At 63.9% G+C, this 108,884-nt stretch carries 122 protein-coding genes and 1 tRNA gene (2 of these 123 only partly in view); 45 read left to right on the top strand and 78 right to left on the bottom strand.

Annotation, left to right across the window (positions count from 1 at the left end):
- A protein-coding gene (gene infB, locus BMG03_RS01370; RefSeq protein ID WP_075775230.1) for a translation initiation factor IF-2 crosses the window boundary here: on the top strand, positions 1–2,076 show its 3' portion. 453 nt of this gene lie to the left of the window's left edge; the window shows 2,076 of its 2,529 coding nt (coding positions 454–2,529); the start codon falls outside the window, past its left edge; it ends in the stop codon at positions 2,074–2,076.
- Positions 2,077–2,295: 219 nt separating this feature from the next.
- Here the strand turns inward: infB and mutT are convergent, their stop codons facing one another.
- Genes mutT through BMG03_RS01355 form a run of 3 tightly spaced genes read right to left on the bottom strand, consistent with a single transcriptional unit; the run spans position 2,296 to position 5,005 of the window.
- Positions 2,296–2,694: an 8-oxo-dGTP diphosphatase MutT gene (gene mutT, locus BMG03_RS01365; RefSeq protein WP_075775231.1), complete on the bottom strand. Its 399-nt coding sequence runs from the start codon at positions 2,692–2,694 to the stop codon at positions 2,296–2,298.
- Entirely contained in the window at positions 2,691–4,070 is a 1,380-nt protein-coding gene (argJ, locus tag BMG03_RS01360) for a bifunctional glutamate N-acetyltransferase/amino-acid acetyltransferase ArgJ (RefSeq protein ID WP_077701039.1), read from the bottom strand. The genes mutT and argJ overlap by 4 nt, the downstream gene beginning before the upstream one ends.
- A gap of 20 nt (positions 4,071–4,090) precedes the next feature.
- On the bottom strand, positions 4,091–5,005 hold the full coding sequence (locus BMG03_RS01355; protein ID WP_075775232.1) for a peptidylprolyl isomerase: 915 nt from the start codon (positions 5,003–5,005) through the stop codon (positions 4,091–4,093).
- A 181-nt stretch (positions 5,006–5,186) separates the two neighbouring features.
- Here BMG03_RS01355 and secA point away from each other — a divergent pair, with 181 nt between their 5' ends.
- Both secA and BMG03_RS01345 read left to right on the top strand, forming a co-directional pair.
- Positions 5,187–7,889: a preprotein translocase subunit SecA gene (secA, locus tag BMG03_RS01350; RefSeq protein ID WP_075775233.1), complete on the top strand. Its 2,703-nt coding sequence runs from the start codon at positions 5,187–5,189 to the stop codon at positions 7,887–7,889.
- A 205-nt stretch (positions 7,890–8,094) separates the two neighbouring features.
- Positions 8,095–9,084 (top strand): hypothetical protein, encoded by a 990-nt coding sequence (locus BMG03_RS01345; protein ID WP_075775234.1) that lies wholly within the window; start codon positions 8,095–8,097, stop codon positions 9,082–9,084.
- Here the strand turns inward: BMG03_RS01345 and radC are convergent.
- The 3 genes from radC to dnaK form a co-directional block, all read right to left on the bottom strand.
- Positions 9,075–9,815 carry a RadC family protein gene (gene radC, locus BMG03_RS01340; protein WP_244270978.1) on the bottom strand — a complete coding sequence of 247 codons (741 nt, stop codon included), beginning with the start codon at positions 9,813–9,815 and terminating at the stop codon, positions 9,075–9,077. The genes BMG03_RS01345 and radC overlap by 10 nt on opposite strands.
- Before the next feature lie 116 nt (positions 9,816–9,931).
- A complete protein-coding gene (gene dnaJ, locus BMG03_RS01335; RefSeq protein WP_075775235.1) occupies positions 9,932–11,095 on the bottom strand; it encodes a molecular chaperone DnaJ in 1,164 nt (387 codons plus the stop codon).
- A 74-nt stretch (positions 11,096–11,169) separates the two neighbouring features.
- Entirely contained in the window at positions 11,170–13,086 is a 1,917-nt protein-coding gene (gene dnaK / locus BMG03_RS01330; RefSeq protein WP_075775236.1) for a molecular chaperone DnaK, read from the bottom strand.
- Between the two features lie 182 nt (positions 13,087–13,268).
- Here dnaK and BMG03_RS01325 point away from each other — a divergent pair, with 182 nt between their 5' ends.
- Positions 13,269–13,904, top strand: a complete 636-nt coding sequence (locus BMG03_RS01325) for an alpha-ketoglutarate-dependent dioxygenase AlkB family protein (protein ID WP_075775237.1) — start codon at positions 13,269–13,271, stop codon at positions 13,902–13,904.
- A gap of 66 nt (positions 13,905–13,970) precedes the next feature.
- On the opposite strand, the gene BMG03_RS01320 is transcribed toward BMG03_RS01325, so the two are convergent.
- Positions 13,971–15,113, bottom strand: a complete 1,143-nt coding sequence (locus BMG03_RS01320) for an alkane 1-monooxygenase (RefSeq protein ID WP_075775238.1) — start codon at positions 15,111–15,113, stop codon at positions 13,971–13,973.
- A gap of 58 nt (positions 15,114–15,171) precedes the next feature.
- Positions 15,172–16,224, bottom strand: coding sequence for an A/G-specific adenine glycosylase (mutY, locus tag BMG03_RS01315; protein WP_075775239.1), 1,053 nt, complete (start codon positions 16,222–16,224; stop codon positions 15,172–15,174).
- 83 nt (positions 16,225–16,307) lie between these two features.
- Between mutY and BMG03_RS01310 the strand changes: the two genes are divergently transcribed.
- Both BMG03_RS01310 and BMG03_RS01305 read left to right on the top strand, forming a co-directional pair.
- Positions 16,308–16,856: a DUF721 domain-containing protein gene (locus BMG03_RS01310; RefSeq protein ID WP_075775240.1), complete on the top strand. Its 549-nt coding sequence runs from the start codon at positions 16,308–16,310 to the stop codon at positions 16,854–16,856.
- On the top strand, positions 16,857–17,534 hold the full coding sequence (locus BMG03_RS01305; RefSeq protein ID WP_075775241.1) for a DsbA family protein: 678 nt from the start codon (positions 16,857–16,859) through the stop codon (positions 17,532–17,534). It begins immediately after the preceding gene.
- Between the two features lie 48 nt (positions 17,535–17,582).
- Here BMG03_RS01305 and lpxK read toward each other — a convergent pair whose 3' ends face one another.
- The 4 genes from lpxK to BMG03_RS01285 form a co-directional block, all read right to left on the bottom strand.
- Positions 17,583–18,572: a tetraacyldisaccharide 4'-kinase gene (gene lpxK / locus BMG03_RS01300; protein WP_075775242.1), complete on the bottom strand. Its 990-nt coding sequence runs from the start codon at positions 18,570–18,572 to the stop codon at positions 17,583–17,585.
- A complete protein-coding gene (locus tag BMG03_RS01295; protein WP_075775243.1) occupies positions 18,572–19,810 on the bottom strand; it encodes a 3-deoxy-D-manno-octulosonic acid transferase in 1,239 nt (412 codons plus the stop codon). Before BMG03_RS01295 ends, lpxK begins: the two co-directional genes overlap by 1 nt.
- Positions 19,811–19,817: 7 nt before the next feature.
- A complete protein-coding gene (locus BMG03_RS01290) occupies positions 19,818–20,075 on the bottom strand; it encodes a DUF4170 domain-containing protein (protein WP_075775244.1) in 258 nt (85 codons plus the stop codon).
- 87 nt (positions 20,076–20,162) lie between these two features.
- The gene (locus BMG03_RS01285; RefSeq protein WP_075775245.1) at positions 20,163–20,984 is read right to left on the bottom strand and encodes a sugar phosphate isomerase/epimerase family protein; all 822 of its coding nucleotides are present in this window, start codon (positions 20,982–20,984) and stop codon (positions 20,163–20,165) included.
- Positions 20,985–21,061: 77 nt separating this feature from the next.
- Between BMG03_RS01285 and zapE the strand changes: the two genes are divergently transcribed.
- Positions 21,062–22,153, top strand: coding sequence for a cell division protein ZapE (gene zapE, locus BMG03_RS01280; RefSeq protein ID WP_075775459.1), 1,092 nt, complete (start codon positions 21,062–21,064; stop codon positions 22,151–22,153).
- Here the strand turns inward: zapE and BMG03_RS01275 are convergent.
- The 4 genes from BMG03_RS01275 to BMG03_RS01260 form a co-directional block, all read right to left on the bottom strand.
- Positions 22,150–23,172 carry an LLM class flavin-dependent oxidoreductase gene (locus tag BMG03_RS01275; protein ID WP_075775246.1) on the bottom strand — a complete coding sequence of 341 codons (1,023 nt, stop codon included), beginning with the start codon at positions 23,170–23,172 and terminating at the stop codon, positions 22,150–22,152. The two genes, zapE and BMG03_RS01275, sit on opposite strands and share 4 nt — an antisense overlap.
- A gap of 92 nt (positions 23,173–23,264) precedes the next feature.
- Positions 23,265–24,536: a bifunctional folylpolyglutamate synthase/dihydrofolate synthase gene (locus BMG03_RS01270; protein WP_075775247.1), complete on the bottom strand. Its 1,272-nt coding sequence runs from the start codon at positions 24,534–24,536 to the stop codon at positions 23,265–23,267.
- A gap of 91 nt (positions 24,537–24,627) precedes the next feature.
- A complete protein-coding gene (gene accD / locus BMG03_RS01265; protein ID WP_075775248.1) occupies positions 24,628–25,572 on the bottom strand; it encodes an acetyl-CoA carboxylase, carboxyltransferase subunit beta in 945 nt (314 codons plus the stop codon).
- A 66-nt stretch (positions 25,573–25,638) separates the two neighbouring features.
- Positions 25,639–26,532, bottom strand: coding sequence for a CPBP family intramembrane glutamic endopeptidase (locus BMG03_RS01260; RefSeq protein ID WP_075775249.1), 894 nt, complete (start codon positions 26,530–26,532; stop codon positions 25,639–25,641).
- 168 nt (positions 26,533–26,700) lie between these two features.
- On the opposite strand from BMG03_RS01260, the gene BMG03_RS01255 reads away from it, so the two are divergent.
- On the top strand, positions 26,701–27,459 hold the full coding sequence (locus BMG03_RS01255; protein ID WP_075775250.1) for a TSUP family transporter: 759 nt from the start codon (positions 26,701–26,703) through the stop codon (positions 27,457–27,459).
- 3 nt (positions 27,460–27,462) lie between these two features.
- Here BMG03_RS01255 and BMG03_RS01250 read toward each other — a convergent pair whose 3' ends face one another.
- Positions 27,463–28,788, bottom strand: coding sequence for a FliI/YscN family ATPase (locus tag BMG03_RS01250; RefSeq protein ID WP_075775251.1), 1,326 nt, complete (start codon positions 28,786–28,788; stop codon positions 27,463–27,465).
- Positions 28,789–28,868: 80 nt separating this feature from the next.
- Between BMG03_RS01250 and BMG03_RS01245 the strand changes: the two genes are divergently transcribed.
- The 9 genes from BMG03_RS01245 to BMG03_RS01205 are packed head-to-tail and all read left to right on the top strand — an operon-like array spanning position 28,869 to position 33,458.
- Entirely contained in the window at positions 28,869–29,255 is a 387-nt protein-coding gene (locus BMG03_RS01245; RefSeq protein ID WP_075775252.1) for a FlgB family protein, read from the top strand.
- 2 nt (positions 29,256–29,257) lie between these two features.
- Positions 29,258–29,650, top strand: a complete 393-nt coding sequence (flgC, locus tag BMG03_RS01240; protein ID WP_088727600.1) for a flagellar basal body rod protein FlgC — start codon at positions 29,258–29,260, stop codon at positions 29,648–29,650.
- Between the two features lie 18 nt (positions 29,651–29,668).
- On the top strand, positions 29,669–29,959 hold the full coding sequence (fliE, locus tag BMG03_RS01235; protein ID WP_075775254.1) for a flagellar hook-basal body complex protein FliE: 291 nt from the start codon (positions 29,669–29,671) through the stop codon (positions 29,957–29,959).
- A complete protein-coding gene (locus tag BMG03_RS01230) occupies positions 29,959–30,225 on the top strand; it encodes a flagellar biosynthetic protein FliQ (RefSeq protein WP_075775255.1) in 267 nt (88 codons plus the stop codon). Before fliE ends, BMG03_RS01230 begins: the two co-directional genes overlap by 1 nt.
- A gap of 1 nt (position 30,226) precedes the next feature.
- The gene (locus tag BMG03_RS01225) at positions 30,227–30,943 is read left to right on the top strand and encodes a flagellar hook-basal body complex protein (RefSeq protein WP_075775256.1); all 717 of its coding nucleotides are present in this window, start codon (positions 30,227–30,229) and stop codon (positions 30,941–30,943) included.
- Between the two features lie 14 nt (positions 30,944–30,957).
- Positions 30,958–31,743 carry a flagellar basal-body rod protein FlgG gene (gene flgG, locus BMG03_RS01220; protein WP_075775257.1) on the top strand — a complete coding sequence of 262 codons (786 nt, stop codon included), beginning with the start codon at positions 30,958–30,960 and terminating at the stop codon, positions 31,741–31,743.
- The gene (gene flgA / locus BMG03_RS01215) at positions 31,743–32,168 is read left to right on the top strand and encodes a flagellar basal body P-ring formation chaperone FlgA (RefSeq protein WP_075775258.1); all 426 of its coding nucleotides are present in this window, start codon (positions 31,743–31,745) and stop codon (positions 32,166–32,168) included. The genes flgG and flgA overlap by 1 nt, the downstream gene beginning before the upstream one ends.
- 24 nt (positions 32,169–32,192) lie before the next feature.
- Complete coding sequence (flgH, locus tag BMG03_RS01210) at positions 32,193–32,918, top strand: flagellar basal body L-ring protein FlgH (RefSeq protein WP_075775259.1); 726 nt, start codon at positions 32,193–32,195, stop codon at positions 32,916–32,918.
- A 9-nt stretch (positions 32,919–32,927) separates the two neighbouring features.
- The gene (locus BMG03_RS01205; RefSeq protein WP_075775260.1) at positions 32,928–33,458 is read left to right on the top strand and encodes a flagellar basal body-associated FliL family protein; all 531 of its coding nucleotides are present in this window, start codon (positions 32,928–32,930) and stop codon (positions 33,456–33,458) included.
- 48 nt (positions 33,459–33,506) lie between these two features.
- On the opposite strand, the gene BMG03_RS01200 is transcribed toward BMG03_RS01205, so the two are convergent.
- The 10 genes from BMG03_RS01200 to BMG03_RS01155 form a co-directional block, all read right to left on the bottom strand.
- Entirely contained in the window at positions 33,507–33,875 is a 369-nt protein-coding gene (locus BMG03_RS01200) for a hypothetical protein (protein WP_075775261.1), read from the bottom strand.
- Positions 33,863–34,954, bottom strand: a complete 1,092-nt coding sequence (locus BMG03_RS01195; RefSeq protein WP_075775262.1) for an EscU/YscU/HrcU family type III secretion system export apparatus switch protein — start codon at positions 34,952–34,954, stop codon at positions 33,863–33,865. Before BMG03_RS01195 ends, BMG03_RS01200 begins: the two co-directional genes overlap by 13 nt.
- Positions 34,951–35,739 carry a flagellar biosynthetic protein FliR gene (locus BMG03_RS01190; protein WP_075775263.1) on the bottom strand — a complete coding sequence of 263 codons (789 nt, stop codon included), beginning with the start codon at positions 35,737–35,739 and terminating at the stop codon, positions 34,951–34,953. The genes BMG03_RS01195 and BMG03_RS01190 overlap by 4 nt, the downstream gene beginning before the upstream one ends.
- A complete protein-coding gene (gene flhA, locus BMG03_RS01185) occupies positions 35,736–37,820 on the bottom strand; it encodes a flagellar biosynthesis protein FlhA (protein WP_075775264.1) in 2,085 nt (694 codons plus the stop codon). The genes BMG03_RS01190 and flhA overlap by 4 nt, the downstream gene beginning before the upstream one ends.
- Positions 37,820–38,569, bottom strand: coding sequence for a transglycosylase SLT domain-containing protein (locus tag BMG03_RS01180; protein WP_075775265.1), 750 nt, complete (start codon positions 38,567–38,569; stop codon positions 37,820–37,822). The genes flhA and BMG03_RS01180 overlap by 1 nt, the downstream gene beginning before the upstream one ends.
- A gap of 84 nt (positions 38,570–38,653) precedes the next feature.
- Positions 38,654–40,960, bottom strand: a complete 2,307-nt coding sequence (locus BMG03_RS01175) for a hypothetical protein (protein ID WP_157771533.1) — start codon at positions 40,958–40,960, stop codon at positions 38,654–38,656.
- Positions 40,957–41,826, bottom strand: coding sequence for a flagellar motor stator protein MotA (gene motA / locus BMG03_RS01170; RefSeq protein ID WP_075775267.1), 870 nt, complete (start codon positions 41,824–41,826; stop codon positions 40,957–40,959). The genes BMG03_RS01175 and motA overlap by 4 nt, the downstream gene beginning before the upstream one ends.
- 76 nt (positions 41,827–41,902) lie before the next feature.
- Positions 41,903–42,505 (bottom strand): MotE family protein, encoded by a 603-nt coding sequence (locus BMG03_RS01165; protein WP_075775268.1) that lies wholly within the window; start codon positions 42,503–42,505, stop codon positions 41,903–41,905.
- Positions 42,502–42,855, bottom strand: a complete 354-nt coding sequence (locus tag BMG03_RS01160) for a hypothetical protein (RefSeq protein WP_075775269.1) — start codon at positions 42,853–42,855, stop codon at positions 42,502–42,504. Before BMG03_RS01160 ends, BMG03_RS01165 begins: the two co-directional genes overlap by 4 nt.
- A gap of 11 nt (positions 42,856–42,866) precedes the next feature.
- Positions 42,867–43,358: a flagellar basal body-associated FliL family protein gene (locus tag BMG03_RS01155; RefSeq protein ID WP_075775270.1), complete on the bottom strand. Its 492-nt coding sequence runs from the start codon at positions 43,356–43,358 to the stop codon at positions 42,867–42,869.
- Positions 43,359–43,479: 121 nt separating this feature from the next.
- On the opposite strand from BMG03_RS01155, the gene fliF reads away from it, so the two are divergent.
- The 4 genes from fliF to fliP are packed head-to-tail and all read left to right on the top strand — an operon-like array spanning position 43,480 to position 46,768.
- Entirely contained in the window at positions 43,480–45,108 is a 1,629-nt protein-coding gene (gene fliF, locus BMG03_RS01150) for a flagellar basal-body MS-ring/collar protein FliF (RefSeq protein WP_075775271.1), read from the top strand.
- Positions 45,108–45,704: a FliH/SctL family protein gene (locus BMG03_RS01145; protein ID WP_075775272.1), complete on the top strand. Its 597-nt coding sequence runs from the start codon at positions 45,108–45,110 to the stop codon at positions 45,702–45,704. The genes fliF and BMG03_RS01145 overlap by 1 nt, the downstream gene beginning before the upstream one ends.
- Positions 45,697–45,975, top strand: a complete 279-nt coding sequence (locus BMG03_RS01140) for a FliM/FliN family flagellar motor switch protein (protein WP_075775273.1) — start codon at positions 45,697–45,699, stop codon at positions 45,973–45,975. The genes BMG03_RS01145 and BMG03_RS01140 overlap by 8 nt, the downstream gene beginning before the upstream one ends.
- Before the next feature lies 1 nt (position 45,976).
- Positions 45,977–46,768 carry a flagellar type III secretion system pore protein FliP gene (gene fliP, locus BMG03_RS01135; RefSeq protein ID WP_077701038.1) on the top strand — a complete coding sequence of 264 codons (792 nt, stop codon included), beginning with the start codon at positions 45,977–45,979 and terminating at the stop codon, positions 46,766–46,768.
- A gap of 217 nt (positions 46,769–46,985) precedes the next feature.
- Here the strand turns inward: fliP and BMG03_RS01130 are convergent, their stop codons facing one another.
- The 36 genes from BMG03_RS01130 to BMG03_RS00950 all read right to left on the bottom strand — a co-directional run bounded on the left by BMG03_RS01130 (position 46,986) and on the right by BMG03_RS00950 (position 79,073).
- Positions 46,986–47,243, bottom strand: coding sequence for a hypothetical protein (locus tag BMG03_RS01130; protein WP_157771532.1), 258 nt, complete (start codon positions 47,241–47,243; stop codon positions 46,986–46,988).
- Positions 47,191–47,499, bottom strand: coding sequence for a hypothetical protein (locus BMG03_RS01125; protein WP_075775275.1), 309 nt, complete (start codon positions 47,497–47,499; stop codon positions 47,191–47,193). Before BMG03_RS01125 ends, BMG03_RS01130 begins: the two co-directional genes overlap by 53 nt.
- Positions 47,496–48,113 (bottom strand): N-acetylmuramidase family protein, encoded by a 618-nt coding sequence (locus BMG03_RS01120; RefSeq protein ID WP_099049345.1) that lies wholly within the window; start codon positions 48,111–48,113, stop codon positions 47,496–47,498. Before BMG03_RS01120 ends, BMG03_RS01125 begins: the two co-directional genes overlap by 4 nt.
- On the bottom strand, positions 48,110–48,523 hold the full coding sequence (locus tag BMG03_RS01115; protein ID WP_075775277.1) for a hypothetical protein: 414 nt from the start codon (positions 48,521–48,523) through the stop codon (positions 48,110–48,112). The genes BMG03_RS01120 and BMG03_RS01115 overlap by 4 nt, the downstream gene beginning before the upstream one ends.
- Positions 48,516–48,698: a hypothetical protein gene (locus tag BMG03_RS01110; RefSeq protein ID WP_075775278.1), complete on the bottom strand. Its 183-nt coding sequence runs from the start codon at positions 48,696–48,698 to the stop codon at positions 48,516–48,518. Before BMG03_RS01110 ends, BMG03_RS01115 begins: the two co-directional genes overlap by 8 nt.
- Complete coding sequence (locus BMG03_RS01105; protein ID WP_075775279.1) at positions 48,691–48,927, bottom strand: hypothetical protein; 237 nt, start codon at positions 48,925–48,927, stop codon at positions 48,691–48,693. The genes BMG03_RS01110 and BMG03_RS01105 overlap by 8 nt, the downstream gene beginning before the upstream one ends.
- Positions 48,928–48,942: 15 nt before the next feature.
- On the bottom strand, positions 48,943–49,689 hold the full coding sequence (locus BMG03_RS01100) for a LamG-like jellyroll fold domain-containing protein (protein WP_075775280.1): 747 nt from the start codon (positions 49,687–49,689) through the stop codon (positions 48,943–48,945).
- Positions 49,690–49,691: 2 nt separating this feature from the next.
- Positions 49,692–52,112, bottom strand: a complete 2,421-nt coding sequence (locus tag BMG03_RS01095; protein WP_075775281.1) for a sialate O-acetylesterase — start codon at positions 52,110–52,112, stop codon at positions 49,692–49,694.
- Positions 52,109–54,595, bottom strand: coding sequence for a hypothetical protein (locus BMG03_RS01090; RefSeq protein ID WP_075775282.1), 2,487 nt, complete (start codon positions 54,593–54,595; stop codon positions 52,109–52,111). The genes BMG03_RS01095 and BMG03_RS01090 overlap by 4 nt, the downstream gene beginning before the upstream one ends.
- On the bottom strand, positions 54,592–57,414 hold the full coding sequence (locus tag BMG03_RS01085; protein ID WP_075775283.1) for a hypothetical protein: 2,823 nt from the start codon (positions 57,412–57,414) through the stop codon (positions 54,592–54,594). The genes BMG03_RS01090 and BMG03_RS01085 overlap by 4 nt, the downstream gene beginning before the upstream one ends.
- Complete coding sequence (locus BMG03_RS01080; protein ID WP_075775284.1) at positions 57,411–59,501, bottom strand: hypothetical protein; 2,091 nt, start codon at positions 59,499–59,501, stop codon at positions 57,411–57,413. Before BMG03_RS01080 ends, BMG03_RS01085 begins: the two co-directional genes overlap by 4 nt.
- Positions 59,498–60,091 carry a hypothetical protein gene (locus tag BMG03_RS01075; RefSeq protein WP_075775285.1) on the bottom strand — a complete coding sequence of 198 codons (594 nt, stop codon included), beginning with the start codon at positions 60,089–60,091 and terminating at the stop codon, positions 59,498–59,500. Before BMG03_RS01075 ends, BMG03_RS01080 begins: the two co-directional genes overlap by 4 nt.
- Positions 60,091–62,316, bottom strand: coding sequence for a phage tail protein (locus BMG03_RS01070; RefSeq protein ID WP_075775286.1), 2,226 nt, complete (start codon positions 62,314–62,316; stop codon positions 60,091–60,093). The genes BMG03_RS01075 and BMG03_RS01070 overlap by 1 nt, the downstream gene beginning before the upstream one ends.
- A complete protein-coding gene (locus tag BMG03_RS01065; protein WP_075775287.1) occupies positions 62,313–62,915 on the bottom strand; it encodes a phage connector family protein in 603 nt (200 codons plus the stop codon). The genes BMG03_RS01070 and BMG03_RS01065 overlap by 4 nt, the downstream gene beginning before the upstream one ends.
- 50 nt (positions 62,916–62,965) lie before the next feature.
- A complete protein-coding gene (locus BMG03_RS01060) occupies positions 62,966–63,424 on the bottom strand; it encodes a hypothetical protein (RefSeq protein ID WP_075775288.1) in 459 nt (152 codons plus the stop codon).
- A gap of 59 nt (positions 63,425–63,483) precedes the next feature.
- Positions 63,484–64,416 carry a phage capsid protein gene (locus tag BMG03_RS01055; RefSeq protein ID WP_075775289.1) on the bottom strand — a complete coding sequence of 311 codons (933 nt, stop codon included), beginning with the start codon at positions 64,414–64,416 and terminating at the stop codon, positions 63,484–63,486.
- Positions 64,417–64,679: 263 nt separating this feature from the next.
- Positions 64,680–65,720, bottom strand: coding sequence for a hypothetical protein (locus BMG03_RS01050; protein WP_075775290.1), 1,041 nt, complete (start codon positions 65,718–65,720; stop codon positions 64,680–64,682).
- On the bottom strand, positions 65,704–66,024 hold the full coding sequence (locus BMG03_RS01045; RefSeq protein WP_075775291.1) for a hypothetical protein: 321 nt from the start codon (positions 66,022–66,024) through the stop codon (positions 65,704–65,706). Before BMG03_RS01045 ends, BMG03_RS01050 begins: the two co-directional genes overlap by 17 nt.
- On the bottom strand, positions 66,021–66,311 hold the full coding sequence (locus BMG03_RS01040; protein WP_075775292.1) for a hypothetical protein: 291 nt from the start codon (positions 66,309–66,311) through the stop codon (positions 66,021–66,023). The genes BMG03_RS01045 and BMG03_RS01040 overlap by 4 nt, the downstream gene beginning before the upstream one ends.
- The gene (locus tag BMG03_RS01035; RefSeq protein ID WP_075775293.1) at positions 66,308–67,954 is read right to left on the bottom strand and encodes a portal protein; all 1,647 of its coding nucleotides are present in this window, start codon (positions 67,952–67,954) and stop codon (positions 66,308–66,310) included. The genes BMG03_RS01040 and BMG03_RS01035 overlap by 4 nt, the downstream gene beginning before the upstream one ends.
- Positions 67,954–68,139, bottom strand: coding sequence for a hypothetical protein (locus tag BMG03_RS20605; RefSeq protein WP_157771531.1), 186 nt, complete (start codon positions 68,137–68,139; stop codon positions 67,954–67,956). Before BMG03_RS20605 ends, BMG03_RS01035 begins: the two co-directional genes overlap by 1 nt.
- A 2-nt stretch (positions 68,140–68,141) precedes the next feature.
- Entirely contained in the window at positions 68,142–68,684 is a 543-nt protein-coding gene (locus BMG03_RS01030; protein WP_075775294.1) for a hypothetical protein, read from the bottom strand.
- Positions 68,681–68,959, bottom strand: coding sequence for a hypothetical protein (locus tag BMG03_RS01025; protein ID WP_075775295.1), 279 nt, complete (start codon positions 68,957–68,959; stop codon positions 68,681–68,683). Before BMG03_RS01025 ends, BMG03_RS01030 begins: the two co-directional genes overlap by 4 nt.
- Positions 68,959–69,225, bottom strand: a complete 267-nt coding sequence (locus BMG03_RS01020) for a hypothetical protein (protein ID WP_075775296.1) — start codon at positions 69,223–69,225, stop codon at positions 68,959–68,961. Before BMG03_RS01020 ends, BMG03_RS01025 begins: the two co-directional genes overlap by 1 nt.
- 3 nt (positions 69,226–69,228) lie before the next feature.
- Positions 69,229–69,471 carry an Acb2/Tad1 domain-containing protein gene (locus tag BMG03_RS01015; RefSeq protein ID WP_075775297.1) on the bottom strand — a complete coding sequence of 81 codons (243 nt, stop codon included), beginning with the start codon at positions 69,469–69,471 and terminating at the stop codon, positions 69,229–69,231.
- Positions 69,472–69,473: 2 nt separating this feature from the next.
- Positions 69,474–71,282, bottom strand: coding sequence for a hypothetical protein (locus BMG03_RS01010; RefSeq protein WP_075775298.1), 1,809 nt, complete (start codon positions 71,280–71,282; stop codon positions 69,474–69,476).
- Positions 71,283–71,507: 225 nt separating this feature from the next.
- Positions 71,508–72,164 (bottom strand): hypothetical protein, encoded by a 657-nt coding sequence (locus tag BMG03_RS01000; protein WP_075775300.1) that lies wholly within the window; start codon positions 72,162–72,164, stop codon positions 71,508–71,510.
- Positions 72,165–72,604: 440 nt separating this feature from the next.
- The gene (locus tag BMG03_RS00995; RefSeq protein ID WP_075775301.1) at positions 72,605–74,548 is read right to left on the bottom strand and encodes a hypothetical protein; all 1,944 of its coding nucleotides are present in this window, start codon (positions 74,546–74,548) and stop codon (positions 72,605–72,607) included.
- Positions 74,545–74,979 carry a hypothetical protein gene (locus BMG03_RS00990; RefSeq protein ID WP_075775302.1) on the bottom strand — a complete coding sequence of 145 codons (435 nt, stop codon included), beginning with the start codon at positions 74,977–74,979 and terminating at the stop codon, positions 74,545–74,547. The genes BMG03_RS00995 and BMG03_RS00990 overlap by 4 nt, the downstream gene beginning before the upstream one ends.
- Positions 74,976–75,335, bottom strand: a complete 360-nt coding sequence (locus BMG03_RS00985) for a hypothetical protein (protein ID WP_075775303.1) — start codon at positions 75,333–75,335, stop codon at positions 74,976–74,978. The genes BMG03_RS00990 and BMG03_RS00985 overlap by 4 nt, the downstream gene beginning before the upstream one ends.
- Complete coding sequence (locus BMG03_RS00980) at positions 75,307–76,479, bottom strand: DUF7146 domain-containing protein (RefSeq protein ID WP_075775304.1); 1,173 nt, start codon at positions 76,477–76,479, stop codon at positions 75,307–75,309. The genes BMG03_RS00985 and BMG03_RS00980 overlap by 29 nt, the downstream gene beginning before the upstream one ends.
- Before the next feature lie 3 nt (positions 76,480–76,482).
- Entirely contained in the window at positions 76,483–77,505 is a 1,023-nt protein-coding gene (locus BMG03_RS00975; RefSeq protein ID WP_075775305.1) for a hypothetical protein, read from the bottom strand.
- The gene (locus BMG03_RS00970) at positions 77,505–77,834 is read right to left on the bottom strand and encodes a hypothetical protein (protein ID WP_075775306.1); all 330 of its coding nucleotides are present in this window, start codon (positions 77,832–77,834) and stop codon (positions 77,505–77,507) included. Before BMG03_RS00970 ends, BMG03_RS00975 begins: the two co-directional genes overlap by 1 nt.
- Positions 77,828–78,142, bottom strand: coding sequence for a hypothetical protein (locus BMG03_RS00965; protein WP_075775307.1), 315 nt, complete (start codon positions 78,140–78,142; stop codon positions 77,828–77,830). Before BMG03_RS00965 ends, BMG03_RS00970 begins: the two co-directional genes overlap by 7 nt.
- Complete coding sequence (locus tag BMG03_RS00960; RefSeq protein WP_075775308.1) at positions 78,135–78,425, bottom strand: hypothetical protein; 291 nt, start codon at positions 78,423–78,425, stop codon at positions 78,135–78,137. The genes BMG03_RS00965 and BMG03_RS00960 overlap by 8 nt, the downstream gene beginning before the upstream one ends.
- A 357-nt stretch (positions 78,426–78,782) precedes the next feature.
- A complete protein-coding gene (locus BMG03_RS00950; protein WP_167733379.1) occupies positions 78,783–79,073 on the bottom strand; it encodes a hypothetical protein in 291 nt (96 codons plus the stop codon).
- 98 nt (positions 79,074–79,171) lie between these two features.
- On the opposite strand from BMG03_RS00950, the gene BMG03_RS00945 reads away from it, so the two are divergent.
- The 11 genes from BMG03_RS00945 to BMG03_RS00900 all read left to right on the top strand — a co-directional run bounded on the left by BMG03_RS00945 (position 79,172) and on the right by BMG03_RS00900 (position 84,401).
- Positions 79,172–79,957 (top strand): helix-turn-helix domain-containing protein, encoded by a 786-nt coding sequence (locus BMG03_RS00945; RefSeq protein WP_075775311.1) that lies wholly within the window; start codon positions 79,172–79,174, stop codon positions 79,955–79,957.
- A 10-nt stretch (positions 79,958–79,967) separates the two neighbouring features.
- Positions 79,968–80,501: a hypothetical protein gene (locus BMG03_RS00940; protein ID WP_077701034.1), complete on the top strand. Its 534-nt coding sequence runs from the start codon at positions 79,968–79,970 to the stop codon at positions 80,499–80,501.
- A 95-nt stretch (positions 80,502–80,596) separates the two neighbouring features.
- A complete protein-coding gene (locus BMG03_RS00935) occupies positions 80,597–80,860 on the top strand; it encodes a hypothetical protein (RefSeq protein ID WP_075775313.1) in 264 nt (87 codons plus the stop codon).
- A gap of 3 nt (positions 80,861–80,863) precedes the next feature.
- Positions 80,864–81,415, top strand: coding sequence for a hypothetical protein (locus tag BMG03_RS00930; RefSeq protein ID WP_075775314.1), 552 nt, complete (start codon positions 80,864–80,866; stop codon positions 81,413–81,415).
- Entirely contained in the window at positions 81,412–81,693 is a 282-nt protein-coding gene (locus tag BMG03_RS00925; RefSeq protein ID WP_075775315.1) for a hypothetical protein, read from the top strand. Before BMG03_RS00930 ends, BMG03_RS00925 begins: the two co-directional genes overlap by 4 nt.
- Positions 81,694–81,797: 104 nt before the next feature.
- Entirely contained in the window at positions 81,798–81,956 is a 159-nt protein-coding gene (locus BMG03_RS20600; RefSeq protein WP_157771530.1) for a hypothetical protein, read from the top strand.
- Positions 81,953–82,189: a hypothetical protein gene (locus tag BMG03_RS00920; protein WP_077701033.1), complete on the top strand. Its 237-nt coding sequence runs from the start codon at positions 81,953–81,955 to the stop codon at positions 82,187–82,189. Before BMG03_RS20600 ends, BMG03_RS00920 begins: the two co-directional genes overlap by 4 nt.
- Positions 82,189–82,464: a hypothetical protein gene (locus BMG03_RS00915; RefSeq protein WP_075775317.1), complete on the top strand. Its 276-nt coding sequence runs from the start codon at positions 82,189–82,191 to the stop codon at positions 82,462–82,464. The genes BMG03_RS00920 and BMG03_RS00915 overlap by 1 nt, the downstream gene beginning before the upstream one ends.
- A 250-nt stretch (positions 82,465–82,714) precedes the next feature.
- A complete protein-coding gene (locus BMG03_RS20595) occupies positions 82,715–82,855 on the top strand; it encodes a hypothetical protein (RefSeq protein WP_157771529.1) in 141 nt (46 codons plus the stop codon).
- A gap of 12 nt (positions 82,856–82,867) precedes the next feature.
- Entirely contained in the window at positions 82,868–83,185 is a 318-nt protein-coding gene (locus tag BMG03_RS00905; RefSeq protein WP_075775319.1) for a hypothetical protein, read from the top strand.
- Positions 83,186–83,207: 22 nt separating this feature from the next.
- A complete protein-coding gene (locus tag BMG03_RS00900) occupies positions 83,208–84,401 on the top strand; it encodes a site-specific integrase (RefSeq protein WP_075775320.1) in 1,194 nt (397 codons plus the stop codon).
- A 258-nt stretch (positions 84,402–84,659) separates the two neighbouring features.
- Here the strand turns inward: BMG03_RS00900 and BMG03_RS00895 are convergent, their stop codons facing one another.
- The 3 genes from BMG03_RS00895 to BMG03_RS00885 all read right to left on the bottom strand — a co-directional run bounded on the left by BMG03_RS00895 (position 84,660) and on the right by BMG03_RS00885 (position 86,729).
- The gene (locus BMG03_RS00895) at positions 84,660–85,460 is read right to left on the bottom strand and encodes a hypothetical protein (RefSeq protein ID WP_075775321.1); all 801 of its coding nucleotides are present in this window, start codon (positions 85,458–85,460) and stop codon (positions 84,660–84,662) included.
- Positions 85,461–85,618: 158 nt separating this feature from the next.
- On the bottom strand, positions 85,619–85,810 hold the full coding sequence (locus BMG03_RS00890) for a hypothetical protein (protein ID WP_075775322.1): 192 nt from the start codon (positions 85,808–85,810) through the stop codon (positions 85,619–85,621).
- Positions 85,811–86,653: 843 nt separating this feature from the next.
- A tRNA-Lys gene (locus BMG03_RS00885) sits at positions 86,654–86,729 on the bottom strand.
- A 142-nt stretch (positions 86,730–86,871) separates the two neighbouring features.
- Here BMG03_RS00885 and dapF point away from each other — a divergent pair.
- From dapF to BMG03_RS00850, 7 genes are all read left to right on the top strand, one after another.
- The gene (dapF, locus tag BMG03_RS00880; protein ID WP_425275160.1) at positions 86,872–87,672 is read left to right on the top strand and encodes a diaminopimelate epimerase; all 801 of its coding nucleotides are present in this window, start codon (positions 86,872–86,874) and stop codon (positions 87,670–87,672) included.
- A complete protein-coding gene (mtaB, locus tag BMG03_RS00875; protein ID WP_075775324.1) occupies positions 87,669–88,931 on the top strand; it encodes a tRNA (N(6)-L-threonylcarbamoyladenosine(37)-C(2))-methylthiotransferase MtaB in 1,263 nt (420 codons plus the stop codon). The genes dapF and mtaB overlap by 4 nt, the downstream gene beginning before the upstream one ends.
- A 42-nt stretch (positions 88,932–88,973) precedes the next feature.
- The gene (gene arfB, locus BMG03_RS00870) at positions 88,974–89,396 is read left to right on the top strand and encodes an alternative ribosome rescue aminoacyl-tRNA hydrolase ArfB (protein WP_075775325.1); all 423 of its coding nucleotides are present in this window, start codon (positions 88,974–88,976) and stop codon (positions 89,394–89,396) included.
- On the top strand, positions 89,386–90,648 hold the full coding sequence (locus tag BMG03_RS00865; protein WP_075775326.1) for an aspartate aminotransferase family protein: 1,263 nt from the start codon (positions 89,386–89,388) through the stop codon (positions 90,646–90,648). Before arfB ends, BMG03_RS00865 begins: the two co-directional genes overlap by 11 nt.
- The gene (locus BMG03_RS00860) at positions 90,645–91,622 is read left to right on the top strand and encodes a phosphotransferase enzyme family protein (protein WP_075775327.1); all 978 of its coding nucleotides are present in this window, start codon (positions 90,645–90,647) and stop codon (positions 91,620–91,622) included. Before BMG03_RS00865 ends, BMG03_RS00860 begins: the two co-directional genes overlap by 4 nt.
- Positions 91,619–92,062 carry an NUDIX hydrolase gene (locus BMG03_RS00855; protein WP_088719854.1) on the top strand — a complete coding sequence of 148 codons (444 nt, stop codon included), beginning with the start codon at positions 91,619–91,621 and terminating at the stop codon, positions 92,060–92,062. The genes BMG03_RS00860 and BMG03_RS00855 overlap by 4 nt, the downstream gene beginning before the upstream one ends.
- 88 nt (positions 92,063–92,150) lie before the next feature.
- On the top strand, positions 92,151–93,632 hold the full coding sequence (locus BMG03_RS00850; RefSeq protein ID WP_075775461.1) for an inorganic phosphate transporter: 1,482 nt from the start codon (positions 92,151–92,153) through the stop codon (positions 93,630–93,632).
- A gap of 4 nt (positions 93,633–93,636) precedes the next feature.
- Here the strand turns inward: BMG03_RS00850 and pncB are convergent, their stop codons facing one another.
- Together pncB and pncA are read right to left on the bottom strand one after the other, a co-directional pair.
- A complete protein-coding gene (gene pncB, locus BMG03_RS00845; RefSeq protein WP_075775329.1) occupies positions 93,637–94,944 on the bottom strand; it encodes a nicotinate phosphoribosyltransferase in 1,308 nt (435 codons plus the stop codon).
- Between the two features lie 3 nt (positions 94,945–94,947).
- Positions 94,948–95,547, bottom strand: a complete 600-nt coding sequence (pncA, locus tag BMG03_RS00840; RefSeq protein ID WP_075775330.1) for a bifunctional nicotinamidase/pyrazinamidase — start codon at positions 95,545–95,547, stop codon at positions 94,948–94,950.
- 98 nt (positions 95,548–95,645) lie between these two features.
- On the opposite strand from pncA, the gene trhO reads away from it, so the two are divergent.
- Entirely contained in the window at positions 95,646–96,551 is a 906-nt protein-coding gene (trhO, locus tag BMG03_RS00835) for an oxygen-dependent tRNA uridine(34) hydroxylase TrhO (RefSeq protein WP_075775331.1), read from the top strand.
- Here the strand turns inward: trhO and BMG03_RS20590 are convergent.
- Positions 96,548–96,712, bottom strand: a complete 165-nt coding sequence (locus tag BMG03_RS20590) for a hypothetical protein (RefSeq protein ID WP_157771528.1) — start codon at positions 96,710–96,712, stop codon at positions 96,548–96,550. The genes trhO and BMG03_RS20590 overlap by 4 nt on opposite strands.
- A gap of 155 nt (positions 96,713–96,867) precedes the next feature.
- Here BMG03_RS20590 and mbfA point away from each other — a divergent pair, with 155 nt between their 5' ends.
- The 5 genes from mbfA to BMG03_RS00810 all read left to right on the top strand — a co-directional run bounded on the left by mbfA (position 96,868) and on the right by BMG03_RS00810 (position 100,796).
- Positions 96,868–97,845, top strand: coding sequence for an iron exporter MbfA (mbfA, locus tag BMG03_RS00830; RefSeq protein ID WP_075775332.1), 978 nt, complete (start codon positions 96,868–96,870; stop codon positions 97,843–97,845).
- 127 nt (positions 97,846–97,972) lie between these two features.
- Complete coding sequence (locus BMG03_RS00825) at positions 97,973–98,890, top strand: AEC family transporter (protein WP_075775333.1); 918 nt, start codon at positions 97,973–97,975, stop codon at positions 98,888–98,890.
- A 10-nt stretch (positions 98,891–98,900) separates the two neighbouring features.
- Complete coding sequence (gene fghA / locus BMG03_RS00820; protein ID WP_075775334.1) at positions 98,901–99,731, top strand: S-formylglutathione hydrolase; 831 nt, start codon at positions 98,901–98,903, stop codon at positions 99,729–99,731.
- On the top strand, positions 99,728–100,186 hold the full coding sequence (locus BMG03_RS00815) for a YaiI/YqxD family protein (protein WP_075775335.1): 459 nt from the start codon (positions 99,728–99,730) through the stop codon (positions 100,184–100,186). Before fghA ends, BMG03_RS00815 begins: the two co-directional genes overlap by 4 nt.
- Complete coding sequence (locus BMG03_RS00810; RefSeq protein WP_075775336.1) at positions 100,179–100,796, top strand: HAD family hydrolase; 618 nt, start codon at positions 100,179–100,181, stop codon at positions 100,794–100,796. The genes BMG03_RS00815 and BMG03_RS00810 overlap by 8 nt, the downstream gene beginning before the upstream one ends.
- 42 nt (positions 100,797–100,838) lie before the next feature.
- On the opposite strand, the gene dxs is transcribed toward BMG03_RS00810, so the two are convergent.
- From dxs to BMG03_RS00765, 9 genes are all read right to left on the bottom strand, one after another.
- Positions 100,839–102,761: a 1-deoxy-D-xylulose-5-phosphate synthase gene (gene dxs, locus BMG03_RS00805; protein ID WP_075775337.1), complete on the bottom strand. Its 1,923-nt coding sequence runs from the start codon at positions 102,759–102,761 to the stop codon at positions 100,839–100,841.
- Between the two features lie 19 nt (positions 102,762–102,780).
- Positions 102,781–103,647 carry a polyprenyl synthetase family protein gene (locus tag BMG03_RS00800; RefSeq protein ID WP_075775338.1) on the bottom strand — a complete coding sequence of 289 codons (867 nt, stop codon included), beginning with the start codon at positions 103,645–103,647 and terminating at the stop codon, positions 102,781–102,783.
- On the bottom strand, positions 103,648–103,884 hold the full coding sequence (locus BMG03_RS00795) for an exodeoxyribonuclease VII small subunit (protein WP_075775339.1): 237 nt from the start codon (positions 103,882–103,884) through the stop codon (positions 103,648–103,650).
- Between the two features lie 125 nt (positions 103,885–104,009).
- Complete coding sequence (locus tag BMG03_RS00790) at positions 104,010–104,405, bottom strand: c-type cytochrome (RefSeq protein WP_075775340.1); 396 nt, start codon at positions 104,403–104,405, stop codon at positions 104,010–104,012.
- 347 nt (positions 104,406–104,752) lie between these two features.
- Positions 104,753–105,385: a queuosine precursor transporter gene (locus tag BMG03_RS00785; RefSeq protein ID WP_075775341.1), complete on the bottom strand. Its 633-nt coding sequence runs from the start codon at positions 105,383–105,385 to the stop codon at positions 104,753–104,755.
- Positions 105,386–105,472: 87 nt separating this feature from the next.
- A complete protein-coding gene (locus BMG03_RS00780; RefSeq protein WP_075775342.1) occupies positions 105,473–106,402 on the bottom strand; it encodes an esterase-like activity of phytase family protein in 930 nt (309 codons plus the stop codon).
- Positions 106,375–107,271 (bottom strand): penicillin-insensitive murein endopeptidase, encoded by an 897-nt coding sequence (mepA, locus tag BMG03_RS00775; RefSeq protein ID WP_075775343.1) that lies wholly within the window; start codon positions 107,269–107,271, stop codon positions 106,375–106,377. Before mepA ends, BMG03_RS00780 begins: the two co-directional genes overlap by 28 nt.
- Entirely contained in the window at positions 107,268–108,623 is a 1,356-nt protein-coding gene (locus tag BMG03_RS00770; protein WP_075775344.1) for an MFS transporter, read from the bottom strand. Before BMG03_RS00770 ends, mepA begins: the two co-directional genes overlap by 4 nt.
- 103 nt (positions 108,624–108,726) lie before the next feature.
- Positions 108,727–108,884, bottom strand: the end of a protein-coding gene (locus tag BMG03_RS00765; RefSeq protein ID WP_075775345.1) for an acyl-CoA thioesterase. Its footprint extends 376 nt past the window's final position; the window shows 158 of its 534 coding nt (coding positions 377–534); its start codon lies off the right edge, out of view — the gene reads right to left on this strand; the stop codon is at positions 108,727–108,729.

Raw genomic sequence — 108,884 nt, 5'->3', positions numbered from 1 at the left:
ATCCGCAAGGGCGGACCGAAGAAAGATGCGCCGGTCGATCAGGCCGCGGTCGAAGCAGCGGCTGCCCGCGCCGAGACCAAGGGCGTCTCCTCCTCGGGTCCGCGCAAGACGGATCGCGAGCGTGACACGCGCAACGATCGCAACAACGATCGTAACAACAAGGGCAACGACCGCGGCAACCGCCGTTCGGGCAAGCTCTCCTTGAGCGATGCGCTTTCGGGTGGCGAAGGCCGCCAGCGTTCGCTTGCCGCGATGAAGCGCAAGCAGGAAAAAGCGCGCCAGAAGGCGATGGGCGGTACGCAGCGTGCTGAAAAGCAGTCCCGCGAAGTGCAGCTCCCCGAGACGATCATCGTGTCGGAACTCGCCAACCGTATGGCGGAGCGCGCCGCGGATGTGGTCAAAACGCTCATGAAGATGGGCATGATGGTCACCGCGAACCAGACGCTCGACGCCGATACCGCCGAATATGTGATCGAGGAATTCGGTCATAAGGCCGTGCGCGTGTCGGATGCGGATGTCGAGCAAGTCATCGATCAGGTCGACGACAAGGAAGAAGATCTGCAGCCGCGCCCGCCGATCGTCACGATCATGGGTCACGTCGACCACGGCAAGACCTCGCTGCTCGACGCGATCCGCAAGGCGAACGTCGTCTCGGGTGAGGCAGGCGGGATCACGCAGCACATCGGCGCCTATCAGGTGCAGACCGAGAGCGGCGCGACGCTGTCCTTCCTGGATACGCCCGGCCACGCGGCCTTTACCTCGATGCGTGCACGCGGTGCGAATGTCACCGATATCGTGGTGCTCGTGGTGGCGGCCGATGACTCGGTGATGCCGCAGACCATCGAAGCGATCAATCACTCGAAGGCCGCTGGCGTTCCGATGATCGTCGCGATCAACAAGTGCGACAAGCCCGAGGCGAACGCCCAGAAGGTCCGCACCGAGCTTCTGCAGCACGAAGTCGTCGTCGAAGAGATGTCGGGTGACGTGCAGGACGTGGAAGTTTCGGCGAAGACCGGCAAGGGTCTCGACGAACTGCTCGAAGCGATCGCGCTTCAGGCCGAACTGCTCGAACTGAAGGCGAACCCCGATCGCGCTGCGCAAGGTGCGGTGATCGAGGCGAAGCTCGACGTTGGCCGCGGTCCGGTCGCGACGGTTCTGGTGCAGAATGGCACGCTGCGCAAAGGCGACATCTTCGTCGTCGGCGAGCAGTGGGGTAAGGTCCGCGCGCTGATCAACGACAAGGGCGACCGCGTCGATGAGGCCGGTCCGTCGGTTCCGGTCGAGGTGCTCGGCATCAACGGCACGCCCGAGGCTGGCGACGTTCTCAACGTCGTCGAAACCGAGGCGCAGGCCCGCGAGATCGCCGAATACCGCGAGCAGGCTGCGAAGGACAAACGCGCCGCTGCCGGTGCCGCGACGACGCTGGAACAGCTGATGGCGAAAGCCAAGGCCGACGAAAGCGTCACCGAACTGCCCGTGCTGGTGAAGGCCGACGTGCAGGGCTCGGCGGAAGCGATCGTTCAGGCGCTCGAGAAGGTCGGCAACGAAGAGGTGCGCGTCCGTGTGCTGCATTCGGGCGTCGGTGCAATCACCGAATCCGACATCACGCTGGCCGAGGCGTCCAACGCGCCGGTCATCGGGTTCAACGTTCGTGCCAATGCGCCTGCGCGCAACGCCGCGAACCAGAAGGGCGTCGAGATCCGCTACTACTCGATCATCTACGATCTGGTGGACGACATCAAAGCTGCCGCTTCGGGCCTCCTGTCGGCCGAGATCCGCGAACACTTCATCGGCTATGCCGAGATCCTCGAAGTGTTCAAGGTCACCGGCGTCGGCAAGGTTGCTGGTTGCCGCGTCACCGAGGGTGTCGCCCGTCGTTCGGCTGGCGTGCGCCTGCTGCGTGACAACGTGGTGATCCACGAAGGCACGCTGAAGACGCTCAAGCGCTTCAAGGACGAGGTCAAGGAAGTGCCCTCCGGTCAGGAATGCGGCATGGCCTTCGAGAAATACGACGATATCCGCCCCGGCGATGTCATCGAGATTTTCGAGCGCGAAGAAGTCGAGCGGACGCTCTGATCCTTCGGGACCATCCTACAGATATGAAAACGGGGGCCTTCGCGCCCCCGTTTTGCATTTGTGGTTATGATTTGCGGGCTCTGGGCGTGCGGTTCTTACTTTGCGCGCCCGCTAGAAGCGCAAGCTCTGGAGGATCCGCGACAAATAAGTGAACCGAGGCTGGGCAGGTGCGAGAGATTGCGGATAGGATCACGAAGGTTAATCGCGTCCGGAATCTGCTCAGAGCCAGTCGCGCAGGATGGGGATCAGCGGGATATCCGCTGGCGGCATCTCGTAATCGCGCAAATCGCGCGCCCGCGCCCAGGCGAGCGTTTGTCCCTCGCGGGGGCTGACGATCCCCTGCCACTTGCGGCAGGCAAAGAGCGGCATCAGCAGGTGAAAGTCGTCATAGGCGTGGCTGGCGAAGGTCAGCGGCGCGAGGCAGCTCTGATGGGTCTGGATGCCCAGTTCTTCGTCCAGCTCGCGGATCAGCGCGGCCTCGGGAGTCTCGCCCGGCTCGACCTTGCCACCGGGAAACTCCCACAGACCTGCCATCGACTTGCCCTCGGGGCGCTGTGCCAGAAGCACGCGCCCGTCGGCGTCGATCAGGGCGACGGCGGATACCAGAACCATCTTCACGAACGATAATCCGCGTTAATGTCGATGTAGCGGTGGGTGAGATCGCAAGTCCAGACCGATTTCGATGCGCGACCGAGCCCGAGATCGACGCCAATAACCAACTCGTCATTCTTCATATACGCGCTCGCGGCCTCCTCGGAGTAATCCGGCACGCGCCAGCCTTTCTCGGCCACCACCATGTCCCCGAAGGAAATCTTGAGCTTGTCGCGATCGGCCTCGGCCCCGGACTTGCCGACGGCCGCCACGACGCGGCCCCAGTTCGCGTCCTCGCCTGCGATCGCGGTCTTCACCAGCGGCGAATTCGCGATCGACATCGCGATCTTATGCGCGTCCTCGTTCGAGCGCGCCCGCGTCACGCGGATCTCGACGAACTTGGTGGCGCCTTCGCCGTCTTTCACGACCTGATGGGCCAGATCCATCATCACGCCGCGCAGACCGGCCTCGAACGCCTTCGCCGGCTCCGAGCGCAGATCGGCGATCTCGGCGGCGTCGGATTTCCCGGTCGCCGCGACGATCAGCGCATCCGAGGTCGACGTATCGCTGTCCACGGTGATCGCGTTGAACGTGTCATCCACCTGCCGCGACAGCATCTTTTGCAGCCGCGCCGGCGTGATTTTCGCATCGGTGAAGATATAGACCAGCATCGTCGCCATGTTCGGCGCGATCATCCCCGAGCCTTTCGCGATCCCGGCGATCTTGATCTTGCCGCCTTCGCCCTGAATTTCGGCAAAGGCGCCTTTGGGATAGGTATCGGTCGTCATGATCGCGCGCGCGGCATCCTCGATCCCGGCAGGGGAGAGGCGCTGCGTCAGGCTGTCGATCACCGCGACGATCTTGTCATGGGGAAGCGGCTCGCCAATGACGCCGGTGGAGGAGGAGAACACGCGGCTGATCGGCATGTCGAGCGCTTCGGCCACCGCTCCGGTGACCTTGTCGACGCTCTCCTGACCGCGTTTCCCGGTGAACGCGTTGGCATTGCCGGAGTTGACAATGATCGCGGCACCGGCGTCGTCCGGCGCGCGCATCGCAAGCTTTTCCTGACAATCGAGAACGCAGGCCGCGCGGGTGGAGGACGTGGTGAACACGCCCGCGATCGAAGCGCCCGGCGCAATCCGCGCCAGCATCACGTCGGTGCGGCCGGCATATTTGACCCCCGCCGCAGCGGAGGCGAATTCGACCCCCGCGATTTCCGGAAGATCGGGAAATTTCGCGGGGGCGAGCGGCGAGATCGTGACCGATTTCGCCTTGGTCTGTGCCGCAGGCGCGGCAGGGGCGGGCGCGTCGGAAAGGTCGGACTTCAGCGCCTTCACCTTGGCGCGGAGCTTTTTGACCTTGGCCTTCAGCTCCTTGGTGTCCTTCGACTTTTTCTTCGCCATCGCGCCCGCCTTTTGATCGATCAGTTGCTACCCAGGATGGACTGATCTTTCAGAACGCTCGGATCAATCCCGTCGGTCATCTTGTCGATTTTGGCTTCGTCCACAACAGCCTTTACGCGGTTTTGCACAGCCTCCTGACGAATATCGCCCACCAGCTTCTTGCGCACATCGGCCAGTTTCGGGGCATCGACCATCTTGGTGCCGAGCAGCTTCACCACGTGCCAGCCGTATTGGGTCTGGATCGGACCGGCGACTTCGCCTTCCTTCATGCCCGCGACCTCGTCCGCGAAGGGCTTGACCATCGCGTCGAGCTTAAACCAGCCCAGATCGCCGCCATTCGCCGCAGCGCCATCGGTCGAGTTCTTCTTCGCCAGTTCCGCGAAGTCGGCGCCGTTATCGATCTCTTTCTTGATCTTCTCGGCCTCTTCCTTGGTTTTCACGATGATATGGGCGGCGTGATATTCCTTGGTCGGCTCGGCCTTGGCGTATTTCGCGTCATAGGCTTTCTGCACGGCTTCGTCGGTCACGGCCTTGTCGGCGGTGTAGTTGAGGAACGCACCCGACAGGTAAGCGCGCTTTTGCACTTCGAGGGCGATCTTATCGCGCTGGGTGATGCGCTTTTCCTCGAGCTGTGCGAGCGCGGTCTGCTGGATCAGCTGCTGCAGGACGCCGTCGAACAGCTTGTCGTCGGGCAGCTGCTGGTATTGCGCGGGCAGGCCGTCGCGCACGGTTTGCATCATGCCAAGCGTGATGTCCTGGCCATTGACGGTAGCCACGACAGTGTCGGCGCTCAGGTCGGTGCGCGGCTTGGCGGCGGTTTCCGATTTCGCGGTATCCCCAGCGGGTGCAGGCGCTTTTGCGTCCTCGGCCTGTGCGATTCCGGCAGTCATCGCGCAGATCGCTACGCTCGCAAGCAGTTTCGTCAGATTCGGCATCCTTGCCACTTCCTTTCTGCCGCGTCTTTAGGCGGCGTTGACACTCTGGCAGTCGCCCCTTACATCGCCAAGGGTCTGTAAGAGCCGTTTCGGCCTTGTTTCGCTAGCTCTTCTAGGCAAGCAAACCCTATGCGGCAAGGCACAGGGAATAACGATCTGGTCAGCTACCCTCGGAGATTACATGCTCGGCATCGGAACACTCGCGAAGAAGGTCTTCGGCACGTCGAATGATCGTAAGGTGAAATCGGTGCGCCCGCTGGTGGCCAAGATCAACGCGCTGGAGGAGGAATACGCAGCCCTCTCCGACGAACAGATCATCGAAAAGACGCGCGATTTTCAGCGCCGCGTGCAGGAAGAGGGCGAGAGCCTCGACAAGATTCTGCCCGAAGCCTTCGCCAACTGCCGCGAAGCCGCGAAGCGTGCACTCGGCCTGCGGGCCTTCGACGTGCAGCTGATCGGTGGCATCTTCCTGCATCAGGGCAACATCGCCGAGATGAAGACGGGCGAAGGGAAAACCCTCGTCGCAACCTTCCCGGCCTACCTGAACGCGCTGGCGGGCAAGGGCGTGCATGTCGTCACCGTGAACGACTATCTCGCGCGGCGCGACGCGGAATGGATGAGCAAGGTCTACGGTGCGCTGGGTCTGACCACCGGCGTCGTCGTGCCCTTCCAGGCCGAGCCCGAGAAGAAGCAGGCCTACGCCGCCGACATCACCTATTCTACGAATAACGAGCTCGGCTTCGATTATCTGCGCGACAACATGAAGACCTCGGTCGACCAGATGATGCAGCGCGGCCATTTCTACGCGATCATCGACGAGGTCGACTCGATCCTCATCGACGAGGCGCGCACGCCGCTGATCATCTCGGGCCCGTCCGACGACCGCTCGGAGCTGTATATCACGCTCGACAAATTCATCCCGAGCCTGACCGAAGATCATTACACCATCGACGAGAAGGCCCGCACAGCGACCTTCACCGAAGAGGGCAACGACTTCCTCGAAAACCTCCTGCTGGAGGCAGGCGTTCTGCCCGAGGGGCAGTCGCTTTACGATCCGGAAAGCACGACCATCGTGCACCACGTCAACCAGGCCCTGCGCGCCCACAAGCTGTTCTTCAAGGATCAGAACTACGTCGTGCAATCGGGCGAGGTCGTGCTGATCGACGAATTCACCGGCCGGATGATGAAGGGGCGCCGCCTCTCGGAAGGGCTGCATCAGGCGATCGAAGCCAAGGAAGGCGTCGATATTCAGCCCGAGAACGTGACGCTCGCCTCGGTCACCTTCCAGAACTACTTCCGTCTCTACGACAAGCTGGGCGGCATGACCGGCACCGCGGCCACCGAGGCCGAGGAATTCGCCGAGATCTACTCGCTGGGCGTGGTCGAGATCCCGACCAACCGTCCGATCGCGCGGAAAGACGAACATGACCGCGTCTACCGCACGGCGCAGGAGAAATACGACGCTGTCGTTGAGGCGATCAAGAAGGCCCACGAGAAGGGGCAGCCGATGCTGGTCGGCACCACCTCGATCGAGAAATCCGAAATGCTCTCGGATATGCTCAAGAAGGCCGGTATCAAGCACAACGTCCTCAATGCACGTCAGCACGAGCAGGAAGCGACCATCGTCGCCGAGGCCGGTCGTCTGGGTGCGGTGACCATTGCGACCAACATGGCTGGCCGCGGCACTGACATTCAGCTCGGCGGTAATGTCGAGATGCGCGTTCAGGACGAACTCGCTGCGAATCCCGACGCCGATCCCGAAGAGGTCCGCAAGCGGATCGACGCGGCGACCGCCGAGGAAAAGGCGAAGGTTCTGGAAGCGGGCGGCCTGTTCGTTCTCGCGACCGAGCGCCACGAAAGCCGCCGCATCGACAACCAGCTGCGCGGCCGTTCGGGCCGTCAGGGCGACCCGGGCCGTTCGCTGTTCTTCCTGTCGCTGGAAGACGACCTGATGCGGATCTTCGGCTCCGACAAGCTCGATTCGGTCCTCTCGAAGCTGGGCATGAAAGAGGGCGAAGCGATCGTCCACCCGTGGGTGAACAAGTCGCTCGAGCGTGCGCAGGCGAAGGTCGAAGGTCGCAACTTCGACATCCGCAAGCAGCTTCTGAAATTCGATGACGTGATGAACGACCAGCGGAAAGCGGTCTTCTCGCAGCGTCGCGAAATCATGGAAACCGAAGAGGTCGGCGAGATCACCCGCGATATGCGCGTGCAAGTGATCGAAGATCTCGTGGACCGCTACATGCCGCCGAAATCCTATGCCGATCAATGGGATGTCGAAGGGATGCATCAGGCGGTGATCGAGCTGCTCAACCTCGACGTTCCGATCGCGGAATGGGCCGAGGAAGAGGGCGTCGATCAGGAGGTCGTCACCGAGCGTCTCGAAGAGGCGACCGATACGCTGATGGCCGAGAAAGCCGAAGCCTTCGGTGCCGACACGATGCAGATGATCGAAAAGCAGGTCCTGCTGCAGATCATCGACGCGAAATGGCGCGAACATCTGGTTACGCTCGATCAGCTGCGCCAGACCATCGGTTTCCGCGGTTATGCGCAGCGCGATCCGCTTTCGGAATTCAAGACCGAGGGCTTCCAGCTGTTCGAGATCATGCTCGACAGCTTGCGCTCGGACGTGACCCAGCAGCTGGCCCGCATTCGTCCGCTAACCGAAGAAGAGCAGGCGCAGATGATGCAAGCGCAACAGCAGCAGCTCGCGCCCGCCGAGGCGCCGGCGGCCGAGGCTGCGCCCGAGGTCGAGGTGGTGGGAGAGCCGCTGCCGGGCTTCGATGAGACCAATCCGGCAACCTGGGGCGAGCCGTCGCGGAACGATCCCTGCCCCTGCGGCTCGGGCAAAAAGTTCAAGCATTGCCACGGGCAGCTCGTTTGACACAACTCTGACGAGAATATGGCAAAGTTGAGGCGGCTTCGGCCGCCTTTTCCATATCTTGTTGGAGTCGTTGACTCTCTTGGCAGGGTGACCCCACCCAAAGCCAGCTATGGGTGCACGATTTCCCCAATCGCGCCCCAGCTTCGCCGCTTTCGGCCATTAGGAAAAAATTAAGCAGTTTTCTAAGACCGAGTTCGAGGCGGCGATGCGCACCATTCGCAAGATTTCCATGATCGGAGCGACATTCCTGCTCGCCGCCGCGACTGGTCATGTGATGCAAAGCGTGGGCCCGCGTCCGCAACTCGGTGCGTCTTTGGTCGCCAGCTCGGTCGGAAGCGAGTCCTGGGAAAAGCGTGCCGCGCCGCCCCGCGAAGAGCCGAAGGTCCGGCTGATTTCGAAAACCGTGCTGCGCAATCCTCCGGTCTATCATTTTGCGGCCGATCCCGGCGTCGGGATCGTTCCGGCGACTGTGCGCACCTCTGGCGACCAGTTCAACGCGCCTCTGCCGCAACCGATGCCGCTGAAAACCGGTGCCACCGATTGCGACAATCCGGTGCTGTCGGTGAGCCCAGTCGGAGACGGCTTGACCAAGCTGGAACTGAACGCGCCGTGCCATCCCGATACGAATCTGGCGATCCGTGACGAATCGCTCTCGATCGCGGGGCAAACGGATGCTTCGGGGGTTTTCGAGGCGGTACTGCCGCTTCTCGCGCCCACGACATCGCTGCAAGTCACTGCTGACGGTGCGATGATCGCGCAGCTGGAAGCCGGAGCCTCCGGCCTTGATAAGATCAACCGGGCGATCTGGGTGACGAAGGCCGAGAGCCCTTTGCATCTCAACGCCTATGAGAACGGCGCGCAGTTCGACGACGCTGGCCACCTCGACGCGACGAAGCCGCGTTCGCCGGGCACGTCGCTGGGCGGGTATATGCAAAGCTTCACCGCCGCCGATGGCAAGCGCATCGAGATCTATACTGCGCCCAAGACCCTTACAGATCTCCGGCTGCAATTGGAGGCGAGTTTTTCGCCCGAGGATTGCGGTAAATCCGTCGGCGGGCGTCTGATGCGGATGCATGGCACGGGGACTGCCGCGATGCCGATCACGCTTGATCTGCCCGCTTGCCCCTCCGATGGCGGCACGGTGGTTCTGCCGCTTGACGGGTTCGAATCTCAGGGCCTGACCGCTCAAAAGTAACCCTCCGAGCGTAGGCTGATCTCGCAATCCTTTCCGAGGATCAGGTGATCATGCAGCACGATGCCGAAGAGCTTCGCTGCCTCGTCGATCTGTCGGGTCAGGACGATGTCCGCCTCTGACGGAGTCGGATCGCCAGAGGGATGATTATGGACGAGGATCAGCGCCGAGGCATTTGCCTCCAGCGCACGCTTCATCACCTCGCGCGGATAGACCGGGACGTGATCGACCGTGCCGCGGCCCTGTTCCTCATCCGCGATCAGCGCGTTTTTCCGATCCAGCAGCAGCAGGCGGAATTGCTCCGTCTCGGCATGGGACATCGCCATGTGGCAGTAATCGACAAGCGCCTGCCACGAACTGAGCACGGGGCGATGCATCACCTTCGACCGCGCGAGCCTTTGTGCTGACGCCTCGACCAGCTTCAACTCGATCACCACAGCCTCCCCGACGCCGGTCACCTGTCGCAGCCGGTTCGGCGGGGCGGAGATCACCCGCCCGAAATCGCCAAAGGTCTGGATCAGGCGGCGGGCGAGGGGCTTCACATCCTGCCGGGGAATGGCGCGAAACAGCACCAGTTCGAGCAGTTCGTAATCGGGCAGGGCCCGCGCGCCGCCTTCCATGAACCGCGTGCGCAGCCGGTGCCGGTGGTCGAGCAGATAGGAAGGTTTGGACGCACGTGTCGGGGGGCGGATCGCGGTGCTACCGGCAAACAGCGGTAGGGGAGGTTCCTGCATATGATGCGGCGTCTGGTCCATGAAACAGACCATGAACGATTCGGATTGAAGAAAGCCTTAATCGCCCTCGGTCAGACCAAGAAAAAAGGCGCCCGAAGGCGCCTTTCCTATGTCTGTCACTGGGTCATGCCATCCCAGAAGCTTTTGACTTTCTTAAAGAAACTCGCACCTTCCGGGTTGTTCTCGGCTTCGATCCCCTGGAACTCCTTGAGGATTTCCTTCTGCCGTGCGGTCAGGTTCACCGGGGTTTCGACGGCCAGTTCGATGAACATGTCGCCGGACCCGCCGCCGCGCAGCGCGGGCATACCCTTGCCGCGAAGGCGCATCTGGCGGCCCGATTGGCTGCCTGCCGGGATTTTAACGCGGCTGCGGCCACCGTCTATCGTCGGCACCTCGACCTCGCCCCCAAGGGCTGCGGTCGCCATGCTGACCGGCACGCGGCAATGCAGATCGGTGCCTTCGCGTTCGAAGATCGCGTGCGGCTGGACCTCGATGAAGATGTAGAGATCGCCCGACGGACCGCCACGCAGCCCCGCCTCGCCTTCGCCGGCGTGACGGATGCGGGTGCCGGTCTCGACCCCCGGAGGGATGTTGACCTGAAGCTGGCGATCGACCTCCACGCGGCCTGCGCCATGGCAGACCTTGCAGGGGTTCTTCACCACCTGACCCTGACCACCGCAGGTCGGGCAGGTCCGCTCTACCGTGAAGAAGCCGTTCTGCGCGCGCACCTTGCCCAGACCGGAACAGGTCGGACAGGTCTGCGGCTCGGAGCCGCCCTCCGCGCCGGAGCCGTTACACGCCGTACAGGCGGCCGAGCTCGGCACGTTGATCGTCTTGTGGGTGCCGCGATACGCCTCTTCGAGCGTGACGCGCATGTTGTAGCGCAGGTCGGAGCCTCGCTGTGCGCGCGAACGCCCACCGCCGGGACCGCCTCTGCCGCCGCCCATGAAGTCGCCGAACAGGTCTTCGAAGACGTCGGAGAAGGCCGAGGCGAAGTCGCCCTGACCGCCCGCGCCGCCATAACCGCCGCCCGGACGCCCGCCGCCCATGCCGCCTTCGAACGCCGCATGACCGAACCGGTCGTAAGCCGCCTTCTTCTCGGCGTCCTTGAGGACGTCATAAGCCTCGTTCACTTCCTTGAACTGGGCCTCGGCATCGGGATTGTCGGAATTTCGATCGGGATGAAGCTCTTTCGCCTTCTTGCGATAGGCTTTCTTGATCTCTTCGGCCGAGGCGCCTTTGGCAGTTCCCAGAACGTCGTAATAGTCGCGTTTTGCCATTGGTTACCCCCTTGGCGGAACGCAGGCGGGCCCGCCCTTGGAAAAGGCAGGCCCGCCCGACATTCCATGCGCAATTACTTGCGCTCGTCCTCGCCCAGATCTTCGAAGTCAGCGTCGACGATATCGTCATCGACATCGCGCGGGCTGTCTTCGTCGTTGGAGCTCTCGCCCTGACCGGCTTTCTCCTTCTCGGCCTTGTAGATGGCCTCGCCGAGTTTCATCGCCGCATCCGTCAGGTTCTGGATCGCGCCTTTGATCTTGCCGGCTTCATCGGTCTTGAGGGCTTCCTCAAGCGCGTTGGCCGCGAGTTCGATCGCTTCGACGGTCGAGGCATCGACCTTGTCGCCATGCTCTTCGAGCGACTTGCGGGTCGAGTGCAGCAGCGATTCGCCCTGGTTCTTGGTTTCGACCAGTTCCTTGCGGGACTTGTCCGCGTCGGCGTTCGCCTCGGCGTCCTGAACCATTTTTTCGATCTCTTCGTCGGACAGGCCGCCGGACGCCTGGATCGTGATCTTCTGCTCCTTGCCGGTGCCCTTGTCCTTCGCCGAAACGGAGACAATACCGTTCGCGTCGATGTCGAAGGTCACTTCGATCTGCGGCATGCCGCGCGGGGCCGGCGGGATGTCCTCGAGGTTGAACATGCCGAGCATCTTGTTGTCGGCAGCCATCTCGCGCTCACCCTGGAAGACCCGGATCGTCACCGCGTTCTGGTTGTCTTCCGCAGTGGAGAACACCTGGCTCTTCTTCGTCGGGATCGTCGTGTTGCGATCGATCAGGCGGGTGAACACGCCACCCAGCGTTTCGATACCGAGCGACAGCGGCGTCACGTCGAGCAGGACGACGTCTTTCACGTCACCTTGCAGAACGCCGGCCTGAATGGCCGCACCGAGTGCCACAACCTCATCCGGGTTCACGCCCTTATGGGGCTCCTTGCCGAAGAAGCCGGTCACTTCCTGCACGACTTTCGGCATACGGGTCATACCGCCGACGAGCACGACTTCGTCGATCTCGTCCTTCGAGACGCCGGCATCCTTCAGCGCGGCGGCGCAGGGCTTCAGCGAGGCCTTGATGAGATCGCTCACGAGGCTCTCCAGCTTCGCACGGGTCAGTTTCATGACCATGTGCAGCGGAGTGCCGTCCTTGCCCATCGAGATGAAGGGCTGGTTGATCTCGGTCTGGCTCGAGCTCGACAGTTCGATCTTCGCTTTCTCGGCAGCTTCCTTCAGACGCTGCAGCGCCATCTTGTCCTTGGTGAGGTCAACGCCATGCTCTTTTTTGAACTCGTCAGCGAGGTAGTTGACGATGCGCATGTCGAAGTCTTCACCGCCGAGGAACGTATCGCCGTTGGTCGATTTCACTTCGAAGAGACCGTCGTCGATCTCGAGGATGGTGATGTCGAAGGTACCCCCGCCAAGGTCATAGACCGCGATGGTTTTCGATTCTTTCTTGTCGAGGCCATAGGCCAGCGCAGCCGCGGTCGGCTCGTTGATGATGCGCAGCACTTCGAGACCGGCGATCTTGCCAGCGTCTTTGGTGGCCTGACGCTGAGCGTCGTTGAAGTAGGCGGGCACGGTAATGACGGCCTGCGTGACTTCTTCGCCCAGATAGCTCTCGGCGGTTTCCTTCATCTTCTGAAGGATCACGGCCGAAACCTGTGCGGGGGAATATTTCTCGCCCTTCACTTCGACCCATGCGTCGCCATTGCCGCCGTCGACGATGGAATAGGGAACGAGTTTCTTGTCCTTCTCGACTTCCGCGTCCGTGGTGCGGCGACCGATCAGGCGCTTCACGGCGAAGACGGTGTTCGAGGGGTTGGTGACCGCCTGGCGTTTCGCCGGCTGGCCGACCAGACGTTCGTCGTCAGTATAGGCGACGATCGAGGGGGTGGTGCGTGCCCCTTCGGAGTTTTCGATCACTCGGGGCTGTGCGCCATCCATGATGGCGACGCAGGAGTTCGTGGTCCCGAGGTCGATACCAATGACTTTACCCATGATGTTACCTCTCTTGGCGATATGACGGGGAACGGGTCCATTCAGGCCCCCGGCCCCTATCCCTTGGGTTTCGGTTTCATGTTCTGCTATCTGGCGGTGTGGTCCGCCATCGGCTTCGAAGCGTATATAAGGAGGGGAAAATCGGCCTGCAAGAAGGCTCCCCCGAGGAAGATTGCGAGAAAATGACAGAAAATCCGAAACACGCAATATCTCGCCCCGACCCGCAGGAGATCCGTGGCTTCCGGCATTACCCCGGCTGGCTCGGTCTCGAGGAGCAAAAGGCGCTGATCGAGACGCTGCGTAGCGTCGTCACGCAGGCACCGCTTTTCTCGCCGATGACCCCTTACGGCAAGCCGATGTCGGTGCGCATGACCTCGGCCGGGCGCTTCGGCTGGATCTCCGACCGACGCGGCTACCGATATTCCGAGACTCATCCCGACGGGCAGCCGTGGCCCGCGATTCCGCAACCGATCCTCGATATCTGGGAGGCGGTCTCGGGCACGAGTCGCGCCCCCGAATGCTGCCTCATCAACTTCTACGGCGAAGGTGCGAAGATGGGGATGCATCAGGATCGCGACGAGCAGGATTTCGACCAGCCCGTTGTCTCGGTCTCGCTGGGCGATGACGGGCTGTTCCGCATCGGCAACCGTACCCGCGGCGGAAAGACCGAAAGCATCTGGCTGCGTTCGGGTGACGTGATGGTGATGGGGGGCGAGGCGCGGCTCCTTTATCATGGAATCGACCGCGTGAAGCCCGGCACCTCGCCGCTGATGCCGAAGGGCGGGCGGATCAACCTGACGATGCGCGTCGTGACCTGAGGCCTGTGCGGGCTGCGCCGGCGGGAGCCTCCGGCGGGGATATTTTCATCAAGAGGAAGGGGCGCGTCAGAAAGAGCCGCGCGGCAACGGCGTCGTGCCCTTGTTATAGGGCGTCCAGTCCTCGACATCCGGGTAGTATTTCCGCCGCCACGCCCGCACGCGCGGGTTCATCCGGCGGTGCCAGAGCGGCGGGATCATCGCGAGCGCCGTCATACCGGGATAGCCGAAGGGCAGCTGCGGGGCTTCCTCGGCATCGTAGGTCTGCAGCAGCGGGAAGCGGCGATCGGGTTTGTAATGGTGATCTGAGTGGCGCTGCAGGTTGATCAGCAGCCAGTTCGAGGCCGTGTGATCGGCGTTCCAGCTATGGCGCGGGAGGACATGTTCGTAACGCCCCTCGCCCTTGTATTGCCGTGTCAGGCCGTAATGCTCGACATAGTTGGTCAGCTCCAGTTGCCAGACCGCGAAGAGGGCTTGCAGCAGGAACAGGCCGAGCCCCATCCATCCGCCGAGCAGCGCCGCCACGACCAGCGCCAGCACCTGCAATGCGCCGTAGCGCCAGAACGGGTTGGAGCGGTGCCAGACAGGGCGGCCCGCGCGGCGCAGCTTCAGCTTCTCGGCTCTCCAGGCGGAGCGGGGGCACTCGAAAATCACCCGCCAGAAGAAGCGGTGAAACCCTTCGTTGTAGCGCGCCGAGACCGCATCGCGCGGCGTGCCGACCCAGAGGTGATGGACCAGCAGATGCTCGGTCCGGAAATGGGAATAAAGGACTGTGGCCAGCAGCAGGTCGCCCAGCCAGCGTTCCAGCCTGGACTTCTGGTGCAGCAATTCGTGCGCGTAGACTATGCCGATCGTGCCCGAGATCACGCCCACGCCGAACATCAGGGCGACGATCTCGAAGCCGTTCAGGTGATCGGTATGCGTCACCCACCAGATCGTGCCGAAGATCACTGCCGCCTGAATCGGGAACCAGATCAACGTGATTGCGCGATACCAGAACAGGTCGTCCTCGGGCGTTTCCGTGTCGGGCTGGTCCTCGTTACGCCCCAGCAGCTGGTCGAGCACCGTCGTCAGCCACCACGCATAGGCGGGCAGCAGGATCAAGGTCCAACCGCCAACCCACGCCTCGATCCCCGCCAGCGGCACGGTGCCGAGCGATAGCCAGAAGGGCAGGGCGTGCGAGGAACGGCGGATTTCGTCGCGGCTGGACATCGGGGCCTCGTGAGCGATGCGGGCGCGGTCATACTAGCCGAACGCTAACCCGATACAATCATTCAGCTTGCGACCCATCGGCGCTTTGCGCGGCATCCCAGACCTTGCGCATCAGGGTGGGTAGATCGCCCGGGCGGAAATCTGTCCGCGAGGTCATGGACTCGGTCTCCTTGCGGGCGACATGGACCTGAAGGATCAGATGGAAATGGGTGAAGGTGTGGCGCACCTCGACGGGGGAGAGAATCCAATCGGCCTGCACCGGCGGGGCGGGTGTCGGCGCGTCGGACCAGTCCGAGCCGGGAAAGCCCAGCGTGCCGCCCAGAAGTCCCTTGTCCGGGCGACGTTCCAGCAGCACGTCGCCTTGAGCGTTCATCACCACATAGGCAAAGCCGCGACGGGTCGGCTTTTCTTTCTTTGGGGCTTTGCGCGGCAGCGTCTCGGCAATACCGGCGGCACGCGCGGTGCAACTGTCGATCAGCGGGCAGATGCCACAGGCCGGGTTGCGCGGCGTGCAGATCGTCGCGCCCAGATCCATCATCGCCTGAGCGAAATCTCCGGGTCGGTCCTCGGGCGTGATCTGCGCGGTCAGGTCGGTCAGTTCCGCTTTCGCGCCGGGAAGGGGCGTGTCGACGGAGAAGAGGCGCGAAACCACGCGCTCCACATTGCCGTCGACCACGGCGACGGGCTCGTCATAGGCGATTGCGGCGATGGCTGCGGAGGTATAGGGGCCGATGCCGGGCAGCTTTTGCAGTTCCGCCGCGCTCTCGGGGAAGCGACCGTCCATCTCATCCGCCACGACACGCGCGCATTTCAGCAGGTTGCGGGCGCGGGCGTAATAGCCGAGCCCCGCCCATTCTGCCATCACGTCGCCGTCTTCGGCCGCCGCCAATTCACCTACATCGGGCCAGCGCTCGGTGAAGCGGCGGAAATAGTCGCGCACGGCGGCGACCGTGGTCTGCTGCAGCATCACCTCGGAGAGCCAGACGCGGTAGGGGTCGGGTCGCTCGCCCTCTGCCCGATCCGCAGGCGATACGCGCCACGGCATGACGCGGGCATGGGTGTCGTACCAGTTGAGCAGGGTTTCGCCGATTGCCCCTTTACCGTCACGCAATGTTTATGCTCCCCTCTTGCCGACCGGTTGGCCCGGCCCGATGTGCTGCCTAGAATGGGATGGATCAAGAGGAACCGCCCCGAATGAGTAAAAGCGACCCGCAAAAGACGCCGGATCGGCGGATGCGTGGCTTTGAAGCCGCGGGCGGGCTGCTGCGCAACCGGATCCGAGCCGCGGGCGAAGCGCGGGGTTTCGCGGTGTCGCGTCTGCTGACCCATTGGGCCGAAGTCGTGGGTCCTGAGACGGCCGCGCAATGCCGCCCGGTGAAGATCGGCTACACGAAAGGCGGCTTCGGGGCGACCCTTACCCTGCTGACCACCGGGGCGGCGGCGCCGATGCTGCAGATGCAGCTGCCGCAAATCCGTGACAAGGTGAATGCCTGCTACGGCTATAACGCGATCTCGCGTATCTCGCTGACGCAGACGGCGCCGACCGGCTTTGCCGATGGTCAGGCGCAATTCGCACCGAAACCGAAACCTGAACCCAAGGCGCCCGATCCCCGTATCATCGAAGAAGCGAAGGCGCGCGTTGCGGAATGTAGCGATGCCGGTCTGAAATCGGCGCTGGAAGAACTGGCAAGAAACGTTCTATCGAAGTCCGCAGAGCGGGCTGGACAGAAGAAAGGCAGATAAATGAGCAAAACTCTTTCGATCCTCGGCGGCGCGGCCGTTATGGGCCTCCTCGCTACGGGCGGCTGGTACGCCAGCCAGCATAGCGAAGCGAGCCTGATCACTGCGGCGCAAGCGCAGGAAGCCACGGCGAGCAAAGATGTCGAGACTCTGCCCGACGTGGTTCTCGGTCAGGAAGATGCGCCGGTCACGGTGATCGAATACGCCTCCTTCACCTGCCCGCACTGTGCGGAATGGCACAAGGTCGAGTATCCGCAACTGAAGAAGAACTACATCGATACCGGCAAGGTGAAGTTCATCCAGCGCGAAGTCTATTTCGACAAGTTCGGCGTCTGGGCGGGTCTGATCGCGCAGTGCGGCGGCGACCCGAAATATTACGCGATCTCGGACATGATCTATAACAAGCAGAAGGAGTGGATCGGCGACGGCAAGCCGCAGACCATCGCGGACAATCTGCGCAAGATCGGCCTGCAGGCCGGGCTGAGCAACGATCAGGTCACCGCCTGCATGAACGACGAGAAGCGCGCCGAGAAGATGGTCGCGACCTTCCAGAAGAACGCGGGCGACGACAAGATCGACGCGACGCCGACCTTCATCATCGATGGCGAAAAGCATTCCAACATGGCTTGGGACGACTTCAAGAAGATTCTCGACGACGAGCTGGCGAAGCAAGCCAACTGAGCTTTTGTACAGATCAAGCGAAGGCCGGTCCCGCGGGGCCGGCCTTTCTCATATCCCGAGTTGGTCGAGCGCGGCGTCGAGTTCTGCGGAGTCGTCGATCGCAAGCCGCACGGGCAGCGCGAGAACCTTCGGACGGAAGCTGTCGGGCAGGCGCACCGCATCCTTCTCGGTCGTGACCATCTGCGCGCCGAGCATGTCGGCCTCCGTCTCGATCCGCTGCAAGAGGCGCGTCGTGAAAGGCTGGTGATCTTCCAGCGCCTCGCCGCGCAGCAGGTTAGCCCCGAGACCGCGTAGCGTGGCGAAGAATTTCTCGGGATGGCCGATGCCCGCGAAGGCGAGGACGGGAAGCCCTTCCCAATCCATGCCCGTCTGCAGCGGCGCGAGTTGGCCCGTCAGGTGCGGTTTAGAAATTCTGGAACCCCAGAAATTCGTGAAATCTGCCTGTGCGGTCTCCGGTCCGATAGACAGCAGGAAGTCCGCGCGGGCCATCCCAGCCTCGATCGGTTCGCGCAGCGGTCCGGCGGGCAGACACCGCCCGTTGCCGAAACCCTTATGGGCGTCGACCACCACGATGGAGATGTCTTTCTCCAGCGTGGGGTTCTGATGGGCGTCGTCCAGAACGATCACCTGTGCCCCGGCGGCGACCGCGGCGCTCGCCCCGGCAGCGCGGTCTCGCGCGACCCAGACCGGTGCGAAGGCGGAAAGCAGCAACGGCTCGTCCCCGGTCTCTTCGGCGCGGTGGCTGCGCTCGTCGACCCGCACCGGCCCTTCGAGCGATCCGCCATAGCCGCGTGTGACTACATGAGCCGTCACACCGCGTGCCGCCAGCCGCTGCACCAGCCAGATCACCGTCGGCGTCTTGCCCGTCCCGCCCGCGTTGATATTGCCGACCGAGATCACCGGCACGTCGAGCCTCAGACCCGGCTGCGCCACACGCCGCTTCGTCATCGCTGCGTAGATTGCCCCAAGCGGAGACAGCAGCCGCGCCCGTAGGCCCGGCGCATCGGGGGCGTTGAACCAGAAACCGGGCGCGCCCATCACGCCACCCTTGCGGGCTGAGTGCCCGACAGGATCTCGGCAAGATCGCGGGCGATGGTCTCCACCGCACCGGCCCCGCCAGACGTCACGGCCCAGGCGTTATGGGCGAGTTGGGCGGAGCGTTCGGGCGCGATCAGGTCGGCCACCACTTCGGGCAGATCCTCCGGCACCACGACGCCGCGACAGGCTTTCGCGGCCTCGAGCCGCAGGTAATCCTCGCGGAAAGGCGCAAGTTTCGGGCCATGCAGGATCGCCGAGCCAAGTGCCGCCGCCTCGACCGGTGAGCGCGGCGACTGTGCGGTCCCCGACAAAGTGCCGCCCATGTAGCTGAGCGCGGCGAGCCGATACCACAGCCCGTATTCCTGCGCGTCGTCCGCGATGAAAATCTCGGTCGTCAGTTCCGGCTCGCCCTCGAGAGAGCGGCGCGCGACCGACCAGCCCTCGGCGGTCAGTTGCGCGGCAAGGGTTTCGCCTTGGGATTCATCATCCGGCACGAGCAGAAGCAGCAGCCGATGCGCGTGGCGCTGAGCGTAGCGATGCGCCGCCGTCACCGGGCCGACTTCGGCCTCGGGCACGGCTGCGGCCAGCCAGACCGGACGCGCGCCCATCGACTCGGCCATCGAGGCGCGCTCGGCCTCGGACCCGTGAAGCGGCTGCGGTGGCTCGCCGAGCGCGCCATCATTGACCACGATTACCGGGCCGCTCAATCGGTCGTCCACCCGTTCTAGGCTCGCCTCGTCTCGCAGGTAAATGCGGTCGATTCGGCCCAGCAGCGCCAGCGAGACGTCGTCGAGCCGCAGCCCGTCCTGCCCGCCGAATTTCGCGTCGGCCAGCACGCTGGCGATACCGCGGGTTTGCGTCTCCGCGATCAGGGCGGCGGGCAGCGTTTCGTCCATGATGAGCACGAGATCGGGGCGCCACGCATCCAGCACGAGACGGACGGAGGCCGGGCGATCCTCGGGGGCGGCGCGCAGGAAAACCTGATCGGGCAGCCCATCCGGCGCGCTCTCCGAGCCGCGCACCGTCATCGCGATGCGGATATCGGGCATCCGCGCCGCGACCCTGCGCGCGACCAGCCCGGCGGCCTCCGCGCATGTCCCCGCAGCCCAGATCCACAGTAGCGGGGCGTCGGCGCGATCTTCCCCCTGACCGGCCTCGACCGCGGCTTTCGCCTTGGGTCCCGCAGGACGCAGGGCCGAGAGCCGCAGTCTGAGCCAGAGAGGAAGAGAGCCCGCCATGCCAGCCTTAGCTGCCGAGCTCTTCGGTGGTCGAAACCTCGAGCTCTTCGTCGCGCAGGCGATGCAGGTGCGCGATGAAGTAGCGGGTGTGGGCGTCGTCGACGGTACGCTGCGCCTCGGCCTTCCACGCGGCATAGGCGGAAGCGTAGTTCGGATACATCCCGACGATATGGATATCGTCGACATTCTTGAATTCGGTGCGGCTCGGGGTCACCAGCTCGCCGCCGAAGACGAGGTGAAGACGTTGCGGGGTCTTTTTGGCCATGTGAACTCCTGTCGGCTTTTCTGCGGCGCAGAGATTACGCTTTGCCCTCACCCTTCACAAGGAGAGGGCCGGGGCCGCACGTAGCCGTTACCGCGCCAGTCCCAGAGACTCCAGATATTCCGCGCCTTTTCTCACCCCAATCTCGTCATTCACTTCGAGGATCAGGCGAGGCATCTTGGGCAGCTTGCCAAGCGCCTTGAACACCAAATGCCACGCGATCGTGCCCTCGCCCGGGTGCCAGTGGCGGTCGCCATAGCCGTCGATATCCTGCAGGTGGACATGCTCCAGCGCCGCGCCCGCCGCATGGACGAACACATCGACCGGCGGCGCGCCGCAGCTGCGATGCATGAACTGCGCATGGCCCGTATCGAGCGAAACCTTCACCGCTTCGCTCTTCATCTTCGCGGCCAGTTCGACGCGAAGGTTCGGCGTGATGTCCTCGCAATTCTCGATGACCAGCGTCACACCCAGTTCCTCTGCCCTTTCGATCACCGGGGTGAGGACATAGCGCACGCGTTCGACCTGAATGAACGCGTTCGCGGGGTTCTGCTCCAGATCGGCCTCCTTCCAGAGGGTGTAGGGCGAGTGAATCACCATCTGATCGCCGCCCAGTTCCGCCGTGATCTCCAGCACACGCAGCATCCGGGCGCGAATGATCTCGACGATCTCCGGGTCGGCGCAGTCGATGTTGAAGGAGGTGAACGGCCCATGCAGCCCCAGCCGTCCGGTATAGCCGTCGAGCAGGTCTTTCGCGCGTGCCACCATCTTGCGCAGGTCCGCATCCGTCGCGTTCGGCCAGCAGAAGCTCTGCAATTCCAGATCGCGCTGATCGGCGACGATCCAGTCGCGATGATGCGCGAGCATATCGAGGCTCAGCGCAGCGCCGAGCAGCGGTAATTCCTTGGCCATGGGGTCCTCCTCCGGATCGGATGCTCGCGCAAGCCGCGGGGCTTTTCAATCCCGTGAGCGCGCTATATCGGAACGTCATGAAACGCAGCCTGCCCGAGTTTTACGAGTCCATGGTGGAGAACGGGGACCTCAACCCCGATCCCGCCCAACGCTCCATTTTGCCCGAACTGGAGCGCGTGCGCCGCGCGCTGGAAAACGCCCCCGCCGCCGAGCCGGTGAAACGCGGCTTCTTCAAGCGCAAGATCAAGCCGGTCGAAGGCGTGCGCGGTCTCTATATCTGGGGCGGTGTCGGGCGCGGGAAATCCATGCTGATGGACCTGTTCTTCGGCCAGACCGACGTGCCGAAACGCCGGGTGCATTTCCACGCCTTCATGCAGGAAGTCCAAGGCAAGCTCGACGATGCGCGCCGCGCCAATACCGTGGATGCGATGCGCCCCGTGGCCGAAGAGGTGGCGGGCTCGCTGCGGCTGCTGTGCTTCGACGAGATGCAGATCACCGATATCGCCGACGCGATGATCGTGGGGCGTCTGTTCGAGGCTCTGTTCGAGCGTGGCGTGACTATCGTTACCACCTCGAACCGCGTGCCCGAGGACCTCTACAAGAACGGACTCAACCGGCAGCTATTCCTGCCCTTCATCGGGCTGATCCGCGAGAAGCTCGACGTCTACGAGTTGGCCTCCGAAAACGATTACCGACAGAACCGTCTGGCAGGCCAACAGGTCTATTTCACGCCTGCGGGCCGCGAAGCGCGCACGAAGATGGATGCGCTTTGGGATGAGCTGACCGGGGGCGATCATCACGGCAAGCTTGATATCCCGGTGAAGGGACGCACGGTCGAAATCCCGCATTTCCACAACGGGGTCGGTCGGGCGAGCTTCTGGGATCTCTGCGCGCAGCCGCTGGGTCCTGCGGATTACCTCGCCATCGCGGATGCGGTGAAAGTGCTGTTGCTCGATGATATCCCGCTGCTCTCGGCCTCCAACTTCAACGAGGCGAAGCGCTTCGTCACGCTGATCGACGCGCTCTACGAGGCCAAGGTCCGGCTGATCTGCTCGGCCGCGGACGAGCCCGAGCGGCTTTACGTAGAAGGCGAAGGCACGTTCGAATTCGAGCGCACCGCCAGCCGCCTGCGCGAGATGCAGGCAGACGGCTGGGCGGCGGAGGCTTAAGCCAGCATCTCCGCCAGAAGCGGGCGCACCTTGGTGCCGTAAAGCTCGATCGTCTTGCGCAGATGCGCGGGGTTCTGCGGCCCGCCGCTGTATTTCAGCGTGAATCGCGACAGACCCAAGGCTTTCACCGTCCGCGCGATCTTGCGCGCCACGGTTTCCGGGCTGCCGACATAGAGCGAGCCATGCTCGATCTCCGACAGGTAGGCCTCGCGCCGGAATGGCGGCCAACCGCGCGAGCGCCCGATCATGTCATGCATCCGCGCGTAGCCTTCGTAGAACTCTTCCTGCGCGATCTCGTCGGTCTCGGCGATATGGCCGGGAGAGTGGACACCGATCTTGCCGGCCTTGGTGCCCAGCTGCTCATGCGCGCGGTGATAGAGGTCGACATGCGGTTTGAACCGGGTCGAATCCCCGCCGATGATCGCCAGCATCAGATCCATCTGCATCGCGGCGGTCTCGACCACCGATTGCGGCGATCCCCCGACCCCGCGCCAGATGCGCAGCGGCGTCTCGGGGCGGGGATAGACTGTGACGTTCTTCAGCGGCGGGCGCATCTGCGCATCGAAGCTGACCTTCTCCTGCGTCGCGAGCAGGTGCAGGATCTGCGACTTCTCGGTGAACAGCGCCTCGTAATCGTTCAGGTCGAGCCCGAAGAGCGGGAAGCTCTCGGTAAAGGAGCCGCGCCCGATGGTGATCTCGGCCCGCCCCGGCGCCAGCGCGTTCAGAGTGGCGAAGCGCTGGAACACGCGGATCGGATCGTCCGAGGACAGCACCGTCACGGAGGTGCCCGCCTTGATCTTTTCGGTGCGCGCGAGGATCGCAGAGAGGATCGGCTCGGTCGAGGAGATTGCGAAATCGGGGCGGTGATGTTCGCCCAGACCGATGTAATCGAGCCCGACCTGATCGGCGAGCTCGCCTTCGGCCAGCGTGTCGCGGATCACCTCGGCATGGCTGCGCAGCAGGCCGTCCTCGCCGCGCGTCACATCGCCGAACGTGTCGATCCCAAGCTCAAGCTGCATGGTGGTCTCCTTTCCTGTTCACGCGAAGATAGGGGCGCGGGCGCAGGTGAGCCACCGGCATACTCGCACAGAGCTCGTGCAAGGCCGCAGCTTCAGCCGTTCTCGCGCAGCACCCGGCCCGCAAGGTAGAGCGAGCCGCAGATCAGGATGCGGGCATGCGGATGGATCGCGACGATCCCCGCGATGGCCGAGCCGACCGAGGCCGCCGGGCGTGCCTCGATGCCGACCGCGCGCGCCGCTTCGGCGGTGTCTTCCGCCGAGAGGGTGTTCGCCTCGCCAGGGATGGACACGGCTAGAAGGCTCGCTGCGTGAGGGGCCAGGGGACGCAGATACCCGGTCACGTCCTTGGTATTCAGCATGCCGCAGATCAGGTGGGTCGGGCGCTGCGGCAGCATGCCCAGCGTCTTCGCGATCATGTCGCCCGCCGCTGGGTTATGCCCGCCATCGAGCCAGACCTCGGCCTCGGGCGCGCCGTCGACCAACGGTCCGTGGCGCAGCCGTTGCATCCGCGCGGGCCATTCGGCCTTCGTCACGGCCGCCTCGCAGGCGGCTTCGTCAAAGCCCAGGTGCCGCAGCGCCGCGAGCGCTGCCCCGGCATTCGCGATCTGATGCGGGCCGGGCAGGTTCGGCAGCGGCAGATCGAGCAAGCCGTTCTCGTCCTGGAAGATCAACCGGTCGCGCTCTTCCCAGACCTGCCAATGCTGGCCATGCACCAGAAGTGGCGCGCCGAGCTTTTCCGCCCGCGCTTCGATCACGTCGAGCGCCCCCTCCTGCTGGGGACCGACCACGCAGGCCACGCCGCGCTTGAGGATCCCGGCCTTCTCGCCCGCGATCTCGGCCAGCGTCTCGCCAAGGAATTGCTGATGGTCGATCGAAACCGGCGTGATGATGCTCAGCGCGGGTTTGTCGATCACATTGGTCGCGTCGAGCCGTCCGCCGAGACCCACTTCGAGGAGCGTGTAATCCGCAGGCGTCCGCGCGAAGGCCAGAAGCGCCGCCGCCGTCGTCACCTCGAAGAAGGTGATCGCCTTGCCGCCATTCGCCGCCTCGACCTCATCGAGAAGCGCGGCCAGATCGTCCTCTGAGATTAGCGCTCCGGCGATCCGGATACGTTCGTGGAAGCGCGCAAGATGAGGCGAGGTATAGGCGTGGACGCGCTTGCCCGCAGCCTCCAGCCCGGCCCGGATCATCGCCTGGGTCGAGCCCTTGCCATTGGTGCCCGCGATATGGATCACCGGCGGCAGGTCGCGCTCGGGATGGTCGAGGTCCCCCAGCAACCGCTCCATCCGGTCGAGAGACAGGTCGATGACCTTGGGATGCAGCGCCATCAGGCGGTCGAGAATGTCATCGGAGCTTTGTGTCATCGGCCCCTCCGGCCTTAGATGGCGGACCGGAGAGGGGACGCTGCCCCCGCGGCTGGCGCCGCCCCCCGGGATATTTCAGCCAATACGAAGATCAGGTCTTGGGCTTCGCCTCGGCCTCGGGAGCTGCCTCGGCGACCGCTACCTCGGGGGCCTTCTCCGGCGCGGGCAGATCGCCCTTCACCGCAGGCGGCAGGTTCATCAGCATGCGCAGGATGGTGATCAGCTCGTCGCGCATCTTCATGCGATGCGTCACGCGGTCGAGCATCCCGTGATCGAGCAGATATTCCGCGCGCTGGAAGCCTTCGGGCAGCTTTTCGCGGATCGTCTGTTCGATCACGCGGGGGCCCGCGAAGCAGATCAGCGCATTGGGTTCGGCGATATGCACGTCGCCCAGCATCGCGTAGGAGGCGGTCACGCCGCCGGTCGTCGGATGGGTCAGAACGACGATATAGGGAAGGCCCGCTTCCTTGAGCATCTGCACGGCGACAGTGGTGCGTGGCATCTGCATCAGCGACAGGATACCTTCCTGCATCCGCGCGCCGCCAGCCGCCGAGAACAGCACCAGCGGACGCTTGAGCTTCACCGCACGCTCGGCCGCCGCGATGATCGCGTTGCCGACATACATGCCCATCGAGCCGCCCATGAAGGTGAAGTCTTGCGCGGCCGCGACGATCGGCGTGCGCCCGATCTCGCCCTCGGCCACCAGCATCGCCTCTTTCTCGCCGGTCGATTTCTGTGCCGCCTTCATCCGGTCCGGATAGCGTTTCTGATCCTTGAAATGCAGCGGATCGGCGATCGGTTCGGGCACTTTCACTTCGGAGAAGATGCCACCGTCGAACAGCGCCTCGAAGCGCACGCGGGGCGTGATCGCGAGGTGATGGTCGCAATTGGTGCAGACGTTCAGATTGTCCGACAGCTCCCGGTGGAACAGCATCGTCCCGCATTCGGGACATTTCGTCCAAAGGTTCTCGGGCACTTCGCGGCGCGAAAACAGCGAGTTAATCCGAGGACGGACGTAATTGGTGATCCAGTTCATCGTAAGAGCCTCTCGCTGGGGCGGGTCGGTTTGGCTTGAAATACGCCGCCCCTGCGTGAATTGCAATCAGACGCGCAGGGTGAGGCGGATCAACAGCCACGCGATCAACAGATGCAGCATGTCGAGAACGAGCCACGGCAAGAGGTCCCACAAGTCGCGTGTATTGATCACGATCGTGTAGAGCGCCAGCCCGTCGAGCTGGCCGTAGAAGCCCACGAGGAAAAGTGAGCCGAAGTTATTGGCGAAATGCAGCGCGAGGGCGGCCCCGAGATTGCCGGTGCGCGCGGTCAGGTCGCTCGCGAGGCAGCCGAAGCCGAAGGCCCAGAGCGCGGGCCAGAACGCGTTGCTGCCATAAGTGCCGGGCGAATAGTGCAGCGCCCCGAAGAGCGCCGAGGGCAGGACCATCCAGACCAGGGGGCTGCGCCAGCGCGCTGCGAGCTGCTGCAGCAGGTAGCCGCGAAACAGGACCTCTTCGGTGGCGATCTGGACGAACAGAAGCGGCAGTGCGATCGGCGCCCAGCCCAGCACGTTCATCAGCGGATTGGAGCGGGCCGTGGATTCGCTGAACTGGGTGAGCGCGAAGGAGAAAAAAGCAAAGAGCAACAGCGTCGGCAGCACCTTCGCGAATGTCGAGAGGCTCTGCTTTCCGAACAACGTCGCCGCCGCGCGGTGGTGCAAGTGGCGGCTGACGAGGAAGGTCGCGATCAGAAGCGGCGCGAAGGTTGCAAGCAGGATGGCGAGGCCGCGCGGGGTCGAACCATGGGCGATTTCCTGAAACAGCCTGAGCATCGAAAAATCGTCGAGCATCGAGGAGAAGAACAGGATCATCGCCCAGCCGCTGAGCAGGTAGAAGGCGACGATCACGCCCAGTCCGAGCATCCCGCGCCAGATCTGGGAATAGGGTTTCGCAGGGGCCGCGAAAGCATCGAGCGGCGCATATCGGTGGGTCCGCGCGATCACGACGCGGCCTTCGCGGAGAGGGGGACGGTTTCGGAGCGCGAATGGGTCATCTGGGTCTTCCGCAAGGCTATGGGTCGGTGATAGCGGCTGCAGCCCCGTTGAGGCAACGGCTTTACTTTTCGCGGCGCGGGCAGGACAAGAGGCGGCTGTCTTCTGACCGGGGTGCAAATGTTTGAACTTCCTCTCGATCTGGTGGTGATGCTGATCGGCGCGGCCTTTGCGGCGGGGGTGGTCGATTCCATCGCGGGCGGCGGCGGGCTGATCACGGTGCCGGCGCTTTTGCTGGCGGGCGTGCCGCCGGTTCAGTCGCTCGCGACGAACAAGATTCAGGGCACGTTCGGCGCGGCGACGGCGGCGATTTCCTACGCGGCTTCGGGCCATGTGGTGCTGCGAAAACAGCTACTGGCCGCCGTGATCGGGTTCCTCGGAGGGCTCGCGGGGGCGCTTCTCGTGTCGCGCATCCCGACCGACAAGATCGAGATCGCCCTGCCGTTCATCCTCGTCGCAATCGCCGCGTTTTTCGCTTTGCGGCCGGGTTTGGACGACACGGATCGGGTGCAGCGTATTCGGCCCGGCCTGTTCACCGCCGCCTTCGTGCCGGTGATCGGCTTTTACGACGGGCTGATCGGGCCGGGGACGGGCTCGTTCTTCATGATCGGTTTCGTGACGCTGGCGGGTTACGGCGTGCTCAAGGCGACGGCACATACGAAACTGCTGAACTTCTCGTCGAATATCGGGGGGCTGACGGGGTTCCTGCTGGTCGGCTCGCCGCTCTGGGTGCTAGGCATCGCGATGGGGCTGGCGCAGATCGCCGGGGCGCGGCTGGGCTCGCGGCTTGCGATGCGGGTGGGCGCGCGGCTGATCAAGCCGCTGCTGGTGACGACCTCGACGCTGCTGGCCGCGAAGCTGCTTTGGGACCTGATGTAGACCCTATCCCGGCACCTGCGACAGGATCGTGCGCAGCCGCGCGAAACTGCCCGCGCTGCCGGCGGGGGCGGGTTCGGCAATGAAGGCGTCCAGTTCGGGCCAGACCTTGATCGCCGCGTCGATGCGTTTGTCCGAGCCTTCCGCATATAGCCCCGCCTGAATCATCATCTCGGCCCGGTCATAGGCGCCGAGCAGGCTGCGCGCCTTGCCGATCAGCCGGTTTTCCTCGGGATCCGCCGCGTCGGGCAGCGAGCGCGAGACCGAACGCAGCATATTGATCGCCGGGAAGCGCCCACGCTCCGCAATCTCGCGCTCCAGCACGACATGCCCGTCGAGCACGCCGCGCAGGATATCGGCGATCGGCTCGTCCATATCGGAACCGGCCACGAGGACCGAGAAGATACCGGTGATGTCGCCCTGACCTTCGGCGCCGGGGCCCGCGCGCTCGCCCAAGGCCATGATCTGATAGGAGGTCGAGGGCGGATAGCCGCGCAGCGAGGCGGGCTCGCCCCCGGCCAAAGCGACCTCACGATGGGCTTCCGCAAAGCGCGTGATCGAGTCGGCGAGGAAAAGCACGTGCTGGCCCGCATCGCGGAAATGCTCGGCCACGGCCATCGCGGCCCAGGCGCAGCGACGGCGCACCAGCGGCGATTGATCCGAGGTTGCGGCGACGATCACCGCGCGGGCCATCCCCTCCGGGCCAAGGGTCTTTTCGACGAATTCCCGCAATTCCCGGCCGCGTTCGCCGATCAGCGCGATGACGACGATATCGGCAGACACCCCGCGCGCGAAACTCGCCAATAGCGAGGATTTTCCGACGCCCGATCCCGCGAAAAGGCCGACCCTTTGGCCTTGGACCAATGGCAGCATCGTGTCGAAAGCGGCGAGTGACGTCTCCAACCGGCCGCCCAACCGCTTGCGCTGGGCGGCAGGCGGAGGGCTTGCGCGCAATTCGCGCTCGCGCGCGCCGTGGATCAGCGGTTGCCCGTCGAGCGGCTTTCCGAACGGGTCGATGATGCGCCCGACCCAGCTGTCATGCGGAGCGATCCCGCCCTGACCGAGCAGCTCCACCTCGTCGTCGATCGCCACGCCATCGGCGGCTCCGTCTGGCAGCACGGTGACCGCCCCGCGCGTCAGCGACAGAACTTCCGCGCCGATCTCGCGCCCGCTTTGGCAGCGAATCGTCGCGCGGTCGCCTAGGGCCGCCGAACGGTCGAGACCGCTGACCTCGATCATCCCGCGCCGCACCTCGCGCACGCGCCCGACGGCGTGGGCGCTGGCGATAGCGCGCATTTCGGCGTGCAACAGGTCGAATCCCGCAAATGCCATTCTGGCCTCCGATGTTCTCGAAAGGTTTTCTAAACGATTCGCTCTTAAAGCTTGGTTGATAGCTCGGAGGAGAAGCCCCGATGTTCGAGAAGATTGAGATCATGAAAATGGCCAGTGCGATGGCCCGACACGCAGCAGCCCGCCAGAACGCGGTTGCGAAAAATATCGCCAATGCGGACACGCCCGGCTACGCGGCGCGGGATCTGCCGCCTTTCGAAGACCTCTATCGTAGCGAGGTCGGCGGCGACCTGCGCGCGACGCGGCCCGGCCATATCGGCGCCGCGTCGACGATCACGACCGGACCGGAACCGCTCGCCTCCCCCGGGGTGACCTCGCCCGATGGCAATGCCGTTTCGCTGGAAGAGGAGATGGTCCGCTCGGTCGAGGTGAAGCGCGAGCATGACCTGTCGCTCGCGATCTACCGCTCCTCACTCAACATCTTGCGCAGTTCGCTTGGGAGGGGATGAGGATGACCGATTTCACCCAATCCATGGCGCTCTCCGCCTCGGGCATGAAAGCGCAGGCGATGCGGCTTCGGCACAGTTCCGAAAATATCGCGAATGCCGACACCCCCGGCTATCGCCGCAAGATGGCGGCCTTCGAGGAGGTCGTCGAGGCGGGCGGACGAACCGGGGAGGTTGCGCTCGGCCCGGTCCGGCTCGACCGTACGGAACTCACACGTATTTACGATCCTGGCCATCCGATGGCCGACGAGAACGGCTACTACGACGGCTCGAATGTCGATCTGGTGGTCGAAATCGCTGACGCGCGCGAAGCGCAGCGCAGCTACGAGGCGAATTTGCGCATGTTCGATCAGGCCCGGCAAATGTCGGCCTCCCTGCTCGAACTGCTTCGCCGCTAAGGACCGAGGAGATCTAGAATGGATTTGAACACCTCCCTTGCAACGCAAAGCTACGCCCAGGCCCGGGCCGCTGTCCCGCCGAAAACGGGTGGTTCCGGGCCGGGCCCCCTTTTCGAACAGGCGGCGAGTTCTTTCGTCGATGCGGTAAAGGCAGGCGAAGACGTCGCCAAATCTGCAATGACGGGCAAGGCCGATCCGCACGCGCTGGTGCAGGCCCTCGCGCAGAGTGAACTCGCGATCGAGACCGCGGTGACCGTCCGCAACAAGGTCGTCGAGGCCTATCAGGAAATTCTCAGGATGCCGGTCTGATGCAGGACGCGATCTTCTTCGACACGCTTCGGCAGGGCCTGTGGATCGCCGTGCTGATCGCGGCGCCGCTGCTGTCGGTCGCCCTTGTCGCCGGGGTGACGATCGGCCTCTTTCAAGCGTTGACCTCGGTGCAGGAAATGACGCTGACATTCGTGCCGAAAGTGGGCGCGATGCTCGTCGTGTTCTGGGTGTCGATGAGTTTCATGTCGGAAAAGCTGGTGGAGTTCTTCACCCGCTCCCTCCTGCCGATCATCGCCGGGGGCTAAGATGGATAACGCGATCTATGCCACGCTGACGCGGCAATCCGGCCTGATGCGCGAAATGCGCACTGTCGCCAACAACATCGCGAATGTCTCGACGACGGGCTTCCGGCGCGAAGGGGTGATCTTCTCCGAATACCTTTCGGGGCTCGAGGGCAACGAGCCTTCGCTGTCGATGGCGCGCGCGCATGGCCGCATGATCGACCGGAGCCAGGGGGGGCTGACCCAGACGGGGGGGGTCTTTGACTTCGCGATCGAGGGCGAGGGGTTCTTCATGATCGAGACCCCGCAGGGCAATCAGCTGACGCGGGCGGGAAGCTTCATTCCTTCCGCCGCGGGCGAGTTGTTGACGCCCGACGGCTATCGCCTCCTCGATTCCGGCGGCACCCCGGTGGCGATCCCGTCCGGGGCGAGCTCGGTCGCGCTCGCGGCCGATGGCACGCTGTCCAACAATGGCCAGCCGATCGCGCAGGTCGGCGTCTATCTTCCCACAGATCCCAACGGATTGCGCCACGTCGGGGGCACGCGGTTCACCGCCGAGGCGGGCGCCGAACCTGTCGAGGGCGCGGTGCTGATGCAAGGTTTTCTCGAAGACAGCAACGTCGATCCGGTCACCGAGATCGCACGCATGATCGAGGTCCAGCGCGCCTACGAGATGGGACAGGCCTTTCTCGAACGCGAAGACGAACGAATTCGCAGCGTCATCCAGACGCTCGCCCGCTAACAGGAGACCATGACATGAGAGCGCTTCAGATCGCGGCCACCGGCATGAGCGCGCAACAGATGCGCGTCGAGGTGATTTCCAACAACCTCGCGAACATGTCGACCACCGGCTACAATGCGCGCCGCGCCGAATTCGCCGATCTCTTCTATCAGCAGGCGACCCGCCCTGGCACGATCAACGCGACCGACGGGACGACCATTCCCGCCGGCGTTCAGCTCGGCCTCGGGGTGCGCCCGACCGCGGTGACGGTCAATGTCGCGCAGGGCTCGCTCAGCGCCACGGGCGGCGATCTGGACGTCGCGATCGATGGCAATGGATATCTGGAGGTGATGCTGCCATCGGGCATCTCCGCCTATACGCGCGATGGTGGGCTGAAACGCAACGGCACAGGCCAGATCGTGACCTCCGACGGCTACCCGGTCGCGCCCGAGATGACGATCCCGAACGATGCTCGGGCGATCGTCATCAACGCTCAGGGCGAGGTCTATGCCTATTTCAGCAATCAGGTGGCGCCGCAACTATTGGGGCAGTTCACCCTCGCGAATTTCTCGAACCAGAAAGGGCTCGAGGCGATGGGCTCGAACCTGTTTCTCGAAACCGGGGCCTCGGGGCCACCCAACGTAAACACGCCCGGCGCGGACGAATTGGGCACGCTGCGGCAGGGCTATCTGGAGGAAAGCTCGGTCGATCCGGTGCGCGAGATCACGGAGTTGATCAAGGCGCAGCGCGGCTACGAGCTGAACGCGAAGGTGATTTCGGCCGCGGACCAGATGCTCGGCGCAACGACGCAGGTGCGCTGATGCTGTTTCGGGCGATCCTGATTGCGCTAGCCGGCCTTTTGACAGGCCAAGCTTCGGCGGACACGCTCGTCGCGCTCCACACTTTGCGCGCGCGCACGATCGTCACGCGGGCGGATGTCGGGCTGCGGCCGGGCGAAGTGGTCGGGGCGTTGAGCGGGTCGGAGGAGGCCGTCGGCCTCGAGACGCGCACGGTGATCTATGCCGGGCGTCCGATCCGCGCGCGCGATCTCGGCCAACCCGCGATCGTCGAGCGTAACCAGATCATCCCGCTGCTGTTCCGCCTCGGATCGCTTGAGATCCGTACCGAAGGCCGCGCGCTCGACCGTGCCGGGATCGGAGAGACGATCCGCGTGATGAACGCGGCCTCCAAAACCGTGGTGTCCGCAACGCTTGGCGCGGATGGAACCGCCCATGTCGCGAGATGACGGGATCCGAAAGAGGAATTCGCGATGAAATCTCCTGCACTGTTGCTTCTTTCGATTGCGCTTGTCGCCTGCGGGCGGCTCGAACAGGTCGGTAAGGCCCCCGATTTCACGCCGGTCGAAGGCGGGAACGAGTTCTATGCCATGGCCTCCTCGCCGCTGCCCGCCACGACCGTGGCCCGCACGCCCGAGCAGGAAGCTTCGCTTTGGTCGGGCGCGCGCAACTCGCTTCTGGGCGATCAGCGCGCCGCCCAGCGCGGTGACATTCTCACGGTTGTGATAGAGATTAACGACAAGGCTGAAATCTCGAATTCCACAGGCCGCTCGCGTAACGGCTCCGAAACAATGGGGGTGCCTTCGATGCTGGGCATTCCGCAGCGCATCGACAAGCGGCTGCCTGCGGGAGCGAACATGGCCAATGCCGTCGCGACCAATTCGAACTCCTCCTATTCCGGCGACGGGCAAGTGTCGCGCAACGAGAAGCTGACCCTTCGCGTGGCCGCCACGATCATCGAGACACTCCCGAACGGCGTGCTGCGCATTCAGGGGAGCCAGGAGGTGCGAGTGAATTTCGAAGTGCGCGAGTTGATCGTCACCGGCTTCGTGCGCCCCGAGGATGTGAGCCGCCAGAACGAAATCACCTATGACAAGATCGCGGGGGCGCGGATTTCTTATGGTGGGCGCGGGCAGATCACCGATGTGCAGCAGCCGCGTTACGGCCAGCAGATCGCCGATGTTCTTCTGCCGTTCTGAGGTGCCTTGATGCTTGGCAAACTTCTCCCGCTTCTCCTTGGTCTGATCGGCCTCGCCGGCGGTGGCGCGGCTGGCTATTTTCTGCGTCCCGCTCCGCCGCCCGCAGCCCCCCCGACGGCCCCCGCCGCTGCGGAGGCGGAGGCGGGCAAGTCTGCTGCCGCAACCGACTCGCATGGTGACCCGGTCGCCGTCGCTAATGGCGCCGGAGGCGAGGTCACCTCCGAATTCGTCAAGCTCAACAACCAGTTCATCGTGCCGCTGGTGACCGAGTCGCACATCTCCGGAATGGTTATCCTTTCGCTGAGCCTCGAGGTGAAGGCGGGCGAAACCGAAGCCGTTTATCGCGCCGAGCCGAAACTGCGTGATGCGTTCCTTCAGGTGCTGTTCGATCACGCGAATACCGGCGGGTTTCAGGGTCTGTTCACCGATTCTGCGAACATGTCGCGCTTGCGCCGGGCCCTGACCGAGACGGCCCGCAACATTCTGGGCCCGAGTGTTCTTGCGGTTCTGGTTTCTGATATCGTGCGTCAGGACAGTTGAGCGCAGGCCGCCCAGCGGCGAACCGCGAAAAACCAGAGCCTCCGCGCCTCAGCGGGGCATTTCGCGTTTCGGGCGACCCAGTTTCGTGACGACGTCATGTCGGCCGACCGCGCGTGCAGTCGCGTCATGCTGCTTCGCGATCGCGGGATTCAGCTCGTCACGCGCAGCGCGAAGCCGCGTTTCTTCCAGCGAGAGATACCGGAGATAAGCGAGCGTGTTTTGCCCGAATGTCGGGTCCAGCGCGAGCGTCGCCCGGCTCGACCGCTCTTCTGCTTGCAGGCTCGCAATGCGCAAATCGAGCGCGCGGGCCTGGGCGTTCAGCCGTGCGAGCGCGGCGAGTTCCGCCTCGCTTTGCATGCGCGTCAACCGAGCGAGTTTCGTTAGACGCGCGACCTGCAGTTTGCTCATTTGCGCCATGCCGCGCCTCTGCCCGCCGCCTTTCGCATCTTCTCCGCGAAGCGGATCGCGGCCGCGACGGGTTTGTAATGCTCGGGACGGATTTCCTCTCCGATCTCGATTGCCGCGAAGAGCGCGCGCGCGGTCGGTGGATCCGAATGAACGGGTACCGCGTTCTCCGCCGCGATTTCGCGTATCCGCGCCGCGATCGCATCGACCCCTTTCGACAGGCAGACCGGGGCGCGACCCGAGGCGCGGTTCCATTTCAGCGCGACCGCATAGTGGGTCGGGTTGACGATCACGACGTCGGCCTTGGCGGTGTCGGGAACCGATTGCCGCATCGCAAGCTCCATCCCCTTCTGGCGCCGCTGCGCCTTGAGATGGGGGTCGCCGTCGGATTGCTTCATCTCGTCGGTCAGTTCCTTGCGCGTCATCCGGTTGCGCCGCAGGAATTCCACTCGTTGCCAGAGATAGTCGACGACGCCTATCGCTGCGGCGAGCGCGGTTACGATCATCAGGAACTCGGCGATCATACGAAACAACACGCCCGCGATCTGCACCGGTTCGAGATGCTGCGTCAGAAAGATCAGCTCCGCGCGCGCCCTGAGGTAGAGAAAGAGAGTCGTCGCGATCACGGCGAGTTTCGTCACGCTCTTGGCGAATTCGAACAATCCGCTGCGGCCGAATTTCTGCGCAGCATTTTTCAGCGGATTGATCCGGTTGAGCTTCGGTTGGATCTTGTCAGGCGCGACAACGACCGCGCGTTGCGCCCAATAGGCGACCAGCGCGGCGACCATCGGCACCACGAAAAACGGGGCGAGCGGCAGCAGGAGTTCTCCGATCACGCGCCCGCCCATGGCCGTCCCGCCGCCGAGGAACTGCGCGGCCATCTCATCGGCGCGATCGAGCATTGCCATCGCGCCGCTGCCGAACCGCGTGAGGCTGAAGATGCCAAGGCCAAAGAGCGTCGCGAGAAAACTGCCGTAAACGGCAGCGACCGAAATATCGGAGGAGCGCACCAGATCGCCCTTGCGACGCGCGGCCTCCAGCTTGTGCGGTGTCGGGGCGAATTCCTTTTCGCCGCCTTCGTCCTCGCTCATCGCACCGCTCCGAACGGGTTGGCGAGGAAGGCCATGACCGCCTCGCGCCAGATCGCGATCGCGGTCGGAGCGCAAAGCGCGAGCAGGATCAGCCCGCCCCCTGTCAGCGCCGGAGCGCCGACGAAAGCCACCATGAGCTGCGGCATGGCACGGTTAATCGCGCCGAGCGCGACGTTGTAGATCAACCCGGTGACCGCGAAAGGGGCGGCAAGCGTGAAGGCCAGCGAAAACGCTTGCGCGATGCCCGAGACGCCCCAGCCGCGCAATGCCTCGGGGTTGGGCCACTCGCCGACGGGCAGAACGTCGTAGGTGCCGATCATGAACTCGATGAGCCGGACATGAAACCCGAGGCTCATAAGCACCGCGATTCCGGCGATCATCAGCAGGTTTCCGATCGCGGGTTGCGGCTCGCCGCTCATACCGCCAAGCAGTTGCGCGAGCGAGCTCGACTGTGCCGCCATCGTGCCCGCAATCTGCAAGGCGAATACGAAAGCGCGCAAGCCGAACCCAAGGAACAGGCCGATCGCGATTTCCGAGATCAGCCAGATCGGCGGGCTTGCCCCAAGATCGACAATGGCGAGCCTGGGGACGAGAGCCGGGATCATCACGAGCGTTATCGCGAGTGCGACGCCGGTCTTGATCCGCGCCGGCAGGCTGGTTTCGCCAAATCCCGGGGCCATTGCGACGATCCCGCCGACCCGAAGCAAGATGACGAAACCTATCAACAAGAAACTTTGCGTTTTCTGCAGAATCTCTGCGAGTTGATCTAGAAGCGGCGGGCTCATGCCGGAACCTGCCCGACCATCGCGGGCCGCGCCTCGAGGCCAATTTCCTCGTAGCTCAGAACCGGCGCGTTCAGACCTTTTGCGTTGATGACGGTGCGCAGAAACCGTCGCCTGCGTCCCGAAGAGACGAGCGCCGGGAACGTGCCCGCCTGTGCCGCGCCGGCAAGTTTCTCGGCGATATTCGCAGCGAGTTTGTTGAACAGATCGGGCGGTAAAGCGACATCGCCGCTCGCGTCGCCACCGATCGTGTATTTGCCGAACCGCTCCTCCCAATCGGGCGCCAGTTGAATCAGGGGGATCGTGCCGTCGTCGCGCCGCAGATCGGCGACGAGCTGGAAACCGAGACGCTGGCGAACGTGCTCGCAAATCTGCTCCGGGGTTTGCAGGTGGCGGGCCTCCGAGATCGCCTCGACGATCAACAGAAGGTTTCGGATCGAGACCCGTTCATCGAGCAGCAAGCGCAGGACCGCTAGAAGCAGGTCGATCGGAACCTTGTCGGGTATCAACTCGTCGAGGACGCGCCGATTGGCCTGCGCGCGCGTCGGATCGGAGAGGTTCGCGACCTCGTCTAGCAGCCGCCGCAACGCCCGTAACGTCATCAAACGCGAGAAATTCGCCTTGATTACCTCGAGAAGGTGCGTCGCGAGCACCTCCGTCGGCCCGACCACCGTCGAGCCTGCGAGCGCCGCATCCTCCTGCTGATGAGCGGGCACCCAAAGGGCTGGGGCGTGGAAGACGGGTTCGCGCACCTCTTCCCCGTCGGGCAGGAAATCGCGATTGTCCGCGATCAGTGCCAGCACATGCTCCGGCATCAGCCGGTCGCGCGCCTGCTCCACCCCCTGAACGCGGATCCGGTAATGTCCAGGCGGCAAGGTCGCGTCGTCGGTCAACCGAATTTCCGGCAGGATCAGCCCGAAACTCGCCGCGACATGGTTGCGCATGTTCGAAATCCGCGCGTCGAGACCTGTGGCGGGATCGAGCGCCATCTTCACCAGATCGGGGGCGAATTCGACATGGATGTCGTCGATGTCGAGCACGTCGCCCATGGACTTCTGTTTCGGCCCGGTTTCGGGCGTGGGCATCTTCATCGCCTCGCGCCGGGCGCGCGCCCGCTCTGCGCGCCGCAGCATGAAGGCAGCCCCGCCAAGGAGGACGGCTCCCGCGGTGAAGGGCACGAAAGGCAGCCCCGGCACGAGACCGAACAGCGCCATCAGGACCGCCACGGTGGTCAGCGCGGCCGGATATTTACCAAGCTGGCGAAACAATTCCAGATCGGTGGAGCCTTTCGCGCCGCCACGCGAAAGCAGGATCGCCGCTGCGATCGAGATGATGACCGCGGGTATCTGGCTGACGAGGCCGTCGCCGACCGTGAGGATCGCATAGGTTTCGAGCGCGCGATCGAGCGGCATTCCATGCACCACCGTGCCGATGGTCAGACCGACGACGAGGTTGAGCAACGTGATCAACAACCCTGCGACCGCGTCTCCTTTCACGAATTTGGACGCGCCATCGAGCGAGCCGAAAAAAGTGGTTTCCGCCTGTTCGCGTTCCCGCCGCTCCCGCGCTTCGGCGTGGTCGATCGCGCCCGCATTCATGTCGCTATCGATCGCAAGCTGCTTGCCCGGCATGGCGTCGAGCGCGAAACGCGCGCCGACTTCTGCCATGCGCCCGGCGCCTTTCGTGATCACGATAAAATTCACGATAAGGATCACGCAGAACACGACGAGCCCGATCAGGACCGAGCCGCTCATGATGAAATTCGCGAACCCCTCGATCACGCCACCCGCCGCGCCGGTGCCTGTATGGCCGTTGCCGATGATGAGTTTCGTCGAGGTAACGTTAAGCGAGAGCCGCAACATCAGCGTTGCGAGGAGAATCGTCGGGAAGGCGGAAAAATCGAGCGGTCGTTCGATGAACAAGGTGACAGTGAAGATCAGGATCGCGAGGGCGAAGGAGGTCGCCAGGCCGATGTCGAGAATCCAGGAGGGCACCGGCAGGATCATCATCGCGATGACCGCCATCAGTGCGAGCGCCAGCATGATGGTGGGTTGAAACGCACGGTGCACGAGCGGCGACGCCATCACATTCCTCGCGCTTTTTGCGCGGCTCGGATGAAGAGCGAGGCTCCCGGAGCACCGCCCACGCCTGGAGGCTCTGTTCCTTCCGAGCGAAGCAGGAGGGGATATTGGTTATCCCTGCTTTGCGCCGACGGTTCGGTTCGTGCCAATACGATCTCCGGAATCTCAGGCGCCCCGGCGGTTGCCCGCGTGGCGGAGGTATTCACCACCTTTTCAGGTTCGACCTTGCCTGCGAGCTTGGCATGAAGACGCGCGAAGCGTTCAGAATAGCGCCTCGCATATTTCGGCGTGCGCGAATGATAGGCCCCGGCAGCCTTTGTCCAGTCCCCGGTTTCGGCATAGAGAGATTTCAGAAACTGAGCCGCATATCGTGCATTTGTCAGCGGGTCGAACATGTCTTCGATCGAAGAAAAATGCTGCCCATGCCATTTGAAGTTGATCTGGAAACAGCCGATATCGAAACTTCGCGCGCCGCGTTTGAATTCCTTGAATACATAAGCCAGCGCCAAATCCCGGGAGTCGAACCAGTGTCCCGCGCCCTCCATGTTCACGGTCCAGGGCCAGGGCTGGAAGCCGCCTGCTCCCTTGCGACCCGTCTCATTCAACGAAATCGCCATGAGCACCGCGTAAGGCACATCGCTTTCGCGCGACGCTTGTTTCGCGGCGGCCTCGCATAGCTGGGGCTGTCCCGCCGCGGATAGCGGGGTGAGGGTAAGACATAAGATATAAAGTGCCCGCCGAAACCAAGGCATGGGATTTTCCCTTTGCAGTGCAATTCTTGCGACCCCAGACCTAGCGGGCAAAGCTTTAGAATCCGTTTCCGAAGATTTTGCCCGTCACTGCTGAACAGGGGGCAAAGCAAGGCGATCGAGCATTTTCGACAGCGTTTCGCGTTCTGCCTGGCTTTGCTCCAACAGGCTGCGGGCCCGCGTGAGCGGCCCGCCTTTCACCTCGTTCCTTTGTGAGGACGTCGCCCCGAAAGTTTCCAGAAAACGCTGTTCTACCGCATCTGGAGGGGCATCCAGGCTTGACCAATCGCCCTTGTGCCAAGATTGCGCGCGGGCCCCTTCCGGATTGCCCGCGCGGAGGTAGGCGGCGCGCGCCTCGTCGTGGCGACCGAGTCGAGACAAGGCAGCGGCTCTGATCTGCTCGATCTGTTTACCCTCCAAATCCTTCAGGTGCGCGACGGCGGCAGCTGGATCCAGTTCGAGGAGCGCGGCCCGCGCGAGCAGAGTCTTGTCCTGCACCGACAACGGATCGGCCTGTCCGAGAAGGCGCACGGCAACGGCAGGCATTCCCAGAGATATTGCACGTCCGGCCAGTTCTTGTCGCAGCCCGGAGGTCTGCGCGGCTTTCTCGGCTAGGGGCAATTGGTCATAAAGGGTTCGAAGGAAATCACCGTCGCCGGCTTGCCCAACCAACCGCGAGAATATCGCTTCGAGCGTGCCCTTCGAATCCGCGATCTCGGTCGCATCTGAGTAAATCTCGAAGGCTTTGCCGAATTCGGAATTCGCGGCGTGGCCAATCGCGGCGATACGACGCAATTCCGGAGCCTCCGGCGCGTCGGCGAGTTCGAAAGCCAAGGCCTCTGCATTCGCAAGAGCTGCCGGGTCGACCGCTTCGCCCGCGTCGATCTGGCTGTTGAGCCACAAGATCAACGCGCGCAGCCCTTGCGCCGAGTTCGTCTTCGAAAGCGCTTCAAGGCGCCCCGAAGCTTGCGGATCGCCCTCCACCACTTGGATTTCGGCTTCCATCGTGTCGAGCGCACGTCGATCCCCGGTCGTGATCCGGCTGACAGCCGGCTCGAGCGATCGTGCCACATCCGCCGCTCCGATCTGCGTGAGGCGTGCCACAAGGTTTGGCGCCAGAGACCGCCGCAAATCGGCTGGAAGCGCCTCGAAATGTCGGCGAAGCGCCGCGAAGGCAACATCGCGTTTTTCGGGAAGCGGGTCAGCTGCGAGGAAGGCCCAAAGCGCGACCGCGCGATTGCAATCGGTGAGCTGAGCAAGCGGCGAGGTGGCGGCGGTAGGATCGGCGTCGAGCACCGCTCCCACGAAGAGCAGCGCATTCTTGCTCGGTCCATCCTTGCCCATATCGCGCAACAGCGCGCGGGCCTCCGTCCCGAAGCCGAAGGCGATGTAAAGCCGCGCCAATGCTGTCACCTTACGCGGATTGGGTGCGTCGAATTCGCCCAAGAGGCCTTTTCGCGCATCGCTGATCTGAGCGAAGGCCGGACGCTCGTCGACCCAGTTCGCGAGCTCGAAATATCGGTCGGGCGGGCACCCGGATACCTCGGGAGGCGCCTGGAGGCCTGTGGCAAGTTGGTCACGGTCGATCGCTGTAACCGAGTCGATCGCAAGATGCGGTGGAGGTGTCGGGCCCTGAGGCGCCTGCGGAATTTCAGCCGTTTCGGCGGCCCTGTCGCCTGTGGGTGGTGGAGCGTGTCGCCCTTGCGCGGGCTTTTCCTCGGTCGGCGTCATCTGTGGCGTGACGAGCCCCTGCGATGCCGCGCGCGACATCTGGCGTAGAAGGCGCTCTTCAATGCCATCGAGCCGTGGATCGGGTTTCGGGGGGAGGGGCGGTTTGGGCGCGCCATCAGAGATATTCACCGGCGCGTTGGCAGGCTCCTCTTGTGCAGTCGTAGCTCGCCAGAACAGGTCGAGGTAGTCGTCTCCGATCCTCACGGGTTGAACGGTTTTCGGGCGGGGCCGAGAGGCTGGTGGGGGCTTCGTTGACGTGGTCTGCGATCGATCTTCACCCGTCGCAATTACCGGAGGGACGGTTTGACCTGGAGAAGGATCCTTGAGGTCGATGACAAACGCGCCGCTCTCGAGCGAGAAGGTTTCAGGCGCGACCCCGGGCGCGAGTTTCAGAAACAACCCGCCATCGGCTTGTGCCGCGAGCGCCTGCAATCTGTCACGGGGTATCAACTCGAAAACGTTCTGGGTCGCGAATTGCGGCTCGGGGGCGTCAGTATCTATCCGTATCCCCCCATCGACAGGCGTAATCGCCCGGCTCGCCGATGCCGGTAGATAGACGACAAGGCGTGAAAAGCCGTCATGCTCCCCCGATTTGACCGGAATCACCGTTGCATGTGCCGGCGCGAGGGGCAGCAGAAATAGAAGTGCGAACCAGAGCCTCATGCCGCCTCCGACTTCACCGACTTCAAGGCCTCCTCAAGGTCGGAGAAGCTGGGGCGAATATGGTGGGGCGTGTTCTGGCGACCGACCTCGATGCAGATATTGGTCGCGTGGTTGTGCAGGTTGGCGATCAACACCTCGCGGATAAGCTTGTAGAAGTGGCTGTCTTCGTCGGTCACCCCTTTCATCCGGCTCGCGAAAGGGGCGATGAATCCGTAGGCGATGAACACGCCGAGAAAGGTGCCGACAAGCGCGCCGCCGATCATCTTGCCGAGAATTTCCGGAGGCTGATCGATCGAGCCCATCGTCTTGATCACGCCGAGCACTGCCGCGACGATCCCGAGGGCGGGCATCGCGTCGGCCACCGACTGCATAGCGTGGCTCGAATGCATGGCATGGTGGTAATTTGCCTCGAGTTGCTTGTCGAGCACCTCTTCCACCTGCATGGGATCGTCGTAGTTCATCGAAGCCGATCGCATCGTGTCACATATGATGTCGACCGCCTCGTGATCGTGGAGGATTTTCGGATATTTTCCGAAGATCGAGGATTTTTCCGGATCTTCGATATGTTCTTCGATTGCGACGGGGTTCTGTCGGGCGAGCCGGATCAATTCGAACAGAAGGCACAGAAGATCGCGATAGTCGTCGGGTTTCCATTTGGGGCCTTTGAAGACCTTCCCGACATCCTTCAGCGTATGCTTGATCGAGGCCAGGTCGTTCGAGAGTACAAAGGCGCCCACAGCTGCGCCGCCGATCATGATCATCTCGAAAGGCAGGGATTTGAGGATAATCCCCATCTTGCCGCCCGCCGCGACATAGCCGCCGAACACCATCACGAAGATGATCACGATCCCGATGACGCCGATCATGGAAAGCCTCTTCCGTTTCTCTCGGGCGACTTTGGATGATTCGGTTTAAGAAAGGCCCAAGAGCCTTAAACATCGCTCAGTTGCGCGGTGCGCCCGCGTTACGGCCTGCCATCAGCACGCTGATCGCGTAGGCCGTTTTGGGTTCGAGACTTTCCATGACCGCAGCAGCGGCGGCGGGGCGCATGCGCGCGAGGAAACCGGCGGCGAAATTCGGGTCCATTTCGGCGAAAAGCGATGCGGCCTGTTTCGGCTTCATGTTCTCGTACAGCGCAACGAGCTTTCCGACATCCTTGTCGGCACCCTCTTCCGCCACGGCGACGGTCTTAGACAGCGCCTCTTCCGCAGCGACGAGATCGTTCAGTCGCTTTTCCAAGCGGGTTTCGGCAAGGGCGAGCGCATTGCGGCGGTCAGTAAGCAGTCCTTCCTGTTCGACCAGTTTCGCTTCCCGCGCCTTGAGATCGGCGAGCATCGCCGTGAACCCGGCGTCGTCGATACAACCGTCCTGCGGTTTTGTCGCCTTTGTCTCGTGCACTGGTTCCGCGGTATCGCGCGCCCAAGCTCCGCTCTGTGCAAGCTGCATGCCGCCGGAGAGGACAAAAAGCGCAGCGATGATCCAGAGGGCACCGCGGCCCGGGCGGGGCCTGCGTCTACCGGGTTTGCGTTCGGCTGCGCGGTTCATTGCGCGGCCTCGATATCCGTTTCGCGTTGCCGCCGGCGCAGCACGCGGCGGCGTGGTTCACCGTCTTCGGGAAGATCATGCAGGGAGGCCAGAAGCAGCTCGAGCTTCTCCGCCCCCGCCTCCGCGCGTTCGGTCAGCGCGCGCAATTGTCGCTCGGATGTGCCCGCGGTGGCCTGCGCCCGTTCAAGCGCGCGAGTCATGTCGTCGACCTGCGCGGACAGCACGGCGATGGCCCCGCCCATCCCGGTTTCGAGTTGGTTGAAACGCTTGAGCCTGCGCGCGAGCACGAAGCAATAGGTCGCCGCCGCCAAGGCTGCGAGCCCGGATGTGATTTCGGCAAGGAATTGCATCAGCCTCTCCCTCAGTTCAGCACGAATTCGATGACGAGAAGGTCGCGCACGCGCCCGTCTCCGGTGACCAGTTGAATCCGTCGCAACATCTGCGCGCGCAGGCGCATCATCGCGCTCGGGTCTTCCAGAAGGCTGACGTCGACGGCGCGCAAATACCCATTCAGCACGTCCATCACGCGCGGCTTCAACAGCTCTACGTCATGTTCATAGGCGCTCGGCACTTCGAGTTGCGCCGCGAAGCGCAGATGGCGCGCGGAGGCGCCGCTCAGCGTAATTGCGAGCGGGTCGAGTGCGACATAGGCGATGTCGGGAAGTGCCTCCGGTGTATGCGCCTCCGGCGCAGCGGCGGCATGCGTGGCCTCTGGAGGCGCGAGAACCAGCCCCGAATAGACCGCGTAGAACCCACCGCTCCCCAGCATAAGCATGAGGACGAGGCCGATCAGGAGCATCAGCTTGGTCTTCTTCTTCGGCGGCTCGTCCGCCTCGGCAGTGGCTTCCGTCATGGGGGCCTCGCTGTGTCGGGTCGAGGCTTGGAATAGCCGAGTCGGACTAACCGATTGTTAATCGCAATGAAGGAAGGTGCCCGTGACGCCGGGCAGAACGCCCGCTCTCTGGAGGTTCGTCTTGCAGCAACTCATCGACACTTGGGCTGGCCTGGATATGCGCCGGAAACTCGCCGCGGTTTTCGGCGTGATTGCGATGGTCGCCACGGTCTTAGCAATCGGATCGATCGCGTCGAAGCCGACGCTGGCCTTGCTTTACGCGGGCCTCGGCAGCGCGGAGGCGGGCGAGGTGATCTCCGCGCTCGAACAGCGCGGGGTGGCCTACGAGGTGCGTGGCGATTCGATCTTTGTCGCCGCGCCGAAGCGGGACGAATTGCGCATGACTCTCGCCTCGCAAGGTCTGCCCGCGACCGGTGGCGCAGGCTATGAGCTGCTCGATTCGCTCTCGGGCTTCGGCACGACCTCGCAGATGTTTGACGCCGCCTATTGGCGCGCGAAAGAAGGGGAATTGGCGCGAACCATCGCTGCGGTGCCGTCTATTCGGTCGGCGCGCGTGCATATCGCGCATCCGACGAATGCGCCTTTTCGCGGAACGCTTGAGCCGACGGCCTCTGTGACGATCACGCCGGCTCTTGCGGGGCTGAGCGCTGCGCAGGCGAAGGCCGTTCGCTATCTCGTGGCCTCGGCGGTAACCGGCATGACGCCCCAAGATGTCTCGGTAATCGACTCGGCGCGTGGGCTCATTCCCTTCAGCGACAATCCCGCGCTGCCCGGCGGCGGGGAGACTCGCGCTCTGGGGCTGAAGCGGAACGTCGAACGGCTGCTGGAGGCGCGCGTCGGTCCCGGGAATGCCGTGGTCGAGGTGGCGCTCGACACCGTGACAGAGCGCGAGGCGATCACCGAGCGTCGCTTCGACCCGCAGGGCCGGGTGGCGATCGCGACCGACACGTCCGAAACCTCGAAAACCTCCGATTCGACGACACCCCCGGCGACGACCGTGGCCTCCAACCTGCCCGACAACGGGACTGGCGCGACCGGCAAGTCGCAAAGCCGTACGAGCGAGACGCGCGCGCGCACCAACTTCGAAGTCTCTGAGACGCGTCGTGAATTGCTTCGCAAGCCCGGCGCTCTCAAGCGGCTTAGCGTCGCGGTGCTGGTCGACGGGGTGCGCGGCACCAATCCCGACGGGACACCTAGCTGGACGCCGCGCAGCGATGCCGAACTGGCCGATCTGCGCGAGCTCGTGGCCTCCGCGGTGGGATTCGACGAGGCGCGGGGCGACGTGATCACGCTGCGCTCCATGCAGTTCGAGGCGCTGCCGGAAGCGGGAACCCTCGCTGGCGCCGGATTCATCGACAGCATGGCCCTTGATCTGACGCAGATCATCCAGATCGCAGTGCTCGCAATCGTTGCGCTTGTGCTCGGCCTCTTTGTCGCGCGTCCGATCCTGCTGCAGAAAACCCGAGAAGGAGCCGCGGAACTGCCGGCGCCAAATGCCACGTCAGAGGAGAACTCCCGGTCTTCAACGACGCTCACCGGTGAAATCGACGATGGGGAGATGCCCGATATGAACATGCAGCTGGTGTCCGACTTCGACCTCGGGGATCTACCGATGGCGCGACAGACGGATTTCGATCTCGACCGCCCTGCCGATCCGGTTGACCGCCTCAAGAAGATGATCGAGGAGCGTCAGGCCGAAACCGTCGAAATCCTGCGTAGCTGGATGGAAGAACCGTCGGAGAAAGCGTGATGGGCCAAAGGCTGAAACTCGAATCCTTTGAGCCGAAGGCGAGCGAGGCGGGTGAAATCGCGCTCGACCCGGCCGAGTTGGAAGAGACCAAGCTTGCTGCGTTCGAGACCGGTTACCAGGCAGGCTGGGACGATGCGGTCGCCGCGCAAAACGTCGAAACCGCGCGACTTCACGGCGATCTCGGGCGCAACCTGCAGGCGCTGGGCTTCACCTATAACGAGGCGCGCCAGCACATGCTCGGTGCGCTCGAGCCGCTTCTGCTCGAGATCTGCGGAAAACTGTTGCCCGAGCTCGCGCGTGCGTCGCTTAGCGCCGTCGTGGCCGAGCAATTGATGCCGATTGCCGGGGATCTCTGCGCGAGGCCGATCACGGTGGTCGGCAATCCGACCGCATTGCCGCAGATCCAAGAGGCGCTGGCGCCGCGCGCAGACTTGCCGCTCGCATTCGTCGCGGAGCCCAGCCTTGGCGAAGGGCAGGTCTATCTGCGCTTCGCCGATACCGAGACCCGCGTCGATCTCGACGCCGTCATCGCCGCCATTTCGCGAGCGGTCACGACCTATTTCACCGCCACCGCGAAGGACAAGCCCGATGAATGAGACCGCGCCGAATGCCTCGACCGCCAATCCCTTCACGCAGGTGCCGATCGAGATCACCATCTCGGTCGGCAAGGCCCGCCCGCTGGTGCGCGATTTGCTGCGCCTGAAGCGCGATGCGGTGCTGTCCCTCGACCGGAAAGTGGACGACCCGGTTGAACTCTACGTGGGAGACAAGCTGATCGCGCGCGGCGAGCTGACCGAGATTGACGGCAGCGACGGGCAGCTTGCGGTACGGCTCACCGAGGTGGCCGATCTGCAAAACGGCCTGTGACATGCCTCGCCGCCTACCCTTTGCCGTTCCCGACGTCCGCCTCGCGCGCTCTCCAGCGCCAAGGTTTGTCCTGCTGGCAGCCTTAACCTTAATCCTCGCGGCCCTGCCGGCGCAGGCTCAGGACATCACGCTTTCTGTCGGGGAGGGCGACAGCCTCGCCGGGCGCTCGCTGCTGATCATCGCGGCAATCACACTTCTCAGCCTCGCGCCGGGGCTCGCGATCATGGTGACTGCGTTCCCGTTCATCGTCACGGTGCTGTCGATTCTGCGCCAAGCCCTCGGACTTCAGCAGTCGCCGCCAAACATGTTGATCATCAGCCTCGCGCTATTCCTGACATGGTTCATCATGGAGCCTGTCTTCCTTGAGAGTTGGCGCGTCGCTGGCCAGCCCCTGGTCGACGGCGCGGTCGACTGGCAGGAGGCGTTTACGAAGGGGATAGAGCCTTTCCGCATCTTCATGGCAGGGCGCACGAATCCCGACATCTTCGCGGCCTTGGCCGATCTGCGCAACGGCACCGCCGCGACGGGAACCCCGACAAGCCTCGATGCCGCGCCGCTCTCGACCCTCGTGCCCGCCTTCATGCTGTCCGAGGTCACGCGCGCCTTCCAGATCGGCTTCCTCGTCTACCTGCCGTTTCTGATCATCGACCTCGTCGTCTCGGCGGTGCTGATGTCGATGGGGATGATGATGGTGCCGCCTGCGGTCGTGGCGCTTCCGTTCAAGCTCGCCTTTTTCGTGGTGGCCGACGGCTGGGTGCTGCTCTCGGGGGCCTTGGTGCGCAGTTATTTCTGACGCCGAGAGCGGCTCACGTAACCGCAGACCCCAAAACGCAAAAACCCGGGCCGAAGCCCGGGTTTCTGAGGGTGATGGTGAGCCGTGCAGGATTCGAACCTGCGACCCACTGATTAAAAGTCACTACCAGATCTAGCGTTTTCAACAACATAGCATCTAGCCATGGTGTTTTCGCTGTAAGTCTTTTCAATGGCTTACGGTCGCGTCCGACGCAGGCTTACGGTGAGCTCAAGCCGGCCGCGCGAGCCTGGATGGCTTCACGGAAGTCATGCACTGCCTGCAGCTTGCTCTCATCGCACAAGCGACCGAACTTCTCGGCCGCCGCTGCTTTCAGGAGGGTCTTATCATCACGCGGCGTGGCGCCGGTCCAGCCGCCGCAGGGCTCAAGGTCGAGCGCATCGAGCCCCGCGAGATCGCCGGGCTTAGGGCCACAGCTTGCGAGCACCAGTAGCGAGATAATGACCCAGGGGCGCATCGCCGCCCTCCTCTTTTGCCATGTTCTGGTCGAACTGATCTGCGCCGGCGGAGATCTCGGCACGGCGCATGTCATCCGCACGTCGCAGCTTGGTCGCTTCCTTGTAGGCCTCGACCGTGGCTTGGAGCTGATCGCGCTGTGCCCTGAGCGAGACGATGTCGGCGCGCTGCCAAGACGCCCACACGACGGCGATCGCCAGCGCTGCGGCGAGGAGGCCCACGATGACCATCCGCCAGTTGGCAGCGAGCCAGATCATGAGGCGATCTCGAACGGAGTGTCGCGGATTACAGCCCACCGCCCATAGGCGGCAGCGAGGCGCTTGTGATAGCCATGCCGGGCGTATCCGGGGCCATTGTAGCCGCGCGCGAACGCGGCCCACTCATGGTTACGCAACTCGTCGTCCAGATGCGTGGCCTTGATGAAATCCACCATGCCGTCGAGCTGGTTCGCCTCGCTTTCGGTAAAGGCTTCGACCATCTCGCGCGCGGTGTTGTACCCAGCCGCTTCGTGATTGAAGCCCATGATCTGACCGAGGCCCCAAGATGCGGAACGGAGCGCGGCCTCGGCGTCGATCTTCATTGCCCGCACCAGGCGCGGATAGCTGTCGCCGGGATAACCTTGCTCGCCCCATTGGCGATAGGCGAGCCCCTCCCGCACGGCCCGATCGCGCTTGGCGCCGGGGCCGAGCTCCTTCCAGAAGACATGCGGCTCGAAGAGCATCTTGGGGCGGCCGTGATGATCGAACCCGCTGCCGCTGGTCTCGACATCTAGGACGGCGTGGATCTCGTCTTCACCAACGCCGATCAACGCGCCAATGCGCGGCAGATCGATGTCGGCGAGACGCAGGGCTTTTCCGGTGAACTGCATCATTTCCTCCATACGTCGCGCAGCGCCGCGGCGAGGCGGGTCACGCAGATTGTTCGTGGGTAAAAGGGGGCGGAGAGCAGCGAATAGCGGGGACGCTCCTCGGCCGGGATCATCTCGCGCAGCAGCGCGAGTTTGTGGTAGACGCTCGTGATCACCAGCAAGCCGAAGACGATATTGGGCGCGGCCCGGCCGAACGGTCCCCCGGGGTGCCAGGCTGAGCCCATCAGGATCGGGAGCACGTCCCAGTAAGCAGACCGCAGCGCAATCGCGGTGACCATCGCTGAGACGCCCCAGGCCATATGATGCACCCGCCGATCGTTCGAGCCGAGCAGCATTGGCCAGAAGCCGCGTGCTACGAGCAAGAGGCCCGCCACCTGAAAAATCGACAGCGCCGCCGCCAGTCCTTCACTCATTGCTCTCGCCTTTCTTCTTCTGTCGCGCCCTTTCAAGCTCCGCGATCAGCGCCTCAGCCCGCGTTTCAACTTTGCGCACCTCGGCGCTGGTTTGGGATTTCAGCTGCGTCGCGATCGCCGCCGTCTGCTGACTGCGCTGAGACCGCCCGAAGATGGTGCTCCAGAAGTCAGCCATTGCCGTTGCCCTCCTTAATCTCGGAGGTGAGTGCATCGAGGACGCGGTGGTTCGTGACCAAGAGATCGCGCATCTGGGCAGAGGTGTCGCGCAGATCATCCATTCGGCCCGCGCGCTCGGCGCTGAGCGCCTTCCAGAGCATCACCACGGCATAGCCGAGGAAAAAGATCACTACGGCGGAGAGCCCGCCCCCGAGGGCATCAAGGATATCGCCGAAGGGAATATTCATTTTTCATGCCGCCCCTCAAACTATAGTGATGCCGCGCGCCGCCATTCTGATTTTGGCGCGCTGATAGGCTGTTGTGAGTTCGTCGCCACTCAGCGCCTTGCGCCAGATCGCGCTCTCTGCAATATCCATGACTGCTGTTGATCCGCTGGTCAGGTATGCGTTGCCGAAAGACAGAAACCGACCAGACGGCGCGGGCACGTAAGAACCTGTCCCGCCATCATCCGTAAACAGGCTCTCACCACCAATCAAAATCCGAACCGTTTTTGTTGCGGCAGAAAAGTCGCGCGAAATGGCCACAAATCGCCATTCTCCTTCCACCGCGCTGATGCCCGTAGCTTGAGTCACGCCCGTCAACCCGCGCTGGTTATGGCTAAAGGCCGAAGCACTCAGAAGTAAGCCGCCGCCGGTTCCTCCATTGATCGTCCCAAGCAATGCAGAAGTAGACCCTGTGAGCGTAGAAAAACGCATCACCATCGCCATTGTGTCGGTTTGCGAGGCAATTTCCGGGACGTCCGAAACAAGACCGTTTGCCGAAGACAGAGGAACGCGCAGGTAATCGTTAAAATAGCTGACCGAGCCTTGAGGTGTAAGCATCCGGCCCGACTTTGCGCCGGTCAAACTTGCGGCCGAATTGCCGAATGCCCAAGTTTCGTAGGCCTCCAACTCGACTGGCCCCATAAGCGAGATGTCACTAGCCGGAATGCGTGGCAACGCATCGTTTGAAACTGCGAAGGGGAGGATGGTGAAGATAGGCTGTGTCATGGTTATTCTCCCAAGGTGATTGCGGCGAGTTCGAATGCCGGGGAAACGTGATAAAGAGGGCGAGGTGTACCCGAGATGGTGATCGCGTCGGGCGTGCTGTCGCGGAGGTTCCCTGACGCTCCGTTTGTGATGGTCAAGCCTGCGCCTAGGTGGTCGAGCGCATACCTCACCGTCACAGTGCCAGAGGGAGCGGCGGCTAGCGTGATAACGACATCACTACCCTGCACCGCAATATTTGAAATGGCCGCTGGGCTGCCATCATCCGTGACCTGGAAGCCGTAATCGGTGGTGACAGCCAGTGTCGTCGTGTCCAGTACAAGCGGCAGGGTTGGCACCTGAAATCGGACCCGAATTTCCGCCCCGCGACGTGTGGCAGAAACAGGATTGAGCCAGCGTGGTTTTCGTCCTTGAACAATTTCCGCATAGGCTCGACCGAAGTAGGCACCAGCCCACTTGTAACCTTCGGCAGTCAGATGCACCCCGGCAGTGTAGGGGAAATGGTACATCGGTGTTGACAGAAAAAAGCGGTTCGATTTTTGCGCCAAATTGAGATGGGCGAGTGCAATATCAGAATGTACGGCAGCACCGAAGCTAACTTGATATGTCAGGCAGTAAACCGGGCTGGTTTGACCCGTTTCGGATTGCACATCGGTTTCAACATCGGCCTGCAACCGTTCCAGCGCGTCGTAATATGTCTGGTACAGTGTGGATACGCTAATGTCATTTTCACCTTGCATCCAGCACAGCGCGTGAACTGCGTGATCTGAGTTAAGCGCTTGCGCCCCGGTGACATGCGCGATCAAATTTGGATACCAGGCCGATGCCTTGTCCAGCTGGTCGATACGGTAGCTGCCATGACCTGCGGTTGAGGCCAGAATGACGTGATCGGTTGGCGCGATCCCATCCGCGGCCAAAACGGTCGAGGCAAAATTTGCGGCCCCGCTGCACGGCGTTTCCTGCCTATTCGTACCACCATCGGGCGCCGGGGAAACAGCATCTTCAACGAGTGGCTTAAATGCGCTGAAATCGAACGCAGCCCCGTCCCAAGCGCGCGGCCCCCCGTTGAAAGTAACATTGCTGTATGGCTGAGAGACGCTGATAACAGAGCCAGAGGCGGCTCCGACAGACAGCGATTGGCCATAGAACAGCAAGTGGTTATATTCTGCCGCATCGACAGGCGCGCTCAATTCTTCAACAGAGAAGGACGTGGCATCAATGCCGCCAGACAAAGCGCCGACAACCTCACCCGTCATCTCGTTCACGCCGAGCAAAACACGGCCCGAGGCATCAGCTACCAATGGCCACACAGGGCCGGAGCCGATGTATTTTGCCTGCGATAGGCCGCCAAGCACACGCTCAACGTCCCCGTCAGTTGTCAATCTTCCGGTTTGCTTGTTGACCCCAAGCAGGACACGCCCCGATGCGTCGGTAAAAAGAGGGACCAGATCATCGCTGCCAGTGTATCGGGCAAGAGGCTCGCGCGCCTCATCAAGATCGAAACGAGTATCTTGTGCATATGTTGCAGAAGGATACCGCGCCACCTCAGTTGCAGTTGCCCCACCATCGTTACGATAGCGAACAATGACGTCTCCGGTTACGACTTGAAATTGCTCGGCGTCAGCTGTTGCTGCCAAGCCGCTTGCGATGTCCGTGTAGACCTCAGCGTTCACTGTCGCAGCGTCGCGGGCGCTTTCGGCGGAGCCCTGCGCTGCGACTGCTGCTGCTTCGGCGGCTTCAGCCGCAGCCACATTCGGCGCAATCTGAGCATTCGCATCTGCCGCGGCGGTACTTGCCGCGCTCTCAGCGGCCTGACGATCCAACCCAGTCTGCTCACGATCCGCCGCGGTCGCCAAGGCGTCATCCGTCGTGGCTTGTACAGCTGCATCAAGTGCCCCGAGATCGATGCGGGCGGCGGATGCCTTCGCCGCCTCTGCATAGCCCTGAGCTGCCTCAACCTCGTCAGCCGTTGGCCCGTTTTCCCAGCCGAGCCCATCGGCACGAACCATAGGAACCCGATTGGGCCGGGGATCGAAGGCCGCCATTGGTTTTCGCGCACGAAGCGCCGCATTGATCTGCGCGCGGTCCTCCTGTGCGCCCATCACATCTTGGTCGAGCTGCGCCTCCATTCCGGCCTCGCGGCCATCGTCCCGAGCCATCCAACCTTGTTCGAGCGGCGTGGCACGCTCAATCCAAAGAGTTTGCCCGTCATGCGTGGTTGCAGCCGCGGCGGTGAGAAGGAGGTTCCCCTGGCCGACTGCCGTCGCCGGATCAATGCTGAAATCCGCCACGTCGAGCTGGGTGGGAACGTCCTCGATCAGCACATAGGCCACGATCGTGCCCGCCAAATAGGGATGCGGGATGGGGTAGGGGCCGACGCCCGAGATGGTGTAGGCCGGAGCCTGGGCATAGCTTTCGACGGTCATTGAGCGCCTCCGAGTGCGTTGTTCAGGTCAGGCGATCGTTCGGGCAGGAAGGATCCTCGCTCCCACCAGGAGGTGGTGCGGTAGTCGCGCGCGAGGCGCTTTTCGTACTGGCGAAACTGCTTGTCGGCTTCCGGGTCTAGGAAGGGCTGGATCTGATCCCAAAGCATGCGATCGAGCGCGACGCGCGTCGGGATCGGCAAAAGCGGCTGGAAGGTCGCGGCGGGGTTGTAGCGCCGCGCGATCTTCACCACGTCTCGGCCGAGAAGCGGAGCCTTGCCTTCCGAGATCCGCGCGGCGTTCGAGGCCACGGCACGGGTGACGTCGCCAGCGATGCCGACCACCGGCCCCGCCAGCGTTTCGGCGAGACCGCCACCGGCGCGGCTCGTCTCGGAGGCGAAGAAATCCCCGAAGATCCCGACGCCGCCGCCTTGCATGAACGCCGCCATCCAGAATGGCGTGTCATCCATGGGGCGCGGATCGCGACCTTTGGCGACCTCCTTCAGCTGCACCGCGAGCGCGCCCATTAGCGTCATCTGCGCGACCCAGGCGGTGGCATAGGTCGCCTTGGTCCAGAAGCCCTGCATCTCGCGCACGCGCCGGAGCTGGTTGAAAAAGACCGAGAGCGAATAGCTCTTGTACATGATGCTCGAGCGCGCGAACTCGCCGACGAAAGAGCCGGGCGCGCTGTTGCCGAGGAAGGTCGCGCGTCCGCGCAGGCTCGACGACGGGATTGCGTATTCCTGATGCGCCTGCCAGAGCCCTGACCAGCGGATCGCGATGTCCTCTGCCTCGGCGCGATCGAGGCTTGTGTGTTCCAGAAACCAGTTCGGATTGAGATGCTTGCCGCCGCGCGGGTCGGTATAGATTGCCTCGGGCGCGCGCAGCGCGTCCCAGTCGTTTGCGCTGATCCCACGGTTCTCCATGAAGGTCCGCAGCTCTGGCTCGAGCGCGTCGAAACTGCGGCCGGCGCGATCGGCGAGATCGGAGCCGAAGGCCATCGAGACGGCAACGCGCTCGCGATCGGTGAGGAAGGCCATACCGTTGCCGCGCAGCACCGCGTTCGAAACCCGCTCGGTCAGCTCGGGCGACCAGATGTCGCCCATGAAGCGCGCCTGGGCCGCGCCGGTGTCGAACCAGGTGTCGAACACATAGCCCAAGTCTTTAGCCATCTGCCGATCGAGCCCCTTGGTCGAGATCTCGATCATCGTCTTGATCGGAGCATTCGGATTTAAGGCCAGTGCCTTGGCCGCGATCCGCATCGAAACTACATCGGTCACCTGGCTCAGACTGGCCGAGCCGAGCTGCGCAGCCGTGAGCAGGTTGCGCGTGCCAGCCAGCAGGGTGGCCATCGCATGATCGGCCGGTTGGTTCGCTTCCCCCGACAGGATCCGCATCATCACCCGGGCCTTGGCTGCCTTTCGCCGCGCGAGAGCCGAGGCCTTGCGGCCAGCCTCGCCGCCGATCGTCGACGTATCGCGCTCGATCACCTGTATCGCGTGCTCGAGCCCGGCTTTCGGGTTCGGCCCGAAACTGCGCATCAGGGCGATATCGCGGGCCATTCCGCGCAGATGCGAGATCACGCCCTCGAACGGGTTCTCGCGCCCGAAGAGCTCGTTATAGGCCATCCAGTCATCGGCCGACTTGAAGTGCAGTACCCGGTGCGCACTGCGCGAATTCTTCAGCGCCCGCGCGCCCATGCCCATCGAGGGCGCCCGATCGTCCCAGCCGCGCGTGACGATGCCACGATAGATATCCTCGAGGAACGGGCGCACATCGTCATAGAAGGGCTTCACGCCCGACTTGAAGCTGAAGGGCTTGCCGGTTGCGAAGTTCTCGATCCGGTGCCAGTCGGCGCGCTCCCAGACGTCGCGCGACCACTGCTCGAAGCCCGCTTGTTCGATCTTGTCGGCATCATGGCTATGGGGCACGCCGAAGTCTTCGAGCTTGCCGATATCCATGCCGTTCGCATTGGCGAGCGTGCGGGCCCGCTCGTATTGCGCCTTGATCGCATCGGCGACTTCTTTGGCCGCGGCGTTGCCCGAGGCCTCGCCATGCAGCTCGCGCGTCACCTCCATCAGCTGAGCCCGATCGCGCACCTGGCCGATGATATTGGTGCGGTGCGTCTCGAGGAAATCGCGGATGCCGCCCATGAACTGACGCTCGAGACCGTGGAACTCTGCCTCGGTCCATTCGAGATCCTTGAGCACTATATCGGGGTCTTTTTCATGGGCGTTGGCATAGCGCGCCTCGTTGCGCCCCATGACCTCGAGCTGGCGCAGCGTGGCATGCCGGCGCGCCCGGGCCCGCTTCATGAAACTCTCGAGCACATCCTCGCCGGCCGCGATCTGCGCCTCGGCCGCGTTCATGCCGCCCAGCTTGTAACGCTCGATCTGATCGAGATAGTCGGCCTTCACGGCCGCGGCGCGCTCGGCGTCGATTTCCCCGGCCTTCACGGCCGCGTCGATACAGGCGTCGAACCTCATGCGCCCCCTCCTGTGCTGCAAAACGACATGCGCTGGATCAGCCGCTGATCGGCGTCGAGATCATCGAGGACGTCGCGCATGGTGAACTCGGGCCCGCTCGTGTCCGCGCTGAGACGAAAGGAACCATCTGGGCCGGCGACATCCCCCGCGGTCAGCTCATCGGCCAAGCGTGCGTCCACGCGCTCCGCAGCGGCACTCTGCGCGCCGTCAGCATAACGCGCGGGATCTACGGCCGAGATGTCCTGCAGCGGCTCCACAGGGCCGCTCAGCGGCTCGGAGGATGCTTCGCGGCCCGCCATCGGCTCGAAGGGCGACTTGCCATCGTAGCCGTCCACAGCGGCGCGCAGCGCGTCATGCGGCGTGACGGGCTCGCCCAGAAGGTCGCCGATATCGGCGCGGCCCACTTGCGCGGCCTCGGCGGCGTAGCGGCGCAAGATCTCTTCGGTGGCCGACGGTGCCCGGGCGCGCTCGCCTTTGTAAAAGGCATCGATCAGCGCTTCGCTCAGATCGTCGCGGGTCGCGAACATGTCTCCCTGGGCGAGTTTGTCGCGGATTGCAGCGATCACGCTTTGCCCGGCGCGCGCGCCACTGCGCGCCTTGGCGATCACGCGCACGGTCTCCATCAGCTGGGGCGTGATGTCGAATTCTGGGCGGATATGACCGGCCTCAACCGCCGCCCGGAAATAAGCCCAGTCGGGCGCGATCTGCTCCAGCATGCCGATCAGGCTCTCGACCTGCTTGCTTTCCGTCTCGGCGAACATCTTGATCAGATCATCCGCCTCGAAGGCGCGCGCGAAGAGTGCCTCGCGCACGCGGCGGATGCCATCGCGATTGAGCGTGCCGTCGGCCGCAAGGAAGGCGCTGCGTTCTTCCGCCGGGATGAGCGATAGCATGCGCCGCGCGAAGGGCGCGTTCTCGGGGGCGTTGAACTTTGCGCCTGGCACATAGGCGTCAAACGCCCGCTGATCGAGGAACCCAGCATCGAACTTCGCCTGCTCGGTCGGCGCCATCCGCGCGATCGAGCTCATGTTGCTTTCGCGCACGAACTTCACGCGATCGGCGGGGGCCAGGTCCCCCTTGCGCACGCCGACCAGAACCGGGTTCTTCACGCCCTTGGGAACATCGGCCACGCCCTTGATCTGATCGACATAGGCGGCATACGCCTCCGGGTTCTGGCCCATCGCCTGGCGAAGACCTGCGACGCGGCCGTTGCCGCTCTCGACTACCATGTCGGGCCCGACGATGGGCGCGCCGCGATCGCTTTCGCGCGACGGCATCAAACGCTGCGGATCGAGCCGCGCGGCGATCTCGCCGATCTGCGCATCGCTGGCGGCGCGGGAGCGGTCGCGCGGCTGCAGGTCACCGCTGGCGGCCTTGAGATCGGCCATGTCGACGATCTTCCATTCGACCGGCACGCGCGTACCGGCCGGCGTCGAGATCTCGCTCGGGAAGTCGCTCGTTCCGCGCGGGCCGCTCTCGCCGCCCACGCGCGGATCGAAGAAGCCGTCGCCGGTTGACGCAACGCCCTGGTAACTGCCGCCGTCGGTTGGCGTGAAGCTGTCGCGCGGGCCGCGATAACCCGCCCAGGCCTCAGCCCCCTGCGTCCGGAAGATGTACTGGCCGAGCCGCTCCTGCAGGTCTGGCGTCATCAGCTCGTCACCTTTGAGCCCGAGACCTTTTTTGGCAGCTCGCAAGGTTTTTCCCACGATCTGATAGGCACCCATCGGCGTCGCGACCCGGCCGATCTTCTGCTTCACCCATTGGGCGTATTTCCCATTGGGGTCAGAGAACGCGATTGCTTGATCCACGGTCATCTCGGTGAGCTTCACGTCGGCAAACGGACCGCCCTCGCGGTTCGAGAAGCCGAAGAGAGCATTGTAATCCCCGCCGCTCTCGCCCGCGAAAATCCCGTTGCGGATCTGCGCCCAGTTCTGCGGGGCATCTTTGCCCACCGGGGGCATTTGCCCGGTGCGCAGCGCCTGCTCTGCCGCGTCGATCCCTTGGGAATATTCTCCGCCATTCAATTCTGCAGGTCGGTTCGCACCTTCTCCGCGCACACGCTCGCGGAAATACTCGACGCCGCGGATCACGCCCTTGCGGGCCGCGCCGGTTTTGCCCGTGATCTTCGGCAGCATGTGCGAAATCCCCGCGACGGCGCCACCGAAGAGACCGCCAGCCACCCCGCCGATCGCGACTTGGGCGACCGCCTCGCCGGGTGTCACCGGATCCTTGCCCTGCCACGTCCGGACGTCGTTCTGCTTGATCACCGCAGGCACCTCGCCGGCTGCGCCGAGCAGTGTCTCCATGGCCATGACCCGGGCGACGGATCCGCCACCGCCGAGAAAGAGCAGGGGAAGCGAGTATTCGTCGGTGGCCGCCCCAAAGAGCGAGCCCGCGAATTTCGAGACCGAGCTGCTGCCGCGCGCGAGGCTTGCATCGTTCTCTTCCTGGTCGCGGGTGTAGCGGCGCTTCACCTCCTGCTCGAACTCGTCGCGATTGGTCGGGAGGTTGGCGAATTTCCCGGGGTTGTAGATCCGCGCGTCAGCGATCAGACCGCCGAGATAGTCGGCATCGACCTGCGGCAGGCCGAGAGCGCCTTGCGCCACCTGGTTTGGATCCTGGGGGCGCACCTGGTCCCAGCCACCGAGCGCGTCGACCATCTCTTTCTCGAGGTCGATCCGATAGCTCTCGCGCCGGTTGTGGCTGTCCTGTGCGAAGTAGCTGCTCTCGATCGACCCAATAAACTGATCGAGACCGGAAGGGATCGCGCCTTCGAGCTCCGGCTTGTCTTCGTTCGTGCGATCGAGGAACCAGCTCATCGCAGCCCCTCCGTTTCCGTGAGCAGCGGCTTGATGTCGAAGGTGTACGGCTTACCGTCATCGCCATAGACGTACTCTTCGCGGCCAGTGGCCGGATTGTGGACCATGAGGTTGAAGGTGCTCCCGCCGACAGCGCGCAGATAGGTGTTGTTCCAAGTCGCCTGGTTGCCCGGCGCGGAGAGCGACTCGCCACCGACTTGCGGTAGGGCGCCATTGATCGAGATCTTACGCCACAGCTTCTCGTTGAAGTTCGTGCGGGCTGCGTTGTGGACCCAGGCGATCGCGCCTTCGACATCACCGCCGCTGACCGTCGGCGGCAGGATCGTCACGTGTCCACGGATTTCCTGAATGCCACCCCTCGCCGAGCTGCTGTCATATTCACCGGAGCCGCCCATGACTTCGTGCACGGCCTGAAGGTAATCGCTTTCGCTGACCGTGCCGTCCATGGCGTTCGGATCGCCACGGCCGCGATAGGCGTAGAGCGCATCGGCAGCGTCGAGCACCTCGTTGCGCACCTTGGTCTCGTCACGTGACCCCGCCCGCGTGCCGTCGTCGAAGAGGCCCGTGAGATCCTTGAAGAAGGTCTGCCGCCGCTCCGCCACCGGCGGCATCTGGACGTCCTTGTCCTTCAAAGCGCGTTGGCCGGAGAAGATCTCGCGCGCAAGGCTCTCGGTGCCACCATGCGCGAGCAGGCCGCCGACATAGCCGAAGACCGGCCCGGCGCCGATCTCCTTGGTGACACGCCAAGTGTCATTGCCGAGCGATCCAGCGAGCGACATGGCGAGCTTCGCGCGGGCGGCCGGCGGCGCATCGAGCCCGGCCTTTTCTTTCCAGACGGCGGCCTCTTCCGGGCTGAACAGCTTGAAGTCGTTGACGTAGCCCATCTGGGTCAGCGAGGCGGAATACTGCGCGCGCTTCGTGATCGCGGCGCTCAGCTCTTCGGCGCTGGCCGTCGTGGGGTCAGGCAAGGGCGGGGCCGGGTTGAGACCGATCTTGGCGGCATAGGCGAAGCGATCATCGGCGAAGCCTTTGCGATCGGCATCGACGGATTTCTGCATCGCCTCCGCGACATCCGCTTCGAACCCTTCCGAGATCGGCTTCTTGCGCTGCTCGGCAAGTGCCTTTTCCTTCTCCGCGATCGGCAGCTTTGAGAACTCGGGCATCAGCTCGAAGAGTTTCTGCGCACCGATATACTCGCGCGCCTCCGGCGTGGCCGCGACGAGCGGATCCTTGAGCAGCTGATCGGCCTGATCGGCCCCAGTCCAGGCCCGCCCTTTGCCGAAGACGGTCGCGCCATCCTTGAGGAATGAGGTCGCCTGGCTGAGCGCTTCCTTCTGCGCGCGGTCGGCCTCGACCTGCGCCGCCTTTGCATCGGCCGCGAGCTGTGCGGAGGCGCGGGCGCGATACCCTTGCATCTGGCTCGGGTCCATTCCCGAGAATTCGCCCTGGTCGATCCCGTCGATCAGGGCCTGCGGATCGGTGCTGAGCAGCTTCGTCGCCCGCGTCGTGCGCATCTCCGCCATCGCTTTCTGACGGCGAAGCTGGGCATCTTCGGGCGTGATCGTGCCATTGGCGACGAGGTCATTGAGGTGCTCGTCGAGCATGTCGACATAGGTTGCCTGCGTGGCAGGGTCAGCGGTGCCGGCCGTCTCAACCGTCGTCTGGGTGGTGCGGGCCAGCTGCGCCATCGAGACACTGCGACGCAAGCCGATCGCCTGTCGGCCAATCGCGGCGCTATGGGGCACCTCGAGCTCGTCGAAGAGGAGGCTTGCATCCTCCTGGATATGTGGATCGAGCTTGCCGACGATCTGGGCCTTAAGCTCCTTGGCACGCGCCGGAAATTCGCGATCGATCACGTCGGGGTCGCCGACCTGATCGAATTCCAGTCGCAGATCGTTCAGCCCCTTCATCATCTCGATCCGGGCTTCGGAATACTGACGCTGGCGCTGCTCGCGCGCGATTTCGGTGCCGACCTTCATCATCGTGTCGCCGAGACCAGCTACGGCCCCGCCGATGTCAGGCTGGGAGATGGTCGGGGTCGCGGAGCGTCCGGCGACGACGCCAGCTTTCGGGACGGTCAGCGTCATTGGAGCACCCCGCCACGTGCGAAGCCCGGCCAGAGCTCGGGTGCGGCCGTGAGGAACTTGCCGGCCGCCGAGGTGGTCCCGCGCAGCCAGGAGTTGGTCTTATCTGCCAGCGCTGCACGACGGGCGGAGCTCAGCTCGATCTGCTTGGCCTGCCCACCTGATCGCACGGCTTGGCTCTCGAAGGACAGCTCGCGGCCGGCAGCCTGCCCCAGCGCGATCGCGGTCGGGCTGTCGAGCTGCACCCCACGCGCGGCCAGCTCAGCACGCTGCTGCGCGATCGCGCTGCGCATCTCTTTGCGGCGCCGATTGTCCTCGATCGCGTTGAGCTGCTTTTCCGTCTCCATTTGCTGACCGATTGCGTCAGCCTGCGCCTGCGCGGCTTTAGCGCCAGCGATGCCGGAATAGAGCGTACCGCCGATCGAGGCGATGGTGCCGATCGTTTGCAGCGCCGAGAACCCGGTCGCTGCGGCACCGGCGGTTGCCGCGGCTGCGCTTCCAGCTGCTGGGATGAGGGAGGCGGCAGCGGTGGCGCCGGCGGCCGTCGCACCAGCGGTGCTGAACAACGGAGCAAGAAAGGCGGGGTTACACATTACCGACCTGCCTCCTGAATTGTGGGGGTGATCTTGGTGATGGTCAGCGGTGCGCCACCATGCGGCTCGATACGCAGCGACACTTCCGTCGCCATGCCGCTCTCGACGTCCACGGCGACTTCGCCGCTATAGATCTCGGTGAGATCGGCGCTGACCTGCGCCGGGACGATCGCGACCCGGGCACGCTCACGCACAGCGTGCGGCAGGTCACGTTCGATCGCGCGCATGTAGCCTTGCGCGGTGCGCATGATCGCCACGCCCACGCGCGCATGCAGCCGGCGCTTGCGGCCGGTCATGTCGCCCTCGGGAGAGGCAGCGGTGACACCAAGCGTTTCCGCCTGGTGCGAGGTGTCGAAGAGGCCGATCACGCCGCGACTTGCTGCGCGCGGCAGCGTCAGCGTTCCGTCCGCCGCGACATCGAGCGGCCCGAATTCGCCAGCATCGGTCCAGGCATATACGGTCTCGCCCGCGAGATGCGGGATCGAGAAGCTGGTCTCTGCGCTGGTGGTCGGGATCTTGAAGCCAGCGAAGAGGTGGTTGATGTCGTAGAAATCCGCGAGCGGCGAGGCCGAGTAGATATCGGCGAGTTCCTCGATGTAGCAGCGGCTTTCGCCGTCGACGGTGCGCCGCACGGCCATCGTCACCGTGTCCAGATCCCCGGAGCCTGCCGGCGTCACGGCCAAGCTCTCGACGGTGCCCCCTGCGAGCGGGACGCGGGCCCAGCCCAGCACCTCTTCGGTCGGGTTAAACAGCATGACGACGGGGTCACCGCTCGCGAGCGTGATCCAAGCCAGTCGCTGTGGTGAGCCCTGCCAAGCGATCTGCGTGAAGATCTCTTCGCCGAAATGCGCAGCGGCCCGCGAGAGGTCGGTCGTGGTGTTCGCGTCGTCTTGAAAGGAGTACGAGATCTGCATCACACGGCGCCCATCGCGCGAGATGATGATCGGGTTTCCATCGGGGGAAATCGGAACCGCGCCCGAGCTGCCATAGCTGCTGTCGACGCCGATCACCGTGGTGGTCGGGCCGATCACTTGGTTCTGGCTATCCGATCGAGTGGAGAGCTCTTGCCCGATCGCGAAAATATGCAGCGCACGCTTGCCCCCGCGCAGGCCGATGATGCGGTTCATCGAGGCTTGGCCCGAGATCGTGTAGGCAAAGCTCTGGTCCGCTTCGACACCGGGCTCGAAATCCGTGTAGCCGCCGACGGAAGAGAACCACAGCGTGCGCGGCTCGCTTTCGCTGGCGGCCAACACAAGGCGCTGATCGTAGATTTCGAGGCAGGCCGGGTAGCCGCGCTCGTCAGACCACGCGCCCTCGGACCAGCGATAGGTCGAGCCCCCGACCAGGTTCGGGGGCATCTTTCGCGTGATGCTTCCAGTGGCATGCGTGGCATCGGTCACGGCGGTGATCTCGACCACGCCCTTGCCGTCGCTGATGAACTCCCACTTGATGCCTTTTCCCTTATCGGCGAGCTCGATCCCGTCAGTATGGATCGGCGGCTGCACTCCGGTATTGGTGCCTGCGGTCACCTTGTAGATCTTGCCGCCGTTACGCATGTAATCGCCGACCGCGACGTCCGTATTCGACGTCCACAACGCGATGTTTTCATAGCCCTGAGGCTCGAACATGAAGAGCGCGCCGATATGACCCGCAGTGAACACGTCGGCGCTTGCAGTCAGCTCGACTTCGGGGTCGCCCGCGGCCGAATAGGCCAGAGAGATCGTGAAATCCTTGTCGAGGTTCTGCACCCGGAAGGGGCCGTTGCTGAACGCGGCTTCTTCCAGCGCCCAGTTGTCGAGCGCGAAGCGCTTGAGCTTCTGCACCGGACGCGCGCCATCGGCGATGTAGATCACATCGGCGGACTGCACATAGGTCATCCGGTCGATTGCGGCGGCGTCATAGGGGATCGCGAGCTCGTAAGGCGCGCCATCCTTTTCGACAAGCGCGCCATAGCGCCAGACGCGCATGACGAAGGGCGTGAATTCGAGGATCAGCGCATCGTCGATCGCGAACTGAAACGGGATCAGGCGTGGGGCCTGATCACCTTTGGTGCGGCCCTTGTACCAGGTGCCCGGCGCGCGCGTCAGGCCGCCCTCGAGGAGAGGCAGGAAGCCGCGCGCGGTGCGCAGCCCGGTCTGGTTTCGGATGTAATCGTTGCGCGACCACAGGAGCGGCGAGACCTCGCCGCTCGCGAAGGAGCGTTGAGCGGGGGCCGACCGGGTCACAGCGTCACCTCGTCGGCCCAGAAGCCCTCATCGTCTCGGCCGTCATAGCGTTGCGAGGAGGCGTTGCCGCGATCGCCGCGCATTGCATCCTGCAAACGCGTCTTTGCAATTTGCTCAAGTCGATCGAGTTTCGACGTGGTGCCGATATCGCGGTTTCCGAGATAGCAGGCGAGCCGAAGCGCCACCGCGTCTTGGAAATCTGCCGGGAGGATCGCCTCGTTGGTCAGCCGGCGGGTGAAGCGAACGCGCAAGGGCGCAGGGGCATCAGCGCGCAGCAGCCCGGTGGCGTCTATCCGGAAGTCGACGTCACCATCGCCGACTTCCTGCATTTTCACGAAGTCGCCGGGGAGTTGGTAGCTGTAGGGATAGGCGTCTTCAGCTGCGATGCCGGTCGGCAGGGCAGCCAATGCGGGCAGCGAGACCGAGGTCGAGGCGAAGCTCCAGTCGCAGGCCGCGAGGCAGGAGGACATGGCGACCGGGTACATCTCCGCCGCGTCGCGCGCTTTCTCGCTGTCATCGCCAAACGAGCTCGGCGGTGCGAGCTCGAGATAGCGAAACGCCTGGGCGACGATGATCGACGTGGCAGCGGAAAAGGCCATACGTACCTCCGGAAGTCAGGCCCGGGCCGAGATCGGCCCGGGCGGAGGCGTCAGCGCGCGCGGTAGTGGATCTCGAAAGGCATCGAGCCCGCGCCGGTCGCATCGGCGGGCCCGTGGGCGTAGAGCGAGATCACGCCCGAGGCGGGCTCGGCCGCGAGGCCCAGAACTTGCCAGAGCGGCAAGCCGTGGTTGGCATCGCCAAATGCGACCGGGCTCACAGTATTGCCGGCGGACTTCAGCACGGTCGTGAGCGCAGTCGCGTCGTCCTCCGTGCCGATATTCACGGTGGCAAAGCCCCAGTTCTCGACATCGAATGCGGTGCGGCTGTCGAGGATCGCATAGGCCGGGATGTCGGCGAGGTGATACATCGAGCCGGCGTTATCGGAGGCGGCATTGTCCACCGATCCGGTCGCCACGATCGGACGGCCGGCCACCAGCTCGGGATCGGCGGGTTGGGTGTTGGCGGCGTAATCGCCGACCAGGTTGGATTTGACTTTAACAACGGCCATGTCGGGCCCTCCTGTCAGATGGAATGCGTCAGCGGGGCCGGATCATCCGGCCCGGCCGATCAGGCTTCCTTGCTCTCGATGACCACGACGCCCTTGTCCTGCGCCCGCACCACGTCGGTGTAGGAGCTGACATAGGCGTAGGGCAGGTTCTTGGCCGCGGTGTCGTTCCACATCTCGCCCTTCACCGCCTGCCATTCCGCCTCGATGATGTTCGACTTCGCCCAAACCGGGTTCAGACGGATATCAGCCGTACCGCTCTTGAGGGGGAGCCGGTTGGTGAAGATCCAGGTGATCCCCATCAGGGTCGTGGGCTTGCCGGTCTCCAGCTGCTGGATCTGGAACGCGTTGAGGTTGACCTTCGACGCGGCTGCGATGTTCAGCAGGTCGGTTTTCTGCTTCGGCGTGATCGCGCAGAACAACTCGTCCATGTTGTCCTCGAGGCCGAAGTCCGCGAGGTTCAGCATTTCGACGGCGGTTATGAGCTTCGCGAGTTCGAGGCCGGTTCCGCCATTGGCGAGATACTGGCTGGCCGGCAGTGCGGTGCCGGTGCCCGGGGTCTTGCCCTCGCGCGCGATCCCCAGGACGCCTCCTTCGGTCACCGAGAACTTGCCGTTGTCGCCCTTGGAGATGCCTAGGATCAGGTCGGCGCGGCCACGGTTCACGGCCATGGTGTGGGCGCGAACGTAGCTCGAGGTCGGATCGGTCGCGGTGCGGAACTTGTCTTCCTTGGTGATGTACTGCCCGGTCTCAACCGGTTCGGGCAGAACGGCCCAGCGGCGCGAGCCGGTGACCGGGTTTTCGGGGTTGCGGCGCGACTTCTCTTTGCCGCGCGAATATTCGACGGCATCGAGCAGGTCGGAAACCGACTGAGCTTCGCCCGAGGCCGGGGCCGGGGTCACTGCGCTCTGAAACGGGTTCTTGGTTTGCTGCGCGACCATCTGGACCGAGGCCGCGTATTGCAGCTTGTGGTGCTGCGTAACTTCCAGGGACATGATCCCCTCCGTGTGAAAACTGACGATGTTGTGTGAGTTCTCGGAAGGGGTGCCCGGATGCCGGACCCTGCCTCGACGATACGCTCGCCTGGGCGGCCGGCTTTCCGGCGGTCATCTGGACCCGATCTAGTGGCTCGGGGTGCCCGTCGCCCTAAATCGTCCCACGAAAGCGAAATACTTCAAGCGATAATTTCGGCGGGAAACGAAAAAAGCGCCGCGCTCAGTCCGGCGCGGCACTTCTCATTTCTCGATCGGTCAGCTGATCACTTGCTGAAGCTGGCCACAGCCTTCGTCAGCTGGTCGAACTTCGGACGCAGCCGTTCGATCGTTGCACGATCGCCGGCCGCCGACGCCTTCGCCCATTCACCGTCCGCCTTCATGAAGTCCGAGAGCGCTGCCTGCGCGTCCGAGCGGCTTCCGGTCAGGCCGCTGCTGGCGCCCTTGCCCAGGCCGATCCCGCTATCCTCGCCGATCGCCTCGGCGAAGACGTTCATGAACCGGATCGTCTGCGCATCGCCCATATCCTTGCTCAACCGCCCGATCACCGCCTCGAGGCTTTCCTGGTCGAGCCCGATCTTCTCGGCCGCGAAGCTTGCGACCTGCTGCGCCTTGGCCATGACCGCCTGAGCCTGCGCGCCGTACTCGCTGTGCAGATCCTCCATCATCTTGGCATTGGCCTGCTTGTAGCTTTCCTCGGCATCCGAGCTCAGCGCCGCGACCTTGCCGGCATAAAGCGCGACGAACTGATTGAGCGCGGCCGGCGGCACGCCTTGCTCGTGGGCGATCTTCTTCGCCTGGGCCTCGAGGTCGGTATCCCAGGGCGCATCCTTCGCCCAGTTCTCGGGCTTCGCGACTTCGTAGCCGTCGATCTCTTTCGGCAGGCCGAGCGCTTCGGCATTCTTTTTCGCCCAGTCGGCATAGCTCTCGCCCTCGGCCGGCTTCTCGAGGATCTTGTCGACGCCCCGCCCGATATGCTTTTCGGCGCTGCGGTGACCGCGCACCAGCTTCGGGATTGCCTCCTTCGGATCATCGAGGGTCAGGCCGCGCGACTTGAGCCATTCACGATCCTCGGCGTCGAGCATCTTCTCATCTTCGAACCATTTCGCAGCCGGCGGGTCAGCGGGCGGCGCGGCCGGCGGCGGATCTTTCGGCGGATCGCTCGGGGGCGGATCGGCCGGGGGATCATTGGGCGGCGGATCTGCCGGGGGATCGGCGGGCGGCGCGCCGCCTCCCGCCGGATCGTCTGCCGGGGCCCAGGTCATACGCAGTCGCAGAAAGGACAGGAAGTTAGCGGTGGTCTTCATCGTGCTTTTCCTCCGTGAAAAGGCTGTTGAACTCGGTTTGGGTGAGGCCCATCAGGGCCAGAAGTTGCAGGGCAAGGTCGCGCTTGCCCTGCTGATAGGCGAGCATCTCCGGCCCAATCGCCTCGGGCTCCGGCGCGCCGTCGATCCGCTGATGGGGCTGCATCAGCCGAAGCCCGGCGAGCTCGATCAAGTCGCCCTCGAGGCCGGGCACATCGCGGGCAGCTGCGCGCCAACGACGGCCGATCGAGATCGCGTCGCGGGGGCGGGTGAAGAGGGTCATCAAGGCTTGCATTCGCCAGCTCATGCGGAGATCTCCATGCTTGCGAGGGTGACCAGCGCTACGTCCGCGCGGCGGTTCTCTGCTGTGAGGCCCCGCGCCTGCTCGAGACGGCGGCGCAGAGCCCGCTCGACCCGGCGCCAGTCGTAGCCGGCCAGCGTGCAGACCTCGCAGAAATCGCGCGTGCCGATCCAGCTGCGCGCCTGCTTGGTGAGAAGCGCGTCCGGATTGCGTCCGAACATGTCGCGGATCGCGAGCAGCAGCACGGACACGAAAATCCGACGACACGCCTCTGCCTCGTGGCGTGAAATCACTGCGCACCTCCTTGGGGATCGAGCATCCCCGCCTGGTGCAGATCCTTCGCAACGCCAGCACCGCTTTGGGCCGCCTGCATCGCCTGCGCCATCTGCTCCTGCTGGGCGCGCTGTTGCGCGAGCTGGTCGGCCTCATCGCGCGAGCGGAACGCACGCCCCGGCGCGCCGCGCGCATCGATCAGCGTTTCCAGAAGCCCGTCGTCGTCGATACGATCGAGCAAGCGCGGCTTCGCCTGTGCCAGCGGCCCGATATCGGCGAGGATCCGCAGCAGGGCGGTCCCCTCGCTCGCCTTCTGCGCTGCAGCTGCCGCCGATTTGTAGGTCACCTGGAGAGCTGCGCCTTCCATTTCCGGCGGGGGCGGCGGCAGCTGACCGGCGCGCCAGAGAAGCGAGAAGCGCCGCTGCACCTTGGGGGCGAGATACTCGCCCTGGACGCGTCCCTGGTAGGGGGCCCAGAGGCGCTGGCGTTCCTCGTTGATCGTCATGACCTCGGTCGCGGTCATGCCGGTGCGGCCGGCGAGGTTCATTAGCGTGTAGTGGAACGCGTCACGGATCTCGTCGATCTTCGCTTGCTTTTCCTCGAGCGTGAGATTGATCCCTCCGCCGGTCTGCAGCACGTCGAGCATTCGGCTGCCGTTCATGCCGATCCCGCCATAGACGACATTGCCCGGACGGACGCGGCCATTGAGCGGCCAATCGCCCCGATCGGGCGCGAGGATGGTCGGATCGGCGGCGAACTGAGCCGCGCGCATGGTCGCGTCATCCATCCGGTTGTGCGCGCGCGCAGCCGGCAGCGCCATGTAGCCGGGCCCGGTGCCGTAGATCGCGCCGCTCTCCACATCCCAGCGGGGCGCGTGGAAAGGCATCTCGTCGTAACCGCTCTCGCGCAGCAGCGTCTGCTCCATCTCGCAGGCATAGCGCGAGATCCAGCGCTTGCCCTTCACACCGAGCGCACGTTGGCGCCAGTCGTCGTTGCGCAGCACATGCTGGTAGAAATTGATCTTCTCGACCGAGCCGTCCTCGGCCATCTTCACCAGCTTCGCGGGAAGGTTGCCCTTGAACATGGACATCGCGGCCGCCGGCTTGAGCTTGAAGCGGCGCACCACCTCGACCACCCGCCCAAAGGCATCGATCTCATAGCAGACCTCAGCCAGCGACAGGGTGACATCGAGGATCCGGCCCTCGTCGAGCATGACCTCGTCGTAATTCGCTCCGTTACCGAAGGCCGCGAGATCAGAGAAGACCTGCGTCGTCGCGTCATAGAACGGGCTCACGGCGGGCCGGAAGCTGTCGAGGATGCGATCGGTCACGGCATCGAGCCACAACTTGGCGGGCTTCCAGGCGTTGAGATCGCGGTTGTTCGTCTCGAGCCCCATCCAGCGGTTGGCCGGGTTGGTGAGCGAGCCGTAGAGACCGGAGGAGAAGTTCACCTGGGCCGAGATCGGCGCCGAGCTGAGCGGCTTCGAGGTGCCCCGGGTCGTGTGATCGTCCGAGCTGAAGCCGCCGCGCTGCGGCCGGATCAGCTCGGCGATTGCCTCCCAATCGCGCTCGTGGCGAGCGCGATCGGATTTCATCTCGTCCCAACGCCGCATCGCGGTCTGGGCGGCGGGATCCTTTTCCCGGATGGTGAAGAGCGCGCTCATCAGGTCGCACCCCCCATCGTCGTCGAGGCGGGAATCCCCGTCTGGCTGGTGAGCACGTTCGCCGCGGCCCCGGCGCGCAGCCGACGCAGGCGGGCCTCGATGTCGGCCTGCTGGTTCGCCTCGGTGTTGTCCATTGCCGCGACCCGTTGGGCGGGAACGCGGGGCTTACTTCCAAAACCACACATGTTTATGTCCTTTCGCTGGTTTTCAGGTCAGGCGCTTCAGGGGCGGGCGTGTTGTAGGGGGCGACCCAGGCGAACTGGTGGAACGCGTGATCGCCCAACGGGCCGAAGCCCGGCATCGTGGCTTCCAGGTGAAACCCGCAAGCCACCAGGAGACGCGCGCCGCTCGGGTGCTGGACCCAGCTGCGCGTCTCAATCCGGTGCACGCCGAATTCCTCGGCGAAAACCGGCATTTCCTTGCGGATCCGCAGTGCGGCTTCGGCGAGTGGACGGCGGAATTTTGTGTGATCGCGCGCCAGCAGCGCCGCCTGAGCGACCCCTGCCTGCCCGGTATGGGAAAGACCGAGGACCGCGAAGGGCGTGCCCACGTCAGTCAGGAGCACCGTGCTGATCAGCCGCGCCGCGTTGGCTGCGCGCCAATCTGCGAAGATGGCCAACGGGGGCGAGCGTTCGGCGCGCACGACTTCCGCCTCGAGCTGATCCATCGGATCGAGCCGAGACAGAACCGCGTGCGCGGCGAAGTCTTCGTATGGCCGCACCTGGATCATTCAGCGGGCTCATAGGTGGCCGCGAAGATGTCCGGCTTGCAGGGATAGAGCTCGCCTTTGACACCTCGGATCACCATGTCGTCGACGTCGGCGCGGTGATCACCTTCGAGCGTCTTGATCGTAAAATGGCTTTGCGTGATCGCGACGATGATCCCGCGCTCGTAGGCTTCGACTGCCCATTCCGGCAACGCCGACCATTCAAACTCGAACGCGTTGATAAGGTCGCGCGCCGCGACAGCTTCGATCACGACAGGCTTCTTGCGGAACTTGGCCATCACACACCGCCTTTCAGGGCGCGCCGGGCCGCATTGGCCCAGTTCGTCAGCGCGCCGTGCTTGCCTGCCGTGCTGACAGCCGAGAGCCCGGCCATGCGGCAGCCGGTATTGCCCTGGGCGCGATTGCTGAACTTCATCCCCTCTTCGGCCTCGAGGCGGGCGACGAGATCGAGGAAGTGGGTGCGGTGCAGCGCCTCGATGTCGTCGGCCAAGCGGCGCAGACGGTCGAGGTCGAGGGCGGGCGCGGTCTTTTTCTTGGTCGCCATTGATCAGCCCTCCGCCGGTGCAGGCTTGGTCTGCGCCTTGACCGCCCACATCGCGGCCTCCTCGACCTTGTTCTGAGCCAGGGCTTTGAGACGCCCTGCTTCGTTGCCCTGTGCCGTTTCGTGATCGCTGGGGATCTGTTCGATAAGATCGATCAGCTCGGCCGCGATGCCTTTGATGAGATCGACGGTCGTGTCGCTCGAGGGGTTGAAGGAAATACCAACGCGGTATTGGCCTTTGCTCTGCATGTTCACTCTCCGTAAGGATCGAGCACGTCGTGCCCGGTTTGCAGGCCGCCACGATCCCCGGACAGGGACGGCCCTCCGTTGTGGCCCATCAGGCCGCGATCTTCCGGGGTATTGGGTTCGGTAGTGCCGTCGCCGCGCACACGGCTCAGCAGCAGGTATTGCAGGGCGTCCATGACGTTCGCCTCGGTCAGCGCCTTGTTTGGCACCTTCACCTTGTCGCCCTTCTGGTTGACCTCGAACGCCCAGACGTAACGAGCCTCGAAACCGGCAATCAGCAGTTTGCAGCTCGGATCGATCAGCAGGCCGACGCGCCCGGCCGAGGTGGGGGCCTCAAGCGCGGCACGCACCGCCTCGAGGCGCGGGGTGATCCGGTTGGTGCCGATCCGCTGGGGGCGGATGCGGAAGCCGGCCGCGCGGCTGACAAGGCGGTTCCACGTCGCATTCTCATCGGCTGCCTGGCTCGCGCCATGCTCGCCTGCCATATCGCCCCAGCCGCCCTCGACGCGCGTTGTGCGGAAGCGCGTCTCCAGCAGCTCGGCCAGTCGCGTGCCAAAGGTGCGCGCCATCAGGCGCTCGTCGGGATAGTGCAGCTCCGCGAGGATCTGCCAGAAGACGCGCTGATTGCGCCCGGTGCCTTCGGTGATCACCTGGCCGATGACGGCCGCGCCCTTGAAGCCCTGGTCGAGGCCGACGCGCAGCGGCACGCCCGGCCACGGCGTCAGCGGCACGTCCGAGACGTGAACGCGGCGGCTGAACTCGCGCTGGAAGACCGGCTCGCCTGCCTTTGTGTGGACGATCTTGTTGTAGACGAGGCGGTCGATCTGATCGCCGCGCCCCATCAGTTTCATCGTCGCGATCTGCTTTTGGTAGTAGGTCGGGCCGAGGTTCTGCAGGTTCTCTGCACCTTCTTCGCCATAGCCCGGCTGCCGGTAGAAGCTGATTTGGATTGCCGTCGCCCCTTCAGGCAGCTCGGCATTCATCAGATCCATCAGCTCCGCGCGCTTCTTCTCATCGTGGAAGAGGCCCACCGCCCAGTTATCCGGCTCTGGCGCGTTGAAGTCGCCGACCATCTGGCCGTAATCGCGTAGCTCGTCGGAATAGCCCCGGAAATGGGCCTGCCCAGGGTAGCGCCCGATCCGGGTGATGCCGTTGACGATCACGTCGACGGGGTTCGTGTCCATCTCGTGCAGCCACATGTCGGTGGTCTGCAACCCGCGCATCGACCCTTGGATATCGTCCCCAAAGGCCATGAACTCGACAGTGAAGAAGATCTCGTTGGACCACTCGCCCTCATGACCGGGCGGCGGCGGATCGTCGAGGCCGTCATCGAAGATCATCACGAAGCTCACCGGGCCGCCGCGCCCGCCCGACCAGTCGCCGAGGTGTTTGGGGTAAACCTTCAGGAAGTCCGGAATGGTGGTCGACCAGAGCTGGCGATAGGTCGCACGGACGATCGTGAGCTTGTAATGGCGGCGGCCATCGATCACAGAACGCGGCATGCACATGGCGCGGCGCAGGCGCGACTTCAGCATCGTCGTCGTCTTGCCCGAACCGACCGGGCCCTGGATACCGACGACCGCGCCATCATCCCAATAGGCGGCTTCGGCGATCGGGCCGGGGAATTCTTCCGGGGCGTCGAGATCGAGCTTGTCAGCCCCATCCTCGATCTCTAGCATCGAGATCGCCTGTTTCGCGTCCATCTCGATCACATCGGAAATGCTCGCGTCTCCCCAGACCCCCTTGTCGGTTTCTTCCGGTTGAGAGGCGTCGCCCCCCTGACCCCCGATCGCTGCTCCGAAATTCGCGCTCATGCCCGGACCTCGTTTGCCTCGAAAATGGGAAGTGGCCTCACTGCGAGGGGCAGAGAGGATCGCGCGCGGATGCCCCCCCGGGGGTCGAGCGCGGGCGCGGGCGCGCCAGCCGCGAAGGCAGGGGGGTGGTCGAGCGGCGCACCAGGGCGCGGTCGCGCAGTGGGCGCGACTGATTTTTGATCAGTGACGCGAGAGCGAATTTGCCTTTGGATTTCATGCGGTTAGTCATTCCGTCCGATCCTCTCCGTCCGACGATCCGTTGCCCGGTTTCGTAACCTGTTGTTTTCGCTGCATTTCGTGCGGCATCGGCGGCGGGCCGATCCGACGCGGTTTCGCGGTGATGTCGCGGGCGTCGTCGCCACCGCGCCGCGGAGCCTGCGACGGAGCTGGCACGTTGATCTGGGTGACGTTCTGGGTCAGCGCGATGTCGGGCGTCGCCTTGGCGGCCGTGTAGGGCATCACCGCCTCGAGGGCGCGCAGGATGATCGTGTACTGCTGGGTGAAGACCTCGAGGCGCTTGGCCGCGATCGCCCAGGCGAGCTTCGGCTCGTTGGCCGAGATCTTCGTGAGCATCCCGTCGGCGGCGAAGTCGAGGATCCGCTCGGTGCGCACCATCGCCAGCGTGATCGCATCATCGCGGCTGCGCAGGCCCGCGATCTCGGTCAGCACGTCCTCGGGCATCCGCAGGCCCTGGGCGGCCAGCCAGTCGCGCAGCTGGGTCGAGGCCTTGTTCTTCGCGCCCTTCGGACGGCCAGCGCCGCTCTCGCTCTCGGGCTGCTCGTCGGGCAGGAAGGTCAGCTGCTCGCCGATCTCGCGCTGGCGCTCGATCCGCTCGGCCATCTCCCGCGCCTCGCGCTCCCACTGGTTGTTAGGCTTCGGCATAAAAACCCCCTTTTCCGGGGTGTTGTGGGAAAAAGCCTTGAGATTTCAGAGCCTTGCGGCAAGCCACAACGGTTGAGATTTTGAGCGTTGTGGGCTTTGTTGTGGCTAAGTTTCTGTTTTCACTATCTTTTCTTCTATCTACAACGGTACAACGGAGAAGAGAGAGAGAGTTAACACACGGGTGCGCACACGCGCGCACATACGCGAGGGAAGGCAATTTTGCCGTTGTGGCGTTGTGACCACATACTAAGGCTTTGATTTTGCTGATTTTTAGCCCACAACGCGGCCCACAACGCTTGGATTTTGAACCGTTGTGGCGTTGTGGCCCTGACCCATGCTCGCAGGACCGCCGCGCATGTGAATAATGGCATGCCGAGGGGGTGCGGGGAAAGCAGAAAGAAACCTGCAGTTCCAATTGCCTAGAGATCACGTGGGGCATTTCAGAAACCATCCTCGTATTCTTGGGACATCGGCGGCGCAGCCGCGCTCGACTGGGTCGGGGCGCTGTCCATCGGGAAGGAGAGGAAGCCGCCGATCGATTTGAGCGGCACGTAGACGCCGCGTGTGCGCTGCCCGGCGAGTGTGAGAGGGCTGGAGACCGGCTGAGCACCCGGCACTCGCTTCGCCGACTGCGCCCATTCGCCGTTCGCCCAGTGCGACTTCTCGAAGAGCTTGCGCAGCCCTGGCAGGCGCGCGTTGGCAATGAAGAGCGCAGCGTCTGCTTCCTTGCCCCGTACTCTCAGACCAACCTTCGCGAGCTTCTCATTGGCGCGCTTTGCGGCCTCCTCGCGAATGGTGTTGTCGATCTTGCCTCCGACATCTTCACCGCCGGCCACAAGCGCTTGGGGCGCAGCTGGCATTTGCGCGGCCACCATGATCCAGTGCGCGACGTTCCAGAGCTCGCCGCGCCGGAACACGTCAAAGGGCTGACCGATCAGCCATTGCAGCATGTCTTCGGCGTCGGAGCCGATCTCTTCGGTTTCGGTCTGGGCAAAGACAGCTAGCTTCTCGGCCCAGCCTTTCCGCATGTCCTCCGAGGGCATTTCCTCGTTCAGCGCCATGTCGGCCATTGCGATGGTCGTGGCGTAGTTGTCGCCGTTGCGGCCGGAGAGGCCCGCTTTTGCCAACGCTGCGCGCCATAGCTCGAGGCGCTCGGGCCATGTCTTCCATCGGCTGATCAGGGTCCATTTCAGCTGCCTGCCTGTTTCCTTCCACGCCTTGGGGTCCAAATTCAGCTTGGTTGCCTTGGCATCGAGTGGACGCAGGTGCAGAGTGATGAGGCGTGAGCGGTCCTGCGGCTTCATCGAGCCGGGAATGAGGATCGAGGAGAACAGGAAAGCGGAGTAGACGTTGCCGCTCGCGCCTTTCTGATCGCTCGAGCCACGCATCCACTGACCGCCTGATGACGCAACGCGGGCCAGCTCGATGATCGCGCGCTCTTTGCCAGATCCTTCGTCGCCAGGTTCAAGTTCGTCGAGCGCAACCGGCAGGGACGAGTGGCCCAGCCGAGAGGTGATCCCGCTCTTCGTCGCGTCCGTGGATTGAACGAGACCGTGGTCGCCGCCCATCAGGTACTTGATCAGATCCTGGAACGCTGACTTGCCATAGGCCTTGTCGCCAGTCAGCCAGTAAGCCGGACGCCAATCCATGGCGCCGCAGAGCATCAGAACGCCCGTCATGCCGAGCGCGATCATTGGCGTGGTGTCTTGCCACTCCCAACTCCAGGTCTCGAACTGCTTCAGGGCCTTCGTAGCAGGATCTGTCTTTGCACCAGACTTCTCGGGCGCAGGGATGGGAGGATAAGCTGGGTAGATCTTGCCGTCTAACTCCTGCGGATCTTTGTCCCCTTCGTCGGTGATCAACTTCTGTCCGCAATGGTAGATCAGCTTGCCGTCGTCATCCTTCCACGCGCCGACGCCGCGCACCGCGCCGTCTGGATTGAACAGGCCCTTCTCTGAACAGGCGCTGATCATCGTCATTGCGGCTGAGGTCTGGTCGAACCGATCGCGCTTGCGGCTGCCCTCTTTGTCGTATTGGGGGAATTTCTGACAGAGCAGCTCGATCCGATCGCCGAAGAGATGCAGGATAACTTGCGCCTCGTGCTTTTTCACGGCGCGCAGCTGTCCGTGACGGTCGAGGTAATAGCTCATCTCGCCGTTTACGCCGAGCGGGCGAACCGGGCAGTCCTGCCAGATCGCGCCGCGCGGCCGGCCGGAGCTCGTCTTATCGCCGCCTTCATTAGACGTCTGCTTCTTTTTGGAGGCAGCGGCCTTCTTCTCGGCCTCGGCTTTCGCTTCGGGGTTCGGCTCGGCCTCGATCGGCGCGTTCTCAAGCTGATCGCCCAGGTCGGGATAGCCGCTGCTGCTTTTGGACGTGTCAGTCAAAACGGCACCTCACCGCGGATGCTCCACTCTTCGCCATTGAGCACCCCCAAGGCAAAATCGATGCCGCCGATAAAATCGTCGCTGATAGAACCGTCGTCTCCCTCACTTTGGTCGGCTGCATCGGGCCGACTGAGGTCACGCATCCACTCGAGGGTCTTCCGTATCCGCACTAGTGCCGCCATCGATGAAATTGTGTCCACCGCGGCGAGGCCAGACGCCAGAGACCAAGTTTCAATGTCTCTTATCAGCGCTGCGCGTGCCGCCTCGACGCTCTCTGCACGGTTCCAAAAGAACGGTTGCATGCCATCAGTTGGGAGCGCGGAATACCAGGCGCCGCGCTTGCCATCGGCATGCACGCCGCCGACAACTACGGAACCAAGATAGGCGTTCTCAACTGGCGAGCCGGGGTAGGAGGGGCGAAACGTGATCATGGCGCCACCTTCGGATCGAGATCTTCGGCCAGGCGCGCTAGCTCCTCGATCAATCCCTCGATCGAGCCCGTGTCCGGTCCCTTCTGAAAAGCTCCAAACGGGAACGGCCGACGCGAATACTCGAACTGCGCGACGGTCATCTCGAGCTCGTAGCGCAGTTGGCTAATTCGGCCGCGCAGGACGTTGGCCGCGTCCCTGCGCGCTCGGTTGATTGGATCCGCCTCTGCCGAGATCGCAGCCGCAGGAAATCCGACATTGTCGAGGTAGCCATGCGGCTCCTCGCAATCCAGCATCTCGAGGATCCAGCGCGCGCCGGCGCACACCCGCTCAGTGAGGCGGTTCACCCAATTCTTCATGCTCTGCCCCTTCTTTCTGTTCCGCGCGCCGCTTGATCAGCGCGTCGTTAAGATCCTTGCCGCCTTCGCGATTGAGCCAGACGCGCACCTGGCGGCCGGCATCGGCATGCGCCCGCACCGCGCGGCCGAGGGCGTCGCGCGCCTGCGGCCCTTCATCGCGATCAGCCACCAGCGTCACCGAGGCGATCGCCGGCGGCAGTTCGACCGCTGCGAGGTTGGAAAGACTGATCGTCGAGAGGATCCGCGCCTCGGGCAGCACCACCGCGCAGCTCAAGGCGTCCTCTATCCCCTCGGTGAGGAACACATGGCTGCCGGGATCCGCCTCGGACAGGCGCTTCCCCTTGCCACCGCGCGGGCCCAGCCCACGCCAAATGTGGATCGAAGCCCCTTTGTAATCGCCGAGTATCTTCTTGGCCTCGGGCAGTTGCGCCTTGCCCCACCGGCCGCGATCGTCGAGGCCCAGATAGGTGCGGTGGCAGGCGACACCGTCTCCCTTGAGATTGCTCGCCAGCGCCAGCATCGCCGGGAACTCGCCTTCGATGATCTCGCCGGTCTCCGGATCGACGTGCCTGTAATAGCAGGCCGGATGAAACCGAAGCGCGCGGGGCTGAAACCCCAGACGCTCGAGGTCGATCCCGCGCTTATCGCGCAGGTAATGCTCCACGGGCGTGTTCTTGATCCTCTCGCGCGCCGACAGCCATAGCGCGAAGGCTTGCTTGCGCCGCCTCGCGCGCTTGGCGGCTTCATCCCGCCGTGCCTCCGCCTGCCGTTGCCGCGCGCGCTCGGCCGCAGCCTTGCGCCGCGCGATATCCTCGGGGCTGTCAGATTGCAGGCCAAGGAAGCTGCGCGCTTCGCGGAAGGCGGATTTCAGGTCGCAGCCCAGGGAGAGTGCGATCAGATCCAGCAGATCGCCGTGTTGAGTACTGCTGAAATCGTTCCAGCGCCCGGCGCGAGGTCCGGAGATCCAGATCACGAAACTGCCGACTTTGCGATCGGCGCGGCCCGGGTTCAACGTCCAATAGCCGCCCTGATGGATGTGCGCGCCTTCCGTCCAGGGCGCATAGTACCGCGCCACGTCTTCCACGCGATCGAGCAGCATGCCCTTCACGTCCTCGACGGTGTATGTTTGGCGCGCCGCGTTCATGGGTCAGGCCTCGCGCTCGTAGCGTGCGCGCAGCACCTGCATCAGTTTGCGCTGGTGCTCCATGCTCTCGAACTTCCCACCGGGAACGAGCGCGCGGAACCGCGCCATGATCTCGCCCACCTCGACGCCCAACTGATCGGCCATCAGCGCCTTGTCGATGCCTTTGGCGAGGCCCTCGATCAGCACGATGTCGCGGCTGGTGGTCCAGCCGCCCTTCTGTCCGATGGCATCCAGATGCGCCTCGATCGAGCGGTCGGTCGTCGGGGTAGGAGCATGTTCAGCGGGCTCCGAGGTGCCCGCAACCACCTCGGCACTGCCGGCCGGCTCTTCTCTCCGGTCCGGATCGGGGCCTTGATCCTGCGCCACCGCTACAGTCGGTTTCGGCAAAGGCTCTGCGGGCCGGTCGGTATTCTGCTCTGGCTCGTTGACGCCGCTCGGCAGCTTGGACATGTAGATTGCGACCGTCTGCAAGCGGCGGTTCAGATCCGCCGCCACATCTGCTGCGGGTCGGCCCTGCAGTCTTGCCGAGGCCATCACGGCCTTTTCGTGATCGCTGAGCGGCCCCATCACCACCTCGCCCGACGGGGCGGAGGTGGCAGCCTCCGCCCCGGCCTCCGGCGCAGCGTTTCCTGCCACCGCGCCGCCATCCGCCGAAGAGGTCGGCTCGGGCGGGAGATCCTCCGCCTCGCTCTCCGGCGCGAGTTGCTCAGCCAAGGGCGAGGACTGAGGGTCGATCGAAGGCGCGCAGCGCCCCACGAGCACTTGGCGGAACTCCCGCGCGATCTCCTGGTGACGCAGCGGGTCCAGCTCGCAGGTCACGTCCGCAAGAGAAATGCCAACCGTGGCGCTTTTGGCCGGAACGGGGAGCAGCTCGCGATCGACCATCCAGGCCAGCACGCAACGCGACACCTCGGTCACCTGGCGGTCGTAGAGGCTGCTCGACTCGCGCAGGATATCCTCGAGCTCGTAAAGCACCGACACCGGAACGCCGGCGTATTGCTCATAGGTCTTCCGGGCGTCATCCATCACGCACCCTCCTTTTCAGCGGCTTGAAGAACCTCCCAAGCGCGGGCGAGCCGGTCGGCGTGCCAGCGCTGCAGCAGCAGCTGCGCATCCCACATTGCCCGCGCATGCTCGGCGCCCTTGCGGGAGGCGAGCGCGGCAAGGATCGCTTCGCCCGCATCGGCGAACTCGCTCACGATCGGCAGCGTCCGGTTCGCTAGGGGCAGCACGTCGCGCAGGATCGAGGAGATCGATTTCACATGGTGCTCGCCGCCCGATACGTTGTTGGCGAGCCAGCCGACGCAATGCATCAGCGTGTGGTCGGCGGAGGAGAGGCGCGGAGCATTCACCATGACGCCACCCACATCCGGATCAAATGCACCGCGGCCGCAACCGGGGCATCGATCAGGTTCAGCACGTTGAGCCAGAGCGCCGCGAACCAGATCCAGCGCGAGAAGGCGGTCATGTTCTCGGCAGGCTCAACGAAGACGTGACGGACAGTCCCCGCGCGACCGCGATCGATCTCGCGGGCCAGCTTGATCTTCTCTTCCGGCGTCAGACACACAGCGACGACGCTGGTTCCGCGTGCCGATGATAGCCGAAGCATGTCAGGCAGCTCGGCAAGGCCCTTGCCCGGATATTCGATCACTGGATCAACCATGGATGTCAGCCCTCCCTGCGTCAGGCGCATCCGGGCGCGCGGCGATTTCGACGGCGCGGCTCAGTTCCTGGCCCAGCTCCGCCACCCGATCGGGGCGGCGCATGTTGATCTCGTACGCAGTCTTGAAGCGGCTGATCTCTGCGCGCAGCGGATCTGCGTCCTCGAGGTGATGCTCGGCCAGATACCAAAGCGCATCGACGGCAGACGGATCGAGCCGCCCGGCCTTCGCGGCCATGGCGACAGAAAACGCCCCCATGCGCACCTTCATCGCATCACTGCCCATATCGGCCTCCCGCGAAAAGGCGGGCGAGGCCGAAACCTCGCCCGAAGTCAGGACAGGGAGCAGTGATGGCGCGCATGACCCCGCGCGCCACAGGGAACTGGTTGGGGCGGCAGGCACACACTGCCCGGCCCACCGCCCCGCCCTGCGCTCGCATCGCCTGTTTCGCTTGCGCAGGGATCTGGATGCGATGCGGCCGACCCGAGGGAAAGCGGGAAGACAAGGCCGCATCGCTGACCGGCGCCGGGATGGAGGAAAGCGCCGATGTTTCATTGAGGCGGAACGGGGCGCGCCGGGTGAGGCCCGCGCACCGCTCCGCCGACGCGGCCGGGAGGAACTGCCAAGAAAAACCCGCCCGCATCATTCCGCAGCCTCCCGCGCCGTGTCGCGGCGCAGCAGGATCTCGTCCACCTCAGCGCGCGGCGCGCCCCAGATCAGATGATCCGCCGTCAGCCCAAGCCCGCGCGCGGCGGAATAGGCGAGGATCCGGCGCATCACGCGTGCGCCGGGAACGTCGCCCGTATCGCGGATCGCGCTCGCCCGGCGCCAGGGAAACACCGTGGTGCGGTGAACCCCGGCGGCCTTGGCCACGCGGTCGACCCCGCCGAGCAGGGCCTCGCATACTTGGACTGGTGTGAGGTGTGCAGTCATAACACTAGATGGTGTAATCGCAAAAAGTGCGACGCGCAATCCAGAATTTGCGATTTAGGCACATCAATTTGCGATCCTGCGTGACTAGGTATGTCACGATGGATGACAAATGGTTCAAGCTTCAGCAAAAACGTGTCGGGGTGACCGCCGAAGACATCGCTCGTGAGTTGGGGCGGGACCGCTCGGTGGTATCCAAGATCTACACCGGTCAGCGATCGATGACGCTAGAGTTCGCGCGAAAATTTGCTGAGGTTCTCCAGGTCCCCCTCTCCGAAGTGCTTGAGCGCTCGGGGGTGGCGACTGGCGACGACGCTAAAAACATAGCTCCCAGTTTCGCTGAAGGCGATGTCGCGCTTTGGGCCCCTCGAGAAGGGGATCGCCGGAAGGTTCCGATGGTCGCCCAGGCTCTTGGTGAGCGAAAAGGCATGGACATATGGGTTGTAGAGACGGGCGCCATGTCGTTGCAGGGCTACTTGCCTGGAGACTACATGCTGGTCGACAATGAACAATCCGAGCGCGTCAAAGGCGGCGATGTGGTCGTTGCCCAGATCTACGACAATACGAAAAACCGAGCTGTAACAGTCTTGAGGCGGCTCGAGCCTCCGGTGCTCGTCGCGGCTTCGATGGATCCCGCAGATCGACGGACGCACGTGGTAGATGGTGTGAATGTGGTCATCCGCGGCAAGGTAATTGCCAGTTGGCGGATAAGCGAAGATGTCCGCCAGCCAAGTAATCACGAGCGTCGCGAATTAGACAGGCGGTTGAGAGAAAACGAGTCGGCAGATGTCGAAAACGCCAGCGAAAAGAGCGAAATAGTTCGCCCAAAAAGGCGGGCGCGTGACTATGAGGTCTGGATATCTGGGGCGAGCGAAGAGGGAAGCTGATTTGCGAAAAATGAAGTTCCTCGTCAGCGTAGCGCTGTTGATTTCGGCAACAGAAGCCACCGCAGACCCTCAGCAAAGCAGCCAGGCAGCCCTTGTGCAAACCTACCGAAATGTCTGCGTGAATGACCGCTTCAGTTTTGAGAACGCGGCCCGATTTGCCGACGGTGAAGGCTGGAAGCAACTTCCCCGCGTCCTATTGGATGCTCATCGACCGAACTGGGAAAGGCTCTCCTACGATGGTTGGATAGCCTATTTCATCGATACGATGGACGAGCCCGTATTCTTCTATGCGGCGTCCGGCTTCGATCAGGGCCGCAAAGTTTCGCTTTGTTCGATCTATTTCCGGCACGCGAACCCAAGTGCGTTCGTTGCTGAGTTCCTATCAACGACTGAGATCACTGATATGGAGGAGCGCACCCTCCCGCTTGGCTCCACGATTACTGGGAAAGTTGACGGCCATGATGGCCTCTACATGCAGCTAGGCTGGGAAGGTACGGGCGAAGACCAAATGGGCATCGAGGCGACGACCATTTTTGCCCGGTGAAGCAAAAAGTGCGACAATCGCACATTTTGCCTTGACAGTGTGCGGTGCCCACTCCTAACTCTTGATGCAGAAACACTGCACCAGGAGCCAAGCCCATGGCACACTCGCCTCTCGTCCCGCCGGCCGAACTCGGCCCTATCTCCGATAAAACCCTCGAACACGCCATCTCGGCCGCGACCAACGTAGAGCGCGCGCTGGCCGACGATGGCGGCCTCGACCATCTCGACCCGCACGCGGCCGAGTTGCTGCTCCTGGTCGCGCGTCCGGCCTTCGAGGAGCTGCTGCAGTATCGCCGCCGCATGAACGTGATCCGGGACCTTGCCGCTGAGGACAAGGTCATCCTGATGCCGGGGCGCTGAGCGATGAAGATCTTCTCGCTCCACACGATCGAACAGCGTCACCGCACCCATCGCATCGCCGCGCGTGATGCGGCAGCTGCGGAACGCGCCCTGAAATCCCGCCTGCCGCGCGGCGCCCGGATCATCGAGCGCGCCGTAGCGGTCGACATCGACGCCGACGCAAGCTCGGCCGAGGCGGCGATCTCCCATCTGCTCTCCACCGATTTCCTGCAGCTTGATGCCGGGATTGACGCGAAGATCGAGGACTGGGTGCTCCACGCCCGTTCGCAGCGCCATCTTCCGGCAGCGCTTGCACGGATCAACGCGGGGCTTGGGCCCGTCGGCCTCCGCGTGAGCGCGGATGATCGCCTTTGGATCGGGTCCGCCGCGTCCGTGCCGGCGATCGGCCTGATCTTCGAGGGCACCGAATGGGCGGGTACCGGCCTGACTTCGGCTCTCCGCCACATGACCGGAGCAGAGCTCTCCAACATGACCTTCGCGGGCAAGCGCGCCCGGGCCGTTGGCCTGCCGCTGTCCGTCGTCTTCGCCATCCAGCCGCAAGAGGTGACGCAGTGACCATCTCCATCCCCATGCCGACCGAACTGATGACTGCAGCGGAGCGCGCCGGCTGGCGCATGGCCTGTGAGGCGATGCGGCTGAACGGTGCTCGGATTGAACGGTCCGGCAACCAGATCGGCTCCAATGACGAGACCACCGTCCGCAAGGGCGACCTGCTCACCCATTGCGGCAAGATGGTCCAGGTCGTGGCCGATCTGACCGAGATCCAGCTCGAGCATCGCCGCGTGGGCCCGCCGGTTAGCGTGGCGGCACCGCCGAGCGACACCGTCCTCTGATTTCCCCACGGGGGCCGCCCGCGAAGCGCTGCTCGCCTTCGCCCCCACGCATCCCACGCTCCAGCCGCAGGCGGCAGGCGGGAGCCAACGAGAAAGCAGAACCGATGCACGCACTGTTCACAGGCTTCCGGGCCATGCTGCGCTACTTGCTGCAGCATTACGCTCTCGCCTCGGCCGAGCCCGAGACGCAGGACGACTTTACCGCGTCGATCGCGCGTCAGCGCGCGGTGCTCGAGGCCCGCAATAACGGGGGGCTAAAATGAACCGCGCCAACCGTACCCGACCCATGCTCTCGACCGACGTTGTCCAGGCACTCACCTTCGCCCGCTCAGCTCATCACCTGATTGTCTCTGTGCAGGAGATCGCGGCGATAGCGCATTGCAACCCGGCGACGCGCCCGCTCGGCATGGGCCTGGACGCTGCTCTGGCCGAGGCGTTCCCGGAAGCGCCGCGCGCCACCTCGAGCGCGCCCTTTCGTGACGGGAGGGCGGCCTGATGACTGAGCGAACCTTCATCGACACCGCCGAAGTCGCCGAGATGCTGGGCCTACCGTCGTCGCAAGCCTTCCTGATCCGCAGAACGGATCTCGAGGACCATCACGGCTTTCCGATCCCGATGCCGCACTGGAAGCGCCCGCTGAAATACCGCCGCGACCAGATCGAGCACTGGATCGAGATGAACGGCACGCCAAAGGGCGAGGATCCTGCGATCGATCCGGCGCTGATTGCATCCGGCAAGGTTCGGATGCTCGCGGAGGCGCGGCGGTCATGAGCTGCTATAGGTTCCACGCTGGCGTCACGCGAAACATGGTCGTTTCCGAGCTGGCCTTGCGTCTTGAGAACACGCCTTATGTGGTCGCGGAACTAGCGTATTGCCTTGATAACAATCCGATGGATTTCAACAAGTTCATGGAAGGCGTCAGCTCTCTCGGCCAAGACCAGAAGAGTGCGTTGCGAAACTTTTGCAACGCTGTGGCGCAGAGCCTCACGCTAGGCCCGCCAGACTCGCTTGACCAATTTTGATGAGCCAGAAGCTCGCCACTGGCGCAGGGATTGCAGCGCTCTGGCTGATCCTGCTCTGGAGCATGCCCGGCCCCACGATCGGGGCGACCATCATCACCATCGGAACCGCCGCGCTCGTTCACGGGCTCGGCTACGACTGACCAGGAGGCATAATGAAGAAGCCGCAGATAAACGAACCGAACGCATGCGCTCGCATCATCTCTAAGATCGCGCACACGTGCTTTCTGATCGGTGCGGAGACTGAGTTCGACGCCCACTTCGACTGGCACGGTCACGTAAACCTGATCAGGGTAATGGTATTTCCGAAAGGCGTGATCAGCTGGCACCCCAGAGACGCAATCCTGAGATTTGAAGAGTACCTCAAGCTGCCGAGCACTGCCCGCCATCCAGATTTCTGGACCGGGACCTGTCAGCAGGCTGAGAAATTCGCGGTGCAACTCAACGCATTTCGTGAAGAGAACCGCTGCTAAAATCAAACCGTCGGACAAGCCCATGCCCAAACGCCTGATCCCCAATCCGCCCAACGGCCTGCGCGAGCGCACGCGCTCGAACGGCACGACCCGCCTCTGGTGGGAGCCATCGGCCGCGGCGCGCAAGCTTGGCTTTTCTTCGGTGGAGCTCGACGAGCGCCGCCTTACCTGGTCGAGGCGCGAGGCCGAGCGGCTCAACGCTGAGCTCGCCCGCGCGATCGCCACCGGCAAGCGCGAAGCGCCGAGCCCGATGGGCCGCTCGATCGAAGCGCTGATCGAAAAATACCGCCGCTCGACCCGCTGGACCGATCTCAAGCCCGCCACGAAATCCGATTACGAGGCGAGCTTCCGACTGATCCTGCGGAAGTGGGGCCCGTACCAGGTGCGCGACTTCGACAAGTCGATCGTGCACGCTTGGTACGAGACGCTGCGCGACGGCTCTGGTGAGTGGCAGGCAAAGAGCCTGATCCGGAAGCTCTCGATCCTAATGTCCTACGCCGAGATCCTCGGCTGGCGTCCGGACGGCTCAAACCCTTGCGCGAAGCTGGGCCTCAAAACGCCGAAGGGCAGGGGGCGCGTGGTGAGCTGGGAGGAATTCGACGCATTGCTCACGACGGCCGACGAGATCGGCCTGCCATCGGTGGGCACGGCTATGGTGCTCTCGCTCCTTCATGGGCAGCGTCAGACGGATTGCTTCTCCGCCCGCATAGAGGATTTTCATCAGCTCGAGTTTATCCAGCCTGACGGCGCTGTCGCTCAGGGTTGGGTCTGGATCTTCGATCGCTCGAAGCGCGGCAACGAGGGCGCCCTTCAGCTGCATCAGGACGCAGTCGCCCGCATCGAGGCCGCGATGGCCACGGCAGCCGAGGCGGGGCGTAGCGGCGCGGATCCGCTGCTGCACGACGAGCGTCTCGAGCGGCCCTATGAGCGCGACCTATTCCAGCGCCGATGGCAGGAGGTTCGCGCCGAGACGATCGCGCGCGACGAGACCGGCGCATTACGCTCGATCGAGACGATGCAGTTCCGGGACTTGCGCCGCACCTTCGGCGTTCTAGCCCGCCGCGCCGGCGTCGAGCGTGATGACATCGGCGATGTCCTGGGCAACACGATTGGGAGCAACGCGCAGCTCGCCATGATCTACACCCCGGCCGAGATCGAGACGCGCTCGCGCGCGATCCGTGCTATCAAGAGACCTTCGACGGAGAAAAAGGCATGACCCTTGCCACCTGCGCAGATCCGCGCTGCGAACACATCCTTGGGAAAGACAACGTCTCGGGCTGCTGCGCCCTGCATGCGCACGGAGCGCACTGCCGGTGCGAGCGCTGCCGGAACAAGCCGAAGCCGTTGCCCGAGTGGCTGGACGGTACGGCAGAGAAGCGCTCGGCTTCCGTCACTTGCATCAGCTCGACCTCGAGCACCAATCATGTCGTGAAGGTTTCGCTCCCGAGGGAGCCGTGGGCTTAATTTGCCTTTGCTAACTGAACTTCGAAATGGTCGAAACGACGTCTCGGGCCACGTTCGCAAATCGATGAAGAGTCGGCACTGCGAGAAGAGTGCGTTGGCCCTGTCGAACCTCGAAGCTAACCTCTACTGGTATATCGATTTCCTCCCTTTGGACCCTGGGCCTATACGCACGACGTCGTTTCCGATTTTGAGCCTTTAACCACTGCCATGTCCACGAGAAATCACGTCTGTTTTGACCAACGCTAATCATGCTGCTTGGAGGTAACGGAACCATAAAATCGGGGGCGATCTTACGCATAGCACCGATATGAACCTTCACGAAGTAGCCTACCGGAATAAGGCGCGTATGTTTGTCAGGAACGTCGAGCGTATGGATCGCGTACAAAAGCTCATTCCCACCGTCGCCGCCATGGGCCTGCATTTCCACAATCGCGTCGTAGAACTCTCGACTTACTTTGTGAGCTAGTCGGCTCTTAACCTGACCCTCATAGCGGTCTGCTTTATTTGACACCGGGAACTGCACATTAATTTTCTGACCGGGCGTTTCGGCAACGGGCAGGACAACAGCGGAGTAGGCGTGGTCGATGGCGGATCTTAGGTTGTGGACCGCATCGCCGCAGCGCAACGAGAGCTCGTCCACGATATCTTCGTCACGTTCCGCGTATGCGCAGCGCTCGCAGGTGTCTGCATTCGACTCGATGAAATAGCGAAAAGGCCTCTTTTCGGAGAGAGTTCTCTCGATTTCGTCGATGTGTTTCGAAGCCCAATCAAGTTTGAGATGCGCTGATTTGAACAAAGTGTTTGAGGGCATACCAATTATCCAATCTTCAAAATTAAGAACTAGATTCTTCGGCGCCCATCAAGAAGTCAAAACTGCTTTTGAGACCTCCCACAAAAAACAAGGTTCGGGATAACTCAAGCGCAAAAGTCAATGACCTGGGCAGTTGAGTCTGCCCAGGTCAAATTGGATTAGAAGCGCGTACGCATCGCGATCGCGCGACTTTCCGGGAAGCGGCGCCCTTTGAGCACCTCATTCACGCGGCCAGGGTTCACGTCGAACTGGGCCGCGATCCTGTTTTGAAATTCTCCTTCCCAGTGAAGGTGCCAGATGACGACAGCATCGTCGCAAGTGAGCCGATAGCTCGGTCGGTTCGTGCGCATGAAAAATTCCTTTCTGTGCGCTCGACCCCCACGTTTTCCTGTTGCGCCCTCTGCAACCGCCATGCGAGCATGGCGGCAAGAAAGCCCATGGAAATGGGCGGTCTGTGAAGGGACTTGAGGGGGGCGACTTCCGGCAAGAATGTGCACCCCCTCAGTCCCGGGTTACGCCACCAAACGTTAACCGCCTGATGACACCACATAATGTGCCGTCCCCGACGGAAGCGTGCAAGCGAACGTTCCGCCTAGCCTTTAGGTTTTTCCTGTTGACGCGCCGGTAATCGAAGCAACTTTACGATTCCCTTTTGCGGTAATATCGCACTGTATTCTAACAATTATTTTGTGATAGCGTCGGGTAAGTCTAGGAAAACAAAACGGAAACCAAATTGCCTTTCGTGCACTCGACATACGTGCTCAGTAAGGCCACATCTAGTTTTCCAACTTTAAGGCATATCGTCGAAAAACTTGCGCAGAGTTGCTTGCCGATCCGATGCATGAAGCTCGTGTGGCCACGGAAAGCGCTCGGGTGATTCGTCCAGCTCAGTTTTCGGTGTGGTAAACGATGCGAAGCTCAGCCGCGCCACGGCGGCCACAGCGCTGGCAGACGGCGTTCCGCGCTAAATCCTCGACCGTGACCTCAGGGTTCCTCTCTGCCGCCTCTCGCAGGCTCACAGAGCCCCTGTGGCCGCAGGCGCACCAGAGATGCAGGCGATGGCGCTGGAGATCTCGAGCTTTGGTCACCTGATTTTCCCTCGCTCAATCCGAGCGTCCGATCCGGACGCTGTCGGACGGTCGGACGCATAACCCAGCCGAGGCTGAGAAATGCGTTAAATATTAGGGGGATGATGGTGAGCCGTGCAGGATTCGAACCTGCGACCCACTGATTAAAAGTCAGTTGCTCTACCAACTGAGCTAACGGCCCATCACAGGGCGCGTCTCTACAAACCCCCGCCGGGGGGGTCAAGGCATAAAATTCACAAAAATTGCACATCTGGAAAAAACCTTGGCGCGGGCGTATATCGCGCGCCATGAATACAAAGCGCATACAGAGCGGACTGCCCTTCATGAAGATGCATGGGCTCGGCAATGACTTCGTCGTGATCGACGCCCGCGTGGGCGACGATCCGGTCACGCCTGCGCTCGCGCGTGCGCTCGGTGATCGGCATCGCGGCGTGGGATTCGACCAGCTCGCCGTGATCCGCCCCGCCCAAGGGGCTGATTTCACGCTCGATTTCTGGAACAACGACGGTACGCGGGCCGGCGCTTGCGGGAATGCGACCCGCTGCGTGAGCGATTACATGATGCGTCAGCTCGACCGGGCCGATGTCACGCTGGTGACCGAACGCGGGCACCTCAGCGCGGTGCGGCGCGAGGACGGGATGGTCTCGGTCAATATGGGCGCGCCGATTCTCGAAGCGGCGCAAATTCCGATTCTGCCGGGCATCGATCCCGCGCATCTGCCGCTTGGCGGCGACCCGATCGCGGTCGGCATGGGCAACCCGCATTGCGTCTTCTTCGTGGACGATGCCGAGGCGGTCGAAGTGGATCGCCAGGGCCCGGTGATCGAGCATGATCCCCTGTTCCCCGAGCGCACCAATGTCGAATTTGCCAGCGTGATCGGCCCCGACCATCTGCGGATGCGCGTCTGGGAGCGCGGCACCGGCATCACGCTGGCCTGCGGCTCGGGCACCTGCGCCACCGCCGTCGCCGCGCATCTGCGTGGCCTCACCGGCAAGCGTGTCCTCGTCGATGTCGATGGCGGCCAGCTGGAGATCGACTGGCGCGACGATGGCGTCTGGATGACCGGCCCCACCGCGCATGTGTTCGATGCGACCCTCACCCAAGATTTTCTGGACGCGATATGAAACCGCCCGTTTTCTCGACTCTCGGCTGCCGCCTCAACTCCTATGAGACGGAGGCGATGAAGGAATTGGCTGCAGGCGCCGGGCTCGAAGGGGCCGTGGTCGTCAATACCTGCGCCGTGACCGCCGAGGCCGTGCGCAAGGCCAAGCAGGAAATCCGCAGGCTTGCCCGCGAGAATCCGGACGTGCCGGTGATCGTGACCGGCTGCGCTGCGCAGACCGAGCCCGACACCTTCGCCGCGATGCCCGAGGTCACCAAGATCATCGGCAATCACGAGAAAATGCAGGCCGACACCTGGGCGCAGCTCGCCCCGCAAGGCCCCGATTTCATCGGCGAGACCGAGCGGGTGATGGTCGACGACATCATGTCGGTGAAGGAGACCGCCGGTCACCTGATCGATGGGTTCGGCCGCCATCGCGCTTATGTGCAGGTGCAAAACGGCTGCGATCACCGCTGCACCTTCTGCATCATCCCCTTCGGGCGCGGCAATTCGCGCTCCGTCCCGGCGGGCGTCGTGGTCGAGCAGATCAAGCGCCTCGTGGATCGCGGCTTCAACGAGGTCGTCCTCACCGGGGTCGATCTGACTTCCTGGGGCGCGGACCTGCCGGGCGAGCCGCGTCTGGGCGATCTGGTGATGCGAATCCTGCGCCTCGTGCCGGACCTGCCGCGCCTGCGCATCTCCTCCATCGACTCGATCGAGGCGGATGAGAACCTGATGCTGGCGATCGCGAGTGAGCCGCGACTGATGCCGCATCTGCATCTCAGCCTTCAGGCGGGCGACGACATGATCCTCAAGCGGATGAAGCGCCGCCACCTGCGCGACGACGCCATCGCCTTTACCGAGGAAGCGCGCAAGCTGCGCCCCGGGATTGTCTTCGGCGCGGATATTATCGCGGGTTTCCCGACCGAGACCGAGGAGATGTTCGAAAACTCCCTGCGGCTCGTCGACGATTGCGGGCTGACCTTCCTGCATGTTTTCCCCTATTCCGCGCGCAAGGGCACGCCCGCCGCGCGGATGCCCGCCGTGAAAGGCCCGATCGTCAAGGAGCGCGCGGCCCGGCTGCGCGCGAAGGGTGAGGCCGCGCTGGCCGCCCATCTCGACGCGCAGGTCGGCACCGAACAGCTCGTGCTGACCGAAACCCCGCGCGTCGCGCGCACCGAAGGCTTTGCCGAGGTGACGTTCGAGGCGGACCAGCCCGAAGGCACGCTGATGAGCGTGCGCATCACTGGCCATGACGGGGCACGGTTGCTGGCGGGGTAAAGGGGGCTTTCGTTTTTCGCAGCGTGAGCTAGCTTGTGGCCCATGCTGCGGATCAACGATCAGATAACCATCGAGGATTGGGAAATCACCGAAACCTTCACCCGGGCGCAAGGTCCAGGGGGGCAGAATGTGAACAAGGTCTCGACCGCGGTGGAGCTGCGCTTCGAGGCCGAACGCTCGCCGCATCTGCCGCAGCCGGTGAAGAACCGCCTGCGCCGGATCGCGGGGCGCAGATGGACCAGCGACGGCGCGCTTTTGCTGCTGGTGCAGGACACGCGCAGTCAGGCGCGCAACCGCGAGATCGCACGCGACCGCCTCGCCGAGATGATCCGAAAGGCCTGCGAAAAGCCCAAGAAACGCATCCCGACCCGACCCACGCTCGGCTCGAAGAAGCGGCGTCTGAAGGCGAAGGCGATTCACGGCGAGAAGAAAGCGCTGCGCGGGAAGGTCTCGGATGGGGAGTGATCTGCTGGACCGGCGCGAACGGCTTTTAGGGCCGAACGTGCCGACCTTCTACGACCGCCCGGTGGAGATCGTGCGGGGAGAGGGCGCTTCGCTTTTCGACGCCGACGGCCAGCGCTACCTCGACGCCTATAACAACGTCGCCCATTGCGGCCATTGCCATCCGCGCATCGTGAAGGCGATCTGCGAACAGGCTGCGACGCTCAACACCCACACGCGCTATCTGCATGAGGGCATTCTGGATTATGCCGAGGCGTTGCTGGGCAAGTTCGCCTTCGATGGTCAGCTTCTGATGACCTGCACCGGGTCCGAGGCCAACGACGTCGCTTTGCGCATGGCGCAGGCGGTGACCGGCAAGCGCGGCTTCATCGCGACCGACAACACCTATCACGGCAACACCACCGCCGTGGCGCATCTGTCGACGCGTCGCCCGCCGATCGGAGGCTGGCCGGACCATATCCGCCGGGTGCCGGCGCCCGACAGTCTTACCCCCTTGGGCGGATCGCTTGAGGCGCAGTCCGAAGCCTTTGCGGCCAACGTCGCGCAGGCGATTGCCGAGCTGGAAGAGAGCGGCCACGGCTTCGCGGGGCTCATGCTCTGCCCGATCTTCGCCAATGAGGGGATGCCCGGCATCGCGCCCGGTTTCCTAGACCCGACCGTCGAGGCGATCCGCCGCGCGGGCGGGCTGATCCTGTGTGACGAGGTGCAGCCGGGTTTCGGCCGGATCGGCTCGCATTTCTGGGGGCACGAATGGCTGGGCGTCACGCCTGACGTGGTCACGATGGGCAAGCCGATGGGCAATGGGCACCCGGTCGCGGGCCTTGTTGCGACGCCCGAGGTGATGGGCGCCTTCCGCGAGGCTTTCGGCTATTTCAACACGTTCGGCGGGAATCCCGTTTCGGTCGCAGCCGCAATGGAGACGTTGCGGGTGATCGAGGACGAAGGCTTGCAGGAGAACGCGGCACAGGTCGGCGACTACCTTCTGCAAGGGCTGCGCGACCTGTCCCATCCGCTGATCGCCGACACGCGGGGCCTTGGCCTGTTCCTCGGGATCGAACTGGCGCGGGACGGCGAGCCCGCCAGCGACGCTGCTGGCCGGATCGTCGAGGCGATGCGCGAGCGCCATGTCTTGATGGGCCGGGTGGGCCGAGCGCAACACATTCTCAAGATCCGCCCGCCGATGGTCTTCAATCGCAGCGATGCCGATGAAATTCTGGAGAAGCTTTCGCAGAGTTTCGAGGAGCTTCCTGCATGATCTCGGACGAGACCGCACGGGCGATGGCGGAGTCTGCCCTCGCTTCATGGGGAGGTGCGCCCGAGCCGCCGCGACTGGTGAAGAACCGCGAGAATATCGTCTTCGAGGCGCATCTGAAGGACGGTCGCCATGTCGCGTTGCGTTTGCACCGGCCCGGTTATCAGGGCCGCGAAGGGGTCGAGGCCGAGTTGCGCTGGTGCGAAAGCCTCGCCGATCAGGGGATGCCGGTGCCGCGCCCGGTGCGCACGAGCGAGGGCGCTCTGACAGGGCTCGTGGAGGACCGCGTCACCTCTTGCGTGGGTTGGCTGGATGGGACGCCGATCGGCGCGGGCGATCAGCCCCTCTCCGGGACGCCAGAAGCAGTGCGCACCGAGGCCCAGGCGCTGGGTCGCCTCATCGCGCAGCTTCACATCAGCAGCGATGCCGCCCCGCCCGACGGGTTCGACCGGAACCCGTGGGATGGCGAGGGGTTTCTGGGGGAGCGTCCGCTTTGGGGTCGTTTCTGGGAACATCCTCAGCTTTCGGAAGTTGAGGCCACAACGCTGTCCTCGGACCGCGACCTTGCGCGTGTGCTTTTGGCACAGGCACAGGACTATGGTCCGATCCACGCCGATTGCCTGCGTGAGAACGTGCTGTCGACGCCGGACGGGCTCGCCCTGATCGACTTCGACGATTGCGGGCCGGGCTACCGGCTCTACGACCTCGCGACGGCGCTGGTGCAGGGCTGGGGCGATCCGCTTTGGGGCGAACAGGCGGCTGGGCTCGTCGAGGGCTATCGCAGCCTGCGACCGCTTCCGCCCGATCAGGAGGCACTCCTGCCGCTTTTCGTGGCGCTGAGGGCCTTCGCCTCCGCTGGCTGGATTGTGACCCGGGCCCTGCCTTCCGATCCGCGCCAAAAACTATATGTAGAACGTGCGCTTGATCTCGCACAGCATTTGGAGAACCGTACGCCGCCATGGGAGACCAGTCGATGAAATGGGCGAAATCCGTCGCCAAGGGCCTGCTGGGCTATCGTCCCGCCTCTTTGCAGGTGGGCGCGCTCTGTCTGCGCATCCGTGACGGAAAGACCCAGGTTCTGCTGATCACCTCCCGCGATACCGGGCGCTGGGTCATCCCCAAAGGCTGGCCGATGCGGGGACGCTCGCTGTCCGGCGCAGCCAAGCAGGAGGCGTGGGAAGAGGCCGGAGTCGTCGGCAAGATCGACAAGGAGCCCGCCGGGGCATTCCGTTATGACAAGATCCTCGATAGCGGCTTGGCGACGCCCACCGATGTCGTCGTCTTCCCGCTGCGGGTGGAGACCCTGATGAAGTCCTATCCCGAAGAACATCAGCGCAAGCGCAAATGGTTCGCGCCGAAGGAGGCCGCGAAGCTTGTGGCGGAAGAGGGGCTGCAAAAAATTCTGCGCAAGCTCTGAGCGCCGAAACGGGCCTGACGCCTTGTCACAGCGGGTCAAACCCGTTACCCCGCGCGGGTTCTGACAATTAGATGACAGGTTCGTGACGGTGGCCAATCAAGACAACGAGTCCCGCGTCAATCAGTGGAAAACGCTCGACAAGGATCTCAAGCGGATCGGACGTGTCGAAAGCGCCGCGCAATTCGTGGCGCGCGGCATGGTTGCGCCAGGAGTCGCGCTGGCCTTCATCGTGCTCGCCGGACTGGTGGCCGCGGTGCTGGTGGGAGGTCAGCCTGGCCAGCTGGTGGTGATCTTCGCGGCCGCGATCGGGGCCTATATGGCGCTCAACATCGGCGCCAATGACGTGGCCAACAACATGGGCCCCGCCGTGGGCTCACGCGCGATGACGCTGATCGGGGCGCTGATCGTCGCCGCCATCTTCGAAAGCTTGGGCGCGCTCGTCGCGGGCGGCGATGTCGTCAAGACCGTCGCGAAAGGCATCATCGAACCCACCGCCTTGCCCGATTCCGGGCATTTCGTCTGGGCGATGATGGCGGCGCTTCTGGCGGCGGCTTTGTGGCTGAACCTCGCGACATGGCTGGGCGCGCCGGTCTCGACCACGCACTCCATCGTCGGCGGCGTCGTCGGCGCGGGCATCGTGGCCGCGGGCTTCGGCGCGGTCGACTGGGCTTCGATGGGGATGATCGCGGCAAGCTGGGTGATCTCGCCGATCCTCGGCGGGGTGATCGCGGCGGCCTTCCTCGCACTTATCAAGTCCAAGGTGATCTATGTCGACGACAAGATCGCGGCCGCCCGGCGATGGGTGCCGATCCTGATCGGGATCATGGCGGGGGCCTTCGCTGCCTATCTCGCGCTCAAAGGCCTGAAGCACCTGTTCAAGATCACGATCGTCGAGGCCGTCCTGATCGGGCTCGTCGTCGGTCTTGTGGGCTGGCTGATCACGATCCCGATGATCCGCCGCCAATCCGAGGGGATGGAGAATCGCAAGAAGTCCCTCAAGACGCTGTTCGGCCTGCCGCTCGTCGTCTCTGCTGCGCTGCTGAGCTTCGCCCATGGTGCGAATGACGTCGCCAATGCGGTGGGTCCGCTCGCCGCCATCGTGCACACGGTGGAGCAGGGCGATATCGCGGCGCAGGTCGACATCCCGTTCTGGGTGATGGCCGTGGGTGCGCTTGGCATCTCTTTCGGTCTGTTGCTGTTCGGGCCCAAGCTGATCCGCCTCGTCGGCAACGAGATCACCAAGCTCAACCCGATGCGCGCCTATTGCGTGGCGCTGTCGGCGGCAATCACGGTGATCGTGGCGTCCTGGCTGGGTCTGCCGGTCTCCTCGACGCATATCGCGGTCGGCGGCATCTTCGGCGTGGGTTTCTACCGCGAGTGGCACGCCGAGAAACGCGCGCGTGAGCTGGGCACCCGCAAGGGCAAACCCGTCCCGCCGGAAGAGCGCAAACGCCGCCTACTGGTGCGCCGCTCGCATATGATGACTGTTGCCACGGCATGGATCGTGACCGTCCCGGCCTCGGCCGCGCTCTCGGCGGTGTTCTACCTGATCCTCAACGCGATGACCTGATCGCTCAGACCATGACCTTCATCGCCTGCTGCTGGCCGACGTCGAAGACGCGCTTGTAGCGGGCGATTTCCGCCTCCGGCCCCATCGCCTTTTCGGGATTGTCCGACAGTTTCACCGTCGGACGCTCATCGGCCTCGACCGCTTTGCAGACAAGGCTGAACGGCGCAAGCGCGTCATGCGGCACCAGCCCGCGGAAGTCGTTCGTCAGCAGCGTGCCCCAGCCGAAACTGACCTTCACGCGCCCGGCGAACTGCGCGTGCAACTCGCGAATCTTGTCGACGGTCAGCCCGTCCGAGAAGATCACCAGCTTTTGGCGCGGGTCCTCGCCGCGTGCCTTCCACCAGTCGATCGCGATATCCGCGCCGGTCGCCGGATCGCCCGAATCGATGCGAATACCGGTCCAGCCCGCCAGCCAATCCGGTGCGTGATCGAGGAAACCCTTCGTGCCGTAGGTGTCGGGCAGGATGATACGCAGGTTGCCGTCATGCTCCTCGTGCCAATCGGCGAGCACCTTGTAAGGCGCCTTTGCCAGCTCCGCATCGCTATCGGTCAGCGCCGCATAGACCATCGGCATCTCATGCGCGTTGGTGCCCACGGCCTCGATGTCGCGCCGCATCGCGATCAGGCAGTTCGAGGTCCCGGTGAACGCGCCCCCTTCGGAGATGTCGCCCAAGCCTTCTAGCATCGCCTGCACGCACCAGTCCTGCCACAGGAAGCTGTGCCGTCGCCGTGTGCCGAAATCCGCGATCCGCAGGTGATCCAACTCGCGCAGCGCCTCGATCTTCTCCCAGACCTTCGTCATCGCGCGGGCATAAAGCACCTGCAACTCGAACCGCCCCATCGTGTTCAGCACTGCCCGGCCGCGCAGCTCCATCAGGATCGCGAGCGCCGGAATCTCCCAGAGCATGACCTCGTGCCACTTGCCCTCGAAGGTCAGCTCATATTGCCCGTCGCGCTTTTCCAGATGGTAGGGCGGCAGTTGATAGCCCTCGAACCATTCCATGAAATCCGAGCGGAACATCTGCCGCTTGCCGTAGAACGTGTTGCCGCGCAGCCAGGTGCTCTCCCCGCGCGACAATTTCAACGAGCGTGCATAATCGAGCTGCTCGCGCAGTTCCGCCTCGTCGATCAACTCCGCCAGCCGGATCGACTTGCTGCGATTGATCAGGCTGAACTTGACCCGCGTCTCCGGCTTGTTGCGAAAAATCGACTGGCACATCAATAGCTTGTAGAAATCTGTGTCGATCAGGGACCGCACGATCGGGTCGATCTTCCACTTGTGGTTATAGACGCGGCTCGCGATGTCGACCATGGATCAGGCCTCCAGCTTTACACCGGCAGAGCGCATCTCGCTATGCGCCTCCTGCAGCGAGCCGTCGAGGTCGATCGCCCGGCAGGCGCCTTCGATCACGGTCGCGCGGAAGCCCAGCTTCGCAGCATCCAGCGCCGACCACGCGACGCAGAAATCGGTGGCGAGCCCAACGAAGGTCAGATCCTCGACGCCCCGGTCGCGCAGATAGCCTGCAAGCCCGGTCGGCGTCTTGTGGTCGTTCTCGAAGAAAGCCGAATAGCTGTCGACGCCGCGCCGGAATCCCTTGCGGATGATCAGCTGCGCCCGGTCCACGGCGAGATCGGGGTGGAACTCCGCCCCTTTGCTGCCTTGGACGCAATGGTCCGGCCAGAGGGTCTGCAGCCCATACTCCATGTGAATCTGCGTGAAGGGCGCGCCGCCCTCGTGCTGGCTCGCGAAAGAGGCGTGATCCGCCGGGTGCCAATCCTGCGTCAGCACCACGGTGTCGAACTCGGTCATCAGCGTGTTCACGCGCGGAAGGATCTCGTCGCCCCCCGAGACTGCCAGCGCGCCGCCGGGGCAGAAATCGTTTTGCACGTCGATCACGATCAGGGCTTTGGTCATTTTGTCTCTCCCGCAGGGTCTCTCCATGGGTAGGGCGCGGGCCCCACATGGTCAACGGCTCTTGCCTAATGCCCCTGCACGGCGCTAATGCGGGGCCCATGTTCACCGTTGCCGCCCTTTACCATTTTACCCGGTTCGAGTCTCCCGAGGCCTTGAAGGCCCCGCTGGCGAAGCTTGCCTGCGCGCAAGGTGTGAAAGGCTCGCTCCTGCTCGCGCGCGAAGGGATCAACGGCACGATCGCCGGGACTCGTGAAGGGATCGATGCGGTGCTGGCGCATATCCGCGGCTTGCCGGGCTGCGCCGATCTGGAGTGGAAGGAAAGCGCGGCGGCCGAGATGCCTTTCGGCAAGATGAAGGTTCGGCTCAAGCGCGAGATCGTCACGATGGGCGAGCCCGATATCGATCCCAAAGCCCGCGTCGGCCATTACGTCGAGCCGCAGGACTGGAACGCGCTGATCTCCTCGCCCGACACGGTGGTGATCGATACGCGCAACGATTACGAGATCGAGATCGGCACTTTCGAGGGGGCCATCGACCCCGGCACGAAGAGCTTCCGCGAATTTCCGCAATGGTGGCGCGACAATGCGCATCGCTTCCATAACAAGCGCGTCGCGATGTTCTGCACCGGCGGTATCCGCTGCGAGAAATCGACGAATTTCCTGCTCTCGGAAGGGGTGCCCGAGGTCTATCACCTCAAGGGCGGCATCCTGAAATATCTCGAAGACATGCCCGAAGACGGCTCGCTCTGGCAGGGCGACTGCTTCGTCTTCGATCAGCGCGTGAGCCTGCGCCACGGGCTGAAACAGGGCGATTACGACAGCTGTCACGCCTGTCGCCGTCCGGTTTCCGCGGAAGACAAACGCCACCCCGATTACGAGGAAGGCGTCTCCTGTCACCGCTGCATCGGCGAGTATTCCGATGCCGATCGCGACCGCTTCCGCGAGCGCGAACGTCAGATGCGCCTCGCCGCCGAGCGGTGCGAAGCGCATCTTGGACGCGATTAATTATCCGCGCAGACCTGCGTCAGATCGTTGCAGCCTTGCGTGACGGTCGGAGCCCCGGTGGTCGGGAAGTCCAGACGCGGCAGCGAGAAATCCCCGACGCCAGCCGACGCGGCAGTCGCGCCAAACACGGACAGAACAAGGGCGTAAGCGAGACGTTTCATAGCGGTTCTCCATAACTGAACTACTTGGTTCGGAATGCAATATGAACCGTTCGGTTCGGAAATCAAGACCTAATGAACTGAATGGTTCAAAATACTGCCTTGCACTGGAGGCAAAGCCGCCTATTTTAGAACCGTTCTAAAAAAGAGGGCCTCCCATGCTTCCCGGTTTCGCGTCACGCCGCCGTTTCGACGATCTCTCCGAACAGGAAGTGCTTGCGCTCGCGATTTCCTCCGAGGAGGACGACGCGCGCATCTATCGCCAATATGCCGAGCATCTGCGCGATGAGTTTCCGGGCTCCGCGAAGATTTTCGACGAGATGGCGAAAGAGGAAGACGAGCATCGCCGCCTCTTGATCGCCCGGCACACGGAGCGTTTCGGCGAGGTAATCCCGCTGATCCGTCGCGAGCATGTCGCGGGCTTCTACAACCGCAAACCGATCTGGCTGACGAAGAACCTATCACTCGATACGATCCGCGGCGAGGCCGAGGCGATGGAGCGCGAGGCGGGCAAGTTTTATACGCTCGCCGCCCAGCGTAGCTCTGATGCCAGCACGCGCGAGTTGCTGGGCGATCTCGCCGCAGCCGAACTCGGCCACGAGAAGAAGGCCGAAGAGCTGACCGGCACGCATCTGCCCGAGAGCGAGAAGGAAGAAGAAGACCGTCAGGCCCATCGCCAGTTCATCCTGACTTGGGTGCAACCGGGTCTCGCCGGACTGATGGACGGCTCGGTCTCGACCCTCGCGCCGATCTTCGCCACCGCCTTCGCGACCCAAAATCCTTGGACCACCTTCCTCGTGGGCCTCGCGGCCTCGGTCGGCGCGGGCATCTCGATGGGCTTCACCGAAGCCGCTCATGATGACGGCGTGATCTCGGGCCGCGGTTCGCCGATCAAGCGCGGCATCGCCTCGGGCGTGATGACCATGCTGGGTGGCTTGGGCCACGCGCTGCCCTACCTGATCCCCGATTTCTGGACCGCGACCACCATCGCGATCATCGTCGTGTTCATCGAGCTCTGGGCGATCGCGTGGATCCAGAACCGCTTCATGGAAACGCCCTTCCTGCGCGCGGCCTTCCAGGTCGTGCTCGGTGGTGCGCTGGTCTTTGCGGCCGGTGTCTTGATCGGCGGCGGCTGACGCCGACCTGCGATTTGCCTTCGGCTTGGCGAAAATATCCCCGCCGGAGGCATCCCCGCCTTTCCACGGGTACATGGGTCACATTCCGTATCTGGCACTTGCCAAAGGCGCATGCTAGCCCTTGGCCATGCTCGAGATCTTTCTGAAGACCTTGCCCTTTTTCGCCCTGATCGGGCTTGGCTGGTTCGCCGGACAGATCCGCTTTTTCACCGCCGAGGCGACCGCGTGGCTGACGAAGTTCGTCTTCTACTTCGCGCTCTCGGCGATGCTGTTCAAATTCTCCGCCAATCTCGATCTGGACGCGCTCGTCGATCCGCAGTTCATCCTTGCGTATCTGACCGGCTCGGGCGCGGTCTGGCTGATCAGTTTCGCCGTCGCCAAGGCGCGCAAGCTGCCCACCGCGCTCTCGGCGATGGAGGCGCATACCTCGATGACCGGCAATACCGGCTTTCTCGGCGTGCCGATGCTGGTGGTGCTGCTGGGACCGGCAGCGGTCGGGCCGGTGCTGATGGTGCTGAGCTGCGATCTGATCGTGTTCTCCTCGATCATCACGATCTTCATCACCGCCGCGCGGCACGGGAAGGTCTCTCTCGCGCCGATCGCGCTGGGGCTTGTGAAGAACCCGATGATCGTCTCGATGGTGGCGGGGCTCGCCTGGGCGGGGCTGAAGCTGCCGATGCCGGGTCCGCTTGAGGAATTCATGACGCTTTTGGGCGCCGCCGCCACGCCGGGCGCGCTGTTCGCCATTGGCGCGTCGCTCGCGGGGAAATCGGCGGAGAAACCCGCGCCGGCGGTCTGGCTGTCCTTCGGCAAGCTCTTCCTGCATCCGGCGGCCATCGCGATCACCTCGCTTCTGATCTTCGATGTCGACCCCTTCGCGGCAGGCGTGATGATCGCCGCTGCCGCCCTTCCGGTCGCGGGCAATGTCTATATTCTGGCGCAGCATTTCGGGGTGGCGCCGCAGCGCGTCTCGGCGTCCATCCTCGTCTCGACCGCCGTCTCGATCCTCACGGTTCCGGCGGTCATCCACTGGGTTCACGGCTAAGGAGGCTCTGATGAAAACGATCTCGGAAAACCGCTGTTTCGGAGGCGTCCAAGGCGTCTACTCGCACGCCTCGAAGGTCAACGATTGCGAGATGACCTTCGGGCTGTTCCTGCCGCGCGAGGCCGAGGACGGGCCGGTTCCGGTGCTGTGGTATCTCTCGGGACTGACCTGCACCCATGAGAACGCCATGACCAAGGCAGGCGCACAGGCGTTTGCGGCCGAGCACGGGATTGCGCTCGTTTTCCCCGACACCTCGCCGCGCGGCGAGGGCGTCGCCAACCATGAGGATTACGATCTGGGGCAGGGCGCGGGCTTTTACGTCAACGCGACGCAGGATCCGTGGGCGCCGCATTTCCGGATGTGGGATTACATCGCCGAGGAACTTCCGAACGCCATCGACGCCGCTTTCGAGATCGATCCCGAGCGGCAGGCGATCACCGGCCATTCGATGGGCGGGCATGGCGCGCTGACGCTGGCGATGCACCAGCCCGAGCGCTTCCGGTCCGTCTCGGCCTTCGCGCCGATCGCGAACCCGACGCAAAGCGATTGGGGCCGCAAGCAGTTCAGCGCCTATCTGGGCGACAACGAGGCCGCATGGGCCGCGCATGATGCCACGCTTCTGATGCGCGAACGTGGGTTCGACGGCGAAGTGCTGATCGACCAAGGCGGCTCGGATCAGTTCCTCGATCTGCTGAAGCCCGAGGCGCTGGCCGAGGCGATGGCCGCGCGCCGTCAGCCCGGCACCTTCCGGATTCAGGAAGGTTACGATCACAGCTACTATTTCGTCTCAACTTTCATTCCCGACCACATCGAGTTCCACGCCGAGGCGCTCTGGGCGTGATCTGGGTCGATGCCGATGCCTGCCCGGTGAAGGCCGAGGCCGAGAAGGTCGCGACCCGTCTCGGGATCAAGCTGATGCTGGTCTCCAATGGCGGGCTGCGGCCCTCGCCCAATCCGCTGGTCGAGATGGTCTATGTCGATCAGGGGCCGGACGTGGCCGACATGTATATCGCCGAGCGGGCGACCGTGGGTGATGTGGTGATCACCAATGACATTCCGCTAGCGGCAAAATGCGTCGAGTCCGGCGCGCGCGTCCTGCGCCCCGATGGCGAGGCGCTGACGCCCGCCAATATCGGCAACGTTCTGGCAACGCGGGATTTGATGGCGGATCTGCGCTCTGCCGATCCGTTCCGGCAGGGCGGCGGCAAGCCGTTCTCCAAGGCGGATCGGGCGCGGTTCTCGGATGCGCTCGACCGGGTGGCACGGGCGGCGGCAAGAGAGGTTAAGAATGGTTGAGGCAGTTATCTTCGACATCGGAAACGTGCTGATCGAATGGCAACCCGAGCGGCATTACGACCGGATCATGCCGCGCGAGACCCGCGAGCAGATGTTCACAGAGGTCGATCTGCACGGCATGAATGACGAGATCGACCGCGGCGCGCCCTTCCGCGAGACGATCTACGCATGGGCCGCGAAATACCCGAGCTGGCGCGATGCGATCCGGCGTTGGCACGACGACTGGATCGAGATGGCCTCGCCGGGTATCCCGCATTCGCAGCGGCTGATGAAAGCCCTGCAGGCCAAGGGGATACCGGTCTTCTCGCTGACGAATTTCGGGATCGAAAGCTACGATTTCGCGGCGACGCATTACCCGTTCCTGCGCGAGTTCGACCGCGATTTCATCTCTGGCCATATGGGCGTCACGAAGCCCGATCCGAAGATCTATCAGATGGTCGAGGACGCGTCGGGGCTGTCCGGCTCGGATCTGATCTTCACCGATGACCGCGCCGACAATATCGCGACGGCGCATACCTTCGGCTGGAAGACGCATCTCTTCGACGGGCCCGAAGGCTGGGCGCGGCGGCTGGTCGAGGAAGGGCTGCTGGAGGAGGCGGAGGCCGCATAAGTTGAACTTATGCAGCCGCCTCGAAAATAAGGAAAACTTATCTCAGGCGCGTTTCGCGACCGCAACGCCCAGAAGTTCGAGCACCTTCGCCTCGATCTGCGGCGCATCCATGCCCGCCGAGTGATACATATCTTCCGGCGAGGCGTGATCGATGAACGTGTCGGGCAGCACCATCGAGCGGAACTTGAATCCGTGATCGAAGACGCCCTGATCCGAGAGGTATTGCGCGACATGGCTGCCGAAGCCGCCCACCGCGCCTTCCTCGATGCAGATCAGCGCCTCGTGCTCCGCCACCAGCCGGTCGATCAGATCGGTGTCGAGCGGTTTCGCGAAACGCGCATCGGCAATGGTCGGCGCAAGGCCGCGGGCTTGCAGCGCTTCGCGGGCTTTCAGAACCTCGGCGAGACGGGTGCCGTAGGAGAGGATCGCAACGCGCGCGCCTTCCGCGATCATCCGGCCCTTGCCGATCTTCAGCGGCACGCCTTCTTCGGGCATGTCGACGCCCATGCCTTCTCCGCGCGGATAGCGGAAAGCGATCGGGCCGTCGTCATATGCTGCGGCGGTGGCGACCATATGGACCAGCTCCGCCTCGTCGGCGGCGGCCATCACGACCATGCCGGGCAGCGAGGACATGAAGCCCACGTCGAACGAGCCCGCATGGGTCGCACCATCCGCGCCCACCAGACCGGCGCGGTCGATGGCGAAGCGCACGGGAAGGCGCTGGATCGCGATGTCATGGACGATCTGGTCGTAGCCGCGTTGCAGGAAGGTCGAGTAGATCGCGCAGAACGGCTTCATACCGGAGGCCGCGAGACCGGCAGAGAAGGTGACGGCGTGCTGCTCGGCGATGCCCACGTCGAAACAGCGGCGCGGATAGACGCCCGCGAATTGCTTCAGTCCGGTCCCGTCCGGCATGGCGGCGGTGATGCCGACGATCTTCTCGTCTTTCGCCGCTTCCTTGATCAGGCTTTCGGCGAAGACCTTGGTGTAGCTCGGGGCGTTGGAGGGCGATTTCTTCTGCTCGCCGGTGTTGAGGTCGAATTTCGCGGTGGCGTGACCGCCATCGGGGCGGCTCTCGGCGGGGGCATAGCCCTTGCCCTTCTTCGTCAGCGTATGGATCAATACCGGGCCGGTCGCGCGCGCCTTGAGCGTACGCAGCAGCGGCAGAAGCTGATCGAGATCGTGTCCGTCGACCGGGCCAACATAGGAGAAGCCGAGCTCCTCGAACAGCGTGCCGCCCATCGCGATGCCTTTCAGCATCTCTTTCGCGCGGCGCGCGCCCAGCTGGAACGGCACCGGCAGCAGACCGACCGCGCCCTTGGCGGCGGATTTCAGGTCCTGCAGCGGGGCCTCGGAGTAAAGCCGCGTGAGATAGCTCGACAGCGCGCCGACGGGCGGGGCGATCGACATCTCGTTGTCGTTGAGCACGACGAACATGCGCTTGCCCAGGTGGCCTGCGTGGTTCATCGCCTCGAAAGCCATGCCGCCAGACATCGCGCCGTCACCGATCACGGCAATCGCGTCGCCAGTTTCAGCGCCCAGCTCGCGGCCCATCGTGAAGCCGGTCGCGGCCGAAATCGAGGTGGAGCTATGGCCCGCGCCGAACGGGTCGTAGGGCGACTCGGAGCGCTTGGTGAAGCCCGACAGACCGCCCTTGGTGCGCAGCGTGCGGATGCGGTCGCGGCGCCCGGTCAGGATCTTGTGCGGGTAGCACTGGTGACCGACGTCCCAGACGATCTTGTCGCGCGGCGCGTCGAACACGGCATGCAGCGCGACCGTCAATTCGACCACGCCGAGACCCGCGCCCAGATGGCCGCCGGTTTGCGACACCGCCGAGATCGTTTCGGCGCGCAACTCGTTGGCGAGCGTTTTCAGCTCGGCATCGGAAAGGCCTTTCAGATCGGACGGCAGTCGCACCTTGTCGAGGAGCGGCGTGGCCGTTTGGTCGTTCGGGTTGTCGCTCATTGGCTGCCCCCTAGGCGCGCTACATTTCGCGGGAGATAACGAAACGCGCAGCGGCCCGCAAGTTTTCCGCTTCCTCGCCGTAAGGTGAAAGCGCGTCTATCGCCTGGTCGATCAGCTCGCCCTCGCGGAGCCGCGCGCCAGCAAGGCCGAGCAGCGAAACGAAGGTCGCCTTTCCGGCCTCGGCGTCCTTACCGACCCGCTTCCCGGCGGCCTTTTCGCAGCCCGTCACATCTAGGATGTCATCGTGAATTTGAAAGGCCAGACCGACCGCATCGGCGAAATCGCTCAGAGGGCCCTCGTCTTCGCCTGCGAGGATCGCGCCGGCGCGGGAGGCAAAGGAGATCAGCGCCCCGGTCTTGCCCGCCTGCAGCGCGGTGATCTGGCTCAGCGAAAGGGGATTGGTGGCACTTTCCGCCGCGATGTCGAGCGCCTGACCGTGGCCCATGCCCGCCGCGCCGGAGGCTTTGGCAAGCGCGAGGCTGAGCGCGATGCGCCGCTCTGCCGGGCCGAGGAGGGGATCGGCGCAAAGCTCAAACGCAAGCGTCTGCAGCACGTCGCCGGTGAGCACGGCGGTGGCCTCGTCCCATTTCACGTGAATCGTCGGCTGGCCGCGGCGCAGATCGTCGTCATCCATGCAGGGAAGATCATCATGCACGAGGCTGTAGGCGTGCAGCGCCTCGACCGCGGCGGCGGCGGGCATCGCTTGAGCTTCGGGAATTCCGAAGATCGCGGCGCTTTCGATCGCGAGGAAGGCGCGCAGCCGTTTGCCGCCCTGCAGCGCGTAATGCATCGGGTCGCGCAACGGCCCCTCCGGCTGGCGCGCCACGGCGGCATCAAGCGCGACCTGAACGGCCGCCTGCACCTCTTTCAAACGGGAGGAGAACATTTACAGACCTTCGGCGGGGGCCGTGCCTTGCGGTGCGCCGTCGGCATTGAGCGTGATCTTCTCGACCCGCGCCTCGGCCTCCTTCAGAAGCTTGGCGCAATGCTCTTTCAGCTTGGCACCGCGCTCGTAGAGCTTGATCGACTCGTCGAGGGGCACGTCGCCGTGTTCCAGTTTGCCCACGACTTCCTCGAGGGCCTTCATCGCCTCTTCGAAGCTCAGCGCGTTAATATCGCTCATCAATCTGCATTCCCGGTGATATGTCGTCCAATAAGGCTCTCACGCCCGGCTTCCTGCAAACCATATCCGGCTCGCGGAGTCGAGATCACCCCGCGAACCCGGCCCAGCAGTGAACGTCTTGTCGCCTATTTCTGGAGCGATTCGAGATATGTCGCGAGGGAGAGGACGCGCCCGCGCGTGGCCAGCACGTCGGTGTAATACGGCGCGCCGTGCCCGCCCTGGTCCATGAACACCTCGCCGAAGACCGGCATCGGCCCGCCATGTGCCCGCACGCCCGTGCGCCCGTCGATGATGTGGATCGTTTTGAGCATCGGGAACGCGCCGTCATTCGCGGCGGCAAGCCCGGTCAGATCGGCAGGTTTCACGGTCAGATATTCGGCCATCGGCCCGGTGCCGGTGCCGTCGTCGCCATGACAGCTGGCGCAATATTGGTCGTAGAGAACTTTGCCGACATCGGCGTTCTGAGCGATGGTCGGCGTCGCGGCGAGACATGCCGCGGCGATGAGGTAAGTGAAGCGCATTGTATCCTCCCACAAAGATGGCGCAGGGGAAGGGTAGGCGCGAAACGTGATCACGTCTGTGATCGGCGTCAACGAAGAAAGGCGCCCCGTATGCTACGGAGCGCCCCACGAAAAGGGCCATCTCTATTCGAGATGACCCTCCGAGATCTACGGAGATGGTCCGGTTAGGGTCCGAAGGATCCAGCCGTCCCAGTCAGGGTTCTTTGCCCTAGGGTTTGCCCTCAGGCCACGGCCCCCCTCACTGTCCCGACACCTCTCTCCACTATCACTCTAGACACTGGACCACCTCCTTTCATGCGTTGCCGTTATCCACAGCGTGCCACAGATTTTGTGTGTGGCAAGAAAAATCACGCAAGTCTTGGAGAAAGTTTCGTGACGAGTGCCTTGAAAGGCAGCAGTGCGATCAAAGTCAGGGCAAGTTTGACAAGCCAGTCGGCGGTGGCGAGCGACACCCAGAGCGGCACTGTCGGCCCGACGCCCAACAGGGGCAGGGTCTCATTCGCCCAGGACACGTCGTTGCCCGGCTCGAGGAAGGTCAGCCCGGCCGAGAAAGCCACCGAGAAGAAGATCAGCGTATCGAGCGAGGCGCCGATCAGGGTCGAGATCGCCGGGGCGCGCCACCAGACGCCGTCGCGCAGCTTGTCGAAGACGAAGATGTCGGTCATCTGCGCCACGAGGAAGGCCGCGCCGGAGCCGAGCGCGATGCGCAGCGTCACCGCCGGATAGGTGAAGCCGTCACCCTGCAGCATGATCTGGCTGCCGATGAGCGAGCAGATCACCCCCACGACAAAACCCGCGAAGACCACGCGACGCGCGGCTCCGGGGCCGTAGACACGGTTCATCACGTCATTGACGAGGAAGGCGAAGGGGTAGGTGAAGGCGCCCCAGGTCAGCCAGTCGCCGACGAGGAATTGCACCAGGATGTTCGAGGCCACGACGATTGCGGCCATGGCAATGATGCCAGGAATATAGCGGGTCATGATGTTCAACCGTTTTTACATGGTAGCGGAGACATGGCCCGGACCAGCCCGGGCAAGGGCGCGCGATACGCCGTCACGACGCGCGCGTCAATCCTTCTTGGCGGTGCGGCGGGTGTTGGGCAGGACGTATTCGACGATTTCGGTGCGCTGTAGGAACCGGAAATTGTCGTCGGAGATCATCGTCAGGCGGATCGCACCCTCGTCGTCGCGCCAGACCGACAGGCCCTCGAGATTGTCGTGTCGTCCCGCGCCGGTTTCCAGCAGAACCTCGCCCCCCGAGATCGAATCGCCGTTGATGTCGAAGACCTGCACGCGCGAGCGGAAGCCCAGAAGGCCCCAGAAGTCGCGCTCCAGCAGATAAAAGCGGCCATCGGGCCCGAAATCCGCACCGACCGGCAGCCAGTTATCGGAGCGCGGGATGGCGAAGGGCTGATCCCATTTGCCATCGCGATAGCGCCAGACCGGGTAGGGTCTGTCCTTCGCGCCCGAGCGTTCGGGCATCGTGTAGAGCGTGCCCTGATCGTCGATCGCCAGCGCCTCGAGCGAGGAGTTGTTCTGCATCTTCGCGAAGGCATCCGGGCGCGGCAGTAGCTCGGCCGGACCGCCGTCGGTCGGGAAATGCGACACCCGCGCCAGCCCTTCGAAGGAGATGTAGACCGAGCCGTCGGGCGCCAGGGCCAAGCCTTCGCTGTCGCCCTGATGGCGGTTGAGCACGCGGCCCTTGGAACTGTGAAGCCAGTTCGGCCCGTTGGTGATTTCGACGTCGCTGATCCGGCCCTGCGCGTCCCGGTCCAGCCGCCCGCGCCAGATCGTCGTGCGGTCGGATTGGGTGATGAAGTTGCGCCCGTCGGGGCCCAGCTCGAGCCCCGAGAAGCCGCCGAAGACGCTCACGCCCGGCATCGTCCAGTGATAGCTTTGCAGGAAGCGGGCGCGCGGTTCCGGTCCGGCCGGCGCGAGCCCCGCGAGAACCGCCAGCCCCGCCCCCGCGATCAGCGCGAAGACAGAACGGCGCGGCATTGGCTCGGCAGGTCCGACATGACGTAGGTCTTGGCGTTCTTTTTCGGCGGCCCTTTCGGCTTGGGCTTCGCTGCGGTTTTCGGCGGGTTGAGGTAATCCGTCACCCACCAGTTCAGCGTCTCGTCACAGCCGTCGCCTCCCTTCGACAGCTGCGCCACGGTCGGCTTCTGCGTCTGGCAATAGCGCGCACCGGGCGGGCATTTCAGGCGGACATGGAAATGGGTGTTGTGGCCATACATCGGACGGATTTTCTGCAGCCAAGCGCGGTCGTTGCGCGGCACCGTGTTGCACATCGCGATTTTCACTGCAGCGGCGACGAAGATGCGGTCGACCCGCGGATCGGCGGCGGCATGGCGCATCAGCTCGAGATGCTGCGGCGTCCAGTTGCCGTTGATATGGCGCTGGTCGGCGGTGCGCACCGAGATCGAGGAGATCTTCTCCCGTTGGGCGCGGCTGAGATTGAGGTTCGTGGCCGGCAGCATCCAGATGTCGGCATCCAGCCCGATCTGGTGGCTGGCATGGCCGCCGGTCATCGGGCCGCCGCGCGGCTGGGAAATGTCACCGATATAGAGCCCGTTCCACCCCGGCAGGGTCGCGGCGTAGCGCGACAGATCCTGCAGATAGGTCAGCATTGCAGGCTGGCCCCAGTTGCGATTGCGCGACAGGCGCATCGCCTGCCATGTCGGCCCGCTCTCGGGCATCCGTTGCAGCCCGGCGGCGCAGCCGCGCGAATAGAAGCCGATGGCAGAGGGCGCCTGCGCCGAGGCTACCGCTTCCGCGCCAAAAAGCTGGCGGGCGAGCGGTTCGGAGAATCCGGGGGCGGCAGTCAGGCTGAAAGAAAGAGCGGCGGCGAGTAATTTCGCGATCATGGTGAGGGGGGTCCTTCGGGCGCAGGGTCTCCGTGGCTTCTCACGAAGCCTAGCAGGACCAGGCCCAAAAGCAAAAGAACGATGATCGGCGTGATGCCGGTCGACTGATTTCCGCTTATCTGCGTCGTGATCCCGATTGCAAGCGGCGCGATGAAGGCCGTGGCCTTGCCGGACAGCGCGTAAAGGCCGAAATGCTCGGTGATCTTTTCCGGGTCGGCCTGACGCACCATCATCGTGCGCGAGGCCGATTGCAGCGCGCCGCCGCACGCCCCGATCATGCCGCCAAGTACCATGAAGGCGATGTCGGGCAGTTTGCTGTCGGGGGTGACGGCCATGCCGAAGACGCTTTCGCGCGAGATCATCACGATGCCGAGCACCACGAGCGTGAGGATCACGAGCGTCGTGATGATGACCGTGCGCGGCCCCCAGCGGTCGTCCGCCTTGCCGCCGAGCCACGCGAAAGTCGCGCCGGTGATCGTGCCGAGGATGCCGAAGATGCCGATCAGGGTGATCGACCAGTTCAGCACGCCCGCCGCGTAGAGCCCGCCGAAGGTGTAGATGCCGTTGAGCGCATCGCGATAGAACATCGAGCTGAGCAGGAACGAGGTCAGCGAGCGCCGATGTGGCAGCGCGCGGAGCGTCGCGCGCAGTTCCGGCCATGCGCCGCGCAGAGCCGTGCCGATGGGCAGCGCGTCGGCTTTGCGCGGCTCGCGCACCCAGAGGAAGAAGGGGATCATGAATACCGCGTACCAGATCGCGGTGAGCGGCCCGACCGCGCGGGTGTCCTCGCGCGTGGCGACGTCGAGGCCGAACAGCGGCTCGATCCCGAGCATGGTTTTCCCTGTCGTCGGGCTCGCCTGCAGCAGCAAAAGCATGATGAACAGCGTGATCATTCCGCCGATATAGCCGAACGCCCAGCCCGAGCCGGAGATGCGCCCGATTTCTTCGCGGGGACCCAGATCGGGCAGAATCGCATTGGTGAAGGTGGTCGCGAATTCCATGCCGATCATGCCGATGGCGAAGCTGATCATGATCGCCATCAGCTTGAAATCGCCCGGCACCGCGTACCATAGCCCCCACGCGCCCAGAACGTACATTACCGAGAAGACCCAGATGAACGGCATCCGCCGCCCCGATCGGTCGGCAATCGCGCCGAGGAAGGGAGAGCCGAGCGCGATGATGATCCCCGCGATGCCCACGCCATAACCCCAGACGGTCTGCGCCGCGGTGCCCGAGCCCATCAGGTCTTTCACGAAGGGCGCGAAGATGAAGGTGATCAGCAGCGTGTTATAGGGTTGGCTCGCCCAGTCGAAGAACCACCAGCCCCAGATGCGTTTCTTCGCCGTGATCATGTCGCCCTCTCCCCGCCGCGCCAGCAATTGCGGCGATCAAGCCCGAAAAGGGACGGTCTGGCAAGGGGTTCGACGGTCGGGGCATGCCGCGGGCACGGCAGTGTCACATCTGCGGCGGCCAGGGACGCTTGAGGTCTGCCTCCGCCCAGGCGGTCACGAATTCGGGCAGCGGCGGCGAGGTCGCGTCCTGCCCCATCTCGGCCAGAACCTGCGCCGGTGGGATCATGCCCTTCTTCGAGGTCACGGCACCACGGATAAGCA

The organism is Thioclava nitratireducens, assembly GCF_001940525.2.
GTDB lineage: Bacteria > Pseudomonadota > Alphaproteobacteria > Rhodobacterales > Rhodobacteraceae > Thioclava > Thioclava nitratireducens.
This window is presented reverse-complemented; position numbering and strand designations above follow the sequence as displayed.

Bases quoted from the DNA above. Each gene is read 5' to 3' on its own strand.
- BMG03_RS00965 (WP_075775307.1), bottom strand. From the start codon at position 78,142: ATGGTTGATCCAGTGATCGAATATCCGGGCAAGGGCCTTGCCGAGCTG.
- mbfA (WP_075775332.1), top strand. From the start codon at position 96,868: ATGCTTCCCGGTTTCGCGTCACGCCGCCGTTTCGACGATCTCTCCGAA.
- BMG03_RS00960 (WP_075775308.1), bottom strand. From the start codon at position 78,425: ATGGGCAGTGATGCGATGAAGGTGCGCATGGGGGCGTTTTCTGTCGCC.
- BMG03_RS01255 (WP_075775250.1), top strand. From the start codon at position 26,701: ATGTTTGAACTTCCTCTCGATCTGGTGGTGATGCTGATCGGCGCGGCC.
- mepA (WP_075775343.1), bottom strand. From the start codon at position 107,271: ATGATCGCGAAATTACTCGCCGCCGCTCTTTCTTTCAGCCTGACTGCC.
- BMG03_RS01095 (WP_075775281.1), bottom strand. From the start codon at position 52,112: ATGACCGTCGAAAGCTATGCCCAGGCTCCGGCCTACACCATCTCGGGC.
- BMG03_RS01050 (WP_075775290.1), bottom strand. From the start codon at position 65,720: ATGAAGACCACCGCTAACTTCCTGTCCTTTCTGCGACTGCGTATGACC.
- BMG03_RS01125 (WP_075775275.1), bottom strand. From the start codon at position 47,499: ATGATCTGGCTCGCTGCCAACTGGCGGATGGTCATCGTGGGCCTCCTC.
- dnaK (WP_075775236.1), bottom strand. From the start codon at position 13,086: ATGGGTAAAGTCATTGGTATCGACCTCGGGACCACGAACTCCTGCGTC.
- BMG03_RS01325 (WP_075775237.1), top strand. From the start codon at position 13,269: ATGACAGAAAATCCGAAACACGCAATATCTCGCCCCGACCCGCAGGAG.
- BMG03_RS00915 (WP_075775317.1), top strand. From the start codon at position 82,189: ATGACTGAGCGAACCTTCATCGACACCGCCGAAGTCGCCGAGATGCTG.
- BMG03_RS00895 (WP_075775321.1), bottom strand. From the start codon at position 85,460: ATGCCCTCAAACACTTTGTTCAAATCAGCGCATCTCAAACTTGATTGG.
- dapF (WP_425275160.1), top strand. From the start codon at position 86,872: ATGAAGATGCATGGGCTCGGCAATGACTTCGTCGTGATCGACGCCCGC.
- dxs (WP_075775337.1), bottom strand. From the start codon at position 102,761: ATGAGCGACAACCCGAACGACCAAACGGCCACGCCGCTCCTCGACAAG.
- BMG03_RS01015 (WP_075775297.1), bottom strand. From the start codon at position 69,471: ATGCAGAGCAAAGGCCAATACCGCGTTGGTATTTCCTTCAACCCCTCG.
- BMG03_RS20605 (WP_157771531.1), bottom strand. From the start codon at position 68,139: ATGTGTGGTTTTGGAAGTAAGCCCCGCGTTCCCGCCCAACGGGTCGCG.
- BMG03_RS00990 (WP_075775302.1), bottom strand. From the start codon at position 74,979: ATGATCACGTTTCGCCCCTCCTACCCCGGCTCGCCAGTTGAGAACGCC.
- BMG03_RS00865 (WP_075775326.1), top strand. From the start codon at position 89,386: ATGGGGAGTGATCTGCTGGACCGGCGCGAACGGCTTTTAGGGCCGAAC.
- BMG03_RS01305 (WP_075775241.1), top strand. From the start codon at position 16,857: ATGAGCAAAACTCTTTCGATCCTCGGCGGCGCGGCCGTTATGGGCCTC.
- motA (WP_075775267.1), bottom strand. From the start codon at position 41,826: ATGATCGGCGTCATCGGGATCGTGATCATCTTCGTGATGGTGTTCGGC.
- BMG03_RS00980 (WP_075775304.1), bottom strand. From the start codon at position 76,479: ATGAACGCGGCGCGCCAAACATACACCGTCGAGGACGTGAAGGGCATG.
- BMG03_RS01045 (WP_075775291.1), bottom strand. From the start codon at position 66,024: ATGAGCTGGCGAATGCAAGCCTTGATGACCCTCTTCACCCGCCCCCGC.
- BMG03_RS00975 (WP_075775305.1), bottom strand. From the start codon at position 77,505: ATGGATGACGCCCGGAAGACCTATGAGCAATACGCCGGCGTTCCGGTG.
- BMG03_RS01080 (WP_075775284.1), bottom strand. From the start codon at position 59,501: ATGACGCTGACCGTCCCGAAAGCTGGCGTCGTCGCCGGACGCTCCGCG.
- BMG03_RS00790 (WP_075775340.1), bottom strand. From the start codon at position 104,405: ATGCGCTTCACTTACCTCATCGCCGCGGCATGTCTCGCCGCGACGCCG.
- BMG03_RS01275 (WP_075775246.1), bottom strand. From the start codon at position 23,172: ATGCAGCTTGAGCTTGGGATCGACACGTTCGGCGATGTGACGCGCGGC.
- flgH (WP_075775259.1), top strand. From the start codon at position 32,193: ATGAAATCTCCTGCACTGTTGCTTCTTTCGATTGCGCTTGTCGCCTGC.
- BMG03_RS00950 (WP_167733379.1), bottom strand. From the start codon at position 79,073: ATGACTGCACACCTCACACCAGTCCAAGTATGCGAGGCCCTGCTCGGC.
- BMG03_RS01140 (WP_075775273.1), top strand. From the start codon at position 45,697: ATGAATGAGACCGCGCCGAATGCCTCGACCGCCAATCCCTTCACGCAG.
- BMG03_RS00985 (WP_075775303.1), bottom strand. From the start codon at position 75,335: ATGAAGAATTGGGTGAACCGCCTCACTGAGCGGGTGTGCGCCGGCGCG.
- flgA (WP_075775258.1), top strand. From the start codon at position 31,743: ATGCTGTTTCGGGCGATCCTGATTGCGCTAGCCGGCCTTTTGACAGGC.
- BMG03_RS00780 (WP_075775342.1), bottom strand. From the start codon at position 106,402: ATGCCGCGCCGTTCTGTCTTCGCGCTGATCGCGGGGGCGGGGCTGGCG.
- BMG03_RS01245 (WP_075775252.1), top strand. From the start codon at position 28,869: ATGTTCGAGAAGATTGAGATCATGAAAATGGCCAGTGCGATGGCCCGA.
- BMG03_RS00970 (WP_075775306.1), bottom strand. From the start codon at position 77,834: ATGGTGAATGCTCCGCGCCTCTCCTCCGCCGACCACACGCTGATGCAT.
- BMG03_RS00855 (WP_088719854.1), top strand. From the start codon at position 91,619: ATGAAATGGGCGAAATCCGTCGCCAAGGGCCTGCTGGGCTATCGTCCC.
- BMG03_RS00890 (WP_075775322.1), bottom strand. From the start codon at position 85,810: ATGCGCACGAACCGACCGAGCTATCGGCTCACTTGCGACGATGCTGTC.
- pncB (WP_075775329.1), bottom strand. From the start codon at position 94,944: ATGGTCGACATCGCGAGCCGCGTCTATAACCACAAGTGGAAGATCGAC.
- BMG03_RS01270 (WP_075775247.1), bottom strand. From the start codon at position 24,536: ATGACACAAAGCTCCGATGACATTCTCGACCGCCTGATGGCGCTGCAT.
- BMG03_RS01030 (WP_075775294.1), bottom strand. From the start codon at position 68,684: ATGATCCAGGTGCGGCCATACGAAGACTTCGCCGCGCACGCGGTTCTG.
- BMG03_RS00785 (WP_075775341.1), bottom strand. From the start codon at position 105,385: ATGACCCGCTATATTCCTGGCATCATTGCCATGGCCGCAATCGTCGTG.
- BMG03_RS01130 (WP_157771532.1), bottom strand. From the start codon at position 47,243: ATGCGCCCCTGGGTCATTATCTCGCTACTGGTGCTCGCAAGCTGTGGC.
- BMG03_RS01075 (WP_075775285.1), bottom strand. From the start codon at position 60,091: ATGTGTAACCCCGCCTTTCTTGCTCCGTTGTTCAGCACCGCTGGTGCG.
- BMG03_RS01000 (WP_075775300.1), bottom strand. From the start codon at position 72,164: ATGCCGAAGCCTAACAACCAGTGGGAGCGCGAGGCGCGGGAGATGGCC.
- BMG03_RS01145 (WP_075775272.1), top strand. From the start codon at position 45,108: ATGGGCCAAAGGCTGAAACTCGAATCCTTTGAGCCGAAGGCGAGCGAG.
- BMG03_RS00810 (WP_075775336.1), top strand. From the start codon at position 100,179: ATGGTTGAGGCAGTTATCTTCGACATCGGAAACGTGCTGATCGAATGG.
- lpxK (WP_075775242.1), bottom strand. From the start codon at position 18,572: ATGGGCGCGCCCGGTTTCTGGTTCAACGCCCCCGATGCGCCGGGCCTA.
- BMG03_RS00860 (WP_075775327.1), top strand. From the start codon at position 90,645: ATGATCTCGGACGAGACCGCACGGGCGATGGCGGAGTCTGCCCTCGCT.
- arfB (WP_075775325.1), top strand. From the start codon at position 88,974: ATGCTGCGGATCAACGATCAGATAACCATCGAGGATTGGGAAATCACC.
- BMG03_RS20590 (WP_157771528.1), bottom strand. From the start codon at position 96,712: ATGAAACGTCTCGCTTACGCCCTTGTTCTGTCCGTGTTTGGCGCGACT.
- BMG03_RS01065 (WP_075775287.1), bottom strand. From the start codon at position 62,915: ATGGCCTTTTCCGCTGCCACGTCGATCATCGTCGCCCAGGCGTTTCGC.
- pncA (WP_075775330.1), bottom strand. From the start codon at position 95,547: ATGACCAAAGCCCTGATCGTGATCGACGTGCAAAACGATTTCTGCCCC.
- BMG03_RS01230 (WP_075775255.1), top strand. From the start codon at position 29,959: ATGCAGGACGCGATCTTCTTCGACACGCTTCGGCAGGGCCTGTGGATC.
- BMG03_RS01320 (WP_075775238.1), bottom strand. From the start codon at position 15,113: ATGTCCAGCCGCGACGAAATCCGCCGTTCCTCGCACGCCCTGCCCTTC.
- BMG03_RS00945 (WP_075775311.1), top strand. From the start codon at position 79,172: ATGGATGACAAATGGTTCAAGCTTCAGCAAAAACGTGTCGGGGTGACC.
- BMG03_RS01060 (WP_075775288.1), bottom strand. From the start codon at position 63,424: ATGGCCGTTGTTAAAGTCAAATCCAACCTGGTCGGCGATTACGCCGCC.
- fliP (WP_077701038.1), top strand. From the start codon at position 45,977: ATGCCTCGCCGCCTACCCTTTGCCGTTCCCGACGTCCGCCTCGCGCGC.
- BMG03_RS00825 (WP_075775333.1), top strand. From the start codon at position 97,973: ATGCTCGAGATCTTTCTGAAGACCTTGCCCTTTTTCGCCCTGATCGGG.
- fghA (WP_075775334.1), top strand. From the start codon at position 98,901: ATGAAAACGATCTCGGAAAACCGCTGTTTCGGAGGCGTCCAAGGCGTC.
- BMG03_RS01225 (WP_075775256.1), top strand. From the start codon at position 30,227: ATGGATAACGCGATCTATGCCACGCTGACGCGGCAATCCGGCCTGATG.
- trhO (WP_075775331.1), top strand. From the start codon at position 95,646: ATGTTCACCGTTGCCGCCCTTTACCATTTTACCCGGTTCGAGTCTCCC.
- BMG03_RS01160 (WP_075775269.1), bottom strand. From the start codon at position 42,855: ATGCAATTCCTTGCCGAAATCACATCCGGGCTCGCAGCCTTGGCGGCG.
- BMG03_RS01250 (WP_075775251.1), bottom strand. From the start codon at position 28,788: ATGGCATTTGCGGGATTCGACCTGTTGCACGCCGAAATGCGCGCTATC.
- BMG03_RS01010 (WP_075775298.1), bottom strand. From the start codon at position 71,282: ATGAGCGCGAATTTCGGAGCAGCGATCGGGGGTCAGGGGGGCGACGCC.
- BMG03_RS01120 (WP_099049345.1), bottom strand. From the start codon at position 48,113: ATGATGCAGTTCACCGGAAAAGCCCTGCGTCTCGCCGACATCGATCTG.
- flgG (WP_075775257.1), top strand. From the start codon at position 30,958: ATGAGAGCGCTTCAGATCGCGGCCACCGGCATGAGCGCGCAACAGATG.
- BMG03_RS01345 (WP_075775234.1), top strand. From the start codon at position 8,095: ATGCGCACCATTCGCAAGATTTCCATGATCGGAGCGACATTCCTGCTC.
- BMG03_RS01055 (WP_075775289.1), bottom strand. From the start codon at position 64,416: ATGTCCCTGGAAGTTACGCAGCACCACAAGCTGCAATACGCGGCCTCG.
- BMG03_RS01105 (WP_075775279.1), bottom strand. From the start codon at position 48,927: ATGAATATTCCCTTCGGCGATATCCTTGATGCCCTCGGGGGCGGGCTC.
- BMG03_RS00905 (WP_075775319.1), top strand. From the start codon at position 82,868: ATGAAGAAGCCGCAGATAAACGAACCGAACGCATGCGCTCGCATCATC.
- BMG03_RS01295 (WP_075775243.1), bottom strand. From the start codon at position 19,810: ATGGCGGGCTCTCTTCCTCTCTGGCTCAGACTGCGGCTCTCGGCCCTG.
- BMG03_RS01190 (WP_075775263.1), bottom strand. From the start codon at position 35,739: ATGAGCCCGCCGCTTCTAGATCAACTCGCAGAGATTCTGCAGAAAACG.
- dnaJ (WP_075775235.1), bottom strand. From the start codon at position 11,095: ATGGCAAAACGCGACTATTACGACGTTCTGGGAACTGCCAAAGGCGCC.
- BMG03_RS01290 (WP_075775244.1), bottom strand. From the start codon at position 20,075: ATGGCCAAAAAGACCCCGCAACGTCTTCACCTCGTCTTCGGCGGCGAG.
- BMG03_RS01110 (WP_075775278.1), bottom strand. From the start codon at position 48,698: ATGGCTGACTTCTGGAGCACCATCTTCGGGCGGTCTCAGCGCAGTCAG.
- BMG03_RS01100 (WP_075775280.1), bottom strand. From the start codon at position 49,689: ATGACACAGCCTATCTTCACCATCCTCCCCTTCGCAGTTTCAAACGAT.
- BMG03_RS00795 (WP_075775339.1), bottom strand. From the start codon at position 103,884: ATGAGCGATATTAACGCGCTGAGCTTCGAAGAGGCGATGAAGGCCCTC.
- radC (WP_244270978.1), bottom strand. From the start codon at position 9,815: ATGCAGGAACCTCCCCTACCGCTGTTTGCCGGTAGCACCGCGATCCGC.
- BMG03_RS01195 (WP_075775262.1), bottom strand. From the start codon at position 34,954: ATGAGCGAGGACGAAGGCGGCGAAAAGGAATTCGCCCCGACACCGCAC.
- flgC (WP_088727600.1), top strand. From the start codon at position 29,258: ATGACCGATTTCACCCAATCCATGGCGCTCTCCGCCTCGGGCATGAAA.
- BMG03_RS01285 (WP_075775245.1), bottom strand. From the start codon at position 20,984: ATGGCCAAGGAATTACCGCTGCTCGGCGCTGCGCTGAGCCTCGATATG.
- BMG03_RS01175 (WP_157771533.1), bottom strand. From the start codon at position 40,960: ATGAGGCTCTGGTTCGCACTTCTATTTCTGCTGCCCCTCGCGCCGGCA.
- BMG03_RS00935 (WP_075775313.1), top strand. From the start codon at position 80,597: ATGGCACACTCGCCTCTCGTCCCGCCGGCCGAACTCGGCCCTATCTCC.
- BMG03_RS20600 (WP_157771530.1), top strand. From the start codon at position 81,798: ATGCACGCACTGTTCACAGGCTTCCGGGCCATGCTGCGCTACTTGCTG.
- BMG03_RS00920 (WP_077701033.1), top strand. From the start codon at position 81,953: ATGAACCGCGCCAACCGTACCCGACCCATGCTCTCGACCGACGTTGTC.
- BMG03_RS20595 (WP_157771529.1), top strand. From the start codon at position 82,715: ATGAGCCAGAAGCTCGCCACTGGCGCAGGGATTGCAGCGCTCTGGCTG.
- BMG03_RS01310 (WP_075775240.1), top strand. From the start codon at position 16,308: ATGAGTAAAAGCGACCCGCAAAAGACGCCGGATCGGCGGATGCGTGGC.
- argJ (WP_077701039.1), bottom strand. From the start codon at position 4,070: ATGGCGAAGAAAAAGTCGAAGGACACCAAGGAGCTGAAGGCCAAGGTC.
- fliE (WP_075775254.1), top strand. From the start codon at position 29,669: ATGGATTTGAACACCTCCCTTGCAACGCAAAGCTACGCCCAGGCCCGG.
- BMG03_RS00930 (WP_075775314.1), top strand. From the start codon at position 80,864: ATGAAGATCTTCTCGCTCCACACGATCGAACAGCGTCACCGCACCCAT.
- BMG03_RS01200 (WP_075775261.1), bottom strand. From the start codon at position 33,875: ATGGCGCAAATGAGCAAACTGCAGGTCGCGCGTCTAACGAAACTCGCT.
- BMG03_RS01155 (WP_075775270.1), bottom strand. From the start codon at position 43,358: ATGACGGAAGCCACTGCCGAGGCGGACGAGCCGCCGAAGAAGAAGACC.
- BMG03_RS01205 (WP_075775260.1), top strand. From the start codon at position 32,928: ATGCTTGGCAAACTTCTCCCGCTTCTCCTTGGTCTGATCGGCCTCGCC.
- BMG03_RS01085 (WP_075775283.1), bottom strand. From the start codon at position 57,414: ATGAGCTGGTTCCTCGATCGCACGAACGAAGACAAGCCGGAGCTCGAA.
- BMG03_RS00900 (WP_075775320.1), top strand. From the start codon at position 83,208: ATGCCCAAACGCCTGATCCCCAATCCGCCCAACGGCCTGCGCGAGCGC.
- zapE (WP_075775459.1), top strand. From the start codon at position 21,062: ATGAAACGCAGCCTGCCCGAGTTTTACGAGTCCATGGTGGAGAACGGG.
- BMG03_RS01035 (WP_075775293.1), bottom strand. From the start codon at position 67,954: ATGAGCGCGCTCTTCACCATCCGGGAAAAGGATCCCGCCGCCCAGACC.
- BMG03_RS01180 (WP_075775265.1), bottom strand. From the start codon at position 38,569: ATGCCTTGGTTTCGGCGGGCACTTTATATCTTATGTCTTACCCTCACC.
- BMG03_RS01020 (WP_075775296.1), bottom strand. From the start codon at position 69,225: ATGGCGACCAAGAAAAAGACCGCGCCCGCCCTCGACCTCGACCGTCTG.
- BMG03_RS00770 (WP_075775344.1), bottom strand. From the start codon at position 108,623: ATGATCACGGCGAAGAAACGCATCTGGGGCTGGTGGTTCTTCGACTGG.
- BMG03_RS01025 (WP_075775295.1), bottom strand. From the start codon at position 68,959: ATGGCCAAGTTCCGCAAGAAGCCTGTCGTGATCGAAGCTGTCGCGGCG.
- BMG03_RS00940 (WP_077701034.1), top strand. From the start codon at position 79,968: ATGAAGTTCCTCGTCAGCGTAGCGCTGTTGATTTCGGCAACAGAAGCC.
- BMG03_RS00800 (WP_075775338.1), bottom strand. From the start codon at position 103,647: ATGTTCTCCTCCCGTTTGAAAGAGGTGCAGGCGGCCGTTCAGGTCGCG.
- BMG03_RS01165 (WP_075775268.1), bottom strand. From the start codon at position 42,505: ATGAACCGCGCAGCCGAACGCAAACCCGGTAGACGCAGGCCCCGCCCG.
- accD (WP_075775248.1), bottom strand. From the start codon at position 25,572: ATGAACTGGATCACCAATTACGTCCGTCCTCGGATTAACTCGCTGTTT.
- mtaB (WP_075775324.1), top strand. From the start codon at position 87,669: ATGAAACCGCCCGTTTTCTCGACTCTCGGCTGCCGCCTCAACTCCTAT.
- BMG03_RS01355 (WP_075775232.1), bottom strand. From the start codon at position 5,005: ATGCCGAATCTGACGAAACTGCTTGCGAGCGTAGCGATCTGCGCGATG.
- BMG03_RS01115 (WP_075775277.1), bottom strand. From the start codon at position 48,523: ATGAGTGAAGGACTGGCGGCGGCGCTGTCGATTTTTCAGGTGGCGGGC.
- secA (WP_075775233.1), top strand. From the start codon at position 5,187: ATGCTCGGCATCGGAACACTCGCGAAGAAGGTCTTCGGCACGTCGAAT.
- BMG03_RS01090 (WP_075775282.1), bottom strand. From the start codon at position 54,595: ATGAGGTTCGACGCCTGTATCGACGCGGCCGTGAAGGCCGGGGAAATC.
- flhA (WP_075775264.1), bottom strand. From the start codon at position 37,820: ATGGCGTCGCCGCTCGTGCACCGTGCGTTTCAACCCACCATCATGCTG.